The organism is Pseudoalteromonas sp. SG43-1 (assembly GCF_014164415.1).
GTDB lineage: Bacteria > Pseudomonadota > Gammaproteobacteria > Enterobacterales > Alteromonadaceae > Pseudoalteromonas > Pseudoalteromonas distincta.
The window spans coordinates 230687-346029 of the sequence record NZ_JACJFD010000002.1 but is presented as its reverse complement, the minus strand read 5'-3'; the positions used below and the strand labels follow the sequence as shown (position 1 = coordinate 346029).

Below are 115343 nucleotides of genomic sequence, written 5' to 3'. Positions count from 1 at the left end.
AACAAACCCTTCTGTATCCATGACACCTAAATCGCCAGAGTGCAGCCAACCTTCGTCATCTATTGTGGCTTTTGTTTTAGCTTCGTCATTCCAATAGCAGCGCATTATGCCTGCACCTTTACTACACACTTCGCCAGGTTGACCAATTTTTTGAATGTTACCCAGCTCGTCAATTATTTTAACCTCGGTATGGGCAAGTGCGCGGCCAACCGTTGTTACTTGCCGCTCTATTGAAGAGTCTGTTTCGGTAATGTTGTTTATGGGGCTGCACTCCGTTTGCCCGTAAGCAATCAGTATTTGATGCATGTTCATTTGTGTTTGTACTTTGCGCATTACTTGCTCTGGGCATGTAGAGCCTGCCATTACACCCGTGCGTAAAGTACTTAGGTCATAATCGTTAAAGTTACTCAGCTCAAGCTCACTAATAAACATAGTAGGTACACCGTGCAGCGCTGTACATCCTTCTTGTTGAACTACATCAAGCGTGGTTTTTGCATCGAACGAATCACTAGGGTAAATGGCTGCTGCACCTTTACTAACACACAATAAGCTACCCAATACCATTGCAAAGCAATGATATAACGGGATAGGGATACATAACTTGTCATCGCTCGTAAAGTGCATAGATTCGGCGACGAATAGCGCATTATTTAAAATATTTTTATGAGTGAGCGTTGCGCCTTTTGGGTTGCCTGTTGTACCTGATGTAAATTGTATATTGATGTCTTGATCAGCATTTAAGTTTTCACCTATTGCTTTTAATTCAAGCTCATGAGCTGCTGTTGGCAAGTTAATAACATCATTAAAAGAGTGCATACCAGGAGATGCTTCATCGCCAATGCGGATTATATTTTTAAGAGTGGGTAGTGCTTTTAAATTAAGTGTGTACTTATCGCAAGTTGCAAGTTCTGGCGCTAAACCATTAAGCATTTCTAAGTAATCACTGCCTTTAAAATTTGATGCTGTGATTAGAGTTGAGCATTCAACACTATTTAAAGCATATTGTAATTCGTTAGGACGATATGCCGGGTTGATGCACACCATTATTGCGCCAATTTTTGCCGTTGCAAATTGGGTTAAGCACCACTCAATATTATTAGGAGACCAAATACCAACGCGCTCACCTGGTTTTACGCCAAGGGCAAGTAACCCCTTCGCAAGCTGATTAACTTCTTTTTGAAATTCTTTATACGTTAATCTAATACCTTGGTGATGAAGTACAACAGCTAACGCCTCTGGCCTTTTGTCGACAATAAAGTCAAAGTACTCGCCTATAGTTGAATTTGTTAAAGGTGTGCTTTGTATACCTTTAAAGTAGCTTTGGGATAATGGCAAGTGATTTGTTTGCTCTACTTCTTTTACCGGGGTAGTGTGTGTGTGCATTGCTCTCTCCATGAAAATGTGTGTGAGTTATGTAAACTACAAAGTTAAAATAAACACATATTGTCGACAAAGAGAAGTGCAGTTAGACTAATGTATTATTAGATTAATAAAAGCTAATACTACTTTTTAGACACAAAAAAACGCGTTTTACAATGTAAGTACGCGTTTTTAAACGAGTAATGAGTTTACATTTCGTCGCTGCGGTATGTTTTTTTCATGATATAAACGTAAGCGTTTACAAAAGCATTTTCTTGGTACTTTTTAAGGCCTGTTTCTTCAAAATCAATAGGGATGGGGTTGCGTTTTAACTGCTCTTTAACTTCAGTTGTAGTAAATAAACGTACATCTAAGTTGTTGATTAATTGAATTGCAGTTTCCATTTTAAAGCCTTTTGCACTGCCAGCAAATTTACCTTTAGGCTGACGCTCACGAATTGCAACAGAATCAATTTGGTAATCTTGCATTAGTTTTGCAAAATCGAATTGAAATTTACGCATTACTTCAGTGTCGTTACCGTTACCTAAGGTAAAGCGTGTTTGGCGCACATCGCGAATATCAAATACGTCATTATCTTTACTTAAAATACAAAGTAGTACATCACTACCGGTAATTTCTACACCACATGTTCTCATGTCTATTCTCTAAAATAACTTAATTACGCAGTATTATACGCAACGCACATTAAAATGCGAGTGTGGGTATAGCTGTAGGCGCGTAATTAATGCATTGATGCTTTTATATTTTAATAAAATGATTTTTTTGCTTTAAAAGCTACATTTTGTGGATAAAACGGGTCGATTTCACCCCTTTAAACTTGTAATTAAATGCGCGGCACGCGACAATATATCTTTGTAGTTGAATAGACTCCTCATCTACATATATTAGTCAATGCTTATTCGTAAAAGCGTTGTCGAGTCATTCTCATTTAATTTATTAAAAATACACGTGATACATTGTAGGTGTCACCACTGTAGCAAGGATTTATAATGCCAGTTATTACTCTTCCAGACGGAAGTCAACGTAGTTTTGAAAACCCTGTAAGCACGCTTGATGTTGCAAACGACATTGGTCCTGGTTTAGCTAAAGCGACCATTGCGGGCCGTGTAAATGGCGACCGTGTTGATGCATGTGATTTAATTAGTGATGACTCTCGTCTTGAGATCATTACCGCTAAAGACGATGACGGCCTTGAAATCATTCGTCACTCTTGTGCTCACTTAATCGGTCATGCAGTTAAGCAACTTTTCCCAGACGCAAAAATGGCAATTGGTCCTACCATTGATAACGGTTTTTACTACGATATCGATATGGAACACTCACTATCACAAGATGATCTTGAAGCAATTGAAAAGCGTATGCTGCAACTTGCAAAAACCAACTACGACGTAGTGAAAAAAACAGTAAGCTGGCAAGAAGCACGCGATACATTTGAAGCGCGTGGCGAAACATACAAAATAGAAATTTTGGACGAAAACATCGCTAAAGATGACCGTCCTGGGTTATATCATCACGAAGAATATGTAGACATGTGTCGTGGACCTCACGTTCCTAACATGAAATTTTGCCAAAACTTTAAAATAATGAAAGTGGCGGGTGCATATTGGCGTGGTGATTCAGAAAACAAAATGCTACAACGCATTTACGGCACCGCGTGGGGCGATAAAAAGCAACTTAAAGCGTATTTAAAGCGCCTTGAAGAAGCTGAAAAACGCGATCACCGTCGTATTGGTAAAGCGCTTGATTTATGGCATTGGCAAGAAGAAGCGCCAGGCATGGTATTTTGGCACAACGATGGTTGGAGCATTTACCGCGAGCTTGAAGAATTTGTACGTGAAAAATTACGCGAATATGAGTACGAAGAAGTAAAAGGTCCAATGATGATGGACCGTTCACTTTGGGAAAAATCAGGTCACTGGGAAAAATATTCAGAAGCAATGTTTACCACTGAGTCTGAAAAACGTGAATACGCAATTAAACCAATGAACTGCCCTGGTCACGTGCAAATCTTTAACCAAGGTTTAAAATCGTACCGTGATTTACCACTTCGTATGGCTGAATTTGGTTGTTGTCACCGTAATGAACCATCAGGTGCACTACACGGTTTAATGCGTGTACGTGGCTTTACACAAGATGACGCTCACATTTTCTGTACTGAAGAGCAGATAATGGACGAAGTGTCAGCGTGTATTAAGATGGTTTATGATACATATGAAACATTCGGATTTGAGAAGATTGTAGTTAAGCTATCTACTCGCCCAGAACAACGCATTGGTGAAGACCATATGTGGGATAAAGCAGAGCTTGCTTTAGCTGATGCACTTAAGCTAAACGATATTGAATTTGATTATCTTCCGGGCGAAGGCGCGTTTTACGGTCCTAAGATTGAATTTACTTTGTACGATTGTTTAGACAGAGCGTGGCAGTGTGGTACAGTGCAATTAGACTTTGCATTACCGGGTCGTTTAGGTGCTACTTATGTAGCAGAAAATAACGAGCGTCGTACACCTGTAATGATACATCGTGCTATTTTAGGTTCTATTGAACGCTTTATTGGCATTTTAACTGAAGAGTACGCTGGTTTATTCCCGACGTGGCTTGCACCAAAGCAAGTGGTAATTATGAATATTACCGATAAACAGGCTCCTTATGTTAAAGAAGTTGTACAAAAATTAAATAAACTTGGAATTAGAGCCGCTGCTGACTTGAGAAATGAGAAGATTGGCTTTAAAATCCGTGAGCATACACTGAAGCGTATTCCATATTTACTTGTTGTTGGCGATAAAGAAGTTGAACAGCAAGAAGTAGCAGTGCGTACTCGCACAGGTGAAGACCTTGGCAAATTTAATGTTGATGATTTTGTAGCTAAAATTAGTGAAGAAATTAAAAATCGACAGTAAAAATCGAGCGTGTAAGGCATTAACAAACAGCCATTTACACGCTTATATTATTGATATTCTTGGAGGAACGTACTATTAGAGGCGGCAAGAAAGGGCAACAAACAGCTCAAAAAAATCGTATTAACGAAGAAATTACAGCGCAAGAAGTTCGTTTAATTGACATTGAAGGCGAACAAGCTGGAATTCAGTCATTACAAGACGCGCAAACTATGGCCGATGCAGCGGGTGTTGATCTTGTTGAGATCAGTCCAAACGCTGAGCCGCCTGTTTGTAGAATCATGGACTACGGTAAGTTCATCTTTGAAAAAAGCAAAGAACTAAAAGAGCAGAAGAAGAAGCAAAAGCAAATCCAGATAAAAGAAATCAAATTCCGTCCTGGTACGGATGAAGGTGATTATCAGGTTAAGCTTCGCAACTTACGTAAGTTCTTAGAAGCTGGTGATAAAGCTAAGATTACTATCCGCTTCCGTGGTCGTGAAATGGCTCACCAAGAAATTGGTATAGAATTATTAAACCGTATCAAAGCCGATTTAGAAGAGCTTGCAGTAGTTGAGTCTTTCCCAAATCGTGTTGAAGGCCGCCAAATGGTTATGATGATGGCGCCTGTTGCTAAAAAATAATTTTTAAGCGATAATACGCACCGAAATTAGCTCAGGTCTGCAAGCAATATGCGAATATTCACCTGAGTTAACCGGTCTTAAAGCAAGATTGCGGCATTTATGTTGGGTCTTCACCGGAACATGGCAGTAAGTTAGGCCTAAAAGTGGAGCTATAGAAATATATCTCACGCCTGCTTACTAATTTAAAAGCAATACAATTGGAGTTATTGCAATGGCTTATAAGCTAAAAAGTCACAGTGGCGCTGCTAAGCGTTTCAAAAAGACTGCTTCTGGCGGTTTCAAGCGTAAACAAGCGCATCTTCGTCATATTCTGACTAAGAAAACTTCTAAGCGTAAGTTACACCTACGTCCTAAGATGATGGTTCATAAAAATGACCATGGTCTAGTTTCACGTATGTTACCGTTCGCTTAATAGGGGTTTTTAGAAATGGCAAGAGTTAAACGCGGCGTTGTCGCACGTGCACGTCACAAAAAAGTTTTAAAACAAGCAAAAGGTTACTACGGAGCACGTTCACGTGTTTACCGCGTAGCTTTCCAGGCTGTTACTAAAGCGGGTCAATACGCTTACCGTGACCGTCGTGCGAAGAAGCGTACTTTCCGTCAATTATGGATTGCACGTATCAATGCTGCTTCACGTCAAAATGGTCTGTCTTACAGCCGTTTTATCAATGGTCTTAAAAAGACTTCTGTAGAAATCGATCGTAAGATCCTTGCAGATATCGCTGTTTACGACCAAGTTGCATTCGCAGCGCTTGTAGAAAAAGCAAAAGAAGGCCTAGCCGCTTAAGCTTTTTTATATAAGTATTAAAAAGGAGCCTATGGCTCCTTTTTTTGTGCCTGTAATTTAGTAACTTAAACCAATGATTAATACTAATTCGCTTAATTAAATGATCTATTTTGAGGGCGGAAAAACGTGTTGATAGCTAGGCAAAAAATTCGCTATTTAGTTGTTCTCGGCAATTGCTCCTGCATTGCTCTACCTTCTGCATCCATGCAGTCGTAAATGAGAGTTCTTTAACGCAGGTAGCGACATGTTTAGCCCCGCAAAATGATTAAGTATTATTGCGCATTGGTATAATACTTAATAAGGTTATAAAGCCTAAAAAAACAGGTGTGAATGATTGAAATGTATTTTGCTGCATTTTTTTGTTGAATCACCGCAGTTTCCTCATTATAAAAAATTTAGTTGATATAATTTATATAATTAAGGCGTTTGTTAGAGAATTATATGTTTGCAAGTTTACTAATTTTATCTGCAAGTGTGGCGTATGACGCACACTTACCTCCACTCATTGAGTGGCAGGGGAAAAGCGTAGAGCTTTTACAAAAACAAGGCCCGTTAACTACTGACTTTGAGTTATCTGCAGGTGAAGCGTCGCCCGATTATGCAAATACAATGGCATTTGTAGATAGGTTAGTTGCTGCAAACCCTACTCAGTTTCAATCTCAAACCATTGGCTATAGTAATAGTAAACGCGCAATAAAAATGTTGATTGCCAGTGAACAAGGCTTTTTTGAAGCAAGGCAAATGGCTAATAGCACTAAGCCAACTATTTTTATTCAGGCAGGAATACATTCTGGTGAAATAGACGGTAAAGATGCCATGTTTATGTTACTCAGAGATATAGCGACGGGCAAGCGCCGTGACATTTTAAAAAAGGTAAACATATTATTTATTCCTATTTTAAATGTAGATGGCCACGAACGTAGCAGTGCATTCAATCGTATTAATCAAAGGGGCCCTGCAAAAATGGGCTTTAGAACAAATGCTAATAACCTTAATTTAAATCGTGATTTTACTAAATTAGATACCCCAGAAGTTAGAAGTGTTTTAAAGGTTATTAACGACTACAACCCAAATTTATACATTGATGTACACGTTACCGACGGCGCAGATTACCAATACGATGTGACTTATGGTTACAATCCGGTATTTTCGAGCGAATCGCCTGCGGTATCAGATACATTAAACCAGTTTTTTAAACCTCTCATTGACGATACGCTAGCGAAGCAAGGACACACCCCAGGACCACTTGTTTTTGTTATGGACAAGCGCGACTTTAAAAAAGGGTTAGCGGGCTGGGTTGCTACGCCACGTTTTTCAAATGGTTGGGGGGATTTAAAGTCATTGCCGACTATTTTAGTCGAAAATCATTCATTGAAGCCTTACAAGCAACGTGTATTGGGAACTTATGTATTTTTAGATGGTGCTATTACTGCGCTATCAAAGCACAGTCATGAATTAGCTAATGCAGTTAAAAAAGAACAAGAATTTGTTCCTAAACAGCTAATAGTAAAGCGTGGCTATGCCAAGCAAGCTGATACGATTGCGCAGTTTAAAGGCATTGAATATTCATCAAGCATGAATTCACTTTCGGGTCAAAATGAAGTGAAATATTTGGGTAAAGCACATACATATACTGACTTACCTATTTATTGGCAAAAAGATGTACAACATACAGTTGAAGTACCTAAAGCTTTTTTTATTCCGCCTGTATATAGCAACATTATTGAGAAACTAAAGTTACATGGTGTCTCTATTAATAAACTTGAAGGGGCAAACACACAGCCTTTGAAAGTTGCAAAGGTGGCTGACTACACGTTTGATAAAGCACCATTTGAAGGGCGTTTTAGAGTATCAGCAACTTTTGATTACATCCCTGCTATAAATGTAGATTTAGATGGTTGGTATCAAGTCAATACTCAACAAAAAGCAGGTGAGCTTGCTGTGCATTTATTGCACCCAGAAGCTCCTGATTCATTTTTTGCGTGGGGTGAGTTTAATACTATTTTTCAGCGTACCGAGTACATGGAAAACTATGCGCTAATTCCGTATGCACGCCAAATGCTAAAAGATAACCCAAAGCTTGCGCTTAAGTTTGATGAAAAACTTAAAGATAAATCATTCGCGAGTGACGCAGAAGCTCGATTAAACTGGTTATATGAACAAAGTCCATTTTATGATCAAGCGTACTTAAAGTATCCAATACTTATGTCATTCGAAGAAGAAGTTGTTATTCCAGATCAAAAAAGTAAAGAAATTTAATATGGAAATCATAACTATACCTGTCACTGCCTTTGCACAAAACAGCCGTATTATTTGGTGTAGCGAAACTAAACACGCTGTGGTTATCGACCCAGGTGGCGACACTGATAAAATAATAACGGTCCTTAATGAGCATAAACTAGCATTAAGTGCTATTTGGTTAACGCACGGGCATTTAGATCATGTGGGTGGGGCTGATATTTTACGAAATCAATTTAACGTACAAATTATTGGTCCACAAAAAGATGAGTACTTTTGGTTTGAAAACTTACCTATGCAAGCACAGATGTTTGGATTTAAACCCATTGAACCGTTTTATCCGGATATTTGGCTAAACCATAATGACACCGTGAGCGTAGGTAAACTTAGCTTTTTAGTGAAACATTGCCCGGGGCATACACCCGGTCATATAGTGTTTTACCAACCAGACTATGAGTGCGTTATTGTCGGTGACGTTATTTTTAAACGCTCAGTAGGGCGCACTGACTTTCCTAAGGGGAACAGTGAACAACTTATAGAGTCGATTAAGACGCATATTTTAACCTTACCTGATAATACTAAAATATTGGCAGGACATGGTAGCGACACTACGGTGGGGTTTGAAAAGAAAACAAATCCTTTTATAAGTGGTAAGTTTGGTTAAGTTGCTTATTTTAAGTTTACAAACTGCATAAACATTAAAAATAAGCAGACTGAGTTTTAAAATGGTTGTATAATTTAACCAGTTTATTTGATAAATAAGAAATAAAATGTCTCTAAATCACGTAGATCGCCAAATATTGGCACTTTTACAACAAGATGCTAGTTTATCAACCGCAGAAATTGCAGATAAAGTAGGCTTGTCTCAATCTCCATGCTGGCGTCGAATCGCTAAGCTAGAGCAAGATGGTTATATAAAAAGCAAAGTGGCTCTTTTAGATGAGAAAAAACTTGGCTTTGATATGCTTGTATATGCACATGTGCGTTTATCAAATCACGGTAAAAAGAATCTTGCTGAGTTTGAAAAGCTGATCATGAGCTACGACGAGGTAACAGAGTGTTACACTATGGCTGGTACCATGGACTTTATGCTACGCATAATTTCACAAGGCATAGAAGGGTATGAGCATTTTGTGCGCGATAATTTACTAAGCTTAGAATACGTCCAAGAAGTACATTCTAATGTAACAATGACATGTGTAAAACGCAGTACTTCCCTTCCTTTGTAAAAGCACTTCTTTTAAAAGCTAAACCATTTTTAGTTTAGCTTAACCACATAATGATAATTGTTAACTGAGCGCTAATTTGGTAGAATTTAGCGCTTTTTTTGATACCCATTACACCATTTGAGGACCTCAATGTTTAACTTACTCAGTAGGGCGCCTAGCTCTGCTAAAAACGATATTCTATCTGGATTAACTGTGGCGTTAGCCTTAGTCCCAGAAGCAGTTGCGTTTGCCTTTGTTGCAAATGTAGAACCTTTAGTTGGTCTATATGCCGCGTTTATCGTTGGTTTAATTACGGCTATTTTTGGTGGTCGCCCTGGTATGATTTCAGGTGCAACCGGTGCACTAGCTGTTGTCATGGTAAGTTTAGTGCTTGATCACGGTGTTGAGTATCTATTTGCAACTGTGTTGCTGATGGGAATACTGCAAATTCTCGCGGGTGTATTTAAGCTCGGTAAGTTTATCCGTATGGTTCCTCATCCGGTAATGCTTGGTTTTGTAAACGGGTTAGCAATTGTTATATTTTTAGCTCAGCTAGGGCAGTTTAAAGTGCCAGATGGTATGGGCGGACAAGAATGGATGACAGGTAATCCATTATTTATCATGCTTGGCTTAGTTGCATTAACCATGGCAATAATCCACTTTTTGCCAAAATTGACTACAGCAGTGCCTTCATCTCTAGTTGCTATTGTAACTGTAACTGGATTAGTGATTGGGTTTGATTTAGAAGCGCATACAGTATTAGATTTCTTAAAAGGAATGACAGGCGACGAAACAGCAACAATCGCTGGCGGCTTACCTGAATTTCATATTCCTATGGTACCGTTTACTTTCGAAACGCTACAAATTATTTTTCCTTATGCACTTATTTTAGCGGCTATTGGTTTAATTGAATCATTATTAACGCTTAGCTTAATTGATGAGATTACAGAAACCCGTGGTCATAGTAATAAAGAATGTATTGGTCAAGGTGCTGCAAATATTACCTGCGGTATGTTTGGTGCAATGGGTGGTTGTGCAATGATTGGTCAATCAATGATCAATATAAATTCAGGTGGTCGCTCTCGTTTATCAGGTATAAGCGCTGCACTTATGCTACTTGGTTTTATTATTTTTGCCTCTAGCTTAATTGAAATGATCCCATTAGCTGCACTTGTTGGTGTTATGTTTATGGTAGTACTTGGTACATTTGAATGGGCAAGCTTTAAAATGATGAAGCGCGTACCATTATCTGATGCATTTGTAATTGTTCTTGTGTCGGGCGTGACGGTTATTACTGATTTAGCGATTGCAGTATGCGTAGGTGTTATTGTATCGGCATTAGTATTTGCTTGGCAGCACGCAAAACACATTTACACAACAAACTATATTGATGAAAAAGGTGCAAAAGTATATGAGCTGCACGGGCCGTTATTTTTCGGCTCAGTTAAAAACTTTTCAGAGTTATTTGATGTTAAAAATGATCCTAAAAATGTGATTGTTGAATTTAAACACAGCCGCGTATCTGACCACAGTGCAATAGAAGCAATTGATACACTTGCTGACAAATACACAAAAGCAGGTAAACAACTTCATTTACGTCACTTAAGTAAAGACTGTACGCAGTTGCTTCATAAAGCACGAGATTTAGTTGAAGTGAATGTGATTGAAGATCCAACCTACAAAGTAGCATCAGATAAACTAGCTTAATTTACACAAGGCTATTGATATTTAAAAAGCGGAAGGCGGATAACCTTTCGCTTTTTTAGTGTCTCGACTATTTGTTTGCGGTAAGACTCTTAAAAAGCAAGGCAAGCTGTAGTGCTATGCAAACTCATAAATCTATATAATAAGACTACCTAATTTTGTGAAAATTAGCCCTACATAGGTAAAAATAATAAAAATAACAAACGCCTATTTTATGGAATTAGCTTTAACCATACGGAGTAAACATCTATTTTGAACTGGCAATCTTTAGTCGATAACAGGCAACGTTTTTTTTGGCTTTTGCAAATCGCGGGCTGGATTGGTTACGCGTTAGTAAATTATATCGGCTCTAAAGTATTTGAAATGCGTGATATATATGTATTTGTTATTTTATTGAATGCTTACGCTGGTTGTTTGATGACAGTGCCGCTTAGGTATATTTACCGTAAAATTTGGAATGCCTCGCCCTGGGTGTTAATGATTGTAGTATTTGGTGCCTCTTATATAACGGGCACTCTATGGGCTGTCGTTCAAAAATTCAATCTATGGGAAATATACCGCCATGGTTATAGACCAGAGGAGTGGTTTTATTACCTGCAGCAAGGTTTAGATTCGGTTTATATTATTTTATGTTGGAGTGGTTTGTACTTTGGCGTTAAATATTATCAGTTATTACAAAGTGAGCGACAAAAAGCGTTAAAGGCCACAACGATGGCACACGAAGCGCAACTAAAAATGCTCAGGTATCAGCTCAACCCCCATTTTCTATTCAATACACTTAACGCTATTTCTACTTTAATTTTGGTTAAAGAAAACAAAGATGCTAACTTAATGGTAGCAAGGTTAAGTGACTTTTTACGTTACACACTTAATACCGATCCAATTAAAAAAGTACCGCTTGAGCAAGAGCTACATGCTCTCATGCTTTATTTAGAAATAGAGCGCGTCCGTTTTGATGAGCGATTGAAAGTAAATGTAGATATTAGCGAGCAAGCAAAAGAGGCTTTAGTACCGAGCTTAATTTTGCAACCAATTATAGAAAACGCGATTAAATATGCCATTGCCCATCTGACAGAAGGTGGTGTAATTGATATTAAAGCACAAGTATTTGCGAATGAATTATTACTAGAAGTGGGTGACAACGGCCCAGGCACTGAAATACTTGATGGCCAATTAGTTAACGCTCAAGGTGTAGGTGTTGCTAACACCAAAGATAGATTAAAAACGTTGTATGAAAATAATTATTCGTTTGTATTATCACATAATACGCCAAGTGGATTAAAAGTTAATCTGCGAGTACCTTTTGAGAAGGCTGTGAAAAATGACTAAAATAAAAACACTCATTGTTGATGATGAACCGTTAGCGCGAAAAGGTTTAGCGGTAAGACTTGAAGAATATTCTGATATTGAAGTAATTAAATTGTGTAGTTCAGGCGCTGATGCAATTGAAATGTGCCAAAGCGAGAAAATCGATTTGGTTTTTTTAGATATTCAGATGCCAGGTATGAATGGCTTTGAGGTGGCAAGAGCGCTTAGCGAAAGTACAAAAGTGCTACCTGCTATTGTATTTGTAACTGCTTTTGATCAGTTTGCTGTAAAAGCATTTGAAATTCATGCTCTCGATTACATTTTAAAACCCGTTGATGATAACAGATTAAAACAGGCGGTAGAAAAAGTGCATACTTATTTAAAAACGCAGCAAGACAACGCCCATAAGAAAAAACTAGCGAGTTTTGTAGCCGGTATTACTGGTAATAATTGCGAAGAAATATTAAAAAAATTAGCCACTGGCGATACCTTAACAGATAGACGTTACCCAGAATCACTTGCAGTAAAAGAGCAGGGTGAAATTATACGGGTACCTGTAGCGACTATCCAATGGGTTGATGCTGCAGGTGACTATATGTGTTTACATTGTGAAGATGGACAAACGCATATACTTCGTAAAACAATGAAAGAGCTTGAGCAAGAGCTAGACCCTCAGTTATTTGTGCGTGTACACCGCAGTGCGATAGTAAACACAAAACAAATTAGTAAGCTGGTTACACAAGTAAGTGGCGAGTATTTATTAGTACTTGAAAACGGACAAGAATTAAAAGTGAGCCGTAGCTATCGAGATAAGGTTAAAGCGGCATTAGCAAGTTAAAGCCAACGCTTTTATTACAGGTACAAAAAATGCGAGCTAAGCTCGCATTTTTTATATTCGGCGTTTAATTACGCAACAGTTACAATTTTCATTGTGTTAGTTGCACCCACAGTTTCCATTGAGTCACCGTGAGTAATAATTACTGTATCGCCAGACTGTAAAGAACCTTGAGAAACTAAAGTATCAAGTGCCGCTTTTACCATACCGTCTTTTTCAGTTTTTGTAGAATCAAAAAATACTGGGTAAACACCACGATAAAGTGCTGTTTGACCTAATGTACTCGCATGGCGTGAAAGCGAGTAGATTGGTAAGCCTGAGCTGATACGTGACATTAATTTAGCCGTACTACCAGATTCAGTAAGCGTGATGATAGCTTTAACAGAATCTAAGTGATTAGCTGCATACATAGCAGAAAGCGCAATTGATTCAGCATTGTTAGAAAAGCGACTATCTAAACGGTGTTTAGAAACGTGCGTTTCTTTTTGCGATTCAGCACCTAAACAAACGCGTGCCATAGTCGCAACTGTTTCTTCAGGATAATCACCTGCAGCTGTTTCAGCTGAAAGCATTACAGCATCTGTTCCATCAAGAACAGCATTTGCAACATCCATAACTTCTGCACGTGTAGGCATAGGGTTATCGATCATCGATTCCATCATTTGCGTTGCTGTTACTACAGTACGGTTTAATGAACGAGCACGACGAATAATTAGTTTTTGCTTGCCCATAAGAGCTGCATCACCAATTTCAACACCTAAATCACCACGAGCAACCATTACAGCGTCAGACGCTAGAATGATGTCATCAACAGCTTCTTGCGTTTCAACGGCTTCAGCACGTTCAATTTTTGCAAGTAGTTGTGCTTTTGAACCAGCAGCTTCAGCAAGTGAGCGTACGTAGCGCATATCGTCGCCACTACGTGGGAATGATACGGCAATGTAATCTACGTCAATTTCAGCGGCAGTTATTAAATCTTCTTTATCTTTTTCAGTAAATGCTGGTGCAGTTAAGCCACCACCTAAACGGTTAATACCTTTATTGTTAGATAAAACACCGCCAACAGTTACAGTACAATGTACTAAGTGCCCAGCTACTTCATCAACAGTTAGTTGAATAAGGCCGTCATTTAGGAGTAGTAAGTCGTTAGGGCTAACATCGTTAGGTAATTCTTTATAATCAATACCTACAGAGTTAACATCGCCTTCGCCTTTTTCCATTTTTGCATCAAGAGTGAACTTTGCACCTACAGCAAGCGTTACCTTACCTTCTTTAAAAGTAGAAACGCGGATTTTAGGGCCTTGAAGGTCAGCAAGGATAGCAATATGCTTGCCTAATTTTTTTGCAATATCGCGTACAGCTTGCGCACGGTCTTTATGATCTTGGGCAACACCATGTGAGAAGTTTAAACGTACTACATTAGCCCCAGCGATAATAATTTTTTCTAAGTTGTTATCTCTATCGGTAGCAGGTCCAAGGGTAGCGACTATTTTCGTGCGTCTTAGCATCAATTTCTCCTGTTTGCTTGGTGAAAGCATGTTGACGTTATTTTGTTGAATTAAAATATCTATATTAGATTAAAATATTTTAATTATGTGCAAACTTCAAAGGTTTGCCACTATTTTATACAAAACTATTGTGTCATCATTATGACACCGGTGTCAGAATGCGTCAATGATCTTAATTTCAATTAGCGTTGCTTTTAGTCACCCCGAGAGCATTGATGTTTGATATAATTACGTAGCTTATTTATCTGTAATAAAAAAGCATGTTGTATGGGCTCATAGTTAGTATTTTATGACTGTATGAGTATAATGCACGCGGTATTATTTAATTTATACACTGAATTTTCTAACCAAATAGTTGTTACCGAGGAGGACACTAGATGCAAGTTGCATTAGTAGGGTTAGGCGTTATGGGAAAAAATCTTGCCCTAAACTTGATTGAAAAAGGGATAACGCTAGTCGCTTATGATAAAAACCCACATGCGGGTGAAGAGTTACTAAGTTGTGCCAAATCACAAGGCATGGCTGATAGGCTTCACATTGTCTCTGATTTAAGTGACATGGTAAGGCGTTTAGAGGCACCTCGTTCTATTTTATTACTTGTTCCAGCTGGTGAGTTAGTTGATACAGTTTGTAATGAACTTGTAGAGGCCGGCGTTAATTGTGACGATATGATAGTCGATTGCGGCAATAGTAATTATAAAGACGGTATAACGCGTAAACTCAAATACCAAAATAAATTTGAATTTGCCACTATGGGAATTTCTGGCGGTGCAGAAGGCGCTCGTCATGGTCCTGCAATGATGGCAAGTGGTTCTGAAGGTGGTTGGGAACGTATTGAGCCATGGTTTGAAAAAGTAGCTGCTAGCTATAATGGCGACTCGTGTTTTGCACGTGTTGGCCAATCAGCAAGTGGTCATTTTGTAAAAATGGTTCACAACGGTATTGAATACGCACTGATGCAACTTATTGCGGAAGTGTACCAATTACTTCGTTTAGGTACTAATCGTTCTCCACAAGAAGTAGCTGAGATATTTAATGACTGGTCAGAAGGTCAATTAAATAGTTACTTACTGTCTATTTCTAGCCATATATTGTCACTTGAAAATCATAATAATGTACCGCTTGCGGACTTAATTGATAATAAAGTTGGCGCTAAAGGTACTGGTCTTTGGACTGCGCAAAATGCACTCGAACTTGGTATTGCAGTCCCTTCACTTGTTGCTGCTGTTCAAGCTCGTCATTTAACTAATGCATGTAACACAACGGCTGCACAAGAGATGACATATGCATCTAAATCAACGAACAATGTTGAAATTGATTTAGAAGAGCTAAAAGACGCGTTCTTACTTGCAAGCTTACTTGCGTATCGTCAAGGTTTAGCGCTAATTAAAGGTGCATCACGTACTCATCAGTGGAAAGTAGATTTATCTAAAACGCTTCAAACATGGCGCGCTGGTTGTATAATCTGTGCTGACTACCTTGATAGCGTTGCACAAGGTGTTGAATTTATTGACACTCTTGAAAAAGAGTCTAACTCTTTGCGAAAAATTACCGGTCAAGCAATAATGACTGGTTTAGCATTCCCTGTATTGGGAGCTACACAAACGTATTTAGCAACATTAACTACACCGAGTAATGGGCATTTAGTTCAAGCCCAGCGTGATTACTTTGGTGAGCACGGCATAAAAACCCACAGTGGTGAAATGTGTCATTTAACTGATTTAGTAGATATAGACGCTAAAGTTAGATAAAAAACAGTTGTTTAAAACGATAAAGGCACGCTATTTAGCGTGCCTTTTGTATTTTTACAGGCTAAAAATTAACGGCTCAACTCACCACGTAAGTTATCTTGCATTAAATGACGAATCGTTTCGACTTCAAGCTTTTGGCTAAATAAATAATGTAACTTAGTTAAACATGCTTCAAGAGTCATATCGTACCCACTTATTACACCAATATTTAATAGCGCATTACCTGTTGCATAGCCACCCATGTTTACATGACCTTTTAAACACTGAGTTAAGTTAACAATTACGACGCCACGTTTACTTGCTTCTTCGAGTATTGACAAAAAGCTCGGATCTTGTGGTGCATTACCTACACCAAAACTCAGTAGCACCAGTGATTTAATATTGCCATTGACCAAGCTTTTAACTACCTCTTGGCTAATGCCAGGGTACAAATAAAGCACCCCGATAGGTTGAGGTGTAATAGGTGTAACTTGCAGCTCATTTTCAACATATGGGCTAAGCTGACCCTTAATAAGTTGAATATTAATACCCGATAACGCGAGAGGGTCTAGATTCGGCGAGGCAAAAGCATTAAACCCATCCGCGTGTGCTTTAGTTGCTCTATTACCTCTAAACAGTTGGTTATTAAAAAAGAGACTTACTTCAGCAATAGGATAATTTGCAGCTAAATACATGGCATTAAGTAAGTTTACTTGGCCATCAGAACGTAATTGTGAGAGCGGAATTTGTGAGCCGGTTACAATCACAGGTTTAGTCAAATTTTCGAACATAAATGACAGCGCTGAGGCTGTATACGCCATAGTATCAGTGCCATGGAGCACCACAAAACCATCATAATCTTGGTATTTATCTTTGATATCATTAGCAATGAGTTGCCAATGCTCTGGAGACATGTCTGAAGAATCTATAAGAGGGCAGTATTCGTGAATATCAAACAAAGGCATTTCATCACGATTAAATTCTGCGTTATTCACTACGGTTTCTGTTAAAAAACCTTCAGCTGGAATATAGCCTCGACTCGATTTTTTCATACCTATAGTACCGCCAGTATAAGCGATATAAATTCGTTTACGTTTCATAAAAAAAGCCCAGTAAAAAAACTGGGCCTAGTATAACGTTAAGCAGCTTTAAATACAGCTGATTAGGTGAAGCTATGCACTTTTATTGTGCAACGTTACACACTAAACAGCGTGCGTATACACCTTGTGGATCGTTGTAATCATTAAGGTTTTCAACTTCAGTACTTAATTGGTTAATAACACTTCGTAAATTAGCTTGTGTTGCTAACACAGATGTTTTTTGTGTTTGCAAACCAAGCATAGATTTAATAGATGCATTACCAAAAATGTTTTGAATCATTTTTTCTTGCGAGCTTAAATCTTGTTTAATAGTTTTAACTTCATAATGATTAAGCTTGGCAAGTGCAGCAGCGGCTTCAATCGCACCTTGTTTGTCGCCTAGCTTATCAACCAAACCTAGTTCAAGTGCTTGAGATGCAATCCATACGCGGCCTTGGGCAATTTTGTCAACCTGCTCAGGCGTCATATTACGCGCATCAGCAACAACATTTAAAAAGCGACCGTATGCTTCCTCAACGTTCATTTGAATTACTTGACCCATCTTTTCATTTAGTGGACGAGTGATAGAAAAGCCAGCCATTTCGGTTGTTGCAACGCCATCTGAATAAACACCAATTTTCGATAAGGTTTTCTCAAATGTCATAAACGTACCAAATACACCAATTGAGCCTGTAATTGTACTTGGTGCTGCCCAAATTTCGTTTGCAGCAGAGGCAATCCAATAACCACCTGATGCAGCCACAGAACTCATTGAAGCAATAACAGGTTTACCAGCAGCCTTAAGGGCTAATACTTCAGCACGAATAACTTCAGAGGCAAACATACTACCGCCACCAGAGTCTATACGTAGTACAACCGCTTTAACTTTATCATCTAGGCGTGCTTTACGAAGTAGGGCAGCTGTAGAGTCACCCCCAATTTCGCCTGCTTTACGCTCACCATCAACAATCGTACCTTTAGCAACAACTACCGCTACTTTTTCGGTAATAGGGTTATCAATTTCAATAGGCGGTTTAATTAAGCTTAAGTATTCACGAAATGAAACTTGCTTAAATGTCTTACCATCTTCTTGTGTGCCTACTAAATCAATTAATTGTTTACGAACTTGCTGATTTGTTTTTAAAGAGTCAACCCACTGGTGATCAAGTGCATATTTACCTGCATCGCCATCGGCAGCTTTCATTTTTTCTAGATATACGTCCATTGTTTCGTCAAAATTTGACTCATCAAACGGGCGAACAGCGGCAACATCTTGTTTGTATTCGCTCCAAAGAGCGCCTAACCAAACGCGGTTAGCTTCTTTAGCTGCATCGGACATGTCGTTACGAATAAAAGGTTCTACTGCTGACTTAAATGTACCAACACGGAAAATATGCTGCGTTACTTCAAGCTTTTCAAGTGCATCTTTAAAGTAAAGCGGGTACATGCCATAACCTTCAATACCTACGCTGCCGTATGGGTGCATAGCTATTTCGTCAGCATGCGATGCAATATAGTATTGTGCTTGAGTATAGTAATAACCCGATGCAATTACTTTTTTGCCAGCTTGCTTGAAGGCATCAATAGCCTTTGTAATTTGCTTAAGTTTATTTAAATGTGCTTTAGGCATCTCTTGTAAATCAAGCAATATCACCGAGATACGATCGTCTTTAGTCGCTTCGTTTATTACTTCAACAATATCGTCGAGTAATATTTCGCTTGGTGCTTCAGAACCAGAAGTTGCATCACTAATTGCGGCTTCAACTGGGTCTATATATGTTTTCTCTTCAACAATAGGGCCATTTAAGTTAAGCCTGAGTACAGAGCCATTTTCAACTATTATTTGATCATCGTCACTTGAGAGTGACACAAAGAAAACAATTACCAGTAATAAAAACAAAATGTTTAGTATTAAGCGACGAGAAAAATTAATTCCAGCCCAAATACCTTTAAATACCTTTGCTATCAAAATAGCTCCTTAATTTGGTACAGTTAATACATTAGTTCCATCTTAGCCTAGAATAAAAATAAATTTAACTGCTAAATCGTAACGAAGTGTTTATGAACCTATATAAACGTAAGTTTTTACTGCTATTTTTAATTAAATGCATGCACATATTGCTTATTACTTGCCATTAAAGCAGAATTAGCTAATGTATACAGGTTAGACCAGTTAACGGGGCACAAGATGTTAGAACAACAATTACAACTAAAACACACACAATTACGTAACCGCTTGGTTATGGGCTCAATGCATACAGGCCTTGAAGAGGGCTGGCATAACCGCAAACGCTTACGTGCATTTTATGAAGCACGTGCAAAAGGTGGCACCGCGATGTTAATTACAGGCGGATACAGCCCTAATTTACGTGGCAAGCTAACACCTATTTCTTCCTCATTTAATAGTTATTACGATGTGTTTAAGCATCGCGCTTACACAGATGCTGTGCATAAACACGGTGGAAAAATTTGTTTGCAATTATTACATGCTGGACGTTATGCATACCATCCTTTCAATCAAGCACCAAGTGCAATAAAAGCACCTATTAATCCTTATAAACCTAAAGCGATGTCGCTTGGCTCGATTAAAAAAACAATTAAAGACTTTGCGCATTCTGCCTATATGGCTGAAAAAGCCGGCTACGATGGCTTAGAAGTCATGGGTTCTGAAGGGTATTTGATTAATGAGTTTATGGCGCCTCATACCAATAAACGCGATGATGAGTTTGGTGGCAGCTTAGAAAATAGAATGCGACTTGCACTTGAAATAGTTAAAGCTGTAAGAGCAAAAGTATCTGAAAAATTCTTAATTATTTTTAGATTGTCGGTCATTGATTTGATTCCAAACGGTTCAACACCAGAGGAAGTTGTTATTCAGGCTACCGAACTTGAAAAAGCGGGTGTTGATATATTTAACACTGGTATTGGTTGGCACGAAGCGCGTGTACCGACTATTGCGAGTATGGTGCCACCGGGTGCATTTAAAGAAGCATCAAAGCGTTTAAAAGACGTAGTTAATGTCCCTGTGATTGCTGTTAACCGAATTAATACTCCAGAAATTGCTAACGATATTTTAAATGCAGGCGAGGCTGATTTAATTTCGATGGCACGTCCGTTATTGGCTGATCCTGAGTTTTTTAATAAGTATGTAAACAATCAATCTAAACAAATTAATATTTGTATTGGATGTAACCAGGGTTGTCTAGATCACGTATTTAAAAATAAACGTGCTACGTGTTTAGTTAATCCACAAGCTGCATTTGAGCTAGATTACCCGCTAGAGCAAGCAGCTAAAGCTAAAAATGTATTAGTTGTCGGTGCAGGTCCTGCTGGTTTATCAGCAAGTTGTTACTTGGCTCAAAAAGGGCATAACGTCACGTTAATTGATCAAAAATCGCAAATGGGCGGTCAATTTAATTTAGCCATGCAAATACCGGGTAAAGAAGACTTTAACCATACACTTACTTACTTCACTAATGAGCTCGAGCGATTAAAAGTAACTGTGGAGCTTAGTAAAGCTTACGACGATTCAATGCTTAAAGATTATGATGATATTGTTTTTGCAACAGGCGTTAGGCCGCGTGAAGCCTCTATTAAATGTAGTGATGATAAGCGTGTGTTTGCTTATGACGAAGTCATACGCGGCGAAGTAGAACTGGGCAAATCAATCGCTATTTTAGGTGCTGGCGGTATTGGTTTTGATATGGTTGCTTTTTTAAGTGAACATAAATCACAATCTATTAGCGAGTTTAAAACGCAATGGGGGATTGAGTGTGATGCACAACCTCATAAAGACGAGCGCCAATTGTATATGTTAAAACGCAGTTCGGGTCGTTTTGGTAGTGAGCTTGGTAAAACCACTGGTTGGATACATCGCCAAGTTGCTAAACAGCATGGTGTTAAACAAATTGCTGACTGCCAATATCAAAGTTTTGATAAGAATGGGTTAACAATTAATGTTGCTGGAGAAGTTCAAGTACTGCCGGTAGATACTGTTATTGCGTGTATTGGTCAGGTTTCTAATAGCGAAGTGCTAGAAGGTTACACAGATAACGCAAAAGTGCATGTGATAGGCGGAGCTAAATTGGCTGCTGCAATTGATGCTAAACGCGCTATTTTTGAAGCTCTACAAGTGGCGAGAAGTATTTAACCTTTGTAAATAAATTGAAATAGTTTATCAATCTATAAGGTCTTTTTTGTTTATAGTCTATAACTTAATAAACATTGAACACACAGGATACGCATGAATAAACTAATCAGTTTTTATAACACAATATTGGGTAAACTATCGTTTTTAGATGGTTTACCTGCTTTACTATTTCGCTTAATTTTAGCTCCCGTTATGATCATCGCAGGTTATAACAAACTTGCTATAAGTACTGAAACAGAAGGCTTTCTAAATAACTTTTTAGCATCGCCTGATGTCGTTCAATGGTTTGGTAATAGTGAATGGGGTTTAGGCTTACCGTTTCCTGATTTACTAGCCTTCTTAGCTGGATGGAGTGAATTTTTAGGTGGTTGGTTGTTATTATTTGGCCTTTTAACTCGCTTAGTCAGTATCCCGCTTATGTTCACAATGGTTGTAGCGGCTACTTCAGTACATTGGCATAACGGGTGGTTTGCAATAGCGCCGACTAATCCAGAAACAAGTGCTGCGCAAGTACTTGATTGGTTATCTATCCCAGGTGCAAAAGAAAGCCTCGAAAACTCATTAGAAGTACAAGACAGGATAGGAAAAATTCGAGACTTAGTTGAAGAGCACGGCTTTCCTGATTACCTATACGAAAAAGGTAAACCATCTATTTTAAATAATGGCATAGAATTTTCGGCAATTTATTTTGCTATGCTCTTAAGTTTATTTTTTATGGGCGGTGGGCGTTTTGTTAGTTTTGATTACTGGTTAAAGCGAAACGTTATAAAAAAATAGCGCATTAAATGTATTTTATTAACGGCTGCATAGTTGACCCTTTGCGGCCGTTTTGCATTTTAATTTCTCGGTATTTATTATTTAAGGTTTTAAATGTTACTCTATCGTTTTGAATTTTGAGGAATCGTTATGAACGCTATCGAGCTTTTACTTACTCGCCAATCAGACTCTAAACTAACAGAGCCGGGCCCTACGCCTGAGCAGCTCGACATAATTAAGCAAGCAGCATTACGTGTTCCTGATCATGGCTGTATAGCACCGTGGCAGTTCATCATTGCTCAAGGTGATGCACGCAATAAACTGGGTGAAATTTACCATCAAAGTGCAGTGGCAGAGCAACAGACAGAAAAAGTAATTAACCGTGCTAAAGAGCTTCCCCTTCGTGCGCCTATGATTGTAATAGCAATTGCTAAATATCAAGAACACCCAAAAGTTCCTCGTATCGAGCAGGTACAAAGTGCAGGCTGCAGTGTATTAGCAATGCAACAAGCTGCATTTGCTCAAGGTTTAGGTGGTGTTTGGCGCACAGGTTACTTTGCACAAAGTAGAGCAGTCAAAAAAGCGCTTAACTTACATGAGCAAGATGAAATTGTAGGGTACTTATACATAGGTACTCCTCAAGTCGAGTGTAAAAAGTCACCTCGCCATAAACCAGAACATTATTTTAGTAATTTGTGAAATAGTATGAACTTTATGCAATTTGCATAGTCATAATTCATTAAGGTTACCAAGAGTAGTATAAAAGAGTTAGTGGTTTGGCTGTGAGAAGCGCTTGGAAGCACAAAAGTTAATAATTCTTCTTCAGTTTGTTTTTTAATCGGTTGTTTTTTGATACATTATGGAAAGTCTTAATAAAAATAACGATAAAGAAGACGAAAACAATGGGAAATTTATTTTTACAGGAAAAAGAAAACTGGCTTGCGTGGTCAATTTGGGGAATTGTTGGTGCTTTTGTAACCTTGTATGTTGCAATGAGTACAAATGCAGCGCATTTTATAGCAGGCTCTGCAATAGGTATGCTAATACTGTTAACTTTGTGGATGCAACAGTCTAAACGTTTTGACTTTGGACGGGCATTTAAAGTGTGTTGTTATGTTTTAGCGCTAAGTGTACTCCCCGCTTTTATGTTTGTAATAGTGCCAAGTGATGATTTAAATCGATTTGACTTAATTTTTCAAACTGTAACATTCGCGGCATTGAGTTTATTGGCTTGTTTAATTTGTTCTTGGATTGCTCGCAGGCCTAAACAATATTACTGAGTATTGAATTAATAAGCGTGTTGAAGTAATTAGCTTAACAAAAGAGCAATGTGACTTGTTTTTAATCGTTTAATTATTATTTACGATTAATTTATATTTAGCTCTTTACAAGTAACACGTTTAACCATATTATTCGCGCCGTACGGAGAGATGGCAGAGTGGTCGAATGCACCGGTCTTGAAAACCGGCATGGGTTTATAGCCCATCTAGGGTTCAAATCCCTATCTCTCCACCATTATTTAAAAAAACCGCCTTATAGGCGGTTTTTTGCTTTGTGGAGTTTAATTAATGACTAAAGCAACAAACCTATCAACCTCACAGCTATTAATAAAACATCTTTTATTATGGGTGGTATTTGGTTACTGCTATCAAAGTGCTATTAGCTTGTTGGCAAAAATGGCGGTCGACGCACAACCAGAATATCCATTAATTACCGCTTTTGCTTATGGTCTTGGTTTTAATATTTTGGCTGCCCATCTTATTACTAAATATGATAGACATTGGCCAGTAATTGGCTCTGCTTTTATTGGTTTAGTAGGCTTAGTTGCAGTGCCATTTTTATTGTCTGGTGAATCTGGATTATTAGCTATTCCTTTACTTGTTGGAATTTTATTCACTTTACCGCTTTGTAGTTATATTGTTGGCCTAATTAAGCTAAAACTCAGCAAAAACTAGCCCCAAACGGGGTTTATTTTGTGATAGCATATACGTGTCTTTTAACTAACAAAACGTGAAAAACACATTATGTCAGATAATTTTACTACAGATGCTGAAAAAGCAAGTTACGGTATTGGCTTACAAATGGGTGAGCAACTTAAGTCTAATCCTTTTGAAGGCTTAAACCTAAATTCAGTATTTGAAGGCATGAAAGATGCGTACGCTGGTAGCGCATTTCAAGTTGAGATCCCTGAGATTCAAGCTGCATTCGAAAAGATTAACGAAGAGATCCAAGCTCGTCGTGAAGAAGAATCTAAAGTACTTTCTGCCGAAGGTATTGCATTCTTAGAAGAAAACGCAAAACGTCCTGAAATCACAGTAACTGAGTCTGGTCTTCAATACGAAGTACTAGCGACTGGCGAAGGCGAAAAGCCAACAGCTGAGTCTACAGTACGTGTTGATTACCACGGTACACTAATTAACGGTACTGTGTTTGATAGCTCATACGAGCGCGGTCAACCAGCTGAATTTCCAGTTGGTGGCGTGATCAAAGGCTGGACTGAAGCATTACAAATGATGCCTGTAGGTACTAAATGGCGTATCTACGTTCCTCATGAGCTTGCTTATGGTGAACGTGGCGCAGGTGCTGCAATCGCACCTTTCTCAACGCTTGTATTTGACGTTGAACTACACGAAATCATTTCTTAATTTAAATAAATTTTAAAATTAAGAGTTTAAAAAGCCGTATTCAATCTGAATACGGCTTTTTTGTGTCTGTAATCTAAGTGTTTTATACCAATTCGATTAATTAAGTGATCTATTTTGCGCTAAGAAAATAGGGTTGATAACAAGGCAAAAACTTTTTTAACTAATTGTTATCACTAATTGCTCCTGCATTGCTCTGCCTTTTGCATCCATGCAGTCGTATATCATAATTTTTTACGCAGTTAGCGCAAAGTTTAATCCCTTGAATTGATCAAGTATTATTGCCGATCGATATTATATATTCTAAAAATAAAAAAACCGCATTAATAAAATGCGGTTTATAAACTAAAACTACTTTTAATTATTAAAAATAGCCACGAACACCAAAGCGGAAGTTTCTGCCTGGTAGTGGGGCTTTATCTTTAATAAATGAGCTATGTACAAAACCTAACTCATCAGTAATGTTATCAACGTTTATATACAGCTGTGCATCGACACTGCCTAAACCTAATTGGTAATTAGCTTGTGCATCAAATAACGTATAGCCATCAGTTTGAGTTTCAAAGGCAGTTACATCGTTTTGATCAAAGTAATGAGTACCCGTTAATGTTAGTTGTAAGTCACCTAAATCGTACTGTAACTCAGAGCCTAATTTATTGGCAGGGATACGTGGTAAATTACCTTCGTCGTCTTTTAGTTTTGCACGAGTTGAGTCACCAAATACTTTAACCATAGCGCTTGGTGTTACTTGGTAATGCGCGTCAAACTCAATGCCATAAAGCTCTGCGTCTTTACTTGTAAACTGATAAACCGCAACAGCATCGTCATGTGCACCAATAGCTGATTCTAAACCATCTTCTTCATCGTAAACTAAACCCGTATTTTCTTGAAAATAAAAGTTTTTGATATCGTTATAGAAAAAGTTAACGGTGTAACCAAAATCACCGCTAAAGCGTCTAAAGCTTAAATCTAAGTTTGTTGAAGTTTCCTGCTTGATATTTTCTGGCTCAAAATGCGCTTCATTATCTTCAATATTGTAACCAAGGCCTAGCTCGTACGTGCCAGTTGCAATGTGTAAACCGTTAGATAAAAGTTCTGCCGAAAGCGGTGCTCGTTCTGAATGAGAAATACTTGTAGCGATACTATGACCTGGCTTGTATTGCCAAATTGCACCAGCAGAGGCACTTAAATTGGTAAAACTTTCATTATACCCAATGGTTTCTTCGTCGCTGTGATCTATTTCTACTTCATCGTGGCTATGCTCGTGTGCCGTGATTTGGCTTTCAATTTTGTAATCTTCAACACGTGCGCCAAGTTCAATTGTAATGTCGCCAAATTCACGCTCTTCTAGTAAATATAATGCGTTAGTTGTAGTTACACTTGCGGGTGTAAAGGCTTCTTCACCAATTGCATCGTAGTCAGAATCGCTGTAGTGATAGCCCATCATTCCGTGCCAATCAGCAAACTTATGCTCTACATTTAAACGTGCTTCAGTCGTTTTATTTTTAAAAGTAGTACCAATTTCGCCATCTTCAATTTCGCTGTGCGAGTAATCTGTGTAGCCAACACGTAGGTTGATGGTTTCAATCCAGTTATTATGAAGGGCGTAACTTACAAGCCCTTGCCAGCGATCTTGCTCTAAATGTGCATAAACCGGCTCTTCAGCTGCTTCGTCTTCATGTTCTGCATGCTCTTCTTCAGTTTCACCTTCGTGATCGTGATGATGCTCATGCCCAGGAATACCGTAATCGGTATCAATGCTACCGTACGAAAAACCAATCGTTAAATGATCGCCAACATAGCTAGTACCAAAGTTAAGTGTTTCGCTATCAATAAAAGTATTTTCTACAGAATTCTCTGTTTCTACATCGCCATCATCGTCGGCAATAGTGAAGGTAGGTGTTTGGTAATCATCGCCACTGCGCTTAGTGCCATCAAAATGAAAGTTAAAGCCTTCATTACCTGTTTCTAGTTTTGCAGCTACTGTGTTTGAGTTTGACACTGTATCGTGGCTGTATTCAGCAGCACCCGTAAGCTCGTCGATATTGTCTGTAGGAATGCGGTTATCAACCACGTTTACAACACCGCCAATTGCACCAGAGCCATAAAGTAGGGTACTTGGGCCACGTAATACTTCAATTTGTTCTGCTGCTAGGCTATCGCTTGATGTCGCATGGTCTGGGCCAATACGTGATGCATCGCTGGCATCTAATCCGTTTTGTGTGATTTTAACGCGAGGGCCATCTAAACCACGAATAATTGGGCTTGATGATACAGGGCCAAAGTAACTTGCATTTACGCCTGGTAAACCTTTTAGCGTTTCACCAAGAGTTGGTTTAGATTTATTTCTTAATTCATCACCTGAGAGCACGCTTACTGGCGATATCATCTCGAGGCTATTTTTATGAAGTGCAGAGGCATAAACAACCACTGTCTCAACTGATGTTGGTTTAAGTGACACAGACAGATTATTTGAAGATTCGCTTACAGCAATACGAGAGTCTACGTAGTTGTCTTTACTAATATGTAATTGGCTATTTGCATCGATTTCTATAGCAAATTCGCCTAAATCATTACTTTTAACGCTTTGGTTTTTGCCATGCACATGAATTGAGGCATTTTTGATTGGTTGATTTTTATCATCCATTACTTTACCAGTAACAGTGGCAGCCAAAGCTGATTGAGAACATAAAACAGAAAAAATAGCAGAGGAGATTAATGTTAACTTTGTCATGGATATATTGGTTCGCGGTTATTATGTTGTGATATAATATAACACCGCAAAATCAGTGAATCAACAATGTTATAGTATAACTTTGTGTTTTGCGATGAATGATCTAAAAATGACGATTAAACCAATTTTATAAAAATTATAATAATAGGTATGTTAATAGAAATACTTATTTATTTAAGTGCGAGACTCATAGCGCTGCAGGTTTATCTGGGTATTTAAGAGCGGCTATCTATCATTATCAAATCTAGTTTATGCTGCGCTCTTGTCTGGTTTGTTATATCTATAGATTCAATCATTTCGCATTCGTCGCGGATCATCTCTGAAATAAGGCTAGGGTAGTGACGGCAGTCTTCTGGACGGTCAAGGTAAATACTGCAGGTATACATATTTTTAGCGAGAGGCTCCTTTTTAGGCGCAATTTCTAAAAATGGGCACACTTGAAGTCTTAAGCCTGTTTTTGGGTCAAACCAAATTTCGTTGTTTTTAACGTACTCATAAATTTCGGGGTTAAAGAGCTCCCATAAACCTATTTCTTCTTTCGTTGCGCTTAAGTCGCCGCCGCCATATTTAATACAGCATTTACCACACTGGTTGCACTCTTTCATAATTTGCTAATTTAGTTGGCTGTTAACACATTTAAGTTAGGTATTAGTGTAGCACCAAATTTATTATTAACGCTCTACTGAATTGCCCCAGTGTTTGCTTTTTGGGTGTGTAAAAAAGTTAGATACAATAACTTAAGTTAAAACCCCTTGTTACATTTTATATAGTACAGGCTTTATTTAATGCTTTACTATAAGGTGGCGAAAAATATTATGAAACCTGCTTGGGCAGCTTTGTAGTTATTAAATGTTGCTGAGCGGGATCCCTAAGTAGGATGTAATTATGAAAGAAGCTGTTACTAAGTTAAAAACAGAATTTAATGCAAAGTTATTATATTGGAACAACCTCAAAAGTAGTAAAGCCAAAGCGGCAATCATCTTATTATTTATAGTTGTCATTGCACTTAAAGTGTTTACGACCATCTTTACGTTGGATTGGGTTGCAAGTTTATTCAGTGTGTGAGGTTACTAAGAGTAATTGCGATAAAGTTTAATTACAGTGTGTTTAACGCCTACGCGATGTTCATTATTAATGTATTATTACGCTATACACCAAATTAAATAAATCAGTTGTTTAAATACATTTTATAATGACTGTAATGATACATTTTAGCTAAATTGAGTCAGTAAATTAGTTTAGTTGCACTAAAGGATAACCAGTGATGATGAATACAAAAATATATAAAGCGGTACATGACCTAGCAGAAGATTTAATGGCGGCGGCTAACAAAAATAACCGAGAAAAATTTGAATCTTTATTTGCTCAATTAAAAGCGATTTGTATTGAAAACGAAAATACCTCAAAAGATCACCCAGTACAATGGGAAACTTTGGCTGATTTTACCGAAGAGCTAGAAGAGGCAATCACGACTTATGAAAAAGCATTAGAAAAGTCTGTTGCGATTAATAACAAAGATCACATGTCATCAGTTTCTTTTTCAATGGCTACACTGCAGCTAGAACTTGGTCAAAAAGACGAGGCTATTAAAAATCTTCAAAATGCTAAGGTTAGTGCTAATAAAATTGAAGATAAAGAGCTTAAAGCTGAAATACACGATCTACTAGAGTCACTTATTGAAGAAGAAGGTTAAATACTTAAAATTTACTAGCTCAGACTTGATCTGACAGTTACCCATATTAAATACTATTTCTTTGGATTTAGCTTAAGTTAGTACAATTTAATGAAACGCTGATGGTTTATACCCTCAGCGTTTTTTATTTCCGCTATTTATAGCTTATCCATAAAGTTCACAATGTACTTTGCAATCTCAACTGGTTTTTCTTCAACACTAAAGTGTCCTGAATCGAGTAAATGTATTTCAGCGTTCGGTACATCTTTTAAATATGCTTTAGCGCCTGCGGCTATAAACGCAGGGTCGTTTTTACCCATACAATTAATGTTGCTGGTTGGTACTTGCGTAAATAAGCTTGCCATTTAGGGTAGTCGAGAAGGTTATTGTAGTAATCTTGTAGCAATTGTACTTGAATTACTCTATCGGATTTAGTTTGTAAAAAGTGAAGATCGTGCGTCCAGCTATTAGGGCTCATTACTTCTGGGTTACTTTGTACGTCTCGTAAATATTGCTTATTAATAATGGCTTTATTAGACGTGAACGAATAAATTTTATCACTCTGCGCTTGTGATTTGTCCTCATTCGCGGCTTTAAAAAAAGCTTGCCTCGGTAGGGTTAGCCCCTCTAAATACGCATTACCATTTTGTACAATAAGTGCATCAAGTTTATTTGGGTTATTTAACAACATTCTAAAGCCCACAGGAGCTCCAAAGTCGTGTATATAAAGGCTGTAGCGCTTTACTTTAAGTGTTGTTAGTAATCCTTCAACGTATTGAGCTAGAAATTAAAAAGTATATTTTTGAGTTTTTGGGTTTGGGCGTGCGCTATAACCAGAGCCTAAATAATCAGGTGCAATCACATGATAACGACCTGATAAGAGTGGGATCAATTCTCGGTAGCTGTGTGAAGACGACGGATACCCATGTAAAAGTACAATGGTTTGCTTATGCTGCGCGCCAGCTTCTCGGTAAAATATCTTTTTACCGTTTACATTTGCATATTTGTAAGTGGTTTTTGAAGGCCATACTGCATCAGCGGCATATACCTGAGCGGTAAGCGTAGACATTGAAACTAATAAAAATACAATAAATGAAACGATGTGAGCAGGTTTTACTTTAAGAATTTTTTGTATATCTGGGTGCATAAGTAAACTCGTTATTTTTGGTAATGACGTTTTATTAATTTACCAGACCCGTTATTTACACAATTGCATTCAGTTAATAATTGCAAGTTATTACTAATAAGGACACAGTAACAATACCTGTGTTTTTAAAGCACATTACCAAATATATAGTTGATTAGAGGGTAAGTGGTTTTTTAGCAGCTTTTTGTAATTTAAAAAAGAGATTCGTTAATTTACTTTTGTTATTATTAATTTGTTAGCTTACAGAATGTGTACAGCGTTAAGCTAGTATTTTGGAGAAAGGACGTGCTCGAACAAATAGAACAATGGATTGATGCAACAAATATTAAATATAAAACCCAAAGAATTAGCTGTGAGAAATTTGCTAGTGAGTTTGCAGGGTTTTATCCTGTCGAATTTTTAAAAAATGCCTTTTACGTTGTTGTTGATAAAATACCAAAACCTGACTTTCCAATCCTGCGAGAAATGGGTTTAGGCGATTTTGTAGATATGGATGCAGCAGGTATCACGTATAAAAATACCTATTATCTACTTCCTGAGGTTGCAAAAGATTTGAGGGTTCATTTTCATGAGCTTGTGCATGTAGCGCAGTGGCTTAAACTTGGTCCAGACGCGTTTATGATGCGTTACATTAGCGAAATCCAACATTTAGGATATAACGACGCTCCGCTTGAAAAAATGGCATATGCGCTGGATACGCAATTTGCAAGTAAAGGCAATAAAATAGACGTGCTTAGGCACGTAGCCCAAACGCTGTAACTCAATTTTAGGTTGAAAGGAGTTTATATGTACAGAATTATTGGGTGTTTACTTACTTTAGCGTGTATTAATAGTAATGCAGCATCGTTTGAAGAAGATATTGTTTCAGCTCTGCTTGAGCGTACAACTCATGATGTGACTTACGACGGCGCTTATCGCTCTATTGGCTACCCTGGTGGGGATGTACCTAAAAATATAGGTGTGTGCACCGATGTAATAATTAGAAGTTACAGAAAGTTGGGGATCGATTTACAGAAACTCGTGCATGAAGACATGCAAAAAAACTTTGCGCTGTATCCATCTAAACGTATTTGGGGCTTAACTAAGTCTGATAAAAATATAGATCACCGACGTGTTCCAAATTTACAAGCTTACTTTGAGCGCCATGCAAACGTATTGAGTAAATCCAACAAAGTGAGTGATTATAAAACCGGCGATATAGTAACGTGGATGTTACCAGGTAATTTACCTCATATAGGTATGGTGATTAATGAGTTATCTCAAGATACGGGTAACCCACTTATTGTGCATAATATAGGTCGTGGTCCGCAAAAAAGCGATATGCTTTTTGATTATAAAATTACCGGACATTACCGGTTCGTTCCACACTATTGATAAGTTTAATAAACGATGGATGTAAGTATTGATTTTTATTTCAGATCAATACTTACATTGCCATTGGGTTTACAGCAGCACAACAGTATTTCGCCTTCACGTACAAACGCAAGTGGCTCTTCGTTATACTCAACACTGCCTGATACTAAAGTTGCTCTACAAGCGCCGCAATAGCCTTCACGGCATTGGAATGCGACGTCTATTTTCATGGATTCTAAGCAGTGTAGAAGAGAAGGGCAGCCAGCGATAAATTCTATACACTGGCTGTTTTCTGCAAGCGTTATGCTTGCAGTAGACTTGTCACTCATTATAAATCAAAATCACCAAATTCTGATGCATCAACTTGAGAGTCTATTTGACCAACAAGGTATGAGCTTATTTCTGCTTCTTGTGGTGCTACTTGCACGTTATCAGACACTAACCACGAGTTTATCCACGGGATAGGATTACTGTTATTTTCAAACTGTGCTGGCAAGCCAATCGCAGTCATACGTGCATTGGTAATGTATTCAACGTACTGACATAAAATATGCTTATTTAAGCCAATCATTGAACCATCTTTAAATAAATACTCAGCCCACTCTTTTTCTTGCTCTGCAGCATCAACAAACATTTTAATCGCTTCGTCGCGGCACTGGGCAGCAACAATCGCCATTTCTGGATCGTCCTTACCGTCTTGCATAATGTTTAAAATATGCTGAGTACCAGAAAGGTGAAGTGCTTCATCGCGTGCAATTAGCTTGATGATTTTAGCGTTACCTTCCATTAGCTCGCGCTCAGCAAATGCAAACGAACATGCAAAACTTACGTAAAAGCGAATCGCTTCAAGAATATTTACCGACATCATAGCCAGGTAAAGTTTCTTTTTAAGCTCAAATAAATTAATGATAACTGTTTTACCGTTAATCTCGTGTTTGCCTTCACCGTATAAGTTGTAAAGCGATACAGAGTTAATTAAGTCATCGTAGTATTTAGTTACGGCATCAGCACGTTCGCTAATTTTATCGTTGCTAACAATGTCATCAAAAATAAGCTCAGGTGCTTGTGTTACGTTACGGATAATATGCGTGTATGAACGGCTGTGAATTGTTTCACTGAACGCCCATGTTTCTATCCATGTTTCAAGCTCTGGTAGCGATACAATTGGAAGTAGAGCCACGTTTGGCGAACGACCTTGTACACTATCAAGCAGTGTTTGGTATTTTAAGTTGCTTAAAAATATATGCTTTTCGTGATCTGGTAATGCTTGAAAGTCTAAACGGTCTTTACTTACATCTACTTCCTCAGGACGCCAAAAGAAAGACAGTTGCTTTTCAATTAACTTTTCAAAAATTGGGTATTTTTGTTGGTCGTAACGAGATACGTTTACAGTTTGGCCAAAAAACATTGGCTCTTGCATTTGGTTATTATGGTTTCGGCTAAAAGTAGTATAAGACATGTTTATCACTCAAAAAACTATCAGAAAAAGCGGGCTAAATGCCCGCTTAAAATAAAAATCAGCAGTTATATTTTACACGCGCCGCCTTCACAATCGTCATCTTCCACTTCTGGAGCATCTTCTTGTGAATCTGAGGCGCCATCGCGAGTATTGTGGTAATACAAGGTTTTAACACCTAGTTTGTACGCGCTTAGTAAGTCTTTTAATAAGACTTGCATAGGTACTTTACCGCCTTCGAACTTGTTTGGATCATAATTTGTATTTGCAGAAATTGTTTGGTCAACAAATTTTTGCATTATGCCAACAAGCTGTAAATAACCATCGTTTGATGGGATGTCCCATAGTAGCTCGTACTGATCTTTTAAACGCTCATACTCAGGAACAACTTGTTTTAAAATACCGTCTTTACTTGCTTTAACGCTAATATGTCCACGTGGTGGCTCAATACCGTTAGTTGCGTTAGAGATTTGCGACGATGTTTCTGATGGCATTAATGCACTTAGTGTTGAGTTACGCATACCGTGCTCTTTAATACTTGCACGTAGTGTATCCCAATCAAGATGAAGTGGCTCATCACAAATTTTATCTAAATCACGTTTGTACGTATCTGTTGGCATAATACCTTGTGAATACGTTGTTTCGTTAAACTTAGGACATGCGCCACGCTCTTTAGCAAGCTCGTTTGATGCTTTCATTAAGTAATATTGAATAGCTTCAAAGGTTTTATGTGTTAATGCATTTGCGCTACCATCTGAATAACGTTTACCGTTTTTAGCTAGGTAGTATGCGTAGTTAATTACGCCTATTCCTAGTGTACGACGACCCATAGTTGCATTTTTGGCAGCCGGTACAGGGTAGTCTTGGAAATCAAGTAAGTTATCAAGTGCGCGTACTGCAAGTTCAGCTAGCTCTTCAAGCTCATCAAGTGACTCTATTGCACCTAGGTTAAACGCAGAAAGTGTACAAAGGGCAATTTCGCCTTCTTCGTCATTCACGTTATTAAGTGGCTTAGTTGGCAATGCAATTTCTAAACATAAGTTAGATTGGCGAATTGGCGCAACTTTAGAAATAAATGGGCTGTGTGTATTACAGTGATCCACATTTTGTAAATAAATACGACCAGTACTTGCACGCTCTTGCGCAAACATTGAGAAAAGCTCAATGGCTTTAATGCGTTTTTTACGAATAGACTCGTCTTGTTCGTATTTAACGTAAAGTGCGTCAAACTCAGCTTGGTCTTCAAAAAATGCATCATAAAGGCCAGGCACATCTGATGGGCTAAATAACGTAATGTAGTCGTCTTTAATTAAACGAGAGTACATTAATTTATTAAACTGTACGCCGTAATCTAGGTGGCGAACGCGGTTGTCGTCTACACCACGGTTATTTTTAAGTACAAGTAGGTTCTCTACTTCTAAATGCCAAAGCGGGTAGAATAATGTTGCTGCGCCGCCACGTACACCACCTTGTGAACAACTTTTAACCGCTGTTTGAAAGTGCTTATAAAAAGGGATACAACCTGTGTGATACGCTTCGCCGTTACGAATATGGCTACCTAGCGCACGTATTCTACCTGCGTTAATACCAATTCCCGCACGTTGTGAAACGTATTTAACAATAGCTGACGACGTTGCATTGATTGAATCAAGGCTGTCGCCACATTCAATCAATACACATGAGCTAAACTGGCGAGTAGGCGTACGTACACCCGACATAATTGGCGTTGGTAGAGATATTTTAAATAATGATACCGCGTCGTAAAAACGTTTAATGTAATCAGTACGTGTTTCACGTGGGTAATCTGAAAATAAGCTTGCTGCAACTAAAATATATAAAAACTGTGCACTTTCGTATATTTCACCCGATACACGGTTTTGAACGAGATACTTACCTTCAAGTTGCTTTACAGCAGCGTAGCTAAAGTTAAGATCGCGAGAATGATCAAGGTATGCATCAAGCTCATCTAACTCTTGCTCTGTGTAATCTACTAGTAAATGAGCATCGTAGCGTTTATCGCCAACCATTTTTGTTACGTGGTCAAATAAACGTGGTGGCTCAAATTGACCGTATGCTTTTTTACGTAAATGGAATACAGCTAAACGTGCAGCTAAGTATTGGTAATCAGGCGATTCTTTTGAAATCTGATCCGCTGCTGCTTTAATGATGGTTTCGTGAATGTCTTTAGTACGAATACCGTCGTAAAACTGAATGTGCGACTTTAATTCAACTTGCGAAACCGAAACGTTGTTTAAACCTTCGGCGGCCCACTCAATAACGCGATGGATCTTATCCAGATCAAGAGGCTCTTTACGCCCGTCACGTTTGCTTACAGATAACTGTTGGTTCATTTGCCTGTATTCCTTGGGAATTATGTATTTTGACCAATGCTTTATACCTCGCCGAGGCAAGGTATATACTCATTTATTATAAGTTTCGCCATATTTGCGAATTTAATTGAATAACATTTGGCCACAATATCTGGTGTTGTTCAATTTAGAGATCACAAGATAGTGTGGTCTGAGTTGTTTTGCAAGGGACATAATTGCCCCTATTTGTGGATAACTTCGGGATAACGTATTTGTGTTAGTAGATACTCACCTTCGAACAATCATTTAAGTTGAAATATGCAAAAATCAACTAATGATCTGCTAAATTTACGCATTTTAAAAATAAATTTTGACTGCTTTTTTTATCAGCAAGCTTTGCGTAAAAACTAACACAATCACAATATATAGTGTTTATTAATTAACATGGCACTATATATGGTTAAAACCATCAATTGGGCTTTGCCAGTTAAAATCAGCATTCCAGCTGTTGGCTTCATCAATACTTGGTATGTAACCCCAAAGTGCCGTTGCTGTGCGCATACCTGCGGCTTTGCCTGCTTGTATGTCTCGCTGTGCATCACCAATGTACAAACAGCGTTTTGGTTGCACTCCCATAAGCTGTGCACAGTGTAGCAGCGGTAAAGGGGATGGCTTAGCTTCAGCTAAGGTGTCGCCACTTATTACTACACTAGCATTTTTCAATGCGGGAATTGCTGCCACTAAAGGATCAGTTAAAAACCCTGGTTTGTTAGTCATGATCCCCCATTTGATCTTTTTCTGATCAAGGGCAATAAGCAACGATTCAACACCGCTGAAGCAATGTGTGTGATTTGCTATGTTTGCAGCGTATTCGTCAACTAATTGCTTAATAAGCTCGCTTTGAGGTTGTGTGTCCCATAACTCTTTAAAACCAGCCTCTAATAATGCGCCTGCGCCGTTAGATGCCGCAGGACGGTATACATCACTACTAACAGGCTCAATTTTATTATTAATGAGAACTGCATTTAAAGCCGCACCTAAATCATCAGCGGTGTCGAGTAGAGTGCCGTCTAAATCAAATAAAAATGCATCGTACTCAATAAGGGGGAGGGGGGCTTGAGAGTTAGCCATTAAGCTAACTTCTCAAAGTACAGTATGTAATTTACGCTAACGTCACTATTGAGCGTATATTGCTTTGATAGTGGGTTATAAGAAAGGCCTGTACTTGCACGAACTTTTAAACCCGCTTGCTCTGCCCATGTAATAAGCTGTGCAGGTTTTATAAACTTTTTATGGTCGTGTGTACCTTCAGGCACCATTTTTAAAAGCTTTTCAGCACCAACAATAGCGTATAAATATGCTTTAGGTGTTTTGTTTAGGGTTGAAAAAAACACGTCTGCGCCTGGTTTGGCAAGTGCAGCTACGGCATGAATGATAGATGCTGGGTCGGGAACGTGCTCAAGCATTTCCATACAGGTTATTACATCAAAGCGCTCTGGGTTTTGCGAAGCAAACTCTTCTGCTGGCACTTTTATGTAATCTACATTTACGCCAGTTTCTAAACTGTGCAACTTAGCAACAGTTAAAGGCTCTTGCCCCATGTCGATGCCAGTTACTTTTGCGCCCATGCGCGCCATGCTTTGGCTTAAAATACCGCCACCACAGCCAACATCGAGTGTTTCTTTATCGAATAAGCCTTGCGTTTTGTTTGCTATAAAGTCTAAACGTAACGGGTTAATTTCGTGAAGAGGTTTGAATTCTCCGTCTAGGTCCCACCAACGCTCGGCGATGGCTTCAAATTTTGCTATTTCTGCGTGATCTACATTTTGATGTTCGGTCATAAAATACTTCCTCGTCAATCTGAGGCCATTATATAGGGCTAAATTGATAAATCGCAAAGTTTTGCGCCTGTAAATTAAAATTAATTGTGATAGCATGGCTGTTAGAAATAATAACAATACTCTTAATACCCAATACCGGGTTGTTGAGAGCTGATACTGAAGGAATGTGATATCAAATGACTGATCTCGCCAATGAAATTCTGCCAGTCAATATTGAAGACGAGTTAAAAAACTCCTACTTAGATTACGCAATGAGCGTAATTGTAGGACGTGCATTACCAGACGTACGTGACGGCTTAAAACCTGTTCATCGCCGCGTTTTGTTTGCAATGAACGAGCTTAGTAATGACTGGAACAAGCCTTACAAAAAATCGGCCCGTGTGGTCGGTGACGTAATCGGTAAATACCACCCACACGGCGACAGTGCAGTTTATGACACGATAGTTCGTATGGCTCAGCCATTCTCACTGCGTTATATGCTAGTAGATGGCCAAGGTAACTTCGGTTCGGTTGATGGTGATTCAGCAGCGGCAATGCGTTATACAGAAGTACGTATGGCTAAAATGTCGCATGAGTTATTAGCCGATCTTGAAAAAGAAACGGTTGATTTCGTTCCTAACTACGATGGCACTGAGTTCATCCCTGATGTTTTACCAACGAAAGTTCCTAATTTATTAGTGAATGGTTCGTCAGGTATTGCAGTAGGTATGGCTACAAATATACCACCACATAACTTAACTGAAGTTGTAAATGGTTGTTTGGCACTTATTCAAAATCCAGATTTAACTATTTTAGAGTTAATGGATTATATTCCTGGTCCTGATTTCCCAACGGCTGCAATTATCAACGGTAAGAAGGGTATTGAACAAGCCTACTTAACTGGCCGTGGTAAAGTGTACATGCGTGCACGCGCCGACATCGAAACCGATGAAAAAACAGGCCGTGAAACAATCATCGTTCACGAAATTCCTTATCAAGTTAATAAAGCTCGTTTAATTGAAAAAATTGCTGAGCTGGTTAAAGATAAGAAAATTGAAGGTATTAGTGCGCTACGTGATGAATCAGATAAAGACGGTATGCGTATCGTTATTGAAATCAAACGTGGTGACGTAGGCGAAGTTATTTTAAACAACTTGTATTCACAAACTCAGTTACAAACTGTGTTTGGTATGAATATGGTTGCGCTAATTAATAACCAACCTAAATGTTTCAATTTAAAAGAAATGTTAGAAGAGTTTATTATTCACCGTCGTGAAGTAGTAACTCGTCGTACAGTATTTGATTTACGTAAAGCCCGTGACCGTGCACACACGCTTGAAGGCTTAGCGATTGCGCTTGCGAACATTGACCCAATTATCGAACTTATTCGTAAATCCCCTACACCTGCTGAAGCTAAAATTGCTTTAACAGCGCGTCCGTGGGAATTAGGTAATGTAAAAGGTATGCTTGAAAAAGCAGGTGAAGACAATGTTGCTCGTCCAGATTGGTTAGCAAGCGAACTTGGTATTCGCGATGGTCAATATTATATCTCTGAGCAACAAGCTCAAGCAATTCTTGATTTGCGTTTACATAAGCTAACAGGTCTTGAACACGAAAAAATCTTGACCGAATACCAAGCGTTATTAGAATTAATTGCTGAACTACTTTATATTTTGGCAACTCCTGAGCGTTTGATGGAAGTTATTCGTGACGAGCTAGTTGAAATTAAAGAGCAATATGGTGATGAGCGTCGCACTGAAATTAATGCAGCTGCTCACGATATCAGCCTTGAAGACTTAATTACCGAAGAAAACGTAGTCGTAACGCTTTCTCACGAAGGTTATGTGAAGTATCAAGCATTGTCTGATTACGAAGCACAGCGTCGTGGTGGTAAAGGTAAGTCAGCAACGAAGATGAAAGATGAAGATTTCATCGAGCGTCTATTAGTTGCAAATACACACGATACTATATTGTGTTTCTCTACGGCCGGTCGTTTATATTGGCTTAAAGTATATCAGTTACCATTAGCGAGTCGTGCAGCGCGCGGTAAGCCAATTGTTAACTTGTTACCACTTGAAGCTGATGAACGTATTACTGCTATATTGCCAGTACGCGAGTACGCAGAAGATAAATACATCTTTATGGCAACAGCATTTGGTACAGTTAAGAAAACACCATTAACGGCTTACAGTCGTCAACGTGCAAGCGGTATTATTGCTGTTAACTTAAATGATGGCGATAGCCTGATTGGGGTTGATATTACCGATGGTAGCAACGAAATTATGTTGTTCACTGATGCAGGTAAAGTTGTACGCTTTAAAGAAGCTGAAGAAACAACAGTTGTTGATGAAAACGGTAACCCAGTATTAGACGAAGAAGGTAACCCTGAGATTCGTTTCAAAGGCGTTCGCCCAATGGGTCGTACCGCTACAGGTGTTCGTGGTATTAAAATGGCCGATGATCAACGCGTAGTATCGTTAATTGTACCAAAAACTGACGGTGCTATTTTAACGGTAACTGAAAATGGTTACGGTAAGCGTACACAACTAGAAGATTACCCATCTAAGAGCCGTGCAACACAGGGTGTTGTATCTATCAAGGTGAGTGAGCGTAACGGTGCTGTTGTTGGCGCTGTACAAGTTGATGATAACGACGAAATCATGATTATTTCAAATCGTGGTACCTTAGTACGTACTCGCGTTAATGAAGTTTCTACGGTTGGACGTAACACCCAAGGTGTTATTTTGATCAGAACTATTGACGAAGAGCAAGTAGTTGGTTTACAACGTATAGAAGAGATTGAAGTTACAGAAAGTGACTTGATTGATATTGAAGACGTTGAAACTGTAGATACGGTTATTGATGAAGTAGCGGATGATAATCCTCCTTCAGAATAATTGATATTGAAAAAGCGGCCTTGGCCGCTTTTTTTAATGTTGTTGAAAAAAATTAATAGGGTGTGAAGTTATATTCATTCACTAAAACTCAAAGGTTTAGTGGGTGGGTATTGAGCATTCATGCTTAGTAGTTAAATTACTGGAATGAGGCAAAGGTAATGAGTAAATATAATTTTTGTGCGGGGCCAGCTATGCTTCCGCAAGCGGTTATGAAAAAAGCACAAAAAGAGTTTCTAGATTGGCAAGATTTAGGTGTGTCTGTGATGGAAATAAGCCATCGTAGCAAAGAGTTTTTAGCCCTTACAGCTAAATGTGAAGCCAGCCTTCGTCGCCTAATGAATATCAGTGATGAATTTGAAGTGCTATTTATGCATGGTGGTGGTCGTGGTCAGTTTAGTGCTGTGCCATTAAATTTACACCAAGAAGGCAAAGCTGCGGTTTATTGCGAAAACGGCGTGTGGTCAAAAAGTGCAACAGACGAGGCCAACAAGTTTACTCAAGCAACCTCTATTGATGTGCGTAATGATGCCAATGGCGAGTTTTCTATTAAACAGGTTGCTGATTGGGTGTTACCAGAAGATGCATCTTACATTCACTATTGCCCTAACGAAACGGTTGACGGCTTAGAAATTTTTGATGTACCAAGCCACCCAACTGCACCGATCGTTGCTGATATGTCGTCAACTATTTTATCACGCGAAATAGACGTTAATAAATTTGATTTAATTTACGCTGGTGCGCAAAAAAATATCGGCCCGTCGGGCATATCAATCGTTATTGTTCGTAAAACATTACTTGAGCGTGAAGGCTTACCTAAGCCAGGCATTTTAGATTACGCATTAGAAGCAAAACAAGGCAGCATGTTTAACACGCCTCCCACATTTGCTTGGTATTTAGCTGCTGAAGTATTTCAATGGCTTGAAAGTAATGGTGGCGTAAAAGCGATGGAAGTTCAAAATATTGCTAAAGCGCAGCTACTTTATGACTTTATTGATGAATCGAGCTTTTATACCAATAAAGTAGCTAAACATTGCCGTTCACGTATGAATGTTCCGTTTTGGCTTAACGATGAAAGCTTAAATGATAAGTTTGTTGCTCAGTCTAAAGATGCAGGGTTACTCGCTCTTGAAGGCCACAGAATTGTGGGCGGTATGCGCGCAAGTATTTATAACGCAATGCCTATTGAAGGTGTTCAAGCACTTGTAGACTTTATGGCTGCTTTTGCAAAGGAGCACAGCTAATGGAGCAGCTTCGTTTAGAACCTATTTCTAGAGTAAATGGCACAGTAACCCTACCAGGTTCAAAGAGTCTATCGAACAGAATTTTATTATTAGCAGCACTTGCAAGCGGTACTACCGTTGTAGAAAACTTACTTGATAGTGACGATATACGCCATATGCTGGGCGCCTTAAAGTTATTAGGTGTAAATGTAACTTTAAATGATGACCGCACTGTAGCCACCGTAGAGGGTGTTAGTGGTGTGTTTAATACACCGACTGAGCCATTGTTTTTAGGTAATGCGGGTACTGCTTATAGACCTTTAACGGCAGTACTTGCTGGCGTTGCTGGTGAATACGAGCTAATAGGCGAGCCACGTATGGAAGAGCGCCCGATAGGGCACTTGGTTGACGCGCTGCAAGCATTGGGTGGTGATGTTACTTATACAAAGCACAAAGACTACCCACCACTTAAAATTGTGGGTGGCCAAATAAAAGGCGGTGAGGTTGAAATTGACGGCAGTATTTCAAGTCAATTTTTAACCGCTCTATTAATGGCAGCGCCATTATTTAACGGTGATACAACAATAACTATTAAAGGTACTTTAGTCTCTAAACCTTATATTGATATTACACTTGATGTAATGGCACGTTTTGGAGTTAATGTTGAGCACAGTGATTATGCAACCTTTAAAGTTAAAGGTGGTCAACAGTATCAATCATTAGATCGCATAATGGTTGAAGGCGATGCATCTTCTGCCTCTTACTTTGTTGCTGCGGCTGCAATTGCAGGCGGTGAGATTGAAATTAAGGGCGTGGGTGCCAAGTCGGTGCAAGGTGATATAGGCTTTGCCAAAGTAATGGAGCAAGTAGGCGCAAAAATTGATTGGTATGATGAGCGTTTAGTTGTTCGCAAAGGCGAACTAAAAGGTGTGGATATTGACGCCAATGCAATTCCTGATGCAGCTATGACTCTTGCAACTGTTGCTCTTTTTGCCAAAGGCCCAACAGCCATTCGTAACATTTATAACTGGCGAGTAAAAGAGACAGACCGTTTATATGCAATGGCAACTGAGCTTCGTAAAGTAGGCGCACAGGTTGTAGAAGGTGAAGATTTTATAGAAATTACCCCACCTGAAACATTTAATGATGTTGCTGTTGATACTTACGACGATCACCGTATAGCCATGTGTTTTGCAATGGTTGCCGTTGGTGGAAAGCCAATAACAATTAATGATCCAAAGTGTACCTATAAAACATTTCCTACATTTTTCAATGTTTTAGCGTCAGTCAGTGAATAAGCTAATTAGAAGTAATTACAAAAGTTACACACTAATAGCAGATATATTTAAATAACTGACGTATAATGTCGCGGTTTATTTAGGTGTGCATTGCAGGAGGTTTTAAATGCAGGCGTTATTAATGCCCGTGATCACCGTTGATGGCCCAAGTGGTTCAGGTAAAGGAACTGTTTGTCGCTTGTTAGCCGACAAGTTAGGGTGGGATGTATTAGATAGCGGTGCGATTTATCGTGTTTTATCTTTAGCTGCACTTCATCACCAAATTGCATTAGACAATGAAGAAGGGCTTGTCCCGCTTGCTGCAAATTTAGATGTGCAGTTTTTGGTAGATAGCCAAACTAATGCAGGAAAAGTTATTTTAGAAGGCGAAGATGTAACCACTACTATTCGTAATGAAGAAGTAGGCGCCGCGGCTTCAAAAGTTGCAGCATTACCTCGCGTTCGTGAAGCGTTATTACGTCGCCAGCGTGCATTTCGCACTGAAAATGGCTTAATTGCCGATGGCCGTGATATGGGCACTGTGGTTTTTCAAGATGCGCCGTTAAAAATATATTTAACAGCCAGTGCAGAAGAGCGTGCTCGTAGACGCTTTGTTGAGTTGAATACGCGCGGCCTTGATGTTACACTAAGTGGTCTATTACAGGACATTCAAGCTCGTGACGAGCGCGATATGAATCGCACCGTTGCTCCGCTTGTACCTGCAGAGGATGCTATTGAGATCGATACTAGCGAACTTAATGCACAGCAAGTGTTTGATAAGGTAATAACTTTATTGGATATTGCTATCTCTGAAGGTAAGCTTCCTAAACGAAGCTAAACACATTTTATGCGCCAGCAGGATGCCAGTGCTATTTTAACAACCCCATGCAGCATGGTTGCTTATTGGTATTAATATATGAGACGTATATTCGTATGTCAGAAAATTTTGCGCAGTTATTTGAAGAAAGCTTAAAGGGTTTTGAAGCAGAGCAAGGCTCTATCGTTAAAGGTACAGTAATCTCTATCGAGAATAACATTGTACTTGTAGATGCTGGTCTTAAATCAGAAAGTGCTATCCCTGCAGAGCAGTTCAAAAATGCTGCTGGTGAACTAGAAGTTGCTGTAGGCGACGAAGTAGATGTTGCACTAGATGCAATTGAAGACGGTTTCGGTGAAACTATCCTTTCTCGTGAGAAAGCTAAGCGTCACGAAGCATGGATCCGTCTTGAGAAAGCATGTGAAGAGCAAGAGACTGTTACTGGTGTTATCAACGGTAAAGTTAAAGGCGGTTTCACAGTTGAAGTTGATTCAATCCGTGCTTTCCTACCTGGTTCACTTGTTGATGTTCGTCCAGTACGTGACACAACTCACCTTGAAGGCAAAGAGCTTGAATTTAAAGTAATCAAGCTTGACCAAAAACGTAACAACGTTGTTGTTTCACGTCGTGCAGTTATCGAATCTGAAAACTCACAAGAACGTGAAGAGCTTCTTGCTAACCTTGTTGAAGGCCAAGAAGTTAAAGGTATCGTTAAGAACCTTACTGACTACGGTGCATTCGTTGACCTTGGTGGTGTTGATGGTCTACTACACATTACTGATATGGCTTGGAAGCGTGTTAAGCACCCTTCAGAAATCGTTAATGTTGGCGACGAAATCGCAGTTAAAGTTCTAAAATTCGACAAAGATAAAACTCGTGTTTCTCTAGGCCTTAAACAGCTTGGTGAAGATCCATGGGCAGCTATCGCTGGTCGTTACCCAGAAGGTTCTAAACTTTCTGGTCGTGTTACTAACCTTACAGATTACGGCTGTTTCGTGGAAATCGAAGAAGGCGTTGAAGGTTTAGTACACGTTTCTGAAATGGATTGGACTAACAAGAACATCCATCCTTCAAAAGTTGTAAGCCTTGGCGACACTGTTGAAGTTATGGTTTTAGAAATTGACGAAGAACGTCGTCGTATTTCTCTTGGTCTTAAGCAATGTATTGCTAATCCTTGGCAGGAATTTGCTCGTCTACAAAACAAAGGCGATCAAGTTACTGGTAAGATCAAATCAATCACTGACTTCGGTATCTTTATCGGTCTTGACGGTGGTATTGACGGTCTTGTACACCTTTCAGACATTTCTTGGAATACACCTGGCGAAGAAGCTGTACGTGAATTCAAGAAAGGCGACGAAATCACTGCTATCGTATTGCAAGTTGACCCAGAGCGTGAACGTATCTCTCTAGGTGTTAAGCAAATCGAAGCTGACCCATTCAATAACTACCTTGATGCAAACAAAAAAGGTGCTATTGTTAAAGGTAAAGTGACTGAAGTTGATGCGAAAGGCGCAACTGTTGAACTGATCGAAGGCGTTGAAGGTTACATCCGTGTAGCTGATATCGCTCAAGAGCGCGTTGAAGATGCAACTACTGTTGTTTCTGTAGGCGACGAGATTGAAGTTAAATACGTTGGTGTTGATCGTAAGAACCGCACTTTAAGCTTATCTGTAAAAGCTCTTTTCGAAGCAGAAGAGAAAGAAGTACTAGAGAAGCTTAAGAAAGAAGAGCCAGTGTTTGAAAACGCAATGGCAGCTGCTTTCGCAAATGCACAAAAAGACTAATATATAATTAGTTTTTAGTTGGAAGGGCATTTTTTGCCCTTCCTATATCTCTTTTTAAGGAAACGCTATGACTAAGTCAGAATTGATAGAAATACTTGCGGAACAACACGCACACGTTCCAGTGAAAGATGTTGAGAATGCTGTAAAAGAAATTCTTGAACAAATGGCCGGCTCATTATCTACTTCAGATCGTATTGAGATCAGAGGTTTTGGTAGTTTCTCTTTGCATTTCCGCGCTCCTCGCACAGGTCGTAATCCTAAGACTGGCGATACAGTTGAGCTTGAAGGAAAGCATGTACCTCATTTTAAACCAGGCAAAGAATTACGCGACCGCGTGAATGAAAGCATTGCCTAGTTAACTTAGTGGAGTAGTTACTTGTTCAAGGTATTAAAAATTATTCTGGTTGCACTATGCCTTATCAGTGCATTTGTATTAGGGTCACAAAACCCACAGTTAGTACAAGTAAATTACATTATAGCCAGTAATACACTACCTTTAGCTGTAATAATAAGTATCTGCTTTTTATTAGGTGTTTTGATTGGTTGTTTTATTAGCTTTAAATTGTTTTCGCAATTAAAGTGGCAAAACTACCGCTTAAAAAAGCAATTAGCGCCTGAAAAAGATAAAAAAAAGCTTGCCGCGAATAAAGACACCTAACTATGATTGAGCTTTTGTTTTTACTATTACCTGTTGCCGCTGGTTACGGTTGGATTATGGGTAAAAACAGTGCTAAAAACCAAGCTCATCAACTTAATCGTCAGATCACTTCTGAATATAGCAAAGGCTTAAAATTTCTACTCGATAGAGAAGAAGATCAAGGCTTAGAGCATTTAATCAACTTACTTGAAGTTTCAGCCGACTCGGTTGAACACTATTCTACACTTGCCACCATGTTTCGCCGTAGAGGTGAATTAGACCGCGCAATAAAAATTCACGAACTTCTATTAAAACACCCAAGCTTAAATGAACAACAAGCTGCAACTAGCCGTTTAGAATTAGCCGAAGATTATATAATGGCCGGACTACTAGATAGTGCGGAAGAGCACTTAGTTTGGCTAGTTAAAGCAGGGCATGTAGAAGCGCTGGACCCTATTATCACTTTATATTCGCAAACCCGTGAGTGGGAAAAAGGGATCAACATGTTTGAAGCCCATAGCGAACTATTTTCAAAAGAACAGCAATTTAAAGCAATTGCTAATTTTTATTGTGAGTCAGCTTTAAGTGACAATACACCCCAACTAATGAGAAAAGCGATTAGCTTAAATTATAAAGCCGTGCGTCCGCTTTACGAGTTAGGGTTAGTTGCTTACGCAAAAGAAGATTACGTTAAAGCTATTTATTACTGGCGTGAACTTGTCTCTCAATTTACCTTGTTTGCTCCGTTGTTTATTGATGAGCTGGCACACAGTTATAAACAATTGAATTTGACGCATCAATTTCACGAGTTAGTCAGTGACTTGTTAGAGAAGGGCGGAGTATTAATTAAAATAAAGCATTGCCAAGCATTACTTGAGCAAGGTCACACCAAGCAAGCCTTTGAATTTTTAACTGATAGCTTAAAACGTCAACCTACTATTCGTGGTTTTAGTTTTTTACTGCAATTAATGGGTGACCAAAATAAAAATACTAAAGAAGTACTTAACGAAATTGATAAGCTTGTAACCTCTTATATTGCTACAAAACCAGATTTTCAATGCCAGCATTGTGGTTTTACAAGCTACACCATATATTGGAATTGCCCTTCTTGTAAGCATTGGGAAACCATTGTTCCAAGTCGAGGCTTAGACGGATTTTAATAACCCCATAATTTATAACTTTACTGCCATTCACTAGGATAGTTATGTCTTTCGAACACTCAAAAAAAATTCTTATTGCATTAGATTACGATGATCAAGAAGTTGCTTTAAACTTTGTTAAACAACTTTCTCCTGATACTTGCCGTCTCAAGGTCGGCAAAGAAATGTTTACCTATTTTGGACCTGCATTTGTTAAAGAGTTAATTGATTTAGGTTTTGATGTTTTCTTAGATTTAAAGTTTCATGATATTCCTAATACAGTAGCTAAAGCGGTTACTGCAGCTGCTAAAATGGGGGTGTGGATGGTAAACGTTCATGCTTCTGGTGGCTTTGAAATGATGAGCAAAGCTAAATCGGCTCTAGAGAAATTTGGTGACAAAGCGCCATTACTTATCGCTGTTACTGTGTTAACAAGTATGGATGAAACAGAGCTTAAGCGTTTAGGTGTTGATAAATCAGCTCAAGAGCAAGTTATTTATTTAGCTAAGCTTGCAAAGGAAGCTGGGCTTGATGGTGTTGTGTGTTCTGCACAAGAAGCAAAAGCTTTAAAAACAGAGTTAGGTGATAGCTTTAAGCTTGTTACGCCTGGTATACGCCCTGAAGGGAGTGATGCGGGTGATCAAAAGCGTATAATGACACCTAAGCAAGCTATAGATTCAGGAAGTGACTATTTAGTTATAGGCAGACCGATTACTCAAGCAGATAATCCAGTAAAAGTGCTTAGTGATGTTAATAACTCTATAGCTTAATTTAACAATAAGCAGTCATATAGTGCTAAAACCCCTTACCTTATGTGAGTTTTATGTTACATTAATAAAATCAAAATGTAGTAGGGGTTTGTTTTGAAGTTATTTTTTGGTTCTATAGTAATTGTTATTGCGGGTTTTTCAGTAAATAAGTACGTTTTTTCTAATAAAGCATACGATGGTGTAACAACCGTTACAGATATAATTCCAACGTACCCAGTCGATATGTTTGATTTTAAAAAAACAATGCAAGATTATGCTCACCATCTGTGTTACAAAAATGAAGATACACTCATATCTCAGCATGTAAGCGTTAGTGAATGTATATCAAAGCTTGATGATAAAAAAACAGAATGTGAAAAAAAGGTTTTTCGTTTGGCGCCGCTCAATCTTGAGTCGGAAGTTGAAGTGCTTGATTATTCAAGGCAATATACGCAATGTACATTGCCTTATAAATATATTTTAGGTTAATTACAAACAGGTATTATTAGTAATTACAGCCAATTATAATTAAGATCTTAAGCGAATGGATTTCGCTTCAATATCTATTAACTCTTGTTTAAATAAGCCACCAATTGCTTTTTTATAATTAGCCTTACTTGTAGAAAACATCTTCTTTATTGCTTCAGGATCAGACTTATCACCAAGTGGAATAACACCGCCTTCGTTTTTAAGCTTTTGCATAATAGTTTCACCAAGGTCACTTACTTTTCCCATACCTGGCTTTTCTAGTACAACGTCAATTTTTCCGTCGTCACGTACTTTTTGAATATAGCCTTTAAGCTTTTGGCCCACAAATAAGCTTTTAAATACCATATTGTAAAAAACAACACCGAAGTGCGACTCTTCAATTAATACTTTGTAGCCAATATCTGTTTTGCCAGCAACAATTAAATCCACTTCTTGTAAGTGAGTATATTGCGGCTCATCTTTTGATAGGAAACGATTAAAGTTGTTTGAGGCACAAATACGTTGGCTTGCATTATCAAGATACAGGCGTACTAAATAAGAATGGCCTTCTTGCATGCGTGGCTTTTGTTCATTAAAAGGTGCAAGCACATCTTTCTCAAGCCCCCAATCTAAAAATGCCCCAATACTATTTATTTCTTTAACGCGTAGTAGGGCATACTCGCCTACTTGAGCATGTGGTTTCTTTATTGTTGCTGTGGCTAAATTAGCATTGTCTAAAAAGATAAATACACTAATACTATCGCCTGCTTCAAGCTCATGTTTTATTTCTTGTTTTGGTAAAAATACTTCACCTAAATCATGGCCGTCTAAGTAAGCACCTTCGTTACTCACTTCTTTTACAAATAATGTTTGTGTGGTTCCTAGGTAACTCATAATTATTCCTGCTCAGGCTTTTTTTTACGGCGCATTGGTGTATCGCCATCAATGTTCATCGGTGCTTTAATTGGTGCTGTAGGCTTTTTAGGTTTAGCTTTGCGCTTAAATGCAGGCTTTTTAACAGCGGCGGCTTTTTCTTTAGATTTGTCCCACGCTGCCTCAGGTTTTTTCTCTTTTAAACCTTTAAACTTAGCTTTTAGGCTCTCTACGCTCGCAAATTTTAATTCGTCATTTAAAAATGCTTTAATAGCTAAATAACTTGCCCAATCTTTTGGGCCAACTAATGAAATTGCATTTCCTTTAAAGCCAGCACGTCCTGTACGACCTATGCGGTGTACATACTCTTCAGCGTGTTTTGGTAAATCAAAGTTAATAACGTGCGTTACGCTTAATAAATCTAAACCACGAGATGCAACGTCGGTGGTGATCAATATTTTAAAGTTTTCGCGACTAAACGAATCCATGATATCTAAACGTTTGTTTTGCGTTAAATCACCAGCAAGCGCTACAGATTTGAAGCCTTTAGCATTAAGGGCTTCACTCAAACGGCTCGTGTCAGAACGCGTTGCTGTGAAGATAATACATTGACCAACATCATCTTGGTTTAAAAAATGCTCTAATAACGCTTCTTTATGATCAAGGTGATCGGCAAGGTATAACGTTTGTTTAATATCACTATGTTGCTCATTTGCTGCACTTAGCGTAATTTGCTTTGGTTTTTTTAATAGGTTACGTGATAGTGCATCTACTTGTGCATGGTCAAGTGTTGCAGAAAACAATAACGTTTGGCGTAGACGGTGATTAGCTTGCTCGTTAATCATTTTTAACTGCTCGGTAAAGCCTAAATCTAAAATACGATCGGCTTCATCAAAAATAAGCAGTTCTAGTCCGCTCAATTGTAATGTACGTTTTGTAATGTGATCAGCTAAACGCCCTGGTGTAGCAACTACGAATTGTGGGTCGTTTCTAAGAGCTTTTATTTGGTCATTAAAGTTTTCGCCACCAAGTATTTTTACGGCCTTAATGGCTGTACCAGCAATTAATAAACGCAGCTGAGTAAATACTTGCGTAGCAAGCTCACGCGTAGGAGCAACAATAAGTACACGAGGATCGCGTTTACTGAGTGCTTTTTGTTTCATAACCCTTTGTACAGCAGGTAATAAAAACGCCAAGGTTTTGCCCGACCCAGTCTTAGACTGAGCGAAAATGTCATGCCCTGCAAGTGCGGTAGGCACTGCATGCGCTTGAATATCGGTGGGCTGGGTGATCCCTTGATGTGCTAGTTGTGTTTCAAGGCGTGTATCAATCCCAAGATCAGTAAACTGCAATGTGTGTTTCTCCAAAATGAGCAAATTAACTCTATAAATTTATCAGCGCATTATAGCTTACACAGCTAGGTCGCTAACAGTAAAAACCAATCTATAGCGCTATTTTTTGCAATTAAACTAAAAAAGCGTAAAATACGCGCCCCATATGCGCCGGATTTACGATTCGGTAAACGCCAATATTGGCTAACAAGGCAAAATAGGAAATATAATGACTGTTGTTCATAAAGATAATGTAACGGGCGATCACTTTGTAGTGTGTGCGCTGTATAAGTTTGTAGGTTTACCTGAATTTGAAGCTATCCGTAAGCCATTACTAGAAGTGATGGAAGCAAATGAAGTACGCGGTACTTTATTGCTCGCTGCCGAAGGTATAAACGGCACTGTTTCTGCAAAACGAGAAGGGATAGACAACTTATTAGCATGGCTAGATGAGCAACCAAATTTAAAAAACATCGTTACAAAAGAATCTTATGACGATGAATGTCCGTTTTACCGCACTAAAGTAAAACTAAAAAAAGAAATTGTAACGATGGGCGTTGAAGGCGTAGATCCGCTTAAAGTTGTGGGTAGCTATGTAAAGCCAAATGAGTGGAACGCACTTATATCTGACCCTGAAGTAATTTTAATTGATACACGTAATGATTACGAAATTGAAATTGGTACATTTCAAAATGCGGTCGATCCAAATACCAAAACGTTCCGCGAATTTCCACAGTGGGCAAAAGAAAACTTAGACCCTGAGAAACACAAAAAAGTGGCGATGTTTTGTACCGGCGGTATCCGCTGCGAAAAATCGACAGCCTACATGAAAGAGCAAGGTTTTGATGAAGTTTATCACCTTGAAGGCGGTATCTTAAAATACCTAGAAGAAGTGCCAAAAGAAGAAACCATGTGGGAAGGCGAGTGTTTTGTATTTGATAATCGCGTTGCGGTTGATCATGACCTACAAAAAGGCTCTTATGATCAATGCCACGCGTGTCGTATGCCAATTACAGAAGACGAAAAGTTAAAGCCTGAATACATGGAGGGCGTCTCTTGTCATCATTGTATTGAAGAAGTAACGGACGAACAACGCGCACGTTTTGCAGAGCGCCAAAAGCAAATAGAATTAGCGCAAGCGCGTGGTGAGGGCCATATTGGTAATGAAGCACAAGCTGTTTTACAGCAACGTAAAGAAGCTAAAAAAGCCCAAAAAGACGCTCAGCGCGGTAAATAAATTTATACAATAAGTATTACATTTAAAGAGTCTATTTAGGCTCTTTTTTTGTGCCTAAATTTGTACAGTAATTGTTTTCACACCCCGATGATAGTGTTAATCTGAAAAACAGATTTAGTCATTTTAATGCGCATACAGGAAGGGATTTATGCAAGCCGAACAAGTTGAAATCGCACAATTTTTAGCACAACATCCTCCTTTTGATGACTTACCTCAAAAAGCGCTTAATGAGCTAGCTCAACAAGTAGAAGTGGCTTATTTTAGAGCAAAAACAGATATCTTGAGTTTTGGACAAGACATTTCTGATTTGTATGTAATTAGAAGTGGCTCTGTAGAAATGTACCGCCGAAATGGCGAGCTGTATAATCGTTTGGCTACCGCAGGTATATTTGGTCAAATGGGTTTACTGATGAACCGTAAGGTACGTTTTCCTGCAACTGCTCTTGAAGATACGTTAGTATATTGCATAAATGTCGAGCTATTTAATCGTTACTGTGATGAGTTTGATGCATTTGCTGATTACTTCGAAACAGACGGTAACGTGCGTTTGCATCAAGCTATTGTCGAACAAGCCGATGGCAATGACCTGACAACCGCGAAGGTAAAATCATTAATTCACAGAGATGTAGTCACCGTAGATGCAACCTCTACGATACAAGATATCGCTAAATTAATGACCGAAGAGGCGGTATCGTCAGTGTTGGTAACCGATGTAAATAAACCCATAAATGATGACCCAGAAGAAGATGATGGACAAGTAGTTGGTATAATAACCGATAGGGATTTACGCACTAAAGTAGTGGCTAAAGGGCTTGCCTTTAACACGCAAGCAAAAGACATTATGTCCACTAACTTAGTACTATTAGATGCTAATGACTATATTTTCGAAGCTGTATTGGCCATGCTTAGAGATAACTTACATCATTTGCCAGTAGTACAGAAAAGACGCCCAATAGGCGTTATCTCCCTCTCTGATATTTTGCGTTATGAATCCCAAAGCAGCTTATTACTTGTACGTGGCATACTGGCTCAACAAACAATAGAGGATTTGGCGCATTATGCACGCCAATTGCCCAATGTGTTTGTTCGTATGGTGAATGAAGATGCAAACTCACACATGGTTGGTACAGCCATGGCTGTTATAGGGCGTACATTTAAACAAAGACTACTTGTATTAGCAGAAGAAAAGTTTGGGCCACCTCCTGTGCCTTACTGTTTTATTGCTCTGGGCTCAATGGCTCGAGACGAGCAACTTATTGTAACCGATCAAGACAACGCGCTTATTTTAGATGACAGTTATGACGACGAAAAACATAACGCGTATTTTCAAAATATTGCCGATTTTGTGTGTGATGGTTTAGCGCAGTGTGGTTACACCTACTGTGATGGAGAAATTATGGCGTCGTTTAAAAAATGGCGTAAAACTCGCTCACAGTGGTTCGATCAATTTGCAGATTGGATCGCGCAGCCAAAACCACAAGCATTGCTTAATAGTTCTATATTTTTTGACTTAGACGGTGTGTGGGGTAAAACCAAGTGGGCCGACGAGCTTAAAATATTTATAGCAAAACAAAGTAAAGTAAATCGCGTATTTTTAGCTAATATGGCAGCAAATGCTAGAAATAGAACACCTCCACTAGGTTTCTTTAAAGGCTTTGTTATGGAGCATAATGGCCAACATAAGCGTTCAATGAACTTAAAGCGAAGAGGGACTGCACCTCTTTCTGATGTTATTCGCGTGCACGCATTGGCTATTGGCTCACGTAAACAAAATTCGTTTGAGCGGCTAGAAGATATTATTGAAGCTAAGCTGTTACCACAGGGTAAAGCGCAAGATTTACGTGACGCACTTGAGTATATTGCCATGATGCGAATTCGCCATCAAGCGTGGCAAATAGAGAAGGGCGAAGAGCCCGATAACGACTTAGATCCACATTTACTTTCTCCGTTCGAGCAACGAAACTTAAAAGAGGCATTCGCCATTTTAGAAAAAGCACAAAGCTATTTAAAATTTAGCTACACAGCAAACTCTGGTGTGAAGTAGCCTATGAATCCGCGTAATCATAAAGCAATTGATTGGCAAGCTAGGTATAACGAGCTTGCCAATAGCACCAAAAATAAACTCCTAAAACACTTTTATGCGGGTGCTTATAATCAAAACAAAGCTGCAATAAAAGACGTGCCTTTTGTAGCAATGGATTTTGAAACAACAGGCTTAAATAGTCAAAACGACGATATAGTGAGTGTTGGTTTGGTGCCGTTCAATTTAGAGCGCATTTATTGTAAGCACAGTCGGCATTGGGTTGTGCAGCCTAGGCGAAACCTTCATGAAGAGTCTATTTTAATACATGGAATAACGCATTCTGAGGTGGACGACGCCCCCGACTTTAATCAAATTATAGAGCCTTTACTTGAAGCGCTCAGTGGTAAAGTTGTCGTGGTGCATTATGCCGCAATAGAACGTCACTTTTTAAATAATGCGTTATTGTTAAGGCTTAAAGAAGGTATTGAGTTTGCACTTGTTGATACAATGGAAATAGAAAAAAGAGCACTAAAAGCAAGGCAGGGTTTATTAGGGCGATTGTTTAACACAAAATTAGGTTCTCTTAGGCTAACAGATTGCCGTGCGCGTTATTCCCTACCAGCATATCAAAATCACAATGCGTTAACGGATGCACTTGCTACAGCAGAACTTTTACAAGCGCAACTGAGTTATCATTATCGTGTAGATACTCCAATCTCAGAGCTGTGGTTCTAGCTTTTAATGACCAAACAAAAAAACGCCGCAAAAATTGCGGCGTTTTCGTTACTAATTAAAAGTGTTACTTACTAAAAGTATTATTTAACTGGGCGAGGCTCAGTTCGTAAACCTAAAACTAAACTTAAACACATAAATAATAATACAATAGTAAATGGCAAGCCTGTAGAGACAGCGCCTGCTTGTAGTGCTTCAATTGCTTGTGTGCCACCAATCCAAAGTAAAGCAGCTGCAATTGCGCCCTCAACCGATGCCCAAAATATACGTTGTGGTACCGGTGCATCAATTTTACCGCCAGCTGTAATTGAATCAATTACTAATGAACCAGAGTCAGATGACGTAATGAAAAATACCAACACTAATAAAATTGCAATAAACGATAAAATATTAGATAAAGGTAATTCATCAAGCATTTGGAACATAGCTAAAGGTACATCAGTTAAACCATTAGTGCCTAACGCACCAACACCATTAACTACTTGATCAATCGCAATACCACCGTAAATAGACATCCATAAAACAGTAACTAGAGTAGGAATAAGTAAAACCGCAATTAAGAATTCACGAATTGTACGACCACGTGATACACGCGCGATAAACATACCTACAAACGGTGACCAGGAAATCCACCAAGCCCAGTAAAACACAGTCCAACCATGCATCCATGTTTCGTCTTCACGACCGTGAGGATTACTCAATGGAATAATATTTTCTACATAGCCCATCACGGTAGTGGGTACATTACCCATTGCTACAGCAAAGCCTACTAAACATACAAACAATAATAATGAAAACGCAATTAGCATATTTACATTACTTAGTAGTTTCACACCACCGTCAATACCACGAACCACAGAGACAATGGCTAAAAGTGTTACACCCGCAATAACTAGAATTTGAGAGCCAATGCCACCTTCTGTACCAAATACATGGTTAATGCCTGCAGAAGCTTGCTGCGCACCTAAACCTAAAGATGTTGCAAGGCCAAATAACGTAGCAAGTACAGCTAAGATATCAATGATATGACCAGGCCAACCCCAAGCTCTATCACCTAATATAGGGTAAAAAATAGAACGAATTGAAAGTGGTAAACCTTTGTTATAGGTAAAAAATGCAAGAGATAAACCAACAACAGCGTAAATAGCCCAAGGGTGAAGACCCCAATGAAACATAGTTGCGCCCATTGCTAATTTTGCAGCTTCTGGTGTATTAGCGGCCACATTAAGCGGTGTTTCGTACCAACCAGTAAAGTAAGCAACTGGTTCAGCAACGCCCCAAAACATAAGGCCGATACCCATACCGGCAGCAAATAACATAGCAAGCCATGAAACGCGAGAGTGAGAAGGTTTAGCGCCATCACCACCAAGGCGAATATTACCGTAAGGAGAAACAATAAGTGCTAAACAAAAGAGTACAAAGAAGTTAGCAGCCCACATAAATAGGGCATCAAAATTATTAATAATATCGGTCTTGATACTATCAAGCGCTGTTTTTGCAGTTTGTGGGTCGGTAACAAGTATGGCGATTAAAAAGATGACAATCAGGCCCGCACTAGTTCCAAAAACAGGGTTGTGAATATCAAACCCCCACTTTTGTACGTTGTCCTGACCTACGGTGTAATCCGTGTTGTCAATACTATATTTGTCATGATTTTCCTTCATGCAATACCTCTTTAGTTGTCCTAACAAGCCAAAATAAATTCGGCGTCATATCGAATTACATTAGTCTTTAAATATTAAGTAAAAAGTAATACCGTAATTATTTGAAGACTAACTAATTTGAAGCGTGATCATACAGCTAGTAGTGTATGAGTTAAATATTAAATGTAAATGAATTTGTATTTAAAACGCTGTTTATATGGCCAAATTCATGATTTTTTCATTTAAAAGCCCTAAATTTAAAAATTCAGTGAACGTTAAAATTTAGTTTGCTATTAAAAGTATTAATTTACTTGGTTAAGTAAAAAAAGATCATTTTTAAGTAGCTTAATTAATGCTTAAATATTAGGGCTTGTTAGTCTTTTAGGATTGAAATTTGTTAAGTCTAGTCGCGATTTAATCGCTCCTAGATTTATAGCTTAGCGGTTCGGTAACAGCTTATGCGTTATTTTTCATGCTTGCATGCACGTAAGAATAATCAAAAACCGGCTAGCGAAGAGCAAATTTCTCTTCAAGGCTATTATAAATTTATAAGCCGATAAGCACCTTTAATCAAGTTGTAATATGAATATGATTTAACACAACATTAGGGCATGTTGAATTTTGGCGATTGAATTTACAGTAGTATGTTTGGTTTTTAGGCAAGGCAGAGCCTATGTAGTGTGGTCATTCCCCATAAATAGGCGATAACGCAGCATAAATACCAAACATACACTGCCCTTTGGGTTCTTTCTAGGGACGATTAACTCTTTGTTACTCGGTTTTTACTTAGCCCACTAGGTTACAAACCTCGTGCCGCGATTTAATCGCCTCTAGATTGAACAAATTTCAATCCAAAAAGCTCAGCATGCCCTAAGCTATATTTTATAAATAGATAGGCAAAGGATTAATACTATTATGCGTGAATGCGTTACAAACAATACCAATCAAAACGAACTTGTTAAACGCTTTTGCAGCGTTAGAGGCGAAAGCCTAGCTATTATAGAACCTCTCACTGTAGAGGATTGCCAATTACAAGCTATGGCAGATGCCAGTCCAAGCAAATGGCATTTAGCACACACAACATGGTTTTTTGAAACATTTTTACTTAGTGTTCATTGTAAACAGTACGCAGTGTTTAACCCTCACTATAAAATGCTTTTTAATTCTTACTACAATGGGATTGGAGAGCAATTTAAACGGGCAAACAGAGGAAGCTTATCTAGGCCAGGTTTAGACGAAGTGCTAGCTTACAGAGAACATGTAGATAGCCGCGTGATTGAATTACTTAAGACTGACGTTAACCCGCACATTAAAGATATTATTGAACTTGGGTTACACCACGAGCAACAGCATCAAGAACTAATGCTTATGGACATCAAATATAACTTTTCAGTAAATCCATTATTTCCTCAATATAAAACATCGCTTTTAAATAGCCAAAAAAAATCAGCTGATATTAAACCCCTTAATTTTATCAATTTTGAACAAGCCATTATTAATATTGGTACAAATGCCGACGATGAATTTGCATATGATAAAGAGTGCCCCAAACACCAAGTACTAATTCATCCATTCAGTTTTGCTAATAGATTGGTCACTAATGGTGAATATTTAGACTTTATAAATGCCGGTGGATATAGCAATCCACAATATTGGTTAAGCGACGGTTGGGCGCATATTCAAAACACTCGTTTAACGCATCCATTATATTGGCATTACATAAATAACGAATGGTTTGAGTTTACACACTATGGATTGCAGCCTTTAAATTTAAGTGCTCCCATCAGCCATGTTAGTTATTTTGAGGCCAGCGCCTACGCTAATTTTGTAAAGGCTCGCTTGCCTACAGAGTTCGAGTGGGAATATGCAGCTAAAAATACACCTTCAACAGACACTAATAATAACTATCTAACACCACAACAAACAAAAGATGATACTGAAATAAACCAGTTAACGGATTCATGTTGGCAATGGACAAACAGTGCATATTTGCCATACCCCGGTTTTAAGCCTATTGAAGGAGTAGCAGGGGAATACAATGGTAAATTTATGAATAACCAAATGGTGTTACGGGGTGGGTGTGTGTTTACCCCTCAAAACCATTTACGACAAACATACCGAAATTTTTATTACCCACATCAAGCGTGGATGTGCAGCGGGATAAGACTAGCTAAGGATATAGTATGAGCCAAGTAACAGCGATTAAACAAAGTAACATAACCGACACTGAATTTTTAAACGACGTGATAAGCGGATTAACTCAACAACAAAAAACGCTTCCGTGTAAGTATTTTTACGATGATAAAGGTGCTGCATTATTCGAGCAAATAACATCCTTACAAGAGTATTATGTTACACGTACGGAGTTGTCTATTTTAGAGCAATACTCGCAGTCGATTGCTCAAATGCTACCTGAAAATCTCTCTATTATTGAGCCTGGGTGTGGTTCGGGTAAAAAGGTCGCGTATTTATTAGCGCACATGGCAAAGGTAAAAACCTTCGTACCGTTTGAAATTTCTGAGGAGATGCTCAGTTATTCACTTGCACATTTGTCACCATTATTCCCAGATTTGGCCATTTCGCCATTACTAGGAGACTTTACACATAGCCAAATGGTTAAACAGCTAACCAAAGACACCGCTTTAGATAGTCAAACCAATTTGGTGTATTTTCCAGGCTCTACTCTTGGTAATTTTGCCCCAGTTAAAGCTATAGAAATTATGAATAATTTCCATCGTTTATGTGGTGTAAACGGTTATGTATTAATTGGGGTTGATTTAGTAAAAGAGCGCCAAGTGTTACTTGATGCATATAACGATAAAGCGGGAATCACCGCCGCATTTAATAAAAATTTACTACAACGTATTAATAACGAGCTAAACGGCACATTTAATTTAGATAACTTTAGCCACGAGTCACGCTTTAACGAGCAACATAGCCGTATTGAAATGCATTTAGTAAGTAACTGTAATCAAAGCGTGGTTATAAATGATCAGCAAATAGACTTTATTGAAGGCGAAAGTATCCATACAGAAAACTCTCATAAGTACACGCTCGAATCGTTTAAGCAGCTTGCAGCGCAAGCTAATTTAAAGTTAGAGCAAACATGGCAAGACGATAGTAACTATTTTGCATTGTGCTTATTACGACCGCTATAAACGTTTACTTAATATGTTTAGGGCGTGTTGATCTTTGATAGTTGAATTTGCAGCAATATGTTTGGTTTTTAGGCAAGGTAGAGCCTATGAAGTGTGGTTATTCCACATAAATAGGCGATAACGCAGCATAAATGCCAAACATGTGCTGCCCTTCGGGTTCTGCCTAGGGGCGATAAACTCTTTGTTGCTCGATTTTTACTTAGCCCACTAGGTTACAAACCTCGCGCCGCGATTTAATCGCCCCTAGATTGAACAAATTTCAATTCGCAAAGATCAACACGCCCTAGTAAATGACAACTTTAGCATTGTTAAACTCATAGTTTAGCAATGCGCCATTATTTGATTGCTGTATAAGCTTAGCTTTATTTAAACCGTATAGTCTAAATAGCAGGGGGGCAATAACAGATACCGCAGAGCCCGTTGCACTGTCCTCATTTACTCCAAACTGGGGTGCAAAATATCTAAAATGCGCTATGGCATTTTTCTTGTCTTTATTTTTTATACTGAGTGCAATTATTGCATTTTTGTGGAGTTTACTCAAAGCTTTAAAATCAACGTGTAAGCTTTTTAAATCGTCTTTTTCAACGTCTTTACTAAACTCTTTACTAAATTCTTTATTAAATTCTTCATTAAATAATACAACCGTATAACCGTTTTTATCACCGGTACTGTAGGCTGCTTTTATTGCGGATGAAAACACACTTTTTAACTCACCTTTAGCTAATTCGCTTTTTTTAGGCTCTATACTTTTTAGTAACAACTGTGCGCGTTGTTTTTTTACTCTTATAGTAAAGCGCTCATTACTCATTGATGTAAATACTTCAGGGCAATAACCAAAATACTTTATTAAAAAATTAGCGGCCGCTAAAGTACCATGCCCACAGCGTTTAATTTCACTTGTTTGGTTGAACCAGCGAATATTACAATGGCGTTTAGTTATCTCATTTTGATTTAAAAATACGGTAGCAGGGTGGTTTGATTGTGATGCAATATATTGCATTGTTTTTGATGTTAACCCAATTTTATAAATAACAATTAAAGCACTTGAGCCTTTTAAGTTATTTGCAGGGCTATAAAAAACAGATTCGGTGGAAGTGAGTTTTATACAGCGAAGCGTAAGCCATTTGGGCTTACGCTTCGTTAAACAAAGAGTGTTATCCTTTGCTTGCATACGCGTCGTTATGAACGCCCGCAGCACGACCTGATGGATCTGCATTGTTTTGGAACGATGCGTCCCATGCAAGTGCTTCAGGAGTCGAACACGCTACCGATTTACCATGTGGTACACATTTAGCTGATGCATCACCAGGAAAGTGCGATTCAAAAATAGTACGGTAGTAGTAAGCTTCTTTTGAATCTGGCGTATTAATAGGGTATTTAAATTTAGCATTTGCAAGCTCTTGATCGCTCACTTGCTCATTTACAAACTCTTTTAACGTATCAATCCAACTGTAACCAACACCGTCTGAAAATTGCTCTTTTTGGCGCCATAAAACTTCATCAGGCAAGTAGCCATCAAAACCTTCACGTAAAATGTGTTTTTCAATTTTGCCATCTTTACACATTTTGGCTTCAGGGTTGATACGCATAGCAACATCAACAAATTCTTTATCAAGGAACGGTACACGTGCTTCAACGCCCCATGCTGCCATTGATTTATTAGCACGTAAACAGTCAAACATATGCAGTTTTGATACTTTACGGTTTAGCTCTTCATGAAACTCTTGTGCGTTAGGGGCTTTATGGAAGTATAAGTAACCACCAAATAGCTCATCAGCACCTTCGCCAGATAACACCATTTTAATGCCCATCGCTTTAATTTGGCGAGCCATTAAGTACATAGGTGTAGAGGCACGAATCGTTGTTACATCATACGTTTCAATGTGGTAAATCACTTCACGCAGAGCATCAATACCTTCTTGAATGGTAAAAATGATAGGGTGGTGAATAGTACCAATCATGTCAGCTACTTTTTGAGCAGCGGCTAAATCAGGTGAACCCTCAAGGCCTACTGAAAAAGAATGCAACTTAGGCCACCATGCATCGCTTTCATCGTTATCTTCAATACGTTTGGCAGCAAAACGCTGGGTAATAGCAGAGATAACCGATGAGTCTAAACCACCAGAAAGTAATACACCGTATGGTACATCACACATTAGCTGGCGTTTAACGGCCGCTTCTAATGCATCTTTAACGTCTTGCGCTTGTGCGCTGTTATCTTTAACTGCATCAAATGTTTCCCAATCACGCTTGTAATAAGGCGTGATTTTGCCATCTTTGCTGTACAGGTAATGCCCTGGTGGAAATTCTTCAATATGCTTACAAATTGGAGAGAGTGCTTTTAGCTCTGAAGCAACGTAAAAGTTACCGTGCTCGTCGTGACCAGTGTAAAGCGGGATAATACCAATATGGTCACGGCCAATTAAGTAAGCGTCATTTTCTTCATCGTATAAACAAAATGCAAAAATGCCATTTAGATCATCTAAAAAGTCAGATCCTTTTTGTTTATAAAGCGCTAAAATAACTTCACAGTCTGATTGAGTTTGAAAAGTAAAATCAACATCTAGCTCTGCTGCAAGTTCTTTATGATTATAAATCTCGCCATTAACCGCTAAAATATTTGTTTTTTCAGGATTGTATAAAGGCTGTGCACCGCTTGATACACCAACAATAGCTAAACGCTCATGTACTAAAATAGCTTTTTCAGATGCATATACACCAGACCAATCTGGGCCACGGTGTCTAAGCAGCTTTGACATTTCAATTGCTTGGGTACGCAATTGAGCGGGATCAGATTTAATATCTAATACCCCAAAAATTGAACACATAGTAACTCCTCATTCCTATTATGTGTGCAGCAAAGCCAATTTGCTGTGCTGCGAAACCTTGTTTTATCAGAAAAAATTACTCAAGTCACATAGCTTTTATAATTAATTAAGAATAATTTATGCACCAAGTTATATATAACCGCACCAAAGTGGTCAATGCGTGGTGCCTGCGGCTATTTTTACGTCGTTATTATTGTTCAAAGCTTGTGCAATCATCACTTTTAGCGCGTTAATAACAGTGTCTTCACACATGCTTGGTGCGCCATTGTGGTGCACAGCTTGGCTTGGTAAATAAGGAATATGCACAAAGCCACCTTTCATTACAGCGCAGTGATCATTTATGTAATGCATAAGGCCATACATAACGTGATTGCATACATACGTACCTGCCGTATTGGAAATGGCAGCAGGAATATTGCTGTTGTGCAGTGCTTGTAACATACGCTTTATGGGTAAATTAGTGAAATAGGCATCAGGGCCATTTTTTTCTATTGGTGAATCGACAGGTTGCTTACCTGCATTGTCTTTAATGCGTGCATCGTCAACGTTTATTGCAATACGCTCAATTGATATTTCGCTGCGCCCACCAGCTTGACCTATACATAAAACAACCGCCGGATTATGTGACTCAATGGCGTTTATAAGCTGACTAATAGACGTATTAAACTCACAGGCAAGTTCTAGTGTACATATTTTGTGTTTCATGATGATAGTTTCATCAAGTTTTTGCACTGCTTGCCAAGAAGGATTGATAGTTTCGCTACCAAAAGGCGCAAAGCCGGTTATTAATACACACGCCATAGAAGAAGTTGATTTAGTCATTACACACCAAGCTATACATTAAAATAATATTAACGGCGAGTAAGGTAACTGCCGTCTGAATTTGAACCTTAATTACATAGTACTTATCTTTTAAGTCAAAAAGAGTTGCAGGAAGAATATTAAATTTGCTGTCATAGGCGTCATTAACGCACTGCAATAGCCGCTATACATGCCGAGCGCAACTAATGGAGCAGGGCTTGCGCCATGACCTTCAATTAAAAATGCCATACCTACACAATACAAAAAAAACAGTATAAAACGATTATCAGGGCCAATAATTTAAGTCGAACATAGTTTTCCTATTTATTTTTAGAATATTTTTATAGGTTATTTTAAGTGCAAGGCTCAATTGATGTAGGTGTCCGTCAAGTTTCTGCTTCGCCTTCGCTGCTTCTTCAAACGTTACATATTTAAACTCAACAGTATCTATAGGTCTAAACTGTGCAAATTGACGTAAGTCGGCTTCAATAACAGTCCCTAGCAGAGGGTAGCCCCCTGTAGTTTGGCCATCATTTAGTAACACAATTGGCTCTCCACTTGGTGGGAGTTGAATACTCCCAGGGCTCACCCCTAATGATGGCAAAGAGTGCGAATGCCCCAAATTATTCTTATGCTCAAGCCTTACACCCATTCGGTTACTATTATTGCTGACTTTAAAAGCGGTAGACACAAAGTTGCTAAGTAAAGTCTCGCCTAATAAGTCGGCATGAGGACTTGGATGCAGGCGTATAAGTTTGCGCTGGGCGGGAGCAATTGCGCCTACCTTTTTAAACTCTCCATAATAAGGAGTAATAGGTATTTTATCACCAGAGGTGAGAGATCTACCTTCAAAACCACCAAAACATGCGTTTAAATCTGTAGATTTAGAACCCATAACTTCAGCATTTTGTATACCGCCTTTCACTGCTAAATAAGCTCTTAAGCCTGCTCTACCAGTAGCAAAACTTAGGACTTGTTTGTTTTTTACTGCGTATGTCCAACCAGGATAAATTGCATGTCCATCAAGGGTTGCTTGCAAATCTGCACCATGAAGCGCAATTACTGTGTCGCAGGTAAATTCCAGTTCGCACAAACCCACAGTTATTTCTAAAACGGCATCATTGTCGTTATTGTTAAGTAATCTATTAGCAATGATTTGTGCAATAGGGTCTAAGCTACCCGCTTTGCTTACACCTAAATGGCGGTAGCCCTCACGGCCAAAATCTTGAATTGTAAGTAATACACCACTTTTAAGTACTTTAATCATGATTTGCTCCTTTATTAACGTGCGGAACAAATTCAAGCGTATCTCCTGGTTGAATTAAACAAGGTTGCTCAGAGGTCGAATCAAACAAAGCAGTATCTGTATGACCTATTATATGCCAACCACCTGGGGTATCTGCGGGGTAAATGCCGGTTTGTGCAGCACCTATCGCAACAGAGCCTTTAGGAACTTTAATGCGTGGCTCATCACGTCTTGGTGTATGTAATTGCTCATTTAAGCCATGTAGGTAAGCAAAACCGGGCTGAAAGCCTAAAAATAAAACGTGGTACTTGGTTTTACTATGAATATTAATAACTTCATCGGCACTTAAATTATGATAGCGAGCCACGTAATTAATGTCCTCACCCTTGTATGTGGTTTTGATTAAGTGATGCTGCCCCTTAAAAGTACTCGTTTTAATATCATTCCACAGCGAAGGTAGCACTTGTAACCACTTATTTAAGTGTTTATCTGATTTTAAATAAAGAGTGAGCGAGTTCATGGCCGGCACCAAATCGCTAAATTCATCAGTGCTTTTACAGTGGCTAGCTAAAGCCCAAATTTTTTTTTGAATAGAGAGTATATCTGTAGCGTCTAAATGCGATGCATCAAACAGTAAACTACTGTTTGTTAATGCATAAATATGAGGAGCTGGCTTCATTAAATAAACCTATTTGTACAACATAATTTAAACGTAACACAGTTTTATTAATTTATTTACACCATTGCGACTAAGTGGTTATGTTTATTGCCCAACTTACTTTAAGAGTAGTTTTATATTCAATTAATCGTATTTAACTTATTGAAGACCAAAACTTAATACGCTTCGTACTAAATAAGTAATTAGGTTGAAATGAAAATTAGGATAAGGAGGTCTTAGTTAGCACGCACTTGTTTAAGAGGTACTTTATGAAACACCAGCATTTATTATATTTATCAGGCGCTGCTATTATATTTAGCGCAGGCAGCTTTGCTTTATCTATGGAAAAGGTTGAGCACAGTAATGTAGAAGCCACCATGCATGTAGAAACCATTGTACTTGGATCAGGTTGTTTTTGGGGAGCGGAAAAACGCTACGAAGCGCTTAATGGCGTTATTGATGCTGAATCGGGGTATGCTGACGGCAATGGCTTTAAAGCTACCTACAGAAACATTACTGATCAGTCTCGTCGTTTTGACGAGAACAATTATGCTGAAGTTGTACAAGTTATGTATAACAGCAATATAATTTCAGCAGAAGATCTCTTAAAAAACTATTTTGAAAGTCACGACCCTACGCAAAAAAATCGCCAAGGTAACGACATTGGTACGCAATACCGCTCAATTGTATTAACGACCACTGATGCGCAAGCTAAAGTAGCTGAGCAAGTTAAATCGCAATATCAGCAGCTTTTAACTGATGCGAGCTATGGCAAAATTGAAACAGTTATTAAACCGCTTCAAGGTTTTGTAACGGCAGAAGAGTATCATCAAAATTATTTAGAAAAGAACCCTAATGGCTATTGCCCAGATCACTCTACCGGTGTTGTTTTTAATAAAACACCTGTAGAAAAAGTAGATAACACGGCTTTATTATCAGGAAAGCAAATAGTGGTACTTGATTCACGTGAATACTGCCCATACTGTGAAAAGTTTAAAAAAGCAGTCGCAAATGATTACAAAGGAACAATACCAATGTCGTTTCGCCATGCTGACCAACTTGATGATTTAACTATTAAGTCAGCCACGTGGGCAACACCAACCATTTTGTTTTTAGAAAATGGCGTTGAGGTATATGGCCGTCAAGGTTACGCAACGCCTGAAGAGTTTTATAAAGCATTAGGCGCTTTTAAATTAGGTAACAGTGATGCTTATAAAGTTGCATTTGATGCACGAACAGATAGACCTTACTGTAAAGAGTACAAAGAGTTTAAAAACACACCAGACGGTACTTTTGTTGATAAATTAAGTGGCGAGCCACTATTTGATACAAGCAATAGGTTTAACTCAGGTACTGGTTGGTTGTCCTTTACTCATCCTGTAAAAAACAACGTAACACAGCACGACGATAGCAGCTGGGGCATGACACGCATTGAGCTTCGCTCTAAAAGTACAGGCATACACTTAGGGCATTTATTTCCAGGTGAAGGTCCAAGAGGTCGCGATCGTTACTGTATTAATGCAACAGTCCTTGATTTTGTACCGAGAGATAAAAGCTAAACCCTTTCTTTGCTAAGCCTGATTTTAATCAGGCTTTTTTTTGCATAAAACAAAATAGGCTTATCATAATCTTTGCAAATTTGTTAAAATTAAAGCGTGCAGCTAATTGTCAATAATATTACTTAGGTTATTAATGAATCAATTTATAAAAATAGCAACGCAGTTAATATATTTGCCATTCGCTTTACTGCTTTTGATAAACAACGCTAAATCAGCGACTCATTACGTAGTAGGCGTAGAGAATATAGAATACCTTCCATACTACGATGGTAGTGGGGCTGATAACCGCGACTATTATGGTTTTAGTCAAAAGTTACTTACCTTGTTTGCCCAGCAGCATGACTTTAAGTTTGAGTTTTACACACTACCTATTAATCGACTTTACAAAGAATTTGTGGAACATCGCCATGTCGACTTTAAGTATCCAGATAACCCTAGCTGGAAACCAAGCTACAAAGCTTCATTTATTGATGTAAATAAAATTATTTATTCGCAGCCAACCGTTGTGACTAAAACGGGCATTGCGAGTTTAAATAAAAATATCACTATTGATGAATGCATTAGTTTTGCAACGGTAAGAGGGTTTACGCCTCAAAGCTTTAAACCGTTAATGAATAATGAAAACGTTGAGTTAATAGAAACAGCTAACGTAATTGAATTAATAGAGTTGCTTTTAAAAGAGCGAGTGGAGTGTATTTACATATCTAACGATGTATTAAATTATAACCTCCAAAAATACTTTAAATTAACCCGACCTGTTTATTTTCAAAACGAATTGCCGACAGATTTACAAGCCTTTTTATTATCGTCGATTGACTACCCTGACATAATCAAGAAATTTAATACCTTCTTGATTTCACATAAAGTGCAAATAAGTAAATTAAAAAAAGAATATCAAATTAAAAATTAACTAAAAAAGCCCCGTAAGTTATAACTTACGGGGCTTTTAAAAGTATTAAACTTATATTGCATATCATGTGGTTTGCGCCAAAAATAAAAACAGTTCAAGCCAAGTCACCACCTAACTTGAACCGCTTCTTCACACTGACAACATCTTCACACACAATATAAAGATTCTGTTTACTACGCTTTGGTAGCTTTGTATTACATATCATGTGGTTTGTGCCAAAAATAAAAACAGTTCAAGCTAAGTCACCACCTAACTTGAACCATTTTTCACACTGACAACATCTTCACACACAATATAAAGATTCTGTTTGCTACACTTAAGTAGCTTTGTATTACATATCGTATGGTTTGAGCCAAAAATAAAAACAGTTCAAGCTAAGTCACCACCTAACTTGAACCATTTTTCACACTGACAACATCTTCACACACAATATAAAGATTCTGTTTGCTACACTTTGGTAGCTTTGTATTACATATCATGTGGTTTGAGCCAAGAATAAAAACAGTTCAAGCTAAGTCACCACCTAACTTGAACCGCTTTTTCACACTGACAACATCTTACACACACAATATAAGATTCTTTTCACTGCTACGTTTGAGTTACTAGAACTCTAAAGGTTGCATTTATTGCTCTTAAGAAACAATTTAACTAAGTTGTTTTGAGCTGATAAAGCAACTTTAATATTTAACTTTATTTTCGACAAACGATAAAAACGAAACCAATGAGTGAAAAAAATTAAACTATAGACTTTAGTCTAATGTATGGCGCTAAGCTTATGTATTTAATTAAAAAATATTATTCAAATTTGCAGGGAGGTTTAGGCGAGTTCAGTAATACAACATAGAGTAGGTTGTATTACTGAACTCGCCTAATAGGGGATTATTCTTGGATTTTTCTAAACGTATTTACAACCCACTTCGCAAATAAATCAAGCGGGTGATTAGGCGTGCTTGATTCGTGCTGCACTAAATAGTATTTATCTTTAGTTGTTAAAGGCTGTTCGAATAATTTGTAAAGCCATTGCTCATCTAGCCAGCTTTGGCTAATAGGCAGTGGGATAAGCGCAATGCCCATGCCTTGCTGCGCTGCACGCGCTACACCAAACATGCTATCTATTTGAATAATCTGCGAAGGAGAAAAATCATCAATCCCTGCTTTTTCAGCCCACTGATGCCATGCCCAAGGGCGAGCTTTGTGCAGTATTAGCGGAACTTGGTTAAGCGCTTGACGATGATCGTCCCTCCACTGGTCGAGCAATTTTTTATTACATGCAGGAATATATTCAAGGTTAAACAACTCAGTCGCTAATCCTTCAGTAGGTTTACCAGAGGACAATACAATAGATAAATCGCTATGACGCGTTAACTCTTTGCGTGTTTTAAGCGTGTCCATTTGCAGGTTTATATTAGGGTGCTCTGACGTCCACTCACTTAATTTAGGCATGAGTAGTTCGCTGGCAAAAAATTCAGGCAGTGTAATCGTCAAATTTGTATTTTGCTGCATCTGACTAAACTCATTAATAGTGCTCTCTAACATTGTGATGATAGGAGACACAGCATCAAAAAAGTTTTTACCCGCTGTGGTTAAGCTAATTGAACGCGTTTTACGTTGAAAAAGCTCAATACCAAGTTGTTCTTCAAGTTGTTTTATTTGATGGCTTACCGCAGACGGCGTTAAGTACAGCTCATTAGCTGCATGCTTAAAACTTAGGCTTCTTGCGGCAAAGCAAAAAGAGCGAAGGCCACGAATAGGAGTTTGCATGTTTTCCAGAATTATTTAATTTATTGAGACGCCTTACTTAGGCAAAATTTGAACCAACTATTTAATTTTTAAATATCAGTAGGTTAAAAATAAAATTAACGCTAGTTCACAAAAAGGGTGCAGGCTATCCACAAAATAGTGCAAAGAATCTAAGCGCTTACATTTAATTTATATTTGTATTATAGATAAAATTTACTACAGATGTATGAATGACGGTAAAAATAATGACAAAAGATAAAAAAAATCCCTCGTAAGAGGGATTTTGGGTAACTCAGCGCCATTGGCACTGGGAATGAGGTCGGTACAGGGTAAAGCGTTATTTTTAAGCTAGAGCCTAAAAAACCATTTCTGGAACTTCACCGTCAACAAGTAATTTACCTGCTGTTTTACTAATGATTTCATCAACAGTAACGCCCGGAGCACGTTCTAATAGATGAAATGCGCCGTCTTTAACTTCTAATACGGCTAAATCTGTTACTATTTTTTTTACGCAATTAACGCCAGTAAGCGGTAAAGAGCAGGCTTCTAATAGTTTAGAGTCACCATGCTTACTTGCATGGGTCATAGTAACAATAATATTTTTCGCGCCAGCGACTAAATCCATCGCGCCACCCATGCCTTTAATCAGCTTTTTAGGGATCATCCACGATGCGATGTTGCCGTTCTGGTCAACTTCAAATGCACCCAGAACGGTTAAGTCTACATGACCACCCCGTATCATGGCAAAACTATCTGCACTATTAAATATGGCTGCACCTGTGGCTGCTGTCACGGTTTCTTTACCCGCGTTAATCATATCGGCGTCTAGCTCTGCTTTAGTTGGGTACGGGCCCATGCCTAAAAGGCCATTTTCGGACTGTAGCATAACTTCAATATCATCTGGTACATAGTTTGCGACGAGTGTCGGAATTCCTATGCCCAAATTTACGTAGTAACCGTCTTGTAGTTCTTGTGCAACGCGCATTGCAACTTGTTCACGTGATAATGCCATAATTTTGCTCCTGCTTAATCTCGTGTTGTTACACGTTCAATGCGTTTTTCAAAGCTGCCTTTAATAACGCGATTTACAAAAATACCCGGGGTATGAATTTGGCTTGGTTCAAGCTCACCCGGCTCTACAATTTCTTCTACTTCGGCAACGGTAATTTTGCCCGCTGTTGCCGCCATTGGATTAAAGTTCATGGCGGTGTGTCTAAACACTAAATTACCAAAGCGGTCGGCTTTCCACGCTTTAACAATAGCAAATTCACCCGTTATAGATTCTTCTAAAATATACGGGCGACCATTAAACTCTTTTACATCTTTACCCTCAGCCACAGGAGTACCGTAACCGGTTGCGGTGTAAAACGCAGGTATACCCGCGCCACCAGCACGCATTTTTTCAGCTAGTGTACCTTGAGGCGTAAGCTCTACATCAATTTCGCCACTTAATAACTGCTGCTCGAATAGGGCATTTTCGCCAACGTACGAGGCAACTACTTTTTTAATTTGTTTGTCTTGTAATAAAATACCTAAACCAAAGTCATCAACACCACAGTTATTAGATACTACGGTTAAGTTTTTTGTTTGCATGTGCTTAATTTGTTTAATTAAGCCCTCAGGAATACCACATAAACCAAAACCACCGGCAATAATGGTATCGCCGTCTTTTAATCCTTCCATTGCAGCTTCGTAACTAGAAACTACCTTATCAAAACCGGCCATGAGTCTCTCCTCATTGTGTGCTATTTGTTGTTAACAATCTTTAATCATCATTTCATAAGATAGCTATTTAACCTGAACTCTGGTTAATAGATTTACTAACATATGAATCAGGGTGATATTTAAATTTATTTTCTCTAGCCAGAGATTTTCAGTGAAAACAAGGCGAATTTACGCGTCAATAGCTGGCCTATTGCAAGTAAATTCAACGCAGTTAGTGCTGAAAATAGCTGCTCGAGATAGATTTATTATCCAGAGCTCAGGTTATTTTGTGTGCAATGCCACAGATACTTTGCTCACAGGTTGCTTACCAAGTGCTTTGGTTATCTCCCAGCCAGCGTCACTTAACCTTTGTAAATCAATTGAGTGTTCAATGCCAAGCCCTTGCAGCAAGTAAACTACATCTTCGGTGGCAACATTTCCTGACGCCCCCTTAGCATAAGGACAGCCACCAAGGCCCGCAACTGCCGCGTCAACCGTTGCAATACCTAGGCTTAAAGCTGCGTAAATATTTGTGAGCGCTTGGCCGTATGTATCATGAAAATGCACGGCCAACTTGGCTTTATCAATGTGCGTTAAAAGTAACTCGATTAATTGCGTTACTTTTTTTGCGGTGCCAACACCTATGGTATCGCCAAGGCTTACTTCGTAACAGCCTAAATCTAATAGCTTTTGCGATACACTTAGTACTGCTTGCGGGTCAATATCACCCTCATAGGGGCAACCGAGTACACAGCTTACATAACCACGTACACGAATATTATTAGCTTTAGCAAACGCCATTACTTCGCTAAAACGTTCAATACTTTGCTCAATTGAGCAGTTGATATTTTTTTGACAAAACGACTCACTCGCAGCTGTAAATATAGCAAACTCTTTAATACCAACAGCGTGCGCTGCTTGTGCACCTTTTAAGTTAGGTGTAAGGGCGCTTAAATTTACATTGGGTAAATCTAGCGCTGATATTACATCCGCTGAGTCTGCCATTTGTGGCACCCATTTAGGTGACACAAACGCGCCAGCTTCAATATCTTTTAAGCCAGCAGCACTTAGGGCGTTAATAAGCGCTACTTTATCGGCTGTGCTTACTGTTTTTTCGTTTTGTAGGCCGTCTCGCGCGCCAACTTCAACAATACGTACTTTATTTGGAAAGGCACTCATTATGCACCTTCCTCTGTTGTATCTTCGACAATAGCAAGTAAGGCTCCATGCGTTACTAATTCGCCTTCACCAAAACAGTAGCTTCTTAAAATGCCGTCGTGTGGTGCGTTAAGCGTGTATTCCATTTTCATGGCTTCGATAATAACAACCGCATCGCCTTTGGTAATTGTGCTACCAATGTCGATTAAGTGCTTAACTACTGTGCCATTAAGCGGCGCGGCAAGTGGCAGTGCTTCACTTTCGTGCGAACTAATATAATGTTTATCAACTAGTTCAAGCTTAGTTTGCAGTGCTTTATTCATAACAGTGACAATATTGCCCGCAGTACTATTACCAACCGTAGTTACGTGCGCGCTATGTTTTTCACCATTAATAAAAACAGTGCACAGATTATTATTTAATGTGCCTTGTAGTTTAAATACATGCTCGTTATGCGTAATACTATAGCCCGCTGTCGTTTTTATAGCGCTTAGCTGTAAATCGGCAAAAGGGACTTTAATTGCTTGTGGTGAATTGAGTGTAAATCCAGTTAGTTGTTGCCACGGGCTTGCACTGTTTTGCGCATTTTGGGTGTTAGTTAACGATTCTAAATACGCAAAAGCAGCAATAAGCTGGCTTGTTTGCAATAACGATTCGTCAACAGCAACTAACGAATCACCTTGCTCAGCAATAAAGTGTGTGCTTGGCGCACCTTGTTTAAACGTGGGGTGGCTTGCTAAATTATGTAAAAAGCCAATGTTAGTGCTAAAACCCGCTAAATGAAATTGCTCAAGGGCTTGTTGTAAGCGGCTCAGTGCTTGTTCGCGATTGTCGTCATGCACAATAAGTTTTGCAATCATTGGATCGTAAAACGGGCTGATTTCGTCGCCTTGTGCAATGCCTGTATCAATGCGTACAAATTCACTGTTAAACGGTGTCTGTAGTGCTTCAATAGTGCCCGAGCACGGGATAAAGTCGTTAGCTGGATCTTCTGCGTATATACGTGCTTCAAAGCTATGACCCTGCAATTGAATATCACTTTGTGTCATTGGCAATGTTTGCCCACCCGCAATATTTATTTGCCAATTGACTAAATCTACACCGGTTACCATTTCGGTCACTGGGTGTTCTACTTGAAGGCGCGTATTCATTTCCATAAAGAAAAATTCATCGCCACACAGTAAAAACTCAACCGTACCTGCGCCTCTATAATTTATAGCCAGTGCACAACGTACAGCCGCTTCGCCCATTTCTTTGCGTAGTTTGTCAGATAAACCCGGAGCAGGGGCTTCTTCAATTACTTTTTGATGACGACGTTGCAAAGAACAATCACGATCGCCTAAATAAACACAGTTACCGTAGTTATCTGCAAATACTTGCACTTCAACATGGCGAGGCTGGTTTACATAGCGCTCTAATAACACTAAGTCGTTACCAAAACCGGCAATCGCTTCACGTTGCGCACCTTGTAGTGCGCTCATAAAGTCTTGTGCTTTTTCAACCACACGCATGCCTTTACCACCGCCACCAAAGGCCGCTTTAATGAGTACAGGGTAGCCAATTTTTTCAGCTTCACTTTGTAAAAAAGCAGGGTCTTGCTTATCACCGTAATAACCAGGCACTAACGGTACATTAGCAGCTGCCATTATTTCTTTAGCGCGGGTTTTAGACCCCATTGCTTCAATGCTACTTGCTGGTGGCCCTATAAAAGCAATGTTATTAGCTTCGCAGGCTTTAGCAAATTCGCTGTTCTCAGATAAAAAACCATAGCCTGGGTGAATACAGTCAGCGCCGCAGTCTTTGGCAACTTGTAAAATTTTGTCTGCTACTAAATACGAATCTTTACTTGGCGCGGCACCAATATGGTAAGCCTCGTCAGCCATTTTTACGTGCTGGGCATGTTTGTCTGCATCAGAGTAAACCGCGACCGTGGTTAAGCCCATTTGTTTTGCGCTGCGCATTACACGGCACGCAATTTCTCCACGATTGGCAATTAGTATTTTTTGTAATCGTTGTGTCTTCATAATCAATCCTACAGTTGCCAAGCGGGTGGGCGTTTATCAAAAAAAGCACTTAGCCCTTCTTGACCTTCTTCAGATACGCGAATTTTTGCAATACGCTCTGCGGTAAGCTCAATGAGTTCATCGGTTATTGGTTTATTTGCTACATCGTTAATTAATGCTTTTGCGGCTTTTACTGCAACAGGTCCGTTATCAATCAGTGTTTGCAGCATATTATCGAGCGCGCAGTCTAAATTACCGGTTACTTGATGAATTAAACCAAGTTGCTTAGCAGTATGGGCATCAAACACTTCAGCCGTTAAAAAGTACCTGCGAGCAGCGCGCTCACCAATGGCTTTAATTACATACGGGCTAATAACCGCCGGAATAAGACCCAGCTTTACTTCACTTAAACAAAATTGCGCATCGTCTTTACTAAGGGCTATGTCGCAACAGGCTATTAAGCCCAGAGCACCACCAAAAGCGGCACCTTGCACAGCACAAATTGTAGGATGCGGGGAGCTTGCCAATACCTGCATTAATTTAGCTAATTGCATTGAATCAGCTAGGTTATCGGCGTAATTGTTATCAGCCATTGATTTCATCCAAGCTAAATCGGCACCGGCTGAAAAGTGTTTACCCTCAGTTTTTAAAACCAAAGCACGAATATCAAGCGTATTTGCATGTTCAATACACTGAATTAGCTCGTGTATTACTTCACTGTTAAATGCGTTTCTTTTTTCTTGGCGGCTTAACACAAGTACAGCCACATTAGATTTTGTTATTTGTAGTGTTACTGACATTTTGCGCTCCGGTTACATTCTAAATACGCCAAATTTCGAATCACGTTTTGGTGCGTTATTCGCAGCCGTTAACGCAAGCCCTAATACATTACGCGTATCGGCAGGGTCTATAATGCCGTCATCCCACAAGCGTGCACTTGCGTAATACGGATGACCTTGCTCTTCGTATTGATCAATAATTGGCTTTTTAAAATCACTGATTTCTTGCTCGCTCATGCATTGGCCTTTACGTGCTAAACCATCTTGTTTAACTTGCGCCATTACACCCGCAGCTTGCTCGCCGCCCATTACCGAAATACGAGCATTAGGCCACATCCACATCATGGTTGGTTCAAATGCGCGGCCACACATACCGTAGTTACCTGCGCCGTAAGAGCCGCCAATAAGTACAGTGAATTTAGGCACATCAGCACACGAAACCGCCATCACCATTTTAGCGCCGTGCTTAGCAATACCTTCGGCTTCGTATTTTTTACCCACCATAAAGCCGGTAATATTTTGTAAAAATACTAAAGGAATATTGCGCTGAGCACACAGTTGAATAAAGTGGGCGCCTTTTTGCGCCGACTCACTAAATAAAATACCGTTATTAGCCACTATGCCAACAGGATTGCCGTAAATACTGGCAAAACCGGTGACCAGCGTTTCACCAAAGTAACGTTTAAATTCATCAAATGATGAGTCGTCCACTGTGCGCGCTATTACTTCGCGTACATCAAATGGCTTTTTAAGGTCGGTGCCCACAATGCCGTAAAGCTCGTTTATATCGTAACGGGGTGGCTTTATATCCTCTAGGAGAGGGGCCGTAGGGCGTGTATAATTAATACGCTCAATACATTGGCGCGCAATAGACAGCGCATGAGCATCGTTTTCAGCGTAGTGATCGGCAACACCCGACACTTTACAGTGCACATCGGCGCCGCCTAACTCTTCGGCTGTTACTTCTTCGCCGGTTGCTGCTTTTACAAGGGGCGGACCTGCTAAAAATATAGTGCCTTGATCTTTTACAATAATACTTTCATCGGCCATTGCAGGTACGTACGCACCACCTGCGGTACATAAGCCCATTACTACAGCAATTTGTGGAATGCCTTTACCCGACATACGGGCTTGATTGTAAAAAATACGACCAAAATGCAACTTATCTGGAAATACATCATCTTGCTCTGGCAGATTTGCACCGCCCGAATCCACCAAATAAATACACGGTAAGTGGCAGCGCTCGGCGATATCTTGTGCGCGTAAATGCTTTTTAACGGTAAGCGGAAAATATGTACCGCCTTTAACCGTGGCATCGTTTGCAATAATCATGCATTCAACGCCTTTAACACGGCCAATACCGGCTACAACGCCTGCACAAGGTATTGCTTGTTCGTACACACCAAAGGCTGCAAATTGTGAAATTTCTAAAAACGGTGAGCCTTCGTCAATTAACGTACTTATACGATCGCGTACAAATAATTTACCACGGCCTTCGTGGCGCTCTTTTAATGCAGCGCCTCCGCCTTGGCTAATTGTGGCTACTTTACTGCGTAAATCGTCCACCAGCGCTGACATGTTTTTATGGTTTTGTACAAACGTTGGATCGTGAGGATTAACGCTCGATTTTAAAATCGTCATGGTTTAATCCTTAACGGCTTTCAGTGAAAAGTTCGCGGCCAATAAGCATGCGGCGTATTTCTGATGTACCTGCGCCAATTTCGTATAACTTAGCGTCACGAAGTAGGCGGCCTGTGGCGTATTCATTTATGTAGCCATTGCCACCTAAAATTTGAATCGCATCTAGCGCCATTTTAGTTGCAAGCTCTGCGGCGTATAAAATGGCACCGGCGGCATCTTTACGGGTTGTTTCACCACGGTCACAAGAGCGAGCTACCGTATACACATATGAGCGCGCAGCATTCATTTGTGTATACATGTCGGCTACTTTGCCCTGAATTAACTGAAATTGACCAATAGGGGTGTCAAACTGTTTACGCTCGTGAATATACGGTACTACTATATCCATACACGCTTGCATTATGCCAAGCGGGCCAGCTGCAAGTACTACGCGCTCGTAATCAAGGCCACTCATAAGTACTTTAACGCCTTCGTTTAAGTTACCTAAAATGTTTTCCTCTGGCACTTCGCAGTTTTCAAATACCAGCTCACAGGTGTTTGAGCCGCGCATGCCTAGTTTGTCGAGCTTTTGCGCCGTTGAAAAACCAGGAAAGTCACTTTCAACAATAAACGCGGTAATGCCTTTAGCGCCGGCATCTAAATCTGTTTTAGCGTAAATAACGAGTGTGTGTGCGTCGGGGCCGTTGGTGATCCACATTTTGTTGCCGTTTAAAATGTACTTATCGCCTTTTTTTTCGGCTTTGAGTTTCATCGATACAACGTCAGAGCCCGCATTAGGCTCGCTCATTGCAAGGGCACCAATGTGCTCGCCGCTAATAAGCTTAGGTAAGTATTTTTCTTTTTGAGCTTGTGACCCGTTACGGTTAATTTGATTAACACACAGGTTTGAATGTGCTCCATAGCTTAAGCCAATAGATGCACTAGCACGGCTTATTTCTTCCATAGCAATAACATGTTCTAAGTAACCTAATCCTGCGCCGCCAAGTTCTTCAGATACGGTCATACCCAGTACGCCCATTTCGCCCATTTGAGTCCAAAGTTGATTTGGAAAAGCGTTATCTAAGTCCGTTTTTTCAGCAAGCGGGGCAATCTCCTGACTCGCAAAACTGTTTACGTGGTCGCGGATCATATCGGCGGTTTCGCCAAGGCCAAAGTTCATTTCTTTATATAGTGAAATAGTGCTCATGATTCATTCCTGTGTGACGTGTGTGTTGTCAGTGTGTTGTTATTTTAAAAATAAACTTACTCGTCTATTTTATTAAGCGTGTCTCTGCAGCGGCGCTCGGCCGTCACCAACTCCATAAGAACAACTTTAATGTCGTCCATTTGTTGAGATAGGTCTGCTTTTTTTTCTGAAATAAGGTCAAGCATAGTAACCAACTGCTTAGCGCTTGATTTATCTGCGTCGTACAGTTCAAACAAACGACCGGTTTCGGCCAATGTAAAGCCAAGGCGCTTACCACGTAATATTAGTTTTAAACGCACTTTATCGCGTTTTGAATAAATACGGGTTTGACCATTACGTTCTGGCGTTATTAACCCTTGGTCTTCGTAAAAGCGAATAGAGCGGGTTGTAATGTCAAATTCTTTAGCGAGTTCGCTAATGCTAAATGTTTGTTCATTACTGGCCGGCATTTTGGCTGAGCTTGCAAAGTTTGTTTGATTATCTGGTTTCATAATTGTATTTACCTCATTCGAATAACTCCAATATAAGTGAAGTTTACGTAAAGGTAAAGCTTGGTGTGGTTTGAAACTATTTATAAAGGGATGTTTAAGCGAGGTATTGATTTATATTATTAATATTCAATGGGTTATTTTTATTTTATCAGTGTAGTCCAACCGATGGAAAATAATCCTTACACTTATAAAACTAAAAATTAAGCTGTTTTTAGTTGACGTTGGCGTAAACGTTAGTATTGTGTAAGGGTATTAAATAATAAATGAATACTAAATTAATAGAGCAAATATACTAACAACTATTTGCATATAAATACAATGGAGTTAGTTATGACTTTAGAATCAGTGGTAATTGTAGCAGCAAAACGCACCCCAATGGGTGGTTTTATGGGAGCGTTAAGTGATGCGCAGTCTACCGAGCTTGGCGCTACCGCCATTGCAAGTGTACTCACACAAACTGGTTTAGCTAATGATGCAATAGACGAAGTAATTATGGGCTGTGTATTACCAGCAGGCCTTGGGCAAGCACCTGCACGCCAAGCAATGTTAAAAGCAGGCCTTGCACTTAGCACTGGCGCTACAACAATTAACAAAGTATGTGGCTCTGGTTTAAAAGCAGCCATGCTTGCAAACGATTTAATTAAAGCGGGCTCAATTCAATCTGCTATTGCTGGTGGCATGGAGAGCATGACAAATGCACCGTACTTTATACCAAAAGCGCGTGGCGGTATGCGCATGGGACATGGCGAAATAAAAGATCACATGATGAGCGATGGCCTTGAAGATGCTTACGACAACAAAGCAATGGGTTGTTTTGCACAAGACACCGCCGATGAATACGGCATTGGCCGCGAGCAAATGGATGCGTTTGCATTAGGCTCATTAAGTAAAGCAAAAGCAGCAATACACAATGGTAGCTTTGATAACGAAGTTGCACCCCATACAATGCAAACACGCAAAGGCGATGTAACAGTATCGATTGATGAGCAACCAGGTAACGCCCGTCCAGAAAAAATCCCCACCTTACGTGCAGCTTTTAAAAAAGACGGCACTATTACAGCGGCTAATTCATCGTCAATTTCAGACGGTGGCGCAGCGCTTATATTAATGAGCGAATCAAAAGCAAAAGAGCAGGGCTTAACACCGCTTTGTAAAATTGTAGCGCACAGCACGCATTCTCAAAAACCAAGTGAATTTACAGTAGCGCCAGTAGGGGCTATGAACAGCGTGCTTGAAAAAGCAGGTTGGGCTGTAAACGATGTTGATCTTTGGGAAATTAACGAAGCATTTGCCATGGTAACCATGCTGGCTATTAACGAGTTAAAACTTGATGAAAGCAAAGTAAACGTTAATGGCGGTGCATGTGCACTTGGCCACCCAATTGGTGCAAGCGGCGCGCGTATTTTAGTAACGCTTATTCATGCTCTTAAAAACCGAGGCCTTAAAAAAGGCATTGCGTCTTTATGTATTGGTGGCGGTGAAGCGGTTGCTATGGCTGTAGAAGCTTACTAATTAGGTATTTAACAGCAACATGAAGAGTTAAACGAATACCTAAATTAATAACTATAAAAGCGCTGCACTAATAATACTAATAAAGCGGCGCTACCAATTTCAAAAGAGAACACACAACTCACACACTAGGATTTAATCATGCACCAAGTTCCACTACTTATTAATGGCGAATTTATTCAATCAGCGTCAAAAGAGCTTATCGATGTTATAAACCCAGCAAATCAAGAAGTACTTGCACAAGTGCCATGTACCACAGAGTCAGAAATGGACGCGGCAATTGCCTCAGCCTCAGAGACGTTTAAAACATGGAAAGACGTACCCATTACTGAACGTGCTCGCATTATGATGAAGTACGCTGCGCTATTAAAAGAACACCATGATGAGCTTGCTACCATTATTTGCCACGAATTGGGTAAAACATTTGAAGATGCAAAAGGCGATGTTTGGCGTGGTATTGAAGTAGTAGAACAAGCCGCTAACGCTCCATCATTAATGATGGGTGAAACAATGGAAAACGTAGCGCGTAAAATCGATACGTATTCTTACATGCAGCCACTTGGCGTATGTGCAGGTGTTACCCCGTTTAACTTCCCTGCAATGATCCCACTTTGGATGTTTCCGCTGGCTATTGTGTGTGGTAACACCTTTATTTTAAAACCGTCTGAGCAAGATCCACTTACACCAATGCGTTTAGCAGAGCTATTTATTGAAGCTGGTGCACCAAAAGGCGTATTACAAGTTGTTCACGGTACAAAACCACAAGTAGACCGCTTACTAGAAGACAAAGCAGTACGCGCTATTTCGTTTGTTGGCTCGTGTGGTGTAGGTGCTTATATTTATTCTAAAGGCACGCAAAACCTTAAACGTGTGCAAGCCTGTGTTGGCGCTAAAAACCACATGGTTATTATGCCTGATGCAAGTAAATCGCACGTTGTAAACAACTTAGTAGGCGCATCTGTCGGTGCTGCTGGCCAGCGTTGTATGGGTATTTCGGTTGCTGTGTTTGTAGGTCAAGCAAGTCAGTGGGTAGATGAAATAAAAGCAGGCTTTGAAAATGTACGCCCAGGCGTGTGGGATGATGCAAACGCGGCATACGGTCCACAAACATCAAAAGCAGCAAAGGCACGTATTTTATCACTCATTGCTGGTGGTAAAGAGCAAGGCGCTACCTGTTTAATTGATGGTTCTGACTTTACGGTTGAAGGGTATGAGCAAGGTAACTGGGTTGGCCCAACGTTATTTACCGATGTAACCAAAGAGATGGATTTATACAAAGAAGAAATATTTGGTCCAGTACTAGCGTGTATGTTTGTAGACACGCTTGAAGAGGCAATCGCCCTTATTAACGACAGCCCTTACGGTAACGGCACCTCATTATTTACCTCAAGCGGCGCAGTGGCTCGTAAATTCCAACACGAAATTGAAGTAGGCCAAGTAGGTATTAATGTGCCAATTCCGGTGCCACTTCCGTTCTTTTCGTTCACCGGATGGAAAGGCTCGTTTTACGGCGATACTCACACGTACGGTAAACAAGGTATTCGTTTTTACACAGAAACTAAAACGATTACCTCACGTTGGTTTGAAGACGACATTGCGTCGGGTCCAAACATGAGTATTAACTTAAAGTAATCATGATTAAAACGAATAACTAATAATAAAAAAGATGGGCGCGAAGGCTACTTCACACACAACACACACATAAGCCTTCGCCGCTCGTCACAAACTATCCCTGTAACGGGAAACGCTAACAACACAACTAACACAATTAAAGAGGTCTACCATGGACTTTAACTTATCTGAAGATCAACAAGCCTTTGCACAAACTGCACGTCAATTTGCCGAGTCAGAACTTGCGCCCCATGCCGCAAAATGGGATCGCGAACATATCTTTCCTAAAGACACGATTAAAGCTGCGGGCGAGCTTGGTTTTTGTGGTTTATACACGCCAGAGGAAGCAGGCGGCCTTGGTTTATCACGTTTAGATTCGAGCATTATTTTTGAACAACTTGCTATGGGTTGTACCGCAACAACGGCCATGTTGACCATTCATAATATGGCAACGTGGATGGTAGCAAGTTTTGGTACCGATGCCGCTAAAGACAAATACGTAGAGCAATTAGTTATGGGCGAGTTACTTGCCTCTTACTGTTTAACAGAGCCAGGCTCGGGCTCAGACGCCGCATCACTTAAAACTAAAGCAGTGCTTGAGGGTGATGAGTACGTTATTAACGGCTCAAAAATGTTTATATCGGGCGCTGGCGAAACCGAAGTATTAGTGGTAATGGCACGTACAGGCGGCGAAGGCGCTGCGGGTATTTCGGCATTTGTAGTGCCTGCCGACGCAAAAGGCGTTGAATACGGCAAAGCTGAAGAAAAAATGGGTTGGAACGCACAACCAACACGCCTAATTAGCTTTGAAGATGTACGCATTCCTGCGCATAACTTGTTAGGCGCAGAAGGCGAAGGCTTTAAATTTGCGATGCAAGGCCTTGATGGCGGCCGAATTAACATTGCCACATGTTCAATTGGTACAGCGCAAGCGGCGCTTAATACAGCCCGTGAATATTTAAAAGAACGTACACAATTTGGTAAACCATTGGCTGCGTTTCAAGCATTGCAATTTAAAATTGCCGATATGAACACCGAACTTGTAGCTGCGCGCCAAATGGTAAGGCTTGCTGCATTTAAACTTGATAATAACGACGTTGAAAAAACCACTTACTGCGCCATGGCTAAACGCTTTGCTACCGATGTTGGCTTTACTGTGTGTAACGACGCACTGCAAATTCATGGTGGTTACGGTTACATAAAAGAATACCCGCTTGAGCGCCATGTACGTGATGTACGCGTTCATCAAATTTTAGAGGGCACTAACGAAATTATGCGTGTGATTATAGCGCGCCGTATTTTGGCTGAGTCTGCAAGCGACGTTTTATAAGGAGCAATGTATGTCAGAATCTAAATCTAATCCGAGTATTGAACTTACAACGCAAGGTCATGTTGCTATTTTAACTATGTCTAACCCGCCAGCAAACACCTGGACAAAAGACACCCTAGTTGATTTAAAAAATACCGTTAACGCGCTTAATAACAATAAAAATATTTATGCATTAGTACTGACTGGTGAAGGCGAGAAGTTTTTTAGCGCGGGTGCCGACCTAAACGTATTTGCTGGTGGCGATAAAGGCGTAGCCGCCGATATGTCGCGTGTATTTGGTGAAGCGTTTGAAGCGCTTACTAATTTTAGAGGCGTGTCGGTTGCAGCCATTAACGGCTATGCAATGGGTGGCGGGCTAGAAGTTGCCCTTGCGTGCGACGTACGTATAGCGGAAGAGCAAGCACAAATGGCGCTCCCTGAGGCTAAAGTTGGGTTGTTACCGTGTGCGGGTGGCACACAAAATTTAGCATGGCTAGTTGGCGAAGGCTGGGCAAAACGCATGATTTTATGCGGCGAGCGCCTAAAAGCTGATAAAGCTCTGCAAATTGGCTTAGTAGAAGAAGTAGTTCCACAGGGTGAAAGCTTTGCGGCCGCATTAAAACTGGCCAACCAAGTAGCCGATCAAAGCCCTAGCTCGGTAGCTGCGTGTAAAACATTGATTCAAAAAGGGCGCCATCAACCAATGGCAAGTGTATTGCCTCTTGAGCGCGAGTTATTTGTTGGTTTATTTGATACCGAAGATCAACAAGAGGGCGTAAATGCCTTTTTAGAAAAACGCCGCGCTAACTGGGTAAATGGCTAATGAGTGCTTTAACATTATTAAATAGCGCCGATGAGCCCGTGGTATTTGAAACCGCAACCGCAGAAAACGGCAGTTTAATTGGGCTTATTACACTCAATGCGCCAAAAGCCTTAAATGCACTTAATTTTGAGATGATCAAATTACTTGAGCCGCAATTGCGAGCTTGGCAAGACGATGATGCTATTGCAATGGTGTTGTTAAAAGGCGCAGGCGATAAAGCATTTTGTGCAGGCGGCGATGTTGTAAGCCTTCATCATGCAATGGCGCAAGGTAAACCAACAAGCTTAGTTGAAGAGTTTTTTACGCTTGAGTACAAGCTTGATTACCTTATTCATACCTTTGATAAACCAATCCTTGTTTGGGGTAACGGTATAGTGATGGGCGGCGGTTTAGGGTTAATGGCCGGTGCTAGCCATCGCGTCGTAACCGAAACATCTCGCATTGCCATGCCAGAGCAAACCATAGGTTTATACCCAGATGTAGGCGGCAGTTACTTTTTACATAAAATGCCACAAAACGTGGGGCTATTTTTAGGGTTAACGTCGGCATCAATTAACTGCGACGACGCGCGTTCTGTATCACTTGCCGATCACTTTATCGACAGCACTAAATATGATTCCATGCTTACGCAAATTTTAACTGCAAAGTGGGGCAAAACCGCAAGTTTAAATCATGAGCGTTTAACTAAGTTATTAACCGATTTAGACAACCAATCTGCGCGTATGCCAAAAGGCAATATAAAAGCTAATTTAAAAACGATTCAAAAGCTGGGTGAATTTACAACCTTGCAGGAGCAAGTTGATTATATTTTAGGGCTAGCTACTGACGATAAATGGCTACAACGCGCCCAAAAGTCACTTAAACACGGATGCCCACTAAGTTGCGCACTCGTTAGTGAGCAATTAAAAACAAGTAAAGGCAAAAGCTTATTAGCGTGTTTTAAAATGGAGCTGGGTATGTCGGTTCGTGCTGGCGAAGTAGGCGAGTTTCAAGAAGGTGTAAGGGCGCTATTAATAGATAAAGACGGCGCACCTAATTGGCAATACAAAACATTAAGTGATGTACCACAAACAATAATAGACAGCTTTTTTGTTAATCGTTTTGGCGAAAACCACCCACTTAATGGCTTAGACACGCCAATACACAAATAAAGGAAAGACGATGACTAAACTCAATATCGGTTTTATCGGCTTAGGCAATATGGGCGGCCCAATGGCGGCTAACTTAATTAAAGCTGGACATACTGTGAGCGTGTTCGATTTAAACCAGTCGGTCGTAAATGAACTTGCAAGCAAAGGCGCAAAAGCCGCAGTTGATGCAAAGCAGTGCGCAACAAATGCTGACGTACTTATTAGCATGTTACCTGCGGGCAAACATGTTAAATCCCTATACTTGGGTAATAACGGCGACAGCGGTTTAATTAACGTGCTGAGCAAAAATACATTAGTAATTGATTGCTCAACAATAGATGCAGAATCAGCACGCACTGTAGGCAGCGCACTTGGCGAGCAGAGTATTAGCTTTGTAGATGCACCGGTATCGGGCGGCGTTGCAGGCGCAACTGCTGGCACTCTTACCTTTATTGTAGGTGGCGAAAAAGCAGCGTTTAATAAAGCAAATACAGTGCTTAGTGATATGGGCAAAAACATATTTCATGCAGGCGATATTGGCGCAGGGCAAGTAGCAAAAATATGTAATAACATGCTACTTAGCATTTTAATGGCAGGCACCAGCGAAGCACTGCAAATGGGTATAAATAACGGCCTCGATCCTAAAGTACTTAGCGACATTATGACTGCAAGCTCTGGCCGTAACTGGACGCTTGAGCTTTACAATCCTTGCCCAGGTGTAATGGATACCGCACCGGCTAGTAACGATTACAAACCAGGCTTTATGGTTGATTTAATGGCTAAAGACCTAGGACTTGCCATGGAAGCCGCGCAGCAAAGTAATTCATCAACCCCAATGGGTTCAATGGCTAAAAATTTATACACTATGCTACAGCACCAAGGTGCGGGTAGTGATGACTTTAGTGCCATTTTTAAACTGTTTTCTAAGTAGGAGCAACGCGTGGAAATTAAAAATAACACGGTAGTAATAACCGGTGGCGCACAAGGTTTAGGCTTTGCAATGGCGCAAAAGTTTGCACTTATGGGTGCCAACATTGCTTTAATAGATATGGCGCAAGACTTATTAAACAACGCATGCGAGCAATTAACGCAGCTTGAAGGTGTAACTAGCAATATTAAAGGTTATGCCGCAAACGTAACAAATGAGAGCGAAGTAGAAAACGTATTTAATACCATTAATAGCGATTTTGGCCACATTGGTGTGCTAATAAACAACGCCGGTATTTTACGCGACGGCATGTTTATAAAGGCTAAAGACGGCAAAGTCGTTAAAAAAATGTCTCTTGAGCAATTTCAATCAGTGATTGATGTAAACCTAACAGGTGTGTTTTTAGCCGGGCGGGAAGCTGCAAGCCACATGATTGAATCTGGTAAAGGCGGCGTTATAGTTAATATGTCGAGCGTAGCGCGCGCAGGTAACATAGGCCAAACAAACTACGCGGCATCAAAAGCAGGCGTAGTGGCACTTACCACCACATGGGCTAAAGAACTTGGTCGATTTGGTATACGTGTAGGCGCTATTGCACCAGGTGTAATAAGTACCGCCATGACCGACGCCATGAAGCCAGAAGCCAAACAACGTATGCTCGCGGTAACGCCAGTAGGGCGCTTAGGGGAAAGCGACGAAATTGCGCATACTGCACAATACATAATCGAAAACGACTTTTTTACCGGCCGCGTGGTTGAAATAGACGGCGGCATTCGTTTGTAAACCGAACTGGATTAAGGTTGATTAAAAGCATAGCTCTTTGGGTTATGCTTTTTTGTTTTAAATCGGGGAGTTTATAATCTTGAAAAGGACTGATAACGGCGTTGGAAATTTGTTGTGAAATTAGTTGCTCGTTTGCTCTTAATAAAACCTAATGAGAATGGCTTTTTAATCACTTCTTTAAATAAAAAGCTCAACGCATTTAAGGCTTGTGTTTGAGTGTTAGGAGCAACATTTTGTTGGTTGACTAAACGAGTTTAAAAAAGCTAAAAAAAGTTCGACTTCATTATCTCCCATCGTTGTTGGGTGCCTCATAGAGTTAAATCGAATAAACGAAGCTATCCAGTATAAATACGCTTTAATAGTACTTTTAGCATAACGCTTTAGATACATTTGTTCGGCTATCATAGTTAAAAAAGATGATTTCATGATATGAATCTCTAGTAAAAGTTAACTGTATATATAGACAGTAATTGTTGTTTTGTCCAATATTACTGATCTCCACCATTTCGTGTATTTGTGCATTGATTAAAAATAATTTCCAGTTAACTAATTGTTTACAGGTGTTTATTTGATGATTAAGATAAATGCACTGTAATATATGGACATTTGTCGGTTTATAAAACGACAAATGTCGTAGACAAAATTGTTATAATCAAAGGAGCTGTAGTGGATGGAATCAAAAGTAAAGTTAACTGGTGGCACGTTATTCGTAATAGCGTTAATTGTTCTCTTTTTGGGGAATGCACGTTCCATAGAAATTGTAGAAAAACTAGATGAGATACAGTCTGATGTTTCTAGCTTAAAGAGTGAAGTTGCATCTTACAAGCAGCAAGTTGAAATATTGAAAAATGAAAACCTTAACTTAAAAGAACAGCTTAGAAGTGGTAATTAGTTATAACAAGCTGTTAAACAAGGACAATGCTCCTGACCCGTTTTAGTGGACACCTCCTCATCACTTTGAGGAAAATAATGATTAGGATGACACCTATCCTAATCATTAGGAAAAAAGCCAACAAAAACAGTATGAAGAGTGCATTATTATAAATAATGAATCACGCAAAAAGCTGAGCTATGTAGACAAAATGAAAGTAAAAATAGACAGCCCAATCGGGCTACGATAGCTGTTTATTAAAGAATGGCAAACGACTCGGCTGTATAGAGCCCGCTTTCCTTTAAATAAAAAGCGGAATATTACAGTGAATAAAGGCATGAATAAATTGACCTTACGGGGTCAAAAAAAAGTGAATGCCTTTACTTTACACTGCGGCAACTGTATTGCCTTGTTCATAAAATAGAAAAGTTGCAAAAGACGATAAATTAAGAAAGGGAGGCCCTTTTACCCTAAATTAAAGCTACTCAACCAGCCGCAACCCCTTCCAAAACGCCAATTAAAACAATATCAAACACTTTTTTATATTCTGCGTAAAATTACAGTAATCAATTGAACGAAAATAGGAACTCAGCTATGGTTTGTTTATCAATAAAAATAAATAAAAAACGAGTTAATCTACAGATTCGTTATGTTGCTCATGAAGAATGTGGGCTATTCTACTCAAAATAAGGATTTTTTATGAGTTTATTTAAATTAGTTAGTTTATTGATCAAGTTTAGTTGTTTGTTGTTGCTTTTAAGCGCCCCAAAATATCTTCATGCTGAGGATAAAGCCTACCCTCAATTTAGCGGTTATTCACCTAAATCTAAGTTAACAATAAACTTTGAACCTGTGAACATATTATTAGAATCGAATGTTCTTGATATGGGGCCATCCAGAAGAATAAATGCTAAACTTGACAAACCTCCGATAGGTACTAGGTTAAGAAATGTTTTCCCCAGTGCTACCCATAATGAAAGTAACAGATTCACATATGAGTTGATAAAATCTCCTAAACAAAAAAGTTTAGTCAATGATGTTAAAAAATATTTAGAATCATTGCCCGAGAAAAACAACCTTAATTTATATTCAAAACAAGAGCAATTGGCCTATTGGCTTAATCTTTATAACATTACTTTAATTAACGAAATTGTTAAGCGGTATCCAATAGTTAGTTTAGAAAAAATATTAACTGGTCCTGACTCACTATTGGATAAAAAGCTAGTGAATATTGGTAGTCTTCAGTTGAGTCTCAGTGACATACAGTATGGGATTTTAGATAAAAACTATAGTAAAGAACCTTTAATTATTTATGGATTATATCAAGGGTATATCGGCAGCCCAAATATCAATAAAAAAGCCTTTTCAGGTAAAAATGTATATAAGCTATTAAAAAATAATGCAACAGATTTTGTCAATTCGAATAGAGGTACAAAAATTGATTCTCTAAATAGTTTAGAGGTCTCAAGTTATTATGCGAGAAATGCTGATTATTTTCCTAATTTTAGCAATGACCTCAAACTTCATCTGTTGCAATTTGCTGATAAAACAACCCAAGAAATAATAAATAAGTCGGATAAAATTGAACCCATTATAAATAATTGGGCAATTGCTGATCTATTTGGAAGTAAAAGAGTCTTTGGTGGGGGCATGTCTACTAACTCAGCAGCATCAATAGGAATGTCAAGAAATTATGCGTTGACCGATAAAGTCACTAAAGACGCGAACACAGGTGGAAAGTTCAGACTTTCAGCTAGAGAAATAACCAGGTTAAAGGAGTTAATGAGAGTAAGAGCTAAGAATTACGGTGAGACATCCGTAACGATAACAGACCTAGAATTACAAGATGAAAACTAAAATTTACAATATATGAACAGTAGCTCAGTATGGTGAGAAAAAAAACAAATAAAAAACGAGTTAATCTATAGGCTTGTTAGGTATACAAGGAAGTATTGAGTCTGGTGTTGATCCTTAAAGAAAAATTCAAAACTATTTTTGAGTCTACTTTCTTAATCGTTGTATTCTTACTTTGTGGGTTGGCAATTAGTGATATCCTAATTCAGCCGTTTGCAAAACTCGTATTAATATCTATATTCTTTTTAGCATGGTTTATATTGCTAATTTATGGCTTAATTTACAAAGAGTCTTATATGTTTAAGTGTTCTGTAAAAAGTAGATTATTGATATACTTAGCTGAGCAGTTTATATATTGTTCTTTGATCATAATTACAGGTATTGTTCTCTTTCGAGCAGTGTATACCTAACAACACCTCTGAGGTGGACAGCAAGCTCTAAAGCTCACTTCCCACCGCAAGCTTTAACAGTGGTGATCTCTTACTTTTCAATGCCGTTAGGTAAGTTGATTCATCTTAGGGCGTATGTAGATTTAAACCCTATTTTACTTATTTAGTTCTTTTCTTATAATTTCAGCCCCAGCGCTCAAGGCATTTAGTTTACCTCTGGCTATATGGTGAGGTAGTGGAGCCATGCCGCAGTTTGTACACGGGTAGAGTTTGTCGGCATCTACAAATTGCAGTGCTTTACGTAGCGTATTAGCTACTTCTTCTGGCGTTTCGATAGTATGATTTGCTACATCAATTGCGCCTACCATTACTTTTTTACCGCGAATGAGTTCTAGTAAATCCATTGGTACATGCGAGTTATGGCACTCTAGTGAAATAATATCGATTTTAGATTGCTGAAGTTTAGGGAATGCTTCTTCGTACTGTCGCCATTCACTTCCTAGTGTTTTTTTCCAATCTGTATTGGCTTTAATGCCGTAGCCATAGCAAATATGCACGGCTGTTTCGCATTTGAGCCCTTCAATTGCGCGCTCTAAACAGGCAATTCCCCAGTCGTTTACTTCATCAAAAAATACATTAAACGCGGGCTCGTCAAATTGAATAATATTAACGCCTGCGGCTTCTAACTCTTTTGCTTCTTGATTTAGAATTATGGCAAATTCCCACGCTAGTTTTTCGCGGCTTTTATAATGATCGTCGTAAAGCGTGTCTATCATTGTCATTGGGCCTGGCAATGCCCATTTTATTGGTTGCTTGGTTTGCTTGCGTAAAAATTTAGCGTCTTCAACAAACACAGACTTTTGACGGCTGACAGGGCCCACAACGGTGGGTACACTTGCGTCGTATCGGTCACGAATTTTTACTGTTTTGCGTTTTTCAAAATCAACACCGTTTAGGTGCTCTATAAACGTAGTTACAAAATGCTGCCTTGTTTGCTCGCCATCGCTAACAATATCAATGCCTGCTTGTTGTTGGTCGAATAATGACAATCGAAGAGCGTCGTGTTTGCCTTGAGTTAATTCATCACCTTGTAATTTCCAAGGTGACCAAAGTGTTTCTGGCTCTGCAAGCCATAAAGGCTTAGGTAAACTGCCAGCAGTAGATGTCGGTAGTAATTTTTTCATAATAAATAATGCCGTATATTTTAGTTAATTATTAAACGTAGCGTTAAGCGCGTTATTACTGGTTGTTACCATTAGTTGTTATGACAGATAGCTAGTAGAGAATTGCTCAAGGACCGTTTGGTACGGCTTGATAAAATGCTCTTGTGCAAACTTGCCTTGCTCACTGGCTAACTTGCCCCGCTCTTCTCGGTCATACACAATTTGCGTTAGTGAGTGATCCAAGTTTTTTAAGTTTGGTTTATATGATTTACCCGCTGTTGCGTTGGCATTATAAATCTCTGGTCTGTAGATTTTTTGGAACGTTTCCATCGTACTAATGGTGCTTATAAGCTCAAGATTGCTGTAATCATTAAGTAAATCACCAAAGAAAAACAATGCTAAAGGCGCGGCACTATTTGGTGGCATAAAATAACGTACCCGTAAGCCCATTTTTTTGAAGTATTGCTCGGTTAAAGACGATTCATTTGGTTCGTATTCAACGCCAAGTACCGGGTGTTGGTTTTCAGTGCGGTTGTAGGTTTTGTTATCTGACACACTTAGGCATATAACCGGTGGTTTTTTAAAGTTTTGTTTGTATGTATCCGAATTTACGAATGACTGAAATAGCTTGCCATGTAAAACTCCAAAGTCATCAGGAATACTAAATTGAGGCTTGCCTTTATTGTGCTCTTGTAGGAGTACGCTAAAGTCGTAGTCGCGCACATACGATGAAAAATTGTTTCCTACAATGCCTTCAATGCGCTTATTAGTTTTATGGTCAACAATATTTGTTTTTAATATTTCGATAGAGGGGAAGCTTTCGCCGCCGTCTTCAATACCTATCTCAACAGAGACAATTTCAAGCTCTACAGCATAACGCTCACCTTTGGTGTTATCCCAGTGGGCTAGGGCATTAAAACGGTTGTTAATCATGTTTAAGGCGTTACGCAAGTTTGCTTTGCGGTATTCACCTCTGGCTAAATTAGCAAAGTTGGTTGTGATACGCGTATTAGTTGATGGATGATAATTTTCGTCGAGTGAAACGCTCTTAATATTAAATGTAAAATCTTTTTTCATCGTGTTTATATCCAATTTTATAATTTAGACCTGATTGATGCTCTGCGCTTTATTAGCCTTGCAACTTACTTAGCTGGCTTAACTGGTTTAGGTATTCAGCGGCTTTAAGTTGTTAGTAATAGTGTTTAGCGCTAAGGGATGAGTAATTTATACGTGGATTGGCATATGAAGAAAAACGGTTTAATTTCACATAAAACATGAGTCATATTCATTACACATTATTGTTAGATGCGATTACGTAGTAATTGGCGAAAAAAAGGCATAAATCGATAAAAATAAAGGATGGATGTTTAGCCGTTTAGACTTCCTCTGTGTTGATGTGTACTTTATTCATGTTAAACATGAGGAATATTCAAAGAGTTTTTTTGTAGCTATATCAGTGTATTAGTTTGTTTTTAGCATATTACATCGCTGTTTATAATAAATGTCGTCACGGGTAAGTTCCAGCTAGCTATATAAGTAGATACCTTAGCTAATCTAATCTCAAAAGATAAACCGACTTTTCTGAGTACGTATATAAATGCCTGTAAATTAATAAAAGGCTATAAATCATATTAATAGCCATGGCAGTACGTTAAGTAAGTTATACTCGTTTTTCATCACCTCACCTATTGAGTATTCGTGGATATCAAAGGCACTTGTATTGCATCAACTATTGATGAGCATGGCCCTGTTTATGTATATCAAACAAAAAAGAATCTTATTCTCAGCTTTGACGGAAAAATTTATCAAAGCTGTATTAAGTTAAATAATATTAACGGGTTAAGCTTAGCTTATACGCAAGCTATGATGGCTGCGCTTTTTTTTATACCAAATTTAAAAACCGCGATGATAATGGGACTTGGGGCGGGCTCTATAGCAAAAAGTCTTTATCATGCGTTTCCTGCACTAACTATACATACCGTTGAATACCGTAAAGCCGTGGCTGATATGGCTATAAAATATTTTGAACTGCCTGTGTCAGAACGTTTGTTTATTCACATTGATGATGCGGCAAACTACATGAAAAAAACGCAGATAAAAACGGATGTTATTTTTTCTGATTTATATAGCTCAGAAGGGATGGAATCAGATCAGGTGCAATCATCCTACTTACGTGATTGTAAAAATGCGCTCACTTTTGATGGTGTTTTAGTACTTAATATTTGCCATACCAAAGTTGGGCAAAGAGAAACGTTCGATCAACTACTTGATAAAGAATTTGCAGGACAGATTTTTAGTTTTATTATTGAAGGCGGCAATAAAATTGTTTTTGCTTTTAACAATAAAATGCCAGTACTTAGTGAGGATGAATTACTTGCTAAAGCTTACGCGTTACAAAAATTAATAAACGTACCAATGACGCGCTATGCCGAGCTTTTATTTAATTAAAAATGGTTAGTTTGATGTACTGTTAAATGGCGCGTTTAAATCCATCCGTCTATCTGTTGTTCATTTAAACTTGGTTAAACTAATCATACTCTGAATAAAAATAATAAAGTACGTACCCGTACGGAAACACTCATACATGGATTACTGTAAAAATATAATCTCTAAATTTATAAGCGCGATGCAAAAGCGGCCTGGATTATTGGCTGTGTTGGCGTTTTTGTCGGGCGTTGCCAGCTTTGCACTTGTAGATAGAAAAGAGTCTTTTTCGCAAGTTATTGCGATATTTTTACTTATTAGTTGGTTGTGGCTAATTATTGATAATTGGCTGCGTGACAAAGTAGAAGAAAAATTTGGTGTGGCTGTATCTCCTAATGTAATGCGTTTTGCTCTACAAATGGTGCAACAAGAAAGCCTATTTTTTGCTTTGCCGTTTTTTTTAGCGGTTACGCAGTGGGACCATCCTCAAGCATTTTTTACCTCCCTCATTGTGTTATGTGCGGTTATATCGGTGATCGACCCCTTTTATTATAAGAAGCTTGCTAAAAACCGAACGTTATTTAGTGTGTTTCATAACTTTGCTTTATTCGTTGTTTTACTTGTTACCTTACCTATTTTGTTAAACCTTACAACGAGCCAAAGTTTAGCTGCAGCCCTTGTAACGGCTGTAGTGGTTACTCTACCGAGTTTAAACAATTTAATGCCTAATGCACGCTGGTGGCGTTTTCCTATTCTTGTATTGATTTTATGTGCTTTGAGCACTGCTGTGTGGCAGTTAAGAAGCTATGTGCCTCCTGCTGCGCTGCGCTTAACCGATATTACGTTAGCTCATGAAGTTGATTTACAACATAAAAAGCCAGTAGGGAGTATTAAACAGTTAGACTCCTATACACTGCATCATCAAGGTTTATATAGTTGGACCGCTGTTAAAGCACCAAGAGGCTTAAATGAAAAAATATTTCATGTGTGGCTTCATAATAAAAAGGAAGTTGATCGGATCACGTTAAATATAAACGGTGGGAGAGAACTAGGTTATAGAGCGTGGACACACAAAGTAAACTTTCCTAAAGACTCTGTTGGTAAGTGGCAAGTAAAAGTAGTCACCGAATCAGGTCAGTTAATAGGTTTAACGAAATTTACTGTTACACCTTAATGATGGTAATAGGTTTGTAATCTAATAAATATTTGATAGGCTATTTTTACAGTGTTTATTGGATGAACGTTATGAGTTTTGCATTTGATCTGTTTATTTGGTTAATGGTAGAGACTATTTTAGGTTTTTTTATTTACTCAACAGGTTGTACTATTTTAAAAATAGTCACCTTTGGTAAGTTTAAAAGCGATATTACCGATTACGTATCGTTTAAGGCGAATAAAGCTAAAAATGTTTATTTAATTTGTGTGCTCGGGTTTAGCTTTTACGTGCTATTAATTGGCTTTGTTGCCTACATGAGTCATTAAATTATAATTACATGAATAATAATACATTATTTACAGCAGGCATTTTAAGCTTTATAGCATCACTTTTACATGTAGCCTGTGTTTTTGGAGGGCCTGATTGGTATCGCCTTTTGGGTGCTGGTGAGCAAATGGCTCAAATGGCAGAGCAGGGCAGTATGTATCCTACTTATGTAACTTTAGCTATTTCAGTTATTATTGCTATTTGGGGCTTTTATGCGCTCTCTGGTGCAGGCGCCATTTTAAAACTTCCATTTTTAAAAACTGCACTCGTATTAATAACCGCAGTGTATTTAATACGAGGTATTGCGGGTTTAATCATTCCTTTTTTAACTTCAAGCCAAATCGTTCATCAGAATTCTATTCAATTTTGGATTATAAGCTCGATAATCTGCTGCATTTATGGGTCATTTTACTTATTTGGTACCCTTAAATTGTGGCGAATAAAAAATGTATGAATGCTAGATTTCCTGATCTTTCAAATTATTAAATACTGATAGCTTATTTTTATATTGCGAAATACTATGTGCGACTATTTTTTACGCGCATATATTTTGGCTTTAGGTATCTATAAATGAATAAAACGTTATTGAGTACTTTGCTTGCAGCTCTTATTTGTGCATCTCTTTTAGCTAAAGTGCAGGCCCAAGACGTTCATGCACTTGAGCCTGAATTAGGTGTTGGCGGAAATATTAAGCTAGATGAGGCAAGTACAGCTTATGTTGATGACGGTTTTGATTTTCATGTGCATCCACTTTGGGAAAGTCGATATGTAAGTGAGGGCCGTGACAATTTAGCGGGTAAAGGTATTGCCTCAATCGCAACTGAATTCAATTATAATGAAATAGCTATTATTCCGTGGGTTGCAACGGGTGTTGATAGCGATTATACCGAGTTTAACTTAAATGCTATTTATGCAACTCAGTTATTTAATACCGTTAATATGTTTATTGGTTACAACCATTTAAGATCGCGTGAAAATACCTCTAATGCTCACGACAATGAGGTTAGCTTAGATTTTTCGTATTTTTACGATGATAAATTTCAGCTCACTAGCAGCGCATATTATTCGTTTGATTCTCAAGGCACATTTATAGAGCTTACGATAAATAAAGGCTACGAGATAAATGAAGCTGTTAATATCGATTTTCAAACGGGGCTAGGGTTTAATGCAGGTTATGTAAGTGATGGCCATAATGGTATTAACAACCTTAAGCTTACAGCTAACGTGTCGTATAAAGTTATTAAGCAGCTTGAAGTATACGCATATACTAGCTACACCATGGCAATTAATAAAAATGCTGAGCGCTTTGTGGGTGATCAAACCTTAAAAAACGTGTTTTGGAGTGGTATTGGTCTGAGCTATCTATATCGTTAAAAGTTAGCAGCACAATAAAATGGTTGTGCTGCTTATTAAGAGTTTATCAATAAAAATTAGCCCTAAATTTACATAGCTTTATTAACGTTGGTTTTTAAATCACTCTTTTCTTTTTCGTGAGTGTGGCTTTTTATAGGGGCGGAAATTCCATTATCAATTTTTTGAATCGGCTGGCTTCGTACACACATTAAATCATCAGCCATATACTGGCAGCTGCCAATATATAAATCGTTATGGCCGCCTTCGTATTTACATGATTGAGATTTTACTTTATCTGCGCAGGCTTTAACTGCAACACCATTTAATGGCCCTGCATGAGCATTTAAAAATGTGGGTGCTGCAAGTAAAGCCATACCAAACACGCTTAAACAACTACTTTTTATAAACATAACAACTCCTTTTTAATGTTTTTCAGGATCATTTCCTGGCGGTGGACCGTTGTGATCACCTGGTGGCCCACCTGCAGGCCTAACTGATTCTCCATGTAGGCACCCTATAAACATATTTTCACTAGGACTGGCTGCGTGGTAGTGATAACCCCTTACTTCATCTGTATTACCTCGGCATTCATCAAGTGACTCTTCTTTACCGCTTGTATCACGCATTGCATAAATACCATAACCGTCTATTGCATAACCTATAAGAGGTGCATGTCCACCTTCTGTAGCAGCTGAGTCAGTACAACCAGTGGTAGAGTGATAGTGATAACCTTGGTGTAAATTTATATGGCCACCACAATCATCAAATGCCGCAATGGTATAGCTCTCTAAAATTGCATTAATTGGAGCAGGCCCTGATAGCTCAGTACCGTCTAGTGCTATACCTACTGTTCTTAATCGGCCAGTATCAGATGCTGGAATAGGTGTAACAGGAATTAAATACGTTAATGAAAAACTATCTTCTAAATACGAAAGTTCACACTCAATACAATTTTGTTTATATTGCTCTTCAACATCAGGGCGAGCTGCACCAGCGCAAGACTCTTTTGTAGCTGTATATCTAATTTCATTTGTTTTAGTGTCGTAAAGTACCCACTTTTCATCGCCGTAGTATTCATCAAGCTTTAGGACAAATTGGCCTGTTAAATCAACTAAATCACCAGTACCTTCTTTACTAAACCAACTGCCAGTTACATCAGCGCCATCGGTCGATGTGCGCGGGCAAAATGGACCCGGCTCTCTACCTGCAGGTGCGCCTGATGTAATTAACTCATAACACTTAGTTTTAGTTCCTTGCGCCGTTTCGCAATCAACAATGTTAGGCTCAGATAAAAAGGCCCCTTTTTTAAACATAGATAAATTTATTGTTTGATTCGTTTTTTGTACTTCACTAAGGGAGCTACTAACTTGCTTAGTATTTTTATTAGTTGGTGAGTCGTCGCAGCCACTTAGAGTTAAAACTGTTGCGGTAATAATGATTGCAAACGCGCTGTAATTATTTGAGCCCATTACTTGTATCCTTTTCAGTATAGGTTTTGGTGTACTTATACTGTGGCATATTACTGGCTAAATGTGCAAAAAGTATGGAGAACGACAAAATAAGCACATGATAAAAAACCTTTAACAGTGTGTGGTTGCTAAAGCGCAGTTTTAAATTTAATTATTAGTGTTCAAAATTAATAAAAACGGATATGTGTAATACACATAAGCTAAAAGTGTTAGTGTTTAGATGTTATTCAAATACATATGAGGATTACATATGAAGTTTTTAGTGTTTTTAGGGACAGTGCGTAACAGCACGCCACCAAAACCTGCTCGCTTAGGTGAGAGAGTGTCTAAAGCCTGCATGGAGTGCTTAAACGAGCAATTCTCCGAACATGAGTTTGAGCTTATAGATGCACTTGATTACCCAAGTGATCAAGTTTTTAAACCACATTTTGCCTATGCTCAAGGTAAGGCGCCTTCAATGCTAAATACTTTAGCTGATAAAATTAAAGCGGCTGATGGATATGTAATGGTTAGCCCTGAATATAATCACAGTATGAGCCCAGCTCTCGCTGACTTACTTAATCACTTTGGTAGCTCACTATTTTCATATAAGCCCAGTGCTATTGTTACTTACTCTGCTGGGCAGTGGGGTGGACTCAGAGCGGCAATTAGTATGCGCTCGTTTTTATCAGAGCTTGGCTGTTTGCCTGTATCTGCAATGATCCATGTTCCAAAAGCGCAAGAAGTATTTAATGATAATGGATCTGTGCAAGTTGGTGAAGAGCAGTCATCGTGGTTTAATTATTTTCACCGTACTTTTGGGCAATTGGTTTGGTGGGCGCAAGCGGCTAAAAATCAGAGTGGCGTTGAAGATCCTGAGCAGATGCTAAAAAGCTTTAAATCAAATCCATCGCAGCGAAATGCCCCATAACGAATACTTTTAAAATATAACAAATTTAGCCCTTGATTGGGCTAAATTTGTTTCTTTTATAGAAACTTAAAATATATAAATGTTACTATTAACATCTACTTATAAAAAAGGATGTTATATCTTGAAATACCTTACTCTTTTAAGTGTATTAACACTTAGTGCTTGCAGCTCTGTACAAAACTTACCGGCGCTAGGCGAAGGGACTACTGCTAATATGAATTTAATAGCTCTTTCGGAGCAGAGCGCGCCACAAGGTGTTAGCGGTACATTTAAGTTTTATATTAAAACTACAGGCTCTCAGTAAGGTGACGTATTTTTAAATACCGAAGCTGACTATCGTGATCGACGTGCTATTACAATTTCAATTGATTCAAACGTAGCTGCTAAACTCACAGAAAAATACGGACAATCAGCCAACACATTTTTTATTGGTAAAACAATTGAAGTAACAGGTGAAGCGAAGCGGGTAACTATCGATTTTTTAAGTAAAGGCAGAAAAACCAATAAATATTACTATCAAACACATGTTGCTGTTAATTCAATAAATCAACTTCGCATTGTTGAGTAACATCAGCCAGCTTGTTGAGGCATCGGATTAATTACTAAGATACTTATTGGCTAAGGGTATGTTTTACAGTTGTACTGTTTTTATATACAGTACCCCTGTAAATCTCAATGAATACTAAAATAACAAGCTTAATGTTAGTCGCGCTGTTCTTGGCTCTATTGGATGAAAGTGGTTATCTTCAACGCCTTGTGCTGATTCGCCAGGTAAACGCGATGCATAATAGTAATCTATATCGTGGTCGGTGCTATTAAATAAGTTAAGTAATTCAAAGTTTACTTTCCAGTGAGTCTGCTCATAGCTAATTGCGCTATTTACTACTGTTAAAGGCTCCGAACGCTCGTCACCATCGCTAGTTAATGTACGTTTGCCAATATGGCGAACTCTAACTGATGACTGCCATTGCTCACTTAAGTGCCAATTTAAACCTGTACTTGCAACAACCGGAACAGCACCTTCTATATAATCATTATTGTCATTAATATCTAAACGTGAATGCGTGAACGAGGTTTCTGCGTCGATACTAAAGCTGTCGTTAATCCAATAATAAGCGCTTATTTCTAATCCGTAACGCTTAGATGCATCACTTGGTTCTGTGTTACCCGCATCGCCAACAAATAAAAGCTCTGAGTCGAGTGTTAGCCACCAAAGTGCAGCTGATAGATTAAACTTTTGCTCATCAGCAAATCGGACGCCTATTTCAGCGCCTTCACTTTTAACTAATAAGTCAACTTGCTCTGCTTGCTCACCGGTAACAGGGTCAATATTAATAGTAGATCCGCGCGCATCATTTGAATGAAAAGATTGTCCCCAATTAGCATATGCAGCTACTAAATTTGTAAAACGGTAATTTAAACTCCCTTTAAAACTTACTAAATCATCCTTTGCTTTTCCTGAATTTACGGCGGTAATACTAGTCACGTTTGTATCAAAATAGTCGTACCTAACGCCAACGGTTGCTTCAAGTTTTGGAGTAAGTAAAAGTTTAGACTCCCAAAAGCTTGAGTAGCTCGTTTGCTTTAGTTCATCTTGCCTAACCGTACTAAGTCGCTCTCTTGCTTGTGTGTTATAAAGCCCTACGTTATTTATGTCGTCGTGGCGAAGCTCAATACCTACGGTATGTTGTATGTTTATATCTGATGTTTTGGTTTCAAACTGGTAGCTTATATCTGTTCCATAAATATTTCGGCTATCTTGCTGATTAAACTGATCGCCATTAATTGGATCATTTAAAAAATAACTAAAATTTGAATACAGGTTTAAATCGTAATTAATTACATAAGCGCTGGCTTTTATATGCTCGCCCTGCCAGTTACTCGATAAGCTATAACGGCTAGAGCTACCGCCAAGTGTGGTGTCAAGAGAGCCTAATTGAGTAATTAAATTTTGTGATATAGCGCGCTGTGGAATTTGATCTGCTGAATTCCATGTATTGTCGTATGCCATGGCACTTATTGATAAGTCACCATTAAAAGCTTTACCAACATAGCGCAGTAGGGCATTCTTTTTATTTACATCTTCGTTTATATCATCCCATGGGCCGTCATAGCCTTGCCATTCTGCCGCTGCAATGAGCTTACCTGTTGCAATGTTAGTAGATCCCAGTACAACAGCGCGTCTATAATTATCTTCTCCTATACTGAGTTCAACTTGGTGATGTTTTAGGTTATCAGCAAGTTGAAATTGAGCACTACCAGCGGTTGAAAAGTCACCTTGGCTTGCGCTATATGAGCCTTTTTGATAGTTAATAGTTGAAATAGACTCAGGGATTATAAAGTTTAGGTCGGTGTAACCTTGTCCGTGGCCATGGCTGCGCATATTAATTGGCATGCCATCTATGCTGGTGGCAAAGTCGGTGCCGTGATCTAAATTAAACCCCCTAATAAAGTACTGATTAGCTTTACCAGAGCCGCTATGTTGAGTGACCGCCATACCTGGGATTAACTCTAACATTTCGGCGCTTCTTAACATTGGGCGCTGCTGAATTTCACCTTGACCAATAATACCGCTAGATGCGCTGATTGACTCACCAATTAGCCCATCTCTGTGACCATAAACGGTTAATTTTTCAATGTTTGCATAGCTATAACCACTATACAAAGTGCCTAGCGCTAAAATTGCTAATGTTCTCATGACTAAAATCCCTATCTAATGTATTTGTTATTAATGCAGCTATGTTAAATACGGCTTAGATAATTTATTGGATGCAACATTTGTTGGTTATTTGTAATTATTTAGGGGTGAGTAAAGATGGGTAACTTAAAAACTACGCCGCACGCTATTGTAATCTTATTACATAAAACTAATAATCGAGTGCTTTAAATGACTGTATAACACTAACAAGACAGAGAGCCCGTATTGAAAGCCAAAGAAATCCGCAATTTTTATATCAACGAAGAGCAATCTGTTTATTTGCTTTCGCACCGCGATGCTAAAAAACACCGCCAGTGGCTTAATATTTGTATTAAGCAGCTAACACTGCTGGGCTACAAAAACGTTGAAATGATTGGCTCGGGTGCTTTTGGTTTTGTGTTTGCAGGAGATGACGATAACGGCTTACCTTGGGTATTTAAGTTTTCGCGTATTACACTTGCCCAAAGTGTACGCGACCGCCTAGAAGACGAAGCGTATATGCTTTCGCAAATTAATAACCCCTTAGTGCCTACCTTTTATGCATTTGAGCGAATTAAAAAACAAGGGATTTTAATGATGGCTCGCGCCATTGGAGAGGACCTTGAAAAAGTATCGCTTAAAACAGGACGCTTTAGTGCCGCGCAAATAATGGCGCTAGCTGTTAGGTTACGTAATGTATTAATTGATTTACGTAGTCACAAAAACGGCGTTAGCCCACAACCTATAGTGCATGGCGATATAAAACCTTCAAACCTTGTTTGGGATGCAAACACTGATGCGCTTTCGTTAGTGGATTGGGGTAGCTCTGTGTATGCACAGCTCGATAGTGATGGTAACCCTGTTGCTAGTAACTTTATGGATTTAATGTCGGGCGATTTAAGCACAACGAATGCCCGTATGGGCGATGTGTACTTTATTGGTGAAGCGCAAATGTCGGGAGAGCAATCATCCCCACGATTTGACGAACAAGGTGTAGCCGCTACGTTGTATGCGTTAGCGTCGGCGCAGTCGTGCCGCTTTGGTGCGCAAGCCATCCCTGCAAGCAGCTTAGGGCTCCCAAAAGAGCTGGCTAAGGTGATTGATGGCATGCTGTCAAAAAGTAAGGCCATACGTGATGGTGCTGGTGATTACTTTATGCGTAACATTACAACTATGGCCAAAATGTATTTACCTGAGCTTGATAAAAAACAAAGAAAAGCAGATATTCCTTTTTGGTATGGCAACGACGAGCAGCCCGACACGGTGGTATATAGTTCACGAAAACAGTTTTTACGCCAAGCCGATCATAACCAGCAATTACTAGATATAAACGACGCGCAACTTGACCGCTATTATAAAGAGTTTTTATTTGATACAGGCGATACCGAAAAAGCATTTTTAGCATCAATAAGCCGATTAGCTAAGTACCCTGTAGTAGGTGGGCTTAGTTTTCATTGGAAGGATGAGTCAATGTTTGTTGAATCATCTTTAATTATGCATGACGAATCATTGGGTGATGCGTTTAGTGATGCGATTAATAATACGGTTATGCTTGCGCAAGCGATTAATCAAAAAGGGCTATTTAAGTGCTGTTTGTTTGATGCCCGTAAAACTATTCAACTAGAGCGAGATGGCACGGGGGCATTTAAGTTTGATAGCCTACCAGAGCTTGAATACGAAGTAGTAAGTATGAAAGCAAATGACATAACCCGCCCGCATTCATACTTTGAAGACGGTAAAGACCCTGACGAGCAACTACAGCTACCTAAAAAAGTTATTAAGTGCGTATTTGAGCTTAACCAAATTCATCATACCGGCTGTATTATTTTTGAAGCACTGCCGGACAGAATGAAAATTCACCATTACTATCGATTACTCGATTCGACCAAAGAAGTTGAGTTTAAACGCCTTCTTAATAAACTCATGCAATACGCGGTAAATATTACTGACGTTGGTGTTGCGGGCTTTATGAAACTCCCTTATAAAAACACCCGTGAGTTTAGTTTACGTGAGCAGCAACAAGAGAATTATTTTCCTAAAAATCCCAAGCTTGTATCTTTATAGAAAGAACCCTTCACTAAAGAGTGTTAAATAAGAAGACAAAGATAAAAAAGAGCACAAATTTGTTTAACTTGTACTCTTTACCACTTAATTATTTAGGTAAGTATTACTAATTATTAAACACCTTACTAAAGGGCGACGTTGGTGTTAGCTCAAATTGATGAGTTAGCTTTTGCGTTTTATTAGTCGCTGTAATTTGATAATGCTGCTTGTGCTCATTGTTACTAAATAGCTTAACGTTAAAGTTAACTTTGGTTAGTTTACTAGGCAAAGAGTAGCGCCCAGTAATGGTTACTTGGTCTATATTGTCGCTTTTATGTTTATGCGACGCTTCTGGGTTTAGCAAAAGTCCGTCAATAGTAAATTTATACTGATGATCCGCTAAATAAACGTTCTTTTTAACTCGTTTAGTTATTAGCTTTTTATGAGCGTTAAACTCAATTATTGACACTTTGCCATCCTTGTTTTCATCAACCCCTTTAAAAGCCGGCATAGGGATTGAAAGTACAATAAACACGTTATTATCAACAAAATTCAGCGTACCGTGCTCTGCAACTATTAAATGCGCGTTTGCTAATGTTGATGTGCTCAATAAGCCCAATGTGGTTACACTTAACAGATAATTTTTTATATGAGGCATAACTTACTCCTAATTAAACTTCGCCTTTAACGCAGCGTTGAAAAAACGGGTAAGTGTCTGTTGCGTAGTAGTGGTATATCCCATCAGGAAACTCAGGTGTTACGCCAACGCGGCCATTACATTCATCTAAATCACCAGAGCCTGCTACGTATTCCCAATCTTGTGCAAATGTACCTAATGGGTATATATCGGTAGAAGGGCGGTTTGCGCTTACAGATGTTATGTGTTGGTAGCTACCGGTCATTACGGTTAGCGCTGAAGTTGCATCATTTGAGTCTGCATAGCCGTAACGTGCATATATAGGAAAGCCATCTGCTGCCCAGCCTATTAGAGTCATAGTGGAGCTATTGCCACCTCGCAGTGTTACAAAGCCTTCAGGCATACCGTGATAATGATATGTGCCATCGGGTTGTACGTGTGCATTGTTGTCGTCTGTTCCAAAACTAAACGTGTCTTGGCTTAAAGCTTCTATATTCCAATTACCGCTGTTGTCGCCTAAATCACAATCGGTGCCTGAATCATCGCAACTTCCGCCTGTGCCGGCGTCTATTTTAATGCCGTTAAGTACAACACCTATCATTCCACGAGGGCCACCAAGCATGGTTGCTTGTGTTGTTTCTACAGGCTCAAGTGTGTAGCTTTCATTTACAGATTGTTCAGAAATAGTATTTGGGTTATCGGCATTAGGGAATGTACCTACTTCGTGATCAGGTATGCCATTAGCGACTAAGTCGCGTGTAGTTCCTGTGCATGACCAATCTGCAGCGCTGGTGGCTTGTACTGATTCTGACTCGTTATAGTCACTGTAACTATATTCACAAAACACGCCTTGGGTTGAGCTACTCGTACCTGTACCGTTATCTGTGATACTTTGAGATGAATCTGTAGTTGTTGAGGTATCAACTATGCCTTCTCCACCTCCACAAGCAACTAACGATGAAACAACTAGAGCCAAGGTGCTTAGCTTTATAGCATTTACCCGATTTGAGTTTTTAATATTAAGTGCGTGTAGTTTCATTGCTGCTTACCTGATCAATTAAGTTACTCAAACAATAATCAGCAATTGTGCAAATAGTGTGTAAACAATGATGACAAATTAGCAATGATGTAAATAGACGAAGTATTAAAGCTAAGTTGAGATTTAACTTTATTGGATTGTGTTTTATTTTAAAATTTCAAAAGTTAAACTAATGCAAAAATAGCTAATATAAAAGGTTACCTTAATGGCTAAAACAAAACCTGTAGTGACGTTACAAAGTCACGGTATTTACTCTAAGTGGGACAGCGAAAGTAAAGCATTGCCACAAATAGAGCAATTTACAACAAATGTAATAGCTGAGGTAGATGTTGAGTTTGGCTTAATCGTAAATATTAAAAAGGGTAAAGGCGAAAAGCTTCACTATTGTATATACCATCCAGATATTCCAGACAGTGACGGTGATGTAATGGACCCCTTTGAAGGCGACGTATACGTTAAAAACAGTGATTGGAACTTTTATTTAGGCGACACGCTTTGGTTACCAATAGAGAATAAGTTGGGTGATTGGCGTATGACGATTGAGCTAAATGGAAAAATTATTGCTGATAAAACTTTTAAGGTGGCATTAGAGGTAGAGCGTACTGAAACAGATTTTTGGAAAAACCGAGGGTATTGATTTCTATTTGTTAGCTATATGGTGTGGATGTAATAAAAATTAATAAAAGAGAGTTGTAGAGCCATTTAAAATAGCTCTACAAAATTAAATTAGCGTGTTTAGTTACCCCAAGGGTTACTAGAATTAGAGCGTTGTTTACGATCGCGAGCACGTTGCTTTGATGCTTTTTTTTCCATAATACGTTTTGCATCACTAAAACTTAACTCACATGGCACACCAGGTTTATGATCAGCTGGGATCACGCGATCACGTGGCGGTAATTCGTATTGCACATCATCAGGTCTAGGTAAGTTTTTTAGGCGATAAAGGTAAAAGTTATCTACTTTTTCTTGTGCCCATTGTGTTTTACGTAAAAATTTAACCGCTGACTTTATATCAGGATTGTTTTTAAAGCAGTTAAGTTGTAAATAAGCGTGTAGGAGCTCCCACCCGTATTGTTCAACCAGCTCTTCAACCACTTGTTCTAATTTAACGCCTTGCAGTGGATTATTACTGAAAAGTTCTTGGTTGCTCATAGGTGTTGCCTCGTTATTAAAATACAAATTGCATTATAAATTTAATAACGAGGCTTTAACAGAGTAAATAGCTTAACTTTGACAATTAACTACAACACGACCGCGAATTTTGCCTTGCATTAGTCGCTCTGCGTTATCAATTACGTGTTCTAGTGATATTTCTGTCGAAATTTTATCTAAGTAATCAGCGTTTACTAATTTTGCTAAACGATCCCACGCTTCAATTCTGTCGGCTTTAGGGCGTATTACGCTATCAATGCCTATTAGTGACACACCACGTAATATAAATGGGGCAACTGAGGCAGGTAAATCCATGCCTTGGGCAAGTCCGCAGGCGGTTACTACACCCCCATACTTTAATGATGCACAAATATTAGCAAGTGTATGGCTACCTACTGAATCTATTGCCGCTGCAAAGCGCTCTTTTTGCAAAGGCTTACCAGGATTTGAAAGCTCGTTTCTGTCAATTACCTGTTTAGCACCTAACTCTTTTAAATATTCACTTTGATCTAATCGACCCGTAGCTGCTGTTACGTTGTAGCCAAGCTGGTTTAATAAATAAATAGCAAAGCTGCCTACGCCACCATTGGCACCTGTTACAAGTATTTCGCCAGATTCAGGGTTTATTCCTTGTTTTTCAAGAGCTATAACACTTAGCATAGCGGTATAACCGGCTGTACCTATTTGCATCGCTTGTTTTGGAGAAATACCTGCAGGCAAGGGGATTAGCCAATCGCTATTAAGTGCCGCTTTTTGAGCAAGCCCGCCCCAATGTTTTTCGCCTACACCAAAGCCATTTAATATTACGTTATCGCCGTTTTTAAATTCATCGCTGGTGGAATTTGTAACCGTACCCACTAAATCGATACCTGGCACCATAGGAAAACTGCGTACAACGGGGCCTTTACCAGTAATTGCTAAACCATCTTTATAGTTAAGTGTGCTGTATAGCACGTCGATAAAGACGTTTTCGTTTGGTAAATCACTGCTTTCGATAGTCGATAATGAGGCGCTGTAGTTATTATCTTCTTTATTAATAACAATGGCTTTAATTGGGTTATTCATAGGATATCCTTTTAGACCGATCGTCTTTTAATTGGTAAATAAAAACGCATTAGGTTAGTAATGCGCGTAAAAACATTTCTGTATATAAAGTATGTGGGGTATTTGATTTTGTGAGCTTGGCGCGCATAACCGCACCTTCCCAGCCAATCCAAAAGTACTCACTCATCAATTTTGTATTTACATGGCTTGCAATAGTGCCTTGTTGCTTAGCTTGGTTTAAGCAAACCTCTACATGGTTTTGCCAAGCGGTGTAGCTTTGCATTAATCTGGTTTTAAACTCATCACTTAAATGGTTAAGCTCTTGATTTAAGTTACCTACTAAACAGCCACGTTTGTAATCGTATTTTTTCATCCCTTTAATTGCGCTTTGAGTAAAATTAACAATTCGCTCAAGTGGGGGAACATCTTCTTGCTGTAGGTAATGGGTAAGCTTTGCAATAAAGTAACTGTCGTATGCATCAACTAACGCAATACCGTAGGCTTCTTTACTTTTAAAGTAATGATAAAAAGAGCCTTTAGGTACAGCCGCTTTTTTTAAAATAGTATCGAGCCCCGTGGCGCTAAAGCCAAACTCAGTTAGGGTTTCTAGACCCGTGCGAATAAGTAACGCTTTGGTATCGGCGTTCTCTCTGGCTATTTTAGGTGGGCGACCACGGCGTATTGGTGTTGATGTATTTTTGTTCATGTACATATATTAGACCGATCGACTTTAAATAATCAAGCATAAATTTAAATTGTTTAAAAATACTTCAAGTTAGGGGCGGGCTACTAATTTAAGATTAATGAAATAAAAATGTCACGATTACATTTTTGTTTGGAACTTAGTCAATATTAGTCGGTCACAAATAAAGCACATAAGTGCTTTTTAGCGATTATTGAGTCGCATTTTATTTAGCATAAAACCGGTCAAATTAAATGTTGTATGACCACTTACTTTTTTAAATGTTAATTCATTTTTGCATCAGCAGCTTAGTTAAAGTCAAACAATTTAATTGCTTTTACGATTTGAATTTTACATTTTTATTAACTATTCATTAAATGTAGATTTCACTAATGCTACACAATATATAAATAAAAAGGTGAGGATATTACCGATGAAGAGACAGAAAAGAGATCGTTTAGAAAGAGCTCATTCTCAAGGTTTTAAAGCAGGTTTAGCAGGTCGCTCAAAAGAGCTATGCCCTTATCAACAAGTAGATCCCAAATCAGAGTGGTTAGGAGGTTGGCGTGAAGCGATTGAAAACCGCAACATGTACAAAACCTAAAATCAATAATCGAATTTAAGCAAAAAGGCCTCCACGTTGGAGGCCTTTTTGTACGCATTTAAAAATTAAAACGCGCTAGTGTCTTGGAACAAGCCCACTTTTAAATCTTTTGCTTCGTAAATTACTCGGCCATCTACTTCTACAGTGCCATCTGCAACGCCCATGAACAATTTACGTTTAATTACGCGTTTCATTACAAGGCGGTAAGTTACTTTTTTATTAGTTGGTAAAATTTGGCCAGTAAATTTAACTTCACCCACACCTAGCGCACGGCCAAGACCAGGGCCACCAGACCAACCTAAGTAAAAACCAACTAGTTGCCACATAGCATCTAAGCCTAAACAACCTGGCATTACTGGGTCGCCTTTAAAATGACAATCGAAAAACCAAAGGCTAGGGTCAATATCAAGCTCAGCAACAATTTCGCCTTTCCCATGAATACCGCCATCAGCAGTAATAGAGGTAATGCGATCCATCATTAACATGTTGTCACTTGGTAAACGGCAGTTACCTTCACCAAACATTTCACCTTGACCACACAGGATCAACTCTTCTTTTGTATAGCTATTTTTAGGTTCCATAACACTTATCTTCGCTTAGAAATTGCCAAGTACTTTAGCGTACACTTGTACGCTAAACAACTCGGAGCAGTTAAAAAATCAAAATATTGCATATTAAATCATCAATCAATCAACGCGATTGGTTTTTGCACTATAAAACCGCGCAATTACAATCAGAAATCATTATAATTAACGCTGTCTTATAACCAGTCTAAAGGAAGTTTATGATCCTTTTTGTTAACTCACTAACTGTGATTGATTTTTCTTACTTATGTAACAAACGCGGCGCCGTTGGCGAGAGCTGGATTGTTGATTTAACTTTGCACGGTAAACTTAACGAAGAGTCTATGGTTTTAGACTTTGGTTTAGTTAAAAAGCAAATTAAAGGCATTATAGATGAGTGTATTGATCACCGTTTAGCAATTCCTACAGGGCTTAATGGTACTGTATCTGAATTTGACGAGCATAAAACACTCGACTGTACATTTGGTGAAAATAATCACTTAGCTATGAGCGCTCCTCATCAAGCTTATTGCATGATTAACGCAGATGAAGTAACTGTTGAATCGGTTACCAAATTTTTAATTGCGACTATTTTACCGAAGCTACCAGATAACATCGAAAAAATTGAGCTGTCTCTTAAGCCTGAACACAGCCAAAGTTTTTACTATCATTACAGCCATGGCCTTAAAAAGCATGACGGTAATTGCCAGCGTATTATTCATGGGCATCGTTCTCAAATTGGTATTAGCCTAGATGATATTTCTATGCCGCGCTTGCAAAAAGAATGGTCTCAAAAGTGGGAAGATATTTACTTAGCCACTAGTGAAGATCAAATTAACGCAGCTGATTTAAAACACATACCAGCCAAAGCGGGTGATGTATGTTTTGCTTATACATCGGCACAAGGCTATTTTGAAATGGCTATAAGCGAGTCTCGTTGCGACATTTTGCCAGTAGATACCACTGTAGAATGTATTGCTGAACATGTAGCTGGCCAAATTAAAGCCCAATACCCAGAAAAAGCAGTGAAAGTAACGGCTTATGAAGGTGTTGGAAAAGGATCGATTAGTTATGTTTAAAACACTTTTAGCAACAGCGCTTGTTGCCTCTGCTAGCTTTAGTGCTATGGCGCTTGAGTTAAAAGGACATTTAACACAAGGCGGTTTAGTTACTGGAAAGCTAGAAAACGCTAAATCAGTAAGCTTAGATGGCAAAAGCTTAAAACTTTCACCAAAGGGTGATTTTGTATTTGGTTTTGGTCGTGACGCTGAAACTACTCATACTTTAAAATGGGTAGATAACAATGGTAAATCGCATTCACAGCCAATAGCTATCACAAAGCGCGAATATAAAATTGATAAAATTACCGGTGTAGCTAAAAAATATGTCTCTCCGCCAAAAGAAGTTAGTGCGCGTATAAGCCGTGAAGCAGTTGCTGTGCGAAAAGCCAGAGAAGTAGACTCTGATTTATTGTACTTTTTAGACCCTGTGTTAAAGCCTGCAGAAGGGCGCATATCGGGTGTTTACGGTAGTCAGCGCTATTTTAATGGCGAGCCTCGTCGTCCGCACTTTGGCTTAGATATCGCGAATAAAACGGGCTCTCCTGTTTACGCGCCTATTAGTGGTACCGTGGTATTTGCTGAACCTGATTTATACTACTCTGGCGGAACATTAATTATTGATCATGGCCATGGTATTACCTCAACTTACATTCACTTAAGTAAGCTTGATGTAAAAGTGGGTGATAAAATTGAGCAAGGTAACAAAGTGGCTGAAATTGGTGCAACTGGACGTGTAACGGGTCCTCACCTAGATTGGCGTTTTAACTGGAAAGGCGAACGCCTTGATCCTGCATTACTAATGCAAGATACATTAGCAAACAAAAAGTAGAGATTATGACTGACGTAAATCGCGATGCAATAATTGCTCAGCGTATTGAAGACTCAACCACATCGGTAACTAAAACCGTGTTTCCAGGGCGTACTAATCATCACAATACTTTATTTGGTGGTGATGCACTGGCGTGGATGGATGAAGTGGCATTTATAGCCGCGACTCGTTTTTGCCGTAAGCCTTTGGTAACTATATCTTCTGATAGAGTCGACTTTAAAGAAGCCATACCAGCAGGTACTTTTGCAGAGTTAATAGCTAAAGTAGTGCATGTAGGTAACACCAGCTTAAAAGTTGACGTAGATATATTATTAGAAACTATGCACAAAGACGATAAGCATTCAGCCATTAGTGGCAGCTTTACCTTTGTTGCAGTTGATGATAACCACAGACCGACTCCGGTAGTATGCGAAAAAATGATTTATGGTTTTGATTAACTTAAAGCTTTGAATATGCGCTAAAGCAAATTTATATAAGCACCTTAATTGGTGCTTATATAAAACACCTAAAAGAACACATCATACAAAATGTTCATAAAGTATAACCTCAACAACAGAGTGAGTATTAACTAAAAAAATAATCAAACTGAAGGGAATTGATAGGGGTGAGAGTTGTTGGATTTGGATACTAAAAAGGTATGCTTTTAACATACCTTTTTGTTTTATTTAGCTTTTAATTACATTTATTAATACTTACATAAATACTTTTTAAAGTACCATTGCTGCAATCCAGCCAAATATCAGCAGCGGTATGTTAAAGTGAATAAACGTTGGAATAACAGAGTCTCTAATGTGGTCGTGCTGGCCATCGGCATTTAAACCCGATGTTGGGCCAAGCGTTGAGTCTGAAGCAGGAGAGCCTGCATCACCTAAAGCGCCCGCAGTACCAACAAGCGCAGCGGTAGCCATAACAGAAAACCCAAGATCTAAACACAAAGGAACAAACAAAGTTGCAATAATAGGCACTGTTGAAAACGAACTGCCAATTCCCATTGTAATTAATAACCCGACTAACAAAATAACACCGGCGGCCAAAGGTTTATTACCATCAAAAAGGGCGGCTGCGCTGTGTACTAAGCTTGCTACATCGCCAGTGGCTTGCATAACCGATGCAAAGCCTTGTGCAGATATCATAATAAAGCCAATCATGGCCATCATCGCAACGCCTTTACTAAATACGTCGCCGTTTTCTTCCCACTTAACTACACCAAAAACACTAAATATCATTACACCTACTAAGCCACCTAAAATCATTGAGCCACTTAGGTTTTGTGCAACAAGTGAGGCAAGTACTGCAAAAAGCCCCACAATCATTACTTTTTTAGGGTTTTCTACCTCAGCAGATTTACTCACAGTTGTTAATGGGAGCTCGGTGTATTCGCGGCGTTTTTTGTAGGTAATAAATACCGAAATAAGTAACCCAATAAACATACCTAATGCAGGAATTATCATCGCCACAGGGACTTGTGTATTTACAATGTCTAGGCCGTTATCAACTAGGTTTTTGTGCAAAATAGAATATAAGTAAATACCGCCAAAACCATAAGGAAGCACCATGTAAGACGTTGCTAATCCAAATGTTAAAATACACGCTATAGCACGCCTGTCTAATCTTAGCTGATTAAAAACAACGAGTAACGGTGGGATCAAAATAGGAATAAACGCTATGTGTACAGGTACTAAGTTTTGCGAAGAAATTGCACAACCTAAAATAATTAATAAAATGAAGTAACTTAAAAATGTTTCATTACCGCTGCCTTTTGCATTTACTTTAGCAAGTAGCTTATCAGCGAGAATACGTGTTAAACCCGACTTAGAAATAGCAACGGCAAACGCACCAAGCATGGCATAACTTAGTGCAATTTCAGCTCCAGCTGAAAGGCCAGAATTAAACGCATCAACACTTTCTTTTATGCCCAAGCCTGCAGTAAGACCTGCAACTAACGCGCTTATGATCATGGCAACAATGACGTTAACGCGAGCCAGAGATAGCCCGAGCATTAAAATAACGCCTATAACAACAGCATTCATAGTATTCTCTATTTGGAAATTTTAATTAATTTTATCAGATCTTTAGCCTGAGTTTTACGCTCTTTCGTAAAAGGTTTTTTACCATAGCGTACTTGGTTAAATAACTGCCTAAAAGTGTTTATAGATTGTGCAGAACGAGGAAGTTGATCAGCAAAAAAGTCTAACTGCTGACTCGGTGTTAAATTATCGGGTGTATTTACTTTTTGTTTTTTAGCCCATGCTTTTACTTCATAAAACTCTTTAACCATAGGCGCTAATTTAGACGGGCGTTTTGGCAAGTTTAAATAAATAAAATAACCTATAAAACAAAAACCAGCTGTTAGTAAAACCATTAATGGTACAAGCCAAATATTTTTACTACCAAAAATTGATTTTAAAAAATCATTTTGTTTTTCTTCGTCAAAACCAAGTACCCAGCTAGACCATTGATAATCGAGGTTTTCAAGTTCCAACCTTAACCAATTAATAGCGGGGAAATTACTTAAACTCACTAAACCAAAATCAAGGTTACTTTTAAATTCGTCATTCAGCTCTTCGTTTTGCGAAAGTGAGCCATTTAAACGCTCTGGTGCAACAACGGCGGTTGCATCAAAAATAACCCAACCTTCGTTTTGTAAATATACTTCTACCCAAGCGTGTGCGTCGTATTGGCGAACAGTGAGTGTATTATTATCTTGATTTAATTCGCCACCTAAATAGCCACTTACTAGTCGAGCGGGTATACCTGCGGTTCTAAAAATGTACGCAGCGGCACTGGCATAGTGGCCACAAAAGCCACGTTGATTATCAAATAAAAATTGATCTATGGTGTTATCGCCGCTCATAGGAGTGGGTGTTAATGTGTAAGTAAATCCCGTACCTGCAAAGTACTGTAATAAGCGATTATAAAAATCGCGGTCAGAGTGTGTATTTTGCTTTAAGTTTTTAGCAAGTGATGATGTTTTTACATTCTTTTTATTGGAGAGGTATTTGTAGCGTTTTTCTTCAAATTCGCCAAGCGGTAAAGTTGTGAAGTTAAAGCTATTTACATCGTATTGTAAGTTTTTAGCTTGGCGACTTTTTTTACGCAATAAACCTAGCGAATTACCTTCAACATTTGGTGAGTTACTACTGGAATACGCTAAACCATAGAGCCATTTTTGTGTAGCAGGCTCTGTAATAACTGAGTAGCTTGCAATAAGTTGCTCATCATTTTCGCTCTGCGTATTTGTTTTTACATTATTATATTTTAAAAAGTCAGACGTAAGCCACGCATTGCCATTAAATTCATCATGAACTATTGCTCGCCAATAATAAGGCGCTACAGGTTTTTCTTCGTTAAATTTAGCTCTAAATACAAGCTCGTCAGAATTTGAAAGCTTAGCAATATCGAATGGATCGACTTGTTCAGAAAGCCCTGTTTTAGCAAGCTTAGGTCCAGGAAGCTGCCAAAAGGCGGGCATTTTTGGTAAAAAAAGCAGTAAAAATATAGCTAACGGAAGCGCTAAAAGTAGCAATTTACCACTTTGCTTAGAGGCGATTTTTAAATTATGTTTGGACTCGAGTAGGCCAAGTACTGCAAAGTTTAATATGTATAAACTACTAACAGTTAAAGTCGTTAAAATGCTTTGGTTAAATAAATACACAGATGAGAGTGAAAAAAACGTAAGCGTTGTAATTACATGATAGTGTTTTTTGGTTTTAGCCTGTAGCAGCTTAAATAAACTAGCAAGTAGCAGCATGGCCACAAATAAAATAACCGTATCCGACATGCCTACTGTGTAGAGCATTAAACCGAGTGAGACACCTGCGAGTATATTTGCCAGCCAAGCATTTGGCTTTGGTTTATTACTCAGCGTTATGTAAAAGTTCCATGCACAAATAAGTGAAAGTACACCAACAAAAACAAGCGGTAAATGTGATACAAAAAATACAATCAAACATGCATATATAAAAGACAGCGAATAATTTATTACTTTTTCGTTTTTAAGTATGTCCATTACACATCACCATTAAATGAGCATAATACTTCTAAGCATTGCTGCTTATGATGCTGTCCGGTATTTGTATTTATTGTTTTATTCGGTAGCTTTAACATAAAAGGGGTGTTTTTCTCGGTTGCTTCACACACTAAAAAGCATAACTGGCTTAAGCGCTGCTCTGTATCTCCATTCATTAACGTAAAATCGAAGAGTGCATTTGCTGTTTTAAAGTCTACAAACTCTTTAACTAACAACTGCTGTGTTTTTGCGTAATGCTTCCACGACACTCTTTGCAAGCCCATCTCAGGTAAGTGTGGGATAAGAGACTCAAACTCTTCGCTACCAGATTGTGTAGAAATACCTTTATCGGCTTGCTCATCAAGCATAGAAACATGCGCGTCACAGTGAACCTGTTCAAGCGACGGGTATACAAATACATCTTGTTGTAATTGAATGTAGCTCCAAACAGTTATCAAACCAAAGGGATAGTTACTCGCTATTTTAATACGTTGCACTGAGTACTTACCGCGTGAGCTGTAGGGTAAGTTGAGTGTAAGTAACTGAGGTTTACTATCAACTTGGCCGGTATGTTTGTGAGTTTGCTCACTCCCTTGATATGTTAAATTAATAGATTGGGTTACTGAAGGGCTTTGTAATTCAAATATAATACTCGGTTTTTGAGGAGCGTAGCTGTTAAATGCATCTTTAAATTTAACTGTTAAGCCTTTAGCGTTACTGTAGCCCATTAATACAGCAATAATCATTACCACAAACATAAGATAAGACATTATTAAAATTAAATTATTTTGATAATTAATGCCCATCACAAAGTTTAAAATAGCTACAACTATAAAATACCAACCAAGGGATGATGGCAATACATAAATTGTTCTGTGTTCAAGTGTAATTGAGTTTTTTAAATGTTTATTTTTTAATAACTTATTAAATACACTTTGCTTAAATGACTTAAATAAAGAAGGGCGCTTA

General features: G+C 38.9%; 106 protein-coding genes, 1 tRNA gene and 2 pseudogenes (2 of these 109 running past the window's edge). 61 read left to right on the top strand and 48 right to left on the bottom strand.

Annotated elements, in window-relative coordinates:
• Positions 1-1383, bottom strand: partial view of an AMP-binding protein gene (locus H5159_RS03685; RefSeq protein ID WP_182779740.1) — the 5' portion only. 351 nt of this gene lie to the left of the window's left edge; 1383 of the gene's 1734 nt are visible here — the first part of the coding sequence; its start codon is at positions 1381-1383; its stop codon lies beyond the left edge, outside the window.
• A gap of 185 nt (positions 1384-1568) precedes the next feature.
• The gene (locus H5159_RS03680) at positions 1569-2015 is read right to left on the bottom strand and encodes a DUF3010 family protein (protein ID WP_024595637.1); all 447 of its coding nucleotides are present in this window, start codon (positions 2013-2015) and stop codon (positions 1569-1571) included.
• 354 nt (positions 2016-2369) lie between these two features.
• Between H5159_RS03680 and thrS the strand changes: the two genes are divergently transcribed.
• The 10 genes from thrS (at position 2370) to H5159_RS03630 (ending at position 12983) form a co-directional block, all read left to right on the top strand.
• On the top strand, positions 2370-4280 hold the full coding sequence (gene thrS, locus H5159_RS03675) for a threonine--tRNA ligase (protein WP_024595638.1): 1911 nt from the start codon (positions 2370-2372) through the stop codon (positions 4278-4280).
• Between the two features lie 59 nt (positions 4281-4339).
• The gene (infC, locus tag H5159_RS03670; RefSeq protein ID WP_002960714.1) at positions 4340-4900 is read left to right on the top strand and encodes a translation initiation factor IF-3; all 561 of its coding nucleotides are present in this window, start codon (positions 4340-4342) and stop codon (positions 4898-4900) included.
• A 211-nt stretch (positions 4901-5111) separates the two neighbouring features.
• Positions 5112-5312 (top strand): 50S ribosomal protein L35, encoded by a 201-nt coding sequence (gene rpmI / locus H5159_RS03665; protein WP_002960713.1) that lies wholly within the window; start codon positions 5112-5114, stop codon positions 5310-5312.
• Positions 5313-5327: 15 nt separating this feature from the next.
• Complete coding sequence (rplT, locus tag H5159_RS03660; protein WP_002960711.1) at positions 5328-5687, top strand: 50S ribosomal protein L20; 360 nt, start codon at positions 5328-5330, stop codon at positions 5685-5687.
• Between the two features lie 441 nt (positions 5688-6128).
• Positions 6129-7946: a M14 family metallopeptidase gene (locus H5159_RS03655; protein WP_182779739.1), complete on the top strand. Its 1818-nt coding sequence runs from the start codon at positions 6129-6131 to the stop codon at positions 7944-7946.
• Position 7947: 1 nt separating this feature from the next.
• The gene (locus H5159_RS03650; protein WP_182779738.1) at positions 7948-8589 is read left to right on the top strand and encodes an MBL fold metallo-hydrolase; all 642 of its coding nucleotides are present in this window, start codon (positions 7948-7950) and stop codon (positions 8587-8589) included.
• 106 nt (positions 8590-8695) lie between these two features.
• Entirely contained in the window at positions 8696-9154 is a 459-nt protein-coding gene (locus tag H5159_RS03645; RefSeq protein ID WP_002960703.1) for an Lrp/AsnC family transcriptional regulator, read from the top strand.
• Between the two features lie 129 nt (positions 9155-9283).
• Entirely contained in the window at positions 9284-10840 is a 1557-nt protein-coding gene (locus H5159_RS03640; protein ID WP_182779737.1) for a SulP family inorganic anion transporter, read from the top strand.
• A 249-nt stretch (positions 10841-11089) separates the two neighbouring features.
• The gene (locus H5159_RS03635; protein WP_024596641.1) at positions 11090-12166 is read left to right on the top strand and encodes a sensor histidine kinase; all 1077 of its coding nucleotides are present in this window, start codon (positions 11090-11092) and stop codon (positions 12164-12166) included.
• Positions 12159-12983, top strand: coding sequence for a LytTR family DNA-binding domain-containing protein (locus H5159_RS03630; RefSeq protein WP_024596642.1), 825 nt, complete (start codon positions 12159-12161; stop codon positions 12981-12983). Before H5159_RS03635 ends, H5159_RS03630 begins: the two co-directional genes overlap by 8 nt.
• 68 nt (positions 12984-13051) lie before the next feature.
• On the opposite strand, the gene pyk is transcribed toward H5159_RS03630, so the two are convergent.
• The gene (gene pyk, locus H5159_RS03625) at positions 13052-14488 is read right to left on the bottom strand and encodes a pyruvate kinase (RefSeq protein ID WP_002962904.1); all 1437 of its coding nucleotides are present in this window, start codon (positions 14486-14488) and stop codon (positions 13052-13054) included.
• Positions 14489-14865: 377 nt separating this feature from the next.
• Between pyk and gndA the strand changes: the two genes are divergently transcribed.
• Positions 14866-16239, top strand: coding sequence for an NADP-dependent phosphogluconate dehydrogenase (gndA, locus tag H5159_RS03620; protein WP_182779736.1), 1374 nt, complete (start codon positions 14866-14868; stop codon positions 16237-16239).
• 68 nt (positions 16240-16307) lie between these two features.
• On the opposite strand, the gene ansA is transcribed toward gndA, so the two are convergent.
• On the bottom strand, positions 16308-17318 hold the full coding sequence (gene ansA, locus H5159_RS03615) for an asparaginase (protein WP_002962901.1): 1011 nt from the start codon (positions 17316-17318) through the stop codon (positions 16308-16310).
• An 82-nt stretch (positions 17319-17400) separates the two neighbouring features.
• The gene (sppA, locus tag H5159_RS03610; protein WP_182779735.1) at positions 17401-19266 is read right to left on the bottom strand and encodes a signal peptide peptidase SppA; all 1866 of its coding nucleotides are present in this window, start codon (positions 19264-19266) and stop codon (positions 17401-17403) included.
• Positions 19267-19485: 219 nt separating this feature from the next.
• Between sppA and H5159_RS03605 the strand changes: the two genes are divergently transcribed.
• From H5159_RS03605 to H5159_RS03575, 7 genes are all read left to right on the top strand, one after another.
• On the top strand, positions 19486-21447 hold the full coding sequence (locus tag H5159_RS03605; protein ID WP_182779734.1) for an FAD-dependent oxidoreductase: 1962 nt from the start codon (positions 19486-19488) through the stop codon (positions 21445-21447).
• A gap of 93 nt (positions 21448-21540) precedes the next feature.
• Complete coding sequence (locus H5159_RS03600) at positions 21541-22224, top strand: DoxX family protein (RefSeq protein WP_182693918.1); 684 nt, start codon at positions 21541-21543, stop codon at positions 22222-22224.
• Between the two features lie 129 nt (positions 22225-22353).
• Positions 22354-22902 (top strand): NAD(P)H nitroreductase, encoded by a 549-nt coding sequence (locus H5159_RS03595; protein ID WP_138489000.1) that lies wholly within the window; start codon positions 22354-22356, stop codon positions 22900-22902.
• A 203-nt stretch (positions 22903-23105) separates the two neighbouring features.
• Positions 23106-23483: a hypothetical protein gene (locus H5159_RS03590; RefSeq protein WP_182769657.1), complete on the top strand. Its 378-nt coding sequence runs from the start codon at positions 23106-23108 to the stop codon at positions 23481-23483.
• Positions 23484-23627: 144 nt separating this feature from the next.
• Positions 23628-23718, top strand: a tRNA-Ser gene (locus tag H5159_RS03585).
• Positions 23719-23771: 53 nt separating this feature from the next.
• A complete protein-coding gene (locus H5159_RS03580) occupies positions 23772-24158 on the top strand; it encodes a hypothetical protein (RefSeq protein WP_182769656.1) in 387 nt (128 codons plus the stop codon).
• A 69-nt stretch (positions 24159-24227) separates the two neighbouring features.
• A complete protein-coding gene (locus H5159_RS03575; RefSeq protein ID WP_002962890.1) occupies positions 24228-24848 on the top strand; it encodes an FKBP-type peptidyl-prolyl cis-trans isomerase in 621 nt (206 codons plus the stop codon).
• A gap of 361 nt (positions 24849-25209) precedes the next feature.
• Here H5159_RS03575 and H5159_RS03570 read toward each other — a convergent pair whose 3' ends face one another.
• Both H5159_RS03570 and H5159_RS03565 read right to left on the bottom strand, forming a co-directional pair.
• A complete protein-coding gene (locus tag H5159_RS03570; protein WP_182715352.1) occupies positions 25210-27579 on the bottom strand; it encodes a TonB-dependent receptor in 2370 nt (789 codons plus the stop codon).
• Positions 27580-27794: 215 nt separating this feature from the next.
• On the bottom strand, positions 27795-28184 hold the full coding sequence (locus H5159_RS03565; RefSeq protein WP_024597255.1) for a YkgJ family cysteine cluster protein: 390 nt from the start codon (positions 28182-28184) through the stop codon (positions 27795-27797).
• Positions 28185-28464: 280 nt separating this feature from the next.
• Between H5159_RS03565 and H5159_RS03560 the strand changes: the two genes are divergently transcribed.
• Together H5159_RS03560 and H5159_RS03555 are read left to right on the top strand one after the other, a co-directional pair.
• A complete protein-coding gene (locus tag H5159_RS03560; RefSeq protein WP_002961145.1) occupies positions 28465-28644 on the top strand; it encodes a hypothetical protein in 180 nt (59 codons plus the stop codon).
• 199 nt (positions 28645-28843) lie between these two features.
• The gene (locus tag H5159_RS03555) at positions 28844-29272 is read left to right on the top strand and encodes a hypothetical protein (RefSeq protein ID WP_002961147.1); all 429 of its coding nucleotides are present in this window, start codon (positions 28844-28846) and stop codon (positions 29270-29272) included.
• A 137-nt stretch (positions 29273-29409) separates the two neighbouring features.
• On the opposite strand, the gene H5159_RS20980 is transcribed toward H5159_RS03555, so the two are convergent.
• From H5159_RS20980 to H5159_RS20970, 3 genes are all read right to left on the bottom strand, one after another.
• A complete protein-coding gene (locus tag H5159_RS20980) occupies positions 29410-29571 on the bottom strand; it encodes an alpha/beta fold hydrolase (protein ID WP_259395030.1) in 162 nt (53 codons plus the stop codon).
• The gene (locus H5159_RS20975) at positions 29544-29942 is read right to left on the bottom strand and encodes a hypothetical protein (protein WP_259395932.1); all 399 of its coding nucleotides are present in this window, start codon (positions 29940-29942) and stop codon (positions 29544-29546) included. Before H5159_RS20975 ends, H5159_RS20980 begins: the two co-directional genes overlap by 28 nt.
• Positions 29943-30038: 96 nt before the next feature.
• Positions 30039-30398 (bottom strand): alpha/beta fold hydrolase, encoded by a 360-nt coding sequence (locus H5159_RS20970; protein ID WP_259399085.1) that lies wholly within the window; start codon positions 30396-30398, stop codon positions 30039-30041.
• 285 nt (positions 30399-30683) lie between these two features.
• Here H5159_RS20970 and H5159_RS20965 point away from each other — a divergent pair, with 285 nt between their 5' ends.
• Both H5159_RS20965 and H5159_RS03540 read left to right on the top strand, forming a co-directional pair.
• On the top strand, positions 30684-31157 hold the full coding sequence (locus H5159_RS20965; RefSeq protein WP_182724311.1) for a hypothetical protein: 474 nt from the start codon (positions 30684-30686) through the stop codon (positions 31155-31157).
• A 27-nt stretch (positions 31158-31184) separates the two neighbouring features.
• Positions 31185-31772, top strand: a complete 588-nt coding sequence (locus H5159_RS03540; protein ID WP_182724312.1) for a DUF1287 domain-containing protein — start codon at positions 31185-31187, stop codon at positions 31770-31772.
• Positions 31773-31807: 35 nt separating this feature from the next.
• Here the strand turns inward: H5159_RS03540 and yfaE are convergent, their stop codons facing one another.
• The 5 genes from yfaE to ubiG all read right to left on the bottom strand — a co-directional run bounded on the left by yfaE (position 31808) and on the right by ubiG (position 37357).
• The gene (gene yfaE, locus H5159_RS03535; protein ID WP_039489790.1) at positions 31808-32080 is read right to left on the bottom strand and encodes a class I ribonucleotide reductase maintenance protein YfaE; all 273 of its coding nucleotides are present in this window, start codon (positions 32078-32080) and stop codon (positions 31808-31810) included.
• Positions 32080-33210 carry a class Ia ribonucleoside-diphosphate reductase subunit beta gene (gene nrdB / locus H5159_RS03530; RefSeq protein ID WP_002961159.1) on the bottom strand — a complete coding sequence of 377 codons (1131 nt, stop codon included), beginning with the start codon at positions 33208-33210 and terminating at the stop codon, positions 32080-32082. Before nrdB ends, yfaE begins: the two co-directional genes overlap by 1 nt.
• 65 nt (positions 33211-33275) lie before the next feature.
• Entirely contained in the window at positions 33276-35558 is a 2283-nt protein-coding gene (nrdA, locus tag H5159_RS03525) for a class 1a ribonucleoside-diphosphate reductase subunit alpha (protein ID WP_002961160.1), read from the bottom strand.
• Between the two features lie 408 nt (positions 35559-35966).
• Entirely contained in the window at positions 35967-36647 is a 681-nt protein-coding gene (locus H5159_RS03520; protein ID WP_182779733.1) for an HAD family hydrolase, read from the bottom strand.
• Entirely contained in the window at positions 36647-37357 is a 711-nt protein-coding gene (gene ubiG, locus H5159_RS03515) for a bifunctional 2-polyprenyl-6-hydroxyphenol methylase/3-demethylubiquinol 3-O-methyltransferase UbiG (protein WP_182779732.1), read from the bottom strand. Before ubiG ends, H5159_RS03520 begins: the two co-directional genes overlap by 1 nt.
• A gap of 176 nt (positions 37358-37533) precedes the next feature.
• On the opposite strand from ubiG, the gene gyrA reads away from it, so the two are divergent.
• The 10 genes from gyrA (at position 37534) to H5159_RS03465 (ending at position 48345) form a co-directional block, all read left to right on the top strand.
• Positions 37534-40233, top strand: a complete 2700-nt coding sequence (gyrA, locus tag H5159_RS03510) for a DNA topoisomerase (ATP-hydrolyzing) subunit A (RefSeq protein WP_182720848.1) — start codon at positions 37534-37536, stop codon at positions 40231-40233.
• A 158-nt stretch (positions 40234-40391) separates the two neighbouring features.
• The gene (gene serC, locus H5159_RS03505; RefSeq protein WP_024595544.1) at positions 40392-41474 is read left to right on the top strand and encodes a 3-phosphoserine/phosphohydroxythreonine transaminase; all 1083 of its coding nucleotides are present in this window, start codon (positions 40392-40394) and stop codon (positions 41472-41474) included.
• Entirely contained in the window at positions 41474-42751 is a 1278-nt protein-coding gene (gene aroA, locus H5159_RS03500; RefSeq protein WP_182672604.1) for a 3-phosphoshikimate 1-carboxyvinyltransferase, read from the top strand. The genes serC and aroA overlap by 1 nt, the downstream gene beginning before the upstream one ends.
• Positions 42752-42857: 106 nt before the next feature.
• Positions 42858-43568 (top strand): (d)CMP kinase, encoded by a 711-nt coding sequence (cmk, locus tag H5159_RS03495; protein ID WP_182779731.1) that lies wholly within the window; start codon positions 42858-42860, stop codon positions 43566-43568.
• Positions 43569-43663: 95 nt separating this feature from the next.
• A complete protein-coding gene (gene rpsA / locus H5159_RS03490) occupies positions 43664-45331 on the top strand; it encodes a 30S ribosomal protein S1 (RefSeq protein WP_002961176.1) in 1668 nt (555 codons plus the stop codon).
• A 67-nt stretch (positions 45332-45398) separates the two neighbouring features.
• The gene (gene ihfB / locus H5159_RS03485) at positions 45399-45686 is read left to right on the top strand and encodes an integration host factor subunit beta (RefSeq protein WP_002961178.1); all 288 of its coding nucleotides are present in this window, start codon (positions 45399-45401) and stop codon (positions 45684-45686) included.
• 21 nt (positions 45687-45707) lie between these two features.
• Positions 45708-45989, top strand: a complete 282-nt coding sequence (locus tag H5159_RS03480; protein WP_039489780.1) for a lipopolysaccharide assembly protein LapA domain-containing protein — start codon at positions 45708-45710, stop codon at positions 45987-45989.
• 2 nt (positions 45990-45991) lie between these two features.
• Positions 45992-47128: a lipopolysaccharide assembly protein LapB gene (gene lapB / locus H5159_RS03475; RefSeq protein WP_002961182.1), complete on the top strand. Its 1137-nt coding sequence runs from the start codon at positions 45992-45994 to the stop codon at positions 47126-47128.
• Positions 47129-47172: 44 nt separating this feature from the next.
• Positions 47173-47877 (top strand): orotidine-5'-phosphate decarboxylase, encoded by a 705-nt coding sequence (gene pyrF / locus H5159_RS03470; RefSeq protein ID WP_149602755.1) that lies wholly within the window; start codon positions 47173-47175, stop codon positions 47875-47877.
• 93 nt (positions 47878-47970) lie between these two features.
• The gene (locus H5159_RS03465) at positions 47971-48345 is read left to right on the top strand and encodes a hypothetical protein (RefSeq protein ID WP_024595713.1); all 375 of its coding nucleotides are present in this window, start codon (positions 47971-47973) and stop codon (positions 48343-48345) included.
• Positions 48346-48384: 39 nt separating this feature from the next.
• On the opposite strand, the gene H5159_RS03460 is transcribed toward H5159_RS03465, so the two are convergent.
• Together H5159_RS03460 and H5159_RS03455 are read right to left on the bottom strand one after the other, a co-directional pair.
• Complete coding sequence (locus H5159_RS03460) at positions 48385-49218, bottom strand: S1 RNA-binding domain-containing protein (protein WP_002961188.1); 834 nt, start codon at positions 49216-49218, stop codon at positions 48385-48387.
• Positions 49219-49220: 2 nt separating this feature from the next.
• Positions 49221-50549, bottom strand: a complete 1329-nt coding sequence (locus tag H5159_RS03455; RefSeq protein ID WP_182779730.1) for a DEAD/DEAH box helicase — start codon at positions 50547-50549, stop codon at positions 49221-49223.
• 208 nt (positions 50550-50757) lie between these two features.
• On the opposite strand from H5159_RS03455, the gene H5159_RS03450 reads away from it, so the two are divergent.
• From H5159_RS03450 to H5159_RS03440, 3 genes are all read left to right on the top strand, one after another.
• Positions 50758-51765: a rhodanese-related sulfurtransferase gene (locus H5159_RS03450; RefSeq protein WP_002961191.1), complete on the top strand. Its 1008-nt coding sequence runs from the start codon at positions 50758-50760 to the stop codon at positions 51763-51765.
• Between the two features lie 148 nt (positions 51766-51913).
• The gene (locus H5159_RS03445; RefSeq protein ID WP_039489770.1) at positions 51914-53809 is read left to right on the top strand and encodes a DUF294 nucleotidyltransferase-like domain-containing protein; all 1896 of its coding nucleotides are present in this window, start codon (positions 51914-51916) and stop codon (positions 53807-53809) included.
• A gap of 3 nt (positions 53810-53812) precedes the next feature.
• Positions 53813-54523, top strand: a complete 711-nt coding sequence (locus tag H5159_RS03440) for a 3'-5' exonuclease (protein ID WP_182693286.1) — start codon at positions 53813-53815, stop codon at positions 54521-54523.
• Between the two features lie 80 nt (positions 54524-54603).
• Here H5159_RS03440 and H5159_RS03435 read toward each other — a convergent pair whose 3' ends face one another.
• Positions 54604-56184 (bottom strand): BCCT family transporter, encoded by a 1581-nt coding sequence (locus H5159_RS03435; protein WP_182693287.1) that lies wholly within the window; start codon positions 56182-56184, stop codon positions 54604-54606.
• Positions 56185-57078: 894 nt separating this feature from the next.
• On the opposite strand from H5159_RS03435, the gene egtB reads away from it, so the two are divergent.
• Both egtB and egtD read left to right on the top strand, forming a co-directional pair.
• The gene (egtB, locus tag H5159_RS03430; RefSeq protein WP_182779729.1) at positions 57079-58350 is read left to right on the top strand and encodes an ergothioneine biosynthesis protein EgtB; all 1272 of its coding nucleotides are present in this window, start codon (positions 57079-57081) and stop codon (positions 58348-58350) included.
• On the top strand, positions 58347-59321 hold the full coding sequence (gene egtD, locus H5159_RS03425) for an L-histidine N(alpha)-methyltransferase (RefSeq protein ID WP_182694386.1): 975 nt from the start codon (positions 58347-58349) through the stop codon (positions 59319-59321). Before egtB ends, egtD begins: the two co-directional genes overlap by 4 nt.
• Before the next feature lie 283 nt (positions 59322-59604).
• Here egtD and H5159_RS03420 read toward each other — a convergent pair whose 3' ends face one another.
• The 6 genes and pseudogenes from H5159_RS03420 to pxpB form a co-directional block, all read right to left on the bottom strand.
• Entirely contained in the window at positions 59605-60492 is an 888-nt protein-coding gene (locus tag H5159_RS03420; protein ID WP_182779728.1) for a PhzF family phenazine biosynthesis protein, read from the bottom strand.
• Entirely contained in the window at positions 60476-62149 is a 1674-nt protein-coding gene (gene asnB / locus H5159_RS03415; protein ID WP_182711293.1) for an asparagine synthase B, read from the bottom strand. Before asnB ends, H5159_RS03420 begins: the two co-directional genes overlap by 17 nt.
• Before the next feature lie 153 nt (positions 62150-62302).
• Positions 62303-62971 (bottom strand): pyroglutamyl-peptidase I, encoded by a 669-nt coding sequence (gene pcp / locus H5159_RS03410; protein ID WP_165723421.1) that lies wholly within the window; start codon positions 62969-62971, stop codon positions 62303-62305.
• Positions 62964-63247, bottom strand: a pseudogene (locus tag H5159_RS03405) (5-oxoproline transporter, DUF979 family subunit); the annotation flags it as partial. The pseudogene H5159_RS03405 and the gene pcp, both read right to left, overlap by 8 nt.
• Positions 63237-64217 carry a biotin-dependent carboxyltransferase family protein gene (locus H5159_RS03400; protein ID WP_182715363.1) on the bottom strand — a complete coding sequence of 327 codons (981 nt, stop codon included), beginning with the start codon at positions 64215-64217 and terminating at the stop codon, positions 63237-63239. The gene H5159_RS03400 and the pseudogene H5159_RS03405, both read right to left, overlap by 11 nt.
• Entirely contained in the window at positions 64210-64875 is a 666-nt protein-coding gene (pxpB, locus tag H5159_RS03395) for a 5-oxoprolinase subunit PxpB (RefSeq protein WP_182715364.1), read from the bottom strand. Before pxpB ends, H5159_RS03400 begins: the two co-directional genes overlap by 8 nt.
• Positions 64876-65123: 248 nt before the next feature.
• Here pxpB and msrA point away from each other — a divergent pair, with 248 nt between their 5' ends.
• Both msrA and H5159_RS03385 read left to right on the top strand, forming a co-directional pair.
• Positions 65124-66413, top strand: coding sequence for a peptide-methionine (S)-S-oxide reductase MsrA (gene msrA / locus H5159_RS03390; RefSeq protein ID WP_182715365.1), 1290 nt, complete (start codon positions 65124-65126; stop codon positions 66411-66413).
• Between the two features lie 133 nt (positions 66414-66546).
• The gene (locus H5159_RS03385) at positions 66547-67323 is read left to right on the top strand and encodes an amino acid ABC transporter substrate-binding protein (protein ID WP_182695013.1); all 777 of its coding nucleotides are present in this window, start codon (positions 66547-66549) and stop codon (positions 67321-67323) included.
• 879 nt (positions 67324-68202) lie between these two features.
• Here the strand turns inward: H5159_RS03385 and H5159_RS03380 are convergent.
• From H5159_RS03380 to H5159_RS03340, 9 genes are all read right to left on the bottom strand, one after another.
• Positions 68203-69084 carry a LysR family transcriptional regulator gene (locus H5159_RS03380; protein WP_002961883.1) on the bottom strand — a complete coding sequence of 294 codons (882 nt, stop codon included), beginning with the start codon at positions 69082-69084 and terminating at the stop codon, positions 68203-68205.
• A gap of 334 nt (positions 69085-69418) precedes the next feature.
• Positions 69419-70075 carry a CoA transferase subunit B gene (locus tag H5159_RS03375; RefSeq protein WP_002961879.1) on the bottom strand — a complete coding sequence of 219 codons (657 nt, stop codon included), beginning with the start codon at positions 70073-70075 and terminating at the stop codon, positions 69419-69421.
• 14 nt (positions 70076-70089) lie between these two features.
• Positions 70090-70788 (bottom strand): CoA transferase subunit A, encoded by a 699-nt coding sequence (locus tag H5159_RS03370; protein ID WP_008135270.1) that lies wholly within the window; start codon positions 70786-70788, stop codon positions 70090-70092.
• 261 nt (positions 70789-71049) lie between these two features.
• A complete protein-coding gene (locus H5159_RS03365) occupies positions 71050-71946 on the bottom strand; it encodes a hydroxymethylglutaryl-CoA lyase (protein ID WP_182779727.1) in 897 nt (298 codons plus the stop codon).
• On the bottom strand, positions 71946-73949 hold the full coding sequence (locus tag H5159_RS03360; protein ID WP_182779726.1) for an acetyl/propionyl/methylcrotonyl-CoA carboxylase subunit alpha: 2004 nt from the start codon (positions 73947-73949) through the stop codon (positions 71946-71948). The genes H5159_RS03365 and H5159_RS03360 overlap by 1 nt, the downstream gene beginning before the upstream one ends.
• Positions 73950-73957: 8 nt before the next feature.
• Positions 73958-74728, bottom strand: coding sequence for an enoyl-CoA hydratase/isomerase family protein (locus H5159_RS03355; protein WP_024604000.1), 771 nt, complete (start codon positions 74726-74728; stop codon positions 73958-73960).
• 12 nt (positions 74729-74740) lie between these two features.
• Positions 74741-76348 (bottom strand): carboxyl transferase domain-containing protein, encoded by a 1608-nt coding sequence (locus H5159_RS03350; protein WP_182779725.1) that lies wholly within the window; start codon positions 76346-76348, stop codon positions 74741-74743.
• 10 nt (positions 76349-76358) lie between these two features.
• Positions 76359-77534 carry an isovaleryl-CoA dehydrogenase gene (locus H5159_RS03345; protein ID WP_166418999.1) on the bottom strand — a complete coding sequence of 392 codons (1176 nt, stop codon included), beginning with the start codon at positions 77532-77534 and terminating at the stop codon, positions 76359-76361.
• 56 nt (positions 77535-77590) lie between these two features.
• Positions 77591-78025, bottom strand: coding sequence for a MerR family DNA-binding transcriptional regulator (locus H5159_RS03340; protein WP_008135264.1), 435 nt, complete (start codon positions 78023-78025; stop codon positions 77591-77593).
• A 330-nt stretch (positions 78026-78355) separates the two neighbouring features.
• Here H5159_RS03340 and H5159_RS03335 point away from each other — a divergent pair, with 330 nt between their 5' ends.
• The 7 genes from H5159_RS03335 (at position 78356) to H5159_RS03305 (ending at position 86118) form a co-directional block, all read left to right on the top strand.
• Positions 78356-79537, top strand: a complete 1182-nt coding sequence (locus tag H5159_RS03335) for an acetyl-CoA C-acyltransferase (protein ID WP_182736438.1) — start codon at positions 78356-78358, stop codon at positions 79535-79537.
• A gap of 138 nt (positions 79538-79675) precedes the next feature.
• Entirely contained in the window at positions 79676-81166 is a 1491-nt protein-coding gene (locus H5159_RS03330) for a CoA-acylating methylmalonate-semialdehyde dehydrogenase (RefSeq protein ID WP_182736436.1), read from the top strand.
• Between the two features lie 151 nt (positions 81167-81317).
• Positions 81318-82475, top strand: a complete 1158-nt coding sequence (locus tag H5159_RS03325) for an acyl-CoA dehydrogenase family protein (protein ID WP_182736434.1) — start codon at positions 81318-81320, stop codon at positions 82473-82475.
• Between the two features lie 10 nt (positions 82476-82485).
• Positions 82486-83277 (top strand): enoyl-CoA hydratase, encoded by a 792-nt coding sequence (locus tag H5159_RS03320; RefSeq protein WP_182779724.1) that lies wholly within the window; start codon positions 82486-82488, stop codon positions 83275-83277.
• Entirely contained in the window at positions 83277-84428 is a 1152-nt protein-coding gene (locus tag H5159_RS03315) for an enoyl-CoA hydratase/isomerase family protein (protein ID WP_182736430.1), read from the top strand. Before H5159_RS03320 ends, H5159_RS03315 begins: the two co-directional genes overlap by 1 nt.
• Before the next feature lie 10 nt (positions 84429-84438).
• Positions 84439-85338 (top strand): 3-hydroxyisobutyrate dehydrogenase, encoded by a 900-nt coding sequence (gene mmsB, locus H5159_RS03310; protein ID WP_182736428.1) that lies wholly within the window; start codon positions 84439-84441, stop codon positions 85336-85338.
• A gap of 9 nt (positions 85339-85347) precedes the next feature.
• Entirely contained in the window at positions 85348-86118 is a 771-nt protein-coding gene (locus H5159_RS03305; RefSeq protein ID WP_149592399.1) for an SDR family oxidoreductase, read from the top strand.
• 122 nt (positions 86119-86240) lie between these two features.
• On the opposite strand, the pseudogene H5159_RS21165 reads toward H5159_RS03305, so the two are convergent.
• Positions 86241-86544 (bottom strand): annotated as a pseudogene (locus tag H5159_RS21165) (phage integrase N-terminal SAM-like domain-containing protein); the annotation flags it as partial.
• 244 nt (positions 86545-86788) lie between these two features.
• Between H5159_RS21165 and H5159_RS03290 the strand changes: the two are divergent.
• Positions 86789-87010, top strand: coding sequence for a hypothetical protein (locus tag H5159_RS03290; RefSeq protein ID WP_002961860.1), 222 nt, complete (start codon positions 86789-86791; stop codon positions 87008-87010).
• A 678-nt stretch (positions 87011-87688) separates the two neighbouring features.
• Positions 87689-88846: a DUF547 domain-containing protein gene (locus tag H5159_RS03285; protein WP_182672632.1), complete on the top strand. Its 1158-nt coding sequence runs from the start codon at positions 87689-87691 to the stop codon at positions 88844-88846.
• 541 nt (positions 88847-89387) lie between these two features.
• On the opposite strand, the gene H5159_RS03280 is transcribed toward H5159_RS03285, so the two are convergent.
• A complete protein-coding gene (locus H5159_RS03280; protein WP_182736425.1) occupies positions 89388-90416 on the bottom strand; it encodes a methionine synthase in 1029 nt (342 codons plus the stop codon).
• Positions 90417-90494: 78 nt separating this feature from the next.
• Positions 90495-91472, bottom strand: coding sequence for a DUF1852 domain-containing protein (locus H5159_RS03275; RefSeq protein WP_182736423.1), 978 nt, complete (start codon positions 91470-91472; stop codon positions 90495-90497).
• 621 nt (positions 91473-92093) lie between these two features.
• Between H5159_RS03275 and H5159_RS03270 the strand changes: the two genes are divergently transcribed.
• The 5 genes from H5159_RS03270 to H5159_RS03250 all read left to right on the top strand — a co-directional run bounded on the left by H5159_RS03270 (position 92094) and on the right by H5159_RS03250 (position 95676).
• On the top strand, positions 92094-92843 hold the full coding sequence (locus H5159_RS03270; RefSeq protein WP_182736421.1) for a spermidine synthase: 750 nt from the start codon (positions 92094-92096) through the stop codon (positions 92841-92843).
• Between the two features lie 136 nt (positions 92844-92979).
• Positions 92980-93993, top strand: coding sequence for a DUF5924 family protein (locus H5159_RS03265; RefSeq protein ID WP_182736420.1), 1014 nt, complete (start codon positions 92980-92982; stop codon positions 93991-93993).
• A gap of 71 nt (positions 93994-94064) precedes the next feature.
• The gene (locus H5159_RS03260) at positions 94065-94301 is read left to right on the top strand and encodes a hypothetical protein (protein WP_182711272.1); all 237 of its coding nucleotides are present in this window, start codon (positions 94065-94067) and stop codon (positions 94299-94301) included.
• Between the two features lie 11 nt (positions 94302-94312).
• Positions 94313-94756, top strand: a complete 444-nt coding sequence (locus H5159_RS03255; RefSeq protein WP_182721194.1) for a hypothetical protein — start codon at positions 94313-94315, stop codon at positions 94754-94756.
• Positions 94757-94872: 116 nt separating this feature from the next.
• Entirely contained in the window at positions 94873-95676 is an 804-nt protein-coding gene (locus H5159_RS03250) for a hypothetical protein (protein ID WP_182736418.1), read from the top strand.
• Positions 95677-95744: 68 nt separating this feature from the next.
• On the opposite strand, the gene H5159_RS03245 is transcribed toward H5159_RS03250, so the two are convergent.
• Together H5159_RS03245 and H5159_RS03240 are read right to left on the bottom strand one after the other, a co-directional pair.
• A complete protein-coding gene (locus H5159_RS03245) occupies positions 95745-96065 on the bottom strand; it encodes a hypothetical protein (RefSeq protein ID WP_182715461.1) in 321 nt (106 codons plus the stop codon).
• Between the two features lie 12 nt (positions 96066-96077).
• The gene (locus H5159_RS03240) at positions 96078-97124 is read right to left on the bottom strand and encodes a YHYH protein (RefSeq protein ID WP_182724487.1); all 1047 of its coding nucleotides are present in this window, start codon (positions 97122-97124) and stop codon (positions 96078-96080) included.
• A gap of 250 nt (positions 97125-97374) precedes the next feature.
• Here H5159_RS03240 and H5159_RS03235 point away from each other — a divergent pair, with 250 nt between their 5' ends.
• Positions 97375-98034, top strand: coding sequence for an NADPH-dependent FMN reductase (locus tag H5159_RS03235; protein ID WP_182733511.1), 660 nt, complete (start codon positions 97375-97377; stop codon positions 98032-98034).
• 121 nt (positions 98035-98155) lie between these two features.
• The gene (locus tag H5159_RS20960) at positions 98156-98338 is read left to right on the top strand and encodes a hypothetical protein (RefSeq protein ID WP_259399084.1); all 183 of its coding nucleotides are present in this window, start codon (positions 98156-98158) and stop codon (positions 98336-98338) included.
• A gap of 378 nt (positions 98339-98716) precedes the next feature.
• Here H5159_RS20960 and H5159_RS03225 read toward each other — a convergent pair whose 3' ends face one another.
• A complete protein-coding gene (locus H5159_RS03225; RefSeq protein WP_182779723.1) occupies positions 98717-100732 on the bottom strand; it encodes a TonB-dependent receptor in 2016 nt (671 codons plus the stop codon).
• Between the two features lie 225 nt (positions 100733-100957).
• On the opposite strand from H5159_RS03225, the gene H5159_RS03220 reads away from it, so the two are divergent.
• Positions 100958-102775 carry a protein kinase domain-containing protein gene (locus tag H5159_RS03220; protein ID WP_182779722.1) on the top strand — a complete coding sequence of 606 codons (1818 nt, stop codon included), beginning with the start codon at positions 100958-100960 and terminating at the stop codon, positions 102773-102775.
• A gap of 106 nt (positions 102776-102881) precedes the next feature.
• Here H5159_RS03220 and H5159_RS03215 read toward each other — a convergent pair whose 3' ends face one another.
• Positions 102882-103412, bottom strand: coding sequence for a hypothetical protein (locus H5159_RS03215; protein ID WP_182779721.1), 531 nt, complete (start codon positions 103410-103412; stop codon positions 102882-102884).
• Between the two features lie 13 nt (positions 103413-103425).
• Positions 103426-104430 carry a YHYH protein gene (locus H5159_RS03210; RefSeq protein WP_182779720.1) on the bottom strand — a complete coding sequence of 335 codons (1005 nt, stop codon included), beginning with the start codon at positions 104428-104430 and terminating at the stop codon, positions 103426-103428.
• A 205-nt stretch (positions 104431-104635) separates the two neighbouring features.
• On the opposite strand from H5159_RS03210, the gene H5159_RS03205 reads away from it, so the two are divergent.
• On the top strand, positions 104636-105067 hold the full coding sequence (locus H5159_RS03205) for a DUF3859 domain-containing protein (protein WP_138489047.1): 432 nt from the start codon (positions 104636-104638) through the stop codon (positions 105065-105067).
• A gap of 98 nt (positions 105068-105165) precedes the next feature.
• Here the strand turns inward: H5159_RS03205 and H5159_RS03200 are convergent, their stop codons facing one another.
• From H5159_RS03200 to H5159_RS03190, 3 genes are all read right to left on the bottom strand, one after another.
• Positions 105166-105582, bottom strand: coding sequence for a VF530 family DNA-binding protein (locus H5159_RS03200; RefSeq protein WP_182779719.1), 417 nt, complete (start codon positions 105580-105582; stop codon positions 105166-105168).
• Between the two features lie 72 nt (positions 105583-105654).
• Positions 105655-106647, bottom strand: coding sequence for an MDR family oxidoreductase (locus tag H5159_RS03195; protein WP_182779718.1), 993 nt, complete (start codon positions 106645-106647; stop codon positions 105655-105657).
• Between the two features lie 49 nt (positions 106648-106696).
• Entirely contained in the window at positions 106697-107332 is a 636-nt protein-coding gene (locus tag H5159_RS03190) for a TetR/AcrR family transcriptional regulator (RefSeq protein ID WP_182779717.1), read from the bottom strand.
• Positions 107333-107741: 409 nt separating this feature from the next.
• Here H5159_RS03190 and rmf point away from each other — a divergent pair, with 409 nt between their 5' ends.
• The gene (rmf, locus tag H5159_RS03185) at positions 107742-107912 is read left to right on the top strand and encodes a ribosome modulation factor (RefSeq protein ID WP_002960897.1); all 171 of its coding nucleotides are present in this window, start codon (positions 107742-107744) and stop codon (positions 107910-107912) included.
• Positions 107913-107977: 65 nt separating this feature from the next.
• On the opposite strand, the gene fabA is transcribed toward rmf, so the two are convergent.
• Positions 107978-108493, bottom strand: a complete 516-nt coding sequence (gene fabA, locus H5159_RS03180) for a bifunctional 3-hydroxydecanoyl-ACP dehydratase/trans-2-decenoyl-ACP isomerase (protein WP_002960896.1) — start codon at positions 108491-108493, stop codon at positions 107978-107980.
• A 203-nt stretch (positions 108494-108696) separates the two neighbouring features.
• Here fabA and H5159_RS03175 point away from each other — a divergent pair, with 203 nt between their 5' ends.
• Genes H5159_RS03175 through H5159_RS03165 form a run of 3 tightly spaced genes read left to right on the top strand, consistent with a single transcriptional unit; the run spans position 108697 to position 110802 of the window.
• The gene (locus tag H5159_RS03175) at positions 108697-109554 is read left to right on the top strand and encodes a 6-carboxytetrahydropterin synthase (RefSeq protein ID WP_182779716.1); all 858 of its coding nucleotides are present in this window, start codon (positions 108697-108699) and stop codon (positions 109552-109554) included.
• A complete protein-coding gene (locus H5159_RS03170) occupies positions 109547-110365 on the top strand; it encodes a M23 family metallopeptidase (protein WP_182693902.1) in 819 nt (272 codons plus the stop codon). The genes H5159_RS03175 and H5159_RS03170 overlap by 8 nt, the downstream gene beginning before the upstream one ends.
• A 5-nt stretch (positions 110366-110370) precedes the next feature.
• The gene (locus H5159_RS03165) at positions 110371-110802 is read left to right on the top strand and encodes an acyl-CoA thioesterase (RefSeq protein ID WP_182733519.1); all 432 of its coding nucleotides are present in this window, start codon (positions 110371-110373) and stop codon (positions 110800-110802) included.
• 270 nt (positions 110803-111072) lie between these two features.
• Here H5159_RS03165 and H5159_RS03160 read toward each other — a convergent pair whose 3' ends face one another.
• The 3 genes in view from H5159_RS03160 to H5159_RS03150 are tightly spaced (at most 8 nt apart) and all read right to left on the bottom strand, a layout consistent with a single transcriptional unit that may run on beyond the window.
• Positions 111073-112395 carry a Na+/H+ antiporter family protein gene (locus H5159_RS03160; RefSeq protein ID WP_182779715.1) on the bottom strand — a complete coding sequence of 441 codons (1323 nt, stop codon included), beginning with the start codon at positions 112393-112395 and terminating at the stop codon, positions 111073-111075.
• An 8-nt stretch (positions 112396-112403) separates the two neighbouring features.
• Positions 112404-114374: a DUF3488 and transglutaminase-like domain-containing protein gene (locus tag H5159_RS03155; RefSeq protein ID WP_182779714.1), complete on the bottom strand. Its 1971-nt coding sequence runs from the start codon at positions 114372-114374 to the stop codon at positions 112404-112406.
• Positions 114374-115343: the 3' portion of a DUF58 domain-containing protein gene (locus H5159_RS03150; RefSeq protein WP_024604393.1), read on the bottom strand. The gene runs 17 nt beyond the window's last position; the window shows 970 of its 987 coding nt (coding positions 18-987); its start codon lies off the right edge, out of view; the stop codon is at positions 114374-114376. Before H5159_RS03150 ends, H5159_RS03155 begins: the two co-directional genes overlap by 1 nt.

What these genes read in the sequence shown, in the direction of transcription:
- H5159_RS20975 (WP_259395932.1), bottom strand. Translation starts at nt 29,942, where the DNA reads ATGTTGTTAAATAACCCAAATAAACTTGATGCACTTATTGTACAAAAT.
- rpsA (WP_002961176.1), top strand. Translation starts at nt 43,664, where the DNA reads ATGTCAGAAAATTTTGCGCAGTTATTTGAAGAAAGCTTAAAGGGTTTT.
- H5159_RS03210 (WP_182779720.1), bottom strand. Translation starts at nt 104,430, where the DNA reads ATGAAACTACACGCACTTAATATTAAAAACTCAAATCGGGTAAATGCT.
- cmk (WP_182779731.1), top strand. Translation starts at nt 42,858, where the DNA reads ATGCAGGCGTTATTAATGCCCGTGATCACCGTTGATGGCCCAAGTGGT.
- serC (WP_024595544.1), top strand. Translation starts at nt 40,392, where the DNA reads ATGAGTAAATATAATTTTTGTGCGGGGCCAGCTATGCTTCCGCAAGCG.
- H5159_RS03365 (WP_182779727.1), bottom strand. Translation starts at nt 71,946, where the DNA reads ATGAGTGCCTTTCCAAATAAAGTACGTATTGTTGAAGTTGGCGCGCGA.
- H5159_RS03250 (WP_182736418.1), top strand. Translation starts at nt 94,873, where the DNA reads ATGAATAAAACGTTATTGAGTACTTTGCTTGCAGCTCTTATTTGTGCA.
- H5159_RS03320 (WP_182779724.1), top strand. Translation starts at nt 82,486, where the DNA reads ATGTCAGAATCTAAATCTAATCCGAGTATTGAACTTACAACGCAAGGT.
- H5159_RS03385 (WP_182695013.1), top strand. Translation starts at nt 66,547, where the DNA reads ATGAATCAATTTATAAAAATAGCAACGCAGTTAATATATTTGCCATTC.
- H5159_RS03275 (WP_182736423.1), bottom strand. Translation starts at nt 91,472, where the DNA reads ATGAAAAAAGATTTTACATTTAATATTAAGAGCGTTTCACTCGACGAA.
- H5159_RS03605 (WP_182779734.1), top strand. Translation starts at nt 19,486, where the DNA reads ATGTTAGAACAACAATTACAACTAAAACACACACAATTACGTAACCGC.
- H5159_RS03650 (WP_182779738.1), top strand. Translation starts at nt 7,948, where the DNA reads ATGGAAATCATAACTATACCTGTCACTGCCTTTGCACAAAACAGCCGT.
- H5159_RS03330 (WP_182736436.1), top strand. Translation starts at nt 79,676, where the DNA reads ATGCACCAAGTTCCACTACTTATTAATGGCGAATTTATTCAATCAGCG.
- H5159_RS03240 (WP_182724487.1), bottom strand. Translation starts at nt 97,124, where the DNA reads ATGGGCTCAAATAATTACAGCGCGTTTGCAATCATTATTACCGCAACA.
- pyrF (WP_149602755.1), top strand. Translation starts at nt 47,173, where the DNA reads ATGTCTTTCGAACACTCAAAAAAAATTCTTATTGCATTAGATTACGAT.
- H5159_RS03255 (WP_182721194.1), top strand. Translation starts at nt 94,313, where the DNA reads ATGAATAATAATACATTATTTACAGCAGGCATTTTAAGCTTTATAGCA.
- H5159_RS03570 (WP_182715352.1), bottom strand. Translation starts at nt 27,579, where the DNA reads ATGACAAAGTTAACATTAATCTCCTCTGCTATTTTTTCTGTTTTATGT.
- nrdA (WP_002961160.1), bottom strand. Translation starts at nt 35,558, where the DNA reads ATGAACCAACAGTTATCTGTAAGCAAACGTGACGGGCGTAAAGAGCCT.
- fabA (WP_002960896.1), bottom strand. Translation starts at nt 108,493, where the DNA reads ATGGAACCTAAAAATAGCTATACAAAAGAAGAGTTGATCCTGTGTGGT.
- rplT (WP_002960711.1), top strand. Translation starts at nt 5,328, where the DNA reads ATGGCAAGAGTTAAACGCGGCGTTGTCGCACGTGCACGTCACAAAAAA.
- H5159_RS03280 (WP_182736425.1), bottom strand. Translation starts at nt 90,416, where the DNA reads ATGAAAAAATTACTACCGACATCTACTGCTGGCAGTTTACCTAAGCCT.
- H5159_RS03260 (WP_182711272.1), top strand. Translation starts at nt 94,065, where the DNA reads ATGAGTTTTGCATTTGATCTGTTTATTTGGTTAATGGTAGAGACTATT.
- H5159_RS03325 (WP_182736434.1), top strand. Translation starts at nt 81,318, where the DNA reads ATGGACTTTAACTTATCTGAAGATCAACAAGCCTTTGCACAAACTGCA.
- H5159_RS03200 (WP_182779719.1), bottom strand. Translation starts at nt 105,582, where the DNA reads ATGAGCAACCAAGAACTTTTCAGTAATAATCCACTGCAAGGCGTTAAA.
- pcp (WP_165723421.1), bottom strand. Translation starts at nt 62,971, where the DNA reads ATGACTAAATCAACTTCTTCTATGGCGTGTGTATTAATAACCGGCTTT.
- pxpB (WP_182715364.1), bottom strand. Translation starts at nt 64,875, where the DNA reads ATGAAGCCAGCTCCTCATATTTATGCATTAACAAACAGTAGTTTACTG.
- H5159_RS03420 (WP_182779728.1), bottom strand. Translation starts at nt 60,492, where the DNA reads ATGCAAGCAAAGGATAACACTCTTTGTTTAACGAAGCGTAAGCCCAAA.
- H5159_RS03680 (WP_024595637.1), bottom strand. Translation starts at nt 2,015, where the DNA reads ATGAGAACATGTGGTGTAGAAATTACCGGTAGTGATGTACTACTTTGT.
- thrS (WP_024595638.1), top strand. Translation starts at nt 2,370, where the DNA reads ATGCCAGTTATTACTCTTCCAGACGGAAGTCAACGTAGTTTTGAAAAC.
- nrdB (WP_002961159.1), bottom strand. Translation starts at nt 33,210, where the DNA reads ATGTCTTATACTACTTTTAGCCGAAACCATAATAACCAAATGCAAGAG.
- msrA (WP_182715365.1), top strand. Translation starts at nt 65,124, where the DNA reads ATGAAACACCAGCATTTATTATATTTATCAGGCGCTGCTATTATATTT.
- H5159_RS03265 (WP_182736420.1), top strand. Translation starts at nt 92,980, where the DNA reads ATGGATTACTGTAAAAATATAATCTCTAAATTTATAAGCGCGATGCAA.
- ubiG (WP_182779732.1), bottom strand. Translation starts at nt 37,357, where the DNA reads ATGACCGAACATCAAAATGTAGATCACGCAGAAATAGCAAAATTTGAA.
- H5159_RS03195 (WP_182779718.1), bottom strand. Translation starts at nt 106,647, where the DNA reads ATGAATAACCCAATTAAAGCCATTGTTATTAATAAAGAAGATAATAAC.
- H5159_RS03600 (WP_182693918.1), top strand. Translation starts at nt 21,541, where the DNA reads ATGAATAAACTAATCAGTTTTTATAACACAATATTGGGTAAACTATCG.
- H5159_RS03565 (WP_024597255.1), bottom strand. Translation starts at nt 28,184, where the DNA reads ATGAAAGAGTGCAACCAGTGTGGTAAATGCTGTATTAAATATGGCGGC.
- H5159_RS03235 (WP_182733511.1), top strand. Translation starts at nt 97,375, where the DNA reads ATGAAGTTTTTAGTGTTTTTAGGGACAGTGCGTAACAGCACGCCACCA.
- mmsB (WP_182736428.1), top strand. Translation starts at nt 84,439, where the DNA reads ATGACTAAACTCAATATCGGTTTTATCGGCTTAGGCAATATGGGCGGC.
- H5159_RS03370 (WP_008135270.1), bottom strand. Translation starts at nt 70,788, where the DNA reads ATGGCCGGTTTTGATAAGGTAGTTTCTAGTTACGAAGCTGCAATGGAA.
- aroA (WP_182672604.1), top strand. Translation starts at nt 41,474, where the DNA reads ATGGAGCAGCTTCGTTTAGAACCTATTTCTAGAGTAAATGGCACAGTA.
- rmf (WP_002960897.1), top strand. Translation starts at nt 107,742, where the DNA reads ATGAAGAGACAGAAAAGAGATCGTTTAGAAAGAGCTCATTCTCAAGGT.
- H5159_RS03155 (WP_182779714.1), bottom strand. Translation starts at nt 114,374, where the DNA reads ATGGACATACTTAAAAACGAAAAAGTAATAAATTATTCGCTGTCTTTT.
- H5159_RS03645 (WP_002960703.1), top strand. Translation starts at nt 8,696, where the DNA reads ATGTCTCTAAATCACGTAGATCGCCAAATATTGGCACTTTTACAACAA.
- H5159_RS03345 (WP_166418999.1), bottom strand. Translation starts at nt 77,534, where the DNA reads ATGAGCACTATTTCACTATATAAAGAAATGAACTTTGGCCTTGGCGAA.
- H5159_RS03435 (WP_182693287.1), bottom strand. Translation starts at nt 56,184, where the DNA reads ATGAAGGAAAATCATGACAAATATAGTATTGACAACACGGATTACACC.
- gndA (WP_182779736.1), top strand. Translation starts at nt 14,866, where the DNA reads ATGCAAGTTGCATTAGTAGGGTTAGGCGTTATGGGAAAAAATCTTGCC.
- H5159_RS03355 (WP_024604000.1), bottom strand. Translation starts at nt 74,728, where the DNA reads ATGTCAGTAACACTACAAATAACAAAATCTAATGTGGCTGTACTTGTG.
- asnB (WP_182711293.1), bottom strand. Translation starts at nt 62,149, where the DNA reads ATGTGTTCAATTTTTGGGGTATTAGATATTAAATCTGATCCCGCTCAA.
- H5159_RS03590 (WP_182769657.1), top strand. Translation starts at nt 23,106, where the DNA reads ATGGGAAATTTATTTTTACAGGAAAAAGAAAACTGGCTTGCGTGGTCA.
- H5159_RS03315 (WP_182736430.1), top strand. Translation starts at nt 83,277, where the DNA reads ATGAGTGCTTTAACATTATTAAATAGCGCCGATGAGCCCGTGGTATTT.
- egtB (WP_182779729.1), top strand. Translation starts at nt 57,079, where the DNA reads ATGCGTGAATGCGTTACAAACAATACCAATCAAAACGAACTTGTTAAA.
- H5159_RS03245 (WP_182715461.1), bottom strand. Translation starts at nt 96,065, where the DNA reads ATGTTTATAAAAAGTAGTTGTTTAAGCGTGTTTGGTATGGCTTTACTT.
- H5159_RS03450 (WP_002961191.1), top strand. Translation starts at nt 50,758, where the DNA reads ATGACTGTTGTTCATAAAGATAATGTAACGGGCGATCACTTTGTAGTG.
- H5159_RS03290 (WP_002961860.1), top strand. Translation starts at nt 86,789, where the DNA reads ATGGAATCAAAAGTAAAGTTAACTGGTGGCACGTTATTCGTAATAGCG.
- H5159_RS03445 (WP_039489770.1), top strand. Translation starts at nt 51,914, where the DNA reads ATGCAAGCCGAACAAGTTGAAATCGCACAATTTTTAGCACAACATCCT.
- H5159_RS03340 (WP_008135264.1), bottom strand. Translation starts at nt 78,025, where the DNA reads ATGAAACCAGATAATCAAACAAACTTTGCAAGCTCAGCCAAAATGCCG.
- H5159_RS20970 (WP_259399085.1), bottom strand. Translation starts at nt 30,398, where the DNA reads ATGCACCCAGATATACAAAAAATTCTTAAAGTAAAACCTGCTCACATC.
- H5159_RS03580 (WP_182769656.1), top strand. Translation starts at nt 23,772, where the DNA reads ATGACTAAAGCAACAAACCTATCAACCTCACAGCTATTAATAAAACAT.
- lapB (WP_002961182.1), top strand. Translation starts at nt 45,992, where the DNA reads ATGATTGAGCTTTTGTTTTTACTATTACCTGTTGCCGCTGGTTACGGT.
- H5159_RS03350 (WP_182779725.1), bottom strand. Translation starts at nt 76,348, where the DNA reads ATGACGATTTTAAAATCGAGCGTTAATCCTCACGATCCAACGTTTGTA.
- H5159_RS03380 (WP_002961883.1), bottom strand. Translation starts at nt 69,084, where the DNA reads ATGCAAACTCCTATTCGTGGCCTTCGCTCTTTTTGCTTTGCCGCAAGA.
- H5159_RS03595 (WP_138489000.1), top strand. Translation starts at nt 22,354, where the DNA reads ATGAACGCTATCGAGCTTTTACTTACTCGCCAATCAGACTCTAAACTA.
- H5159_RS20980 (WP_259395030.1), bottom strand. Translation starts at nt 29,571, where the DNA reads ATGGGTAAAAACGACCCTGCGTTTATAGCCGCAGGCGCTAAAGCATAT.
- pyk (WP_002962904.1), bottom strand. Translation starts at nt 14,488, where the DNA reads ATGCTAAGACGCACGAAAATAGTCGCTACCCTTGGACCTGCTACCGAT.
- H5159_RS03555 (WP_002961147.1), top strand. Translation starts at nt 28,844, where the DNA reads ATGATGAATACAAAAATATATAAAGCGGTACATGACCTAGCAGAAGAT.
- H5159_RS03655 (WP_182779739.1), top strand. Translation starts at nt 6,129, where the DNA reads ATGTTTGCAAGTTTACTAATTTTATCTGCAAGTGTGGCGTATGACGCA.
- H5159_RS03190 (WP_182779717.1), bottom strand. Translation starts at nt 107,332, where the DNA reads ATGAACAAAAATACATCAACACCAATACGCCGTGGTCGCCCACCTAAA.
- H5159_RS03560 (WP_002961145.1), top strand. Translation starts at nt 28,465, where the DNA reads ATGAAAGAAGCTGTTACTAAGTTAAAAACAGAATTTAATGCAAAGTTA.
- H5159_RS03400 (WP_182715363.1), bottom strand. Translation starts at nt 64,217, where the DNA reads ATGATTAAAGTACTTAAAAGTGGTGTATTACTTACAATTCAAGATTTT.
- H5159_RS03225 (WP_182779723.1), bottom strand. Translation starts at nt 100,732, where the DNA reads ATGAGAACATTAGCAATTTTAGCGCTAGGCACTTTGTATAGTGGTTAT.
- H5159_RS03540 (WP_182724312.1), top strand. Translation starts at nt 31,185, where the DNA reads ATGTACAGAATTATTGGGTGTTTACTTACTTTAGCGTGTATTAATAGT.
- ansA (WP_002962901.1), bottom strand. Translation starts at nt 17,318, where the DNA reads ATGAAACGTAAACGAATTTATATCGCTTATACTGGCGGTACTATAGGT.
- ihfB (WP_002961178.1), top strand. Translation starts at nt 45,399, where the DNA reads ATGACTAAGTCAGAATTGATAGAAATACTTGCGGAACAACACGCACAC.
- H5159_RS03170 (WP_182693902.1), top strand. Translation starts at nt 109,547, where the DNA reads ATGTTTAAAACACTTTTAGCAACAGCGCTTGTTGCCTCTGCTAGCTTT.
- H5159_RS03285 (WP_182672632.1), top strand. Translation starts at nt 87,689, where the DNA reads ATGAGTTTATTTAAATTAGTTAGTTTATTGATCAAGTTTAGTTGTTTG.
- H5159_RS03215 (WP_182779721.1), bottom strand. Translation starts at nt 103,412, where the DNA reads ATGCCTCATATAAAAAATTATCTGTTAAGTGTAACCACATTGGGCTTA.
- H5159_RS03360 (WP_182779726.1), bottom strand. Translation starts at nt 73,949, where the DNA reads ATGAAGACACAACGATTACAAAAAATACTAATTGCCAATCGTGGAGAA.
- H5159_RS03165 (WP_182733519.1), top strand. Translation starts at nt 110,371, where the DNA reads ATGACTGACGTAAATCGCGATGCAATAATTGCTCAGCGTATTGAAGAC.
- rpmI (WP_002960713.1), top strand. Translation starts at nt 5,112, where the DNA reads ATGGCTTATAAGCTAAAAAGTCACAGTGGCGCTGCTAAGCGTTTCAAA.
- H5159_RS03375 (WP_002961879.1), bottom strand. Translation starts at nt 70,075, where the DNA reads ATGGCATTATCACGTGAACAAGTTGCAATGCGCGTTGCACAAGAACTA.
- yfaE (WP_039489790.1), bottom strand. Translation starts at nt 32,080, where the DNA reads ATGAGTGACAAGTCTACTGCAAGCATAACGCTTGCAGAAAACAGCCAG.
- H5159_RS03640 (WP_182779737.1), top strand. Translation starts at nt 9,284, where the DNA reads ATGTTTAACTTACTCAGTAGGGCGCCTAGCTCTGCTAAAAACGATATT.
- H5159_RS03460 (WP_002961188.1), bottom strand. Translation starts at nt 49,218, where the DNA reads ATGAGTTACCTAGGAACCACACAAACATTATTTGTAAAAGAAGTGAGT.
- H5159_RS03440 (WP_182693286.1), top strand. Translation starts at nt 53,813, where the DNA reads ATGAATCCGCGTAATCATAAAGCAATTGATTGGCAAGCTAGGTATAAC.
- gyrA (WP_182720848.1), top strand. Translation starts at nt 37,534, where the DNA reads ATGACTGATCTCGCCAATGAAATTCTGCCAGTCAATATTGAAGACGAG.
- H5159_RS03160 (WP_182779715.1), bottom strand. Translation starts at nt 112,395, where the DNA reads ATGAATGCTGTTGTTATAGGCGTTATTTTAATGCTCGGGCTATCTCTG.
- H5159_RS03630 (WP_024596642.1), top strand. Translation starts at nt 12,159, where the DNA reads ATGACTAAAATAAAAACACTCATTGTTGATGATGAACCGTTAGCGCGA.
- H5159_RS03335 (WP_182736438.1), top strand. Translation starts at nt 78,356, where the DNA reads ATGACTTTAGAATCAGTGGTAATTGTAGCAGCAAAACGCACCCCAATG.
- H5159_RS03175 (WP_182779716.1), top strand. Translation starts at nt 108,697, where the DNA reads ATGATCCTTTTTGTTAACTCACTAACTGTGATTGATTTTTCTTACTTA.
- H5159_RS03520 (WP_182779733.1), bottom strand. Translation starts at nt 36,647, where the DNA reads ATGGCTAACTCTCAAGCCCCCCTCCCCCTTATTGAGTACGATGCATTT.
- H5159_RS03575 (WP_002962890.1), top strand. Translation starts at nt 24,228, where the DNA reads ATGTCAGATAATTTTACTACAGATGCTGAAAAAGCAAGTTACGGTATT.
- H5159_RS03205 (WP_138489047.1), top strand. Translation starts at nt 104,636, where the DNA reads ATGGCTAAAACAAAACCTGTAGTGACGTTACAAAGTCACGGTATTTAC.
- egtD (WP_182694386.1), top strand. Translation starts at nt 58,347, where the DNA reads ATGAGCCAAGTAACAGCGATTAAACAAAGTAACATAACCGACACTGAA.